This window comes from Streptomyces sp. TRM68367, assembly GCF_014495685.1.
Taxonomy (GTDB): Bacteria; Actinomycetota; Actinomycetes; order Streptomycetales; family Streptomycetaceae; genus Streptomyces.
The window spans coordinates 57672-173014 of record NZ_JACTVI010000003.1 but is presented as its reverse complement, the minus strand read 5'-3'; the positions used below and the strand labels follow the sequence as shown (position 1 = coordinate 173014).

93 protein-coding genes, 1 tRNA gene, 1 other RNA gene, 5 pseudogenes and 1 riboswitch (2 of these 101 cut by a window edge) are annotated in these 115343 nt (G+C 68.6%); of the genes and pseudogenes, 45 read left to right on the top strand and 55 right to left on the bottom strand.

Features of this window, described 5'->3' with window-relative positions; genetic code table 11:
- The 6 genes from H8R17_RS03620 to H8R17_RS03595 form a co-directional block, all read left to right on the top strand.
- On the top strand, positions 1–186 hold the end of the coding sequence (locus H8R17_RS03620; protein ID WP_187821645.1) for a DUF3052 domain-containing protein. It extends 252 nt beyond the left edge of the window; only the last 186 of its 438 coding nucleotides appear in the window; its start codon lies beyond the left edge, outside the window; the stop codon is at positions 184–186.
- 107 nt (positions 187–293) lie between these two features.
- Positions 294–752, top strand: a complete 459-nt coding sequence (locus H8R17_RS03615; protein ID WP_187821644.1) for a peroxiredoxin — start codon at positions 294–296, stop codon at positions 750–752.
- A gap of 132 nt (positions 753–884) precedes the next feature.
- Complete coding sequence (locus H8R17_RS03610; protein ID WP_187821643.1) at positions 885–1460, top strand: TerD family protein; 576 nt, start codon at positions 885–887, stop codon at positions 1458–1460.
- 271 nt (positions 1461–1731) lie between these two features.
- A complete protein-coding gene (locus tag H8R17_RS03605) occupies positions 1732–2307 on the top strand; it encodes a TerD family protein (protein ID WP_187821642.1) in 576 nt (191 codons plus the stop codon).
- A 49-nt stretch (positions 2308–2356) separates the two neighbouring features.
- Positions 2357–3505, top strand: coding sequence for a DUF475 domain-containing protein (locus tag H8R17_RS03600; protein ID WP_187821641.1), 1149 nt, complete (start codon positions 2357–2359; stop codon positions 3503–3505).
- Between the two features lie 151 nt (positions 3506–3656).
- Positions 3657–4394: a Tellurium resistance gene (locus H8R17_RS03595; protein WP_187821640.1), complete on the top strand. Its 738-nt coding sequence runs from the start codon at positions 3657–3659 to the stop codon at positions 4392–4394.
- A 163-nt stretch (positions 4395–4557) separates the two neighbouring features.
- On the opposite strand, the gene H8R17_RS03590 is transcribed toward H8R17_RS03595, so the two are convergent.
- Positions 4558–5430 (bottom strand): TerD family protein, encoded by an 873-nt coding sequence (locus H8R17_RS03590; RefSeq protein ID WP_187821639.1) that lies wholly within the window; start codon positions 5428–5430, stop codon positions 4558–4560.
- Positions 5431–5647: 217 nt separating this feature from the next.
- On the opposite strand from H8R17_RS03590, the gene H8R17_RS03585 reads away from it, so the two are divergent.
- From H8R17_RS03585 to H8R17_RS03575, 3 genes are all read left to right on the top strand, one after another.
- Positions 5648–6811: an HpcH/HpaI aldolase/citrate lyase family protein gene (locus H8R17_RS03585; RefSeq protein WP_187821638.1), complete on the top strand. Its 1164-nt coding sequence runs from the start codon at positions 5648–5650 to the stop codon at positions 6809–6811.
- 78 nt (positions 6812–6889) lie between these two features.
- Positions 6890–9607, top strand: coding sequence for a phosphoribosyltransferase (locus H8R17_RS03580; protein ID WP_187821637.1), 2718 nt, complete (start codon positions 6890–6892; stop codon positions 9605–9607).
- Positions 9607–10419: an HAD family hydrolase gene (locus H8R17_RS03575; protein ID WP_187821636.1), complete on the top strand. Its 813-nt coding sequence runs from the start codon at positions 9607–9609 to the stop codon at positions 10417–10419. The genes H8R17_RS03580 and H8R17_RS03575 overlap by 1 nt, the downstream gene beginning before the upstream one ends.
- Here the strand turns inward: H8R17_RS03575 and H8R17_RS03570 are convergent.
- Positions 10337–11314 (bottom strand): DedA family protein, encoded by a 978-nt coding sequence (locus tag H8R17_RS03570; RefSeq protein WP_399476205.1) that lies wholly within the window; start codon positions 11312–11314, stop codon positions 10337–10339. The two genes, H8R17_RS03575 and H8R17_RS03570, sit on opposite strands and share 83 nt — an antisense overlap.
- 141 nt (positions 11315–11455) lie before the next feature.
- Here H8R17_RS03570 and H8R17_RS03565 point away from each other — a divergent pair, with 141 nt between their 5' ends.
- Positions 11456–12352 carry a sensor histidine kinase gene (locus H8R17_RS03565; protein ID WP_262504983.1) on the top strand — a complete coding sequence of 299 codons (897 nt, stop codon included), beginning with the start codon at positions 11456–11458 and terminating at the stop codon, positions 12350–12352.
- A gap of 287 nt (positions 12353–12639) precedes the next feature.
- Here the strand turns inward: H8R17_RS03565 and H8R17_RS03560 are convergent, their stop codons facing one another.
- The 3 genes from H8R17_RS03560 to H8R17_RS03550 all read right to left on the bottom strand — a co-directional run bounded on the left by H8R17_RS03560 (position 12640) and on the right by H8R17_RS03550 (position 15390).
- On the bottom strand, positions 12640–12858 hold the full coding sequence (locus H8R17_RS03560) for a zinc ribbon domain-containing protein (RefSeq protein ID WP_187821634.1): 219 nt from the start codon (positions 12856–12858) through the stop codon (positions 12640–12642).
- Between the two features lie 277 nt (positions 12859–13135).
- On the bottom strand, positions 13136–14536 hold the full coding sequence (locus tag H8R17_RS03555; protein WP_187821633.1) for a hypothetical protein: 1401 nt from the start codon (positions 14534–14536) through the stop codon (positions 13136–13138).
- 74 nt (positions 14537–14610) lie between these two features.
- Positions 14611–15390: a DUF4097 family beta strand repeat-containing protein gene (locus tag H8R17_RS03550; RefSeq protein ID WP_187821632.1), complete on the bottom strand. Its 780-nt coding sequence runs from the start codon at positions 15388–15390 to the stop codon at positions 14611–14613.
- A 242-nt stretch (positions 15391–15632) separates the two neighbouring features.
- Between H8R17_RS03550 and H8R17_RS03545 the strand changes: the two genes are divergently transcribed.
- Positions 15633–15704, top strand: a tRNA-Val gene (locus H8R17_RS03545).
- An 82-nt stretch (positions 15705–15786) separates the two neighbouring features.
- Here H8R17_RS03545 and H8R17_RS03540 read toward each other — a convergent pair.
- Positions 15787–16140 carry a hypothetical protein gene (locus tag H8R17_RS03540; protein ID WP_187821631.1) on the bottom strand — a complete coding sequence of 118 codons (354 nt, stop codon included), beginning with the start codon at positions 16138–16140 and terminating at the stop codon, positions 15787–15789.
- A 343-nt stretch (positions 16141–16483) separates the two neighbouring features.
- On the opposite strand from H8R17_RS03540, the gene H8R17_RS03535 reads away from it, so the two are divergent.
- Entirely contained in the window at positions 16484–16714 is a 231-nt protein-coding gene (locus tag H8R17_RS03535; protein ID WP_187821630.1) for a DUF2277 domain-containing protein, read from the top strand.
- Between the two features lie 12 nt (positions 16715–16726).
- Here the strand turns inward: H8R17_RS03535 and H8R17_RS03530 are convergent, their stop codons facing one another.
- Positions 16727–17335, bottom strand: coding sequence for a VTT domain-containing protein (locus H8R17_RS03530; RefSeq protein ID WP_187821629.1), 609 nt, complete (start codon positions 17333–17335; stop codon positions 16727–16729).
- A 251-nt stretch (positions 17336–17586) separates the two neighbouring features.
- Between H8R17_RS03530 and H8R17_RS03525 the strand changes: the two genes are divergently transcribed.
- Positions 17587–17856, top strand: a complete 270-nt coding sequence (locus H8R17_RS03525; protein ID WP_187821628.1) for a hypothetical protein — start codon at positions 17587–17589, stop codon at positions 17854–17856.
- 209 nt (positions 17857–18065) lie between these two features.
- On the opposite strand, the gene H8R17_RS03520 is transcribed toward H8R17_RS03525, so the two are convergent.
- The 4 genes from H8R17_RS03520 to H8R17_RS03505 all read right to left on the bottom strand — a co-directional run bounded on the left by H8R17_RS03520 (position 18066) and on the right by H8R17_RS03505 (position 23263).
- Positions 18066–18512: a DoxX family protein gene (locus H8R17_RS03520; protein ID WP_187821627.1), complete on the bottom strand. Its 447-nt coding sequence runs from the start codon at positions 18510–18512 to the stop codon at positions 18066–18068.
- Between the two features lie 84 nt (positions 18513–18596).
- Positions 18597–20444: an FAD/NAD(P)-binding protein gene (locus H8R17_RS03515; protein WP_262505003.1), complete on the bottom strand. Its 1848-nt coding sequence runs from the start codon at positions 20442–20444 to the stop codon at positions 18597–18599.
- Between the two features lie 431 nt (positions 20445–20875).
- Positions 20876–22513: an alkaline phosphatase D family protein gene (locus H8R17_RS03510; protein WP_187821625.1), complete on the bottom strand. Its 1638-nt coding sequence runs from the start codon at positions 22511–22513 to the stop codon at positions 20876–20878.
- 105 nt (positions 22514–22618) lie between these two features.
- Positions 22619–23263 (bottom strand): HNH endonuclease family protein, encoded by a 645-nt coding sequence (locus H8R17_RS03505; RefSeq protein WP_187821624.1) that lies wholly within the window; start codon positions 23261–23263, stop codon positions 22619–22621.
- A 380-nt stretch (positions 23264–23643) separates the two neighbouring features.
- Here H8R17_RS03505 and H8R17_RS03500 point away from each other — a divergent pair, with 380 nt between their 5' ends.
- Positions 23644–24225, top strand: a complete 582-nt coding sequence (locus H8R17_RS03500; RefSeq protein WP_187821623.1) for a TMEM165/GDT1 family protein — start codon at positions 23644–23646, stop codon at positions 24223–24225.
- A gap of 233 nt (positions 24226–24458) precedes the next feature.
- Positions 24459–25118: an HAD family hydrolase gene (locus H8R17_RS03495; RefSeq protein ID WP_187821622.1), complete on the top strand. Its 660-nt coding sequence runs from the start codon at positions 24459–24461 to the stop codon at positions 25116–25118.
- Between the two features lie 86 nt (positions 25119–25204).
- Here H8R17_RS03495 and H8R17_RS03490 read toward each other — a convergent pair whose 3' ends face one another.
- Positions 25205–26332, bottom strand: a complete 1128-nt coding sequence (locus H8R17_RS03490) for a peptidoglycan-binding protein (RefSeq protein ID WP_187821621.1) — start codon at positions 26330–26332, stop codon at positions 25205–25207.
- 399 nt (positions 26333–26731) lie between these two features.
- On the opposite strand from H8R17_RS03490, the gene H8R17_RS03485 reads away from it, so the two are divergent.
- The gene (locus H8R17_RS03485) at positions 26732–27229 is read left to right on the top strand and encodes a hypothetical protein (RefSeq protein ID WP_187821620.1); all 498 of its coding nucleotides are present in this window, start codon (positions 26732–26734) and stop codon (positions 27227–27229) included.
- A gap of 6 nt (positions 27230–27235) precedes the next feature.
- Positions 27236–27538, top strand: coding sequence for a hypothetical protein (locus H8R17_RS03480; RefSeq protein ID WP_187821619.1), 303 nt, complete (start codon positions 27236–27238; stop codon positions 27536–27538).
- Here H8R17_RS03480 and H8R17_RS03475 read toward each other — a convergent pair.
- Positions 27527–27949: a DUF1992 domain-containing protein gene (locus H8R17_RS03475; RefSeq protein ID WP_187821618.1), complete on the bottom strand. Its 423-nt coding sequence runs from the start codon at positions 27947–27949 to the stop codon at positions 27527–27529. The genes H8R17_RS03480 and H8R17_RS03475 overlap by 12 nt on opposite strands.
- Before the next feature lie 120 nt (positions 27950–28069).
- Between H8R17_RS03475 and H8R17_RS03470 the strand changes: the two genes are divergently transcribed.
- Positions 28070–28462 carry a hypothetical protein gene (locus H8R17_RS03470; RefSeq protein ID WP_187821617.1) on the top strand — a complete coding sequence of 131 codons (393 nt, stop codon included), beginning with the start codon at positions 28070–28072 and terminating at the stop codon, positions 28460–28462.
- On the opposite strand, the gene cydD is transcribed toward H8R17_RS03470, so the two are convergent.
- The 3 genes from cydD to H8R17_RS03455 are packed head-to-tail and all read right to left on the bottom strand — an operon-like array spanning position 28434 to position 34636.
- Positions 28434–32324, bottom strand: a complete 3891-nt coding sequence (gene cydD / locus H8R17_RS03465; RefSeq protein WP_187821616.1) for a thiol reductant ABC exporter subunit CydD — start codon at positions 32322–32324, stop codon at positions 28434–28436. The genes H8R17_RS03470 and cydD overlap by 29 nt on opposite strands.
- A gap of 34 nt (positions 32325–32358) precedes the next feature.
- Positions 32359–33369, bottom strand: coding sequence for a cytochrome d ubiquinol oxidase subunit II (gene cydB / locus H8R17_RS03460; protein ID WP_187821615.1), 1011 nt, complete (start codon positions 33367–33369; stop codon positions 32359–32361).
- Positions 33370–33415: 46 nt separating this feature from the next.
- On the bottom strand, positions 33416–34636 hold the full coding sequence (locus tag H8R17_RS03455; RefSeq protein ID WP_187821614.1) for a cytochrome ubiquinol oxidase subunit I: 1221 nt from the start codon (positions 34634–34636) through the stop codon (positions 33416–33418).
- A 157-nt stretch (positions 34637–34793) separates the two neighbouring features.
- Between H8R17_RS03455 and H8R17_RS03450 the strand changes: the two genes are divergently transcribed.
- Positions 34794–35714, top strand: coding sequence for a LysR family transcriptional regulator (locus H8R17_RS03450; protein ID WP_187821613.1), 921 nt, complete (start codon positions 34794–34796; stop codon positions 35712–35714).
- 110 nt (positions 35715–35824) lie between these two features.
- Here H8R17_RS03450 and H8R17_RS03445 read toward each other — a convergent pair whose 3' ends face one another.
- A complete protein-coding gene (locus H8R17_RS03445; RefSeq protein WP_187821612.1) occupies positions 35825–36496 on the bottom strand; it encodes an O-methyltransferase in 672 nt (223 codons plus the stop codon).
- 380 nt (positions 36497–36876) lie between these two features.
- Between H8R17_RS03445 and H8R17_RS03440 the strand changes: the two genes are divergently transcribed.
- On the top strand, positions 36877–38925 hold the full coding sequence (locus tag H8R17_RS03440) for a bifunctional glycosyltransferase 87/phosphatase PAP2 family protein (RefSeq protein ID WP_187821611.1): 2049 nt from the start codon (positions 36877–36879) through the stop codon (positions 38923–38925).
- On the opposite strand, the pseudogene H8R17_RS46285 reads toward H8R17_RS03440, so the two are convergent.
- Together H8R17_RS46285 and H8R17_RS03435 are read right to left on the bottom strand one after the other, a co-directional pair.
- Positions 38882–39064 (bottom strand): annotated as a pseudogene (locus H8R17_RS46285) (hypothetical protein); the annotation flags it as partial. The gene H8R17_RS03440 and the pseudogene H8R17_RS46285 overlap by 44 nt on opposite strands.
- Positions 39065–39181: 117 nt before the next feature.
- Positions 39182–40351 (bottom strand): steroid 3-ketoacyl-CoA thiolase, encoded by a 1170-nt coding sequence (locus H8R17_RS03435; protein ID WP_187821610.1) that lies wholly within the window; start codon positions 40349–40351, stop codon positions 39182–39184.
- Between the two features lie 261 nt (positions 40352–40612).
- Between H8R17_RS03435 and H8R17_RS03430 the strand changes: the two genes are divergently transcribed.
- Positions 40613–41851: a cytochrome P450 gene (locus H8R17_RS03430; protein WP_187821609.1), complete on the top strand. Its 1239-nt coding sequence runs from the start codon at positions 40613–40615 to the stop codon at positions 41849–41851.
- Positions 41852–41876: 25 nt separating this feature from the next.
- On the opposite strand, the pseudogene H8R17_RS03425 reads toward H8R17_RS03430, so the two are convergent.
- From H8R17_RS03425 to H8R17_RS03415, 3 genes and pseudogenes are all read right to left on the bottom strand, one after another.
- Positions 41877–42158 (bottom strand): annotated as a pseudogene (locus H8R17_RS03425) (SCO2322 family protein); the annotation flags it as partial.
- Entirely contained in the window at positions 42155–42355 is a 201-nt protein-coding gene (locus tag H8R17_RS03420) for a hypothetical protein (RefSeq protein ID WP_187821728.1), read from the bottom strand. The pseudogene H8R17_RS03425 and the gene H8R17_RS03420, both read right to left, overlap by 4 nt.
- The gene (locus tag H8R17_RS03415; protein WP_187821608.1) at positions 42352–43380 is read right to left on the bottom strand and encodes an MBL fold metallo-hydrolase; all 1029 of its coding nucleotides are present in this window, start codon (positions 43378–43380) and stop codon (positions 42352–42354) included. The genes H8R17_RS03420 and H8R17_RS03415 overlap by 4 nt, the downstream gene beginning before the upstream one ends.
- A gap of 224 nt (positions 43381–43604) precedes the next feature.
- On the opposite strand from H8R17_RS03415, the gene H8R17_RS03410 reads away from it, so the two are divergent.
- Positions 43605–45056, top strand: coding sequence for an aldehyde dehydrogenase (locus H8R17_RS03410; protein WP_187821607.1), 1452 nt, complete (start codon positions 43605–43607; stop codon positions 45054–45056).
- 2 nt (positions 45057–45058) lie between these two features.
- The gene (locus H8R17_RS03405; RefSeq protein WP_187821606.1) at positions 45059–45292 is read left to right on the top strand and encodes a ferredoxin; all 234 of its coding nucleotides are present in this window, start codon (positions 45059–45061) and stop codon (positions 45290–45292) included.
- Positions 45293–45395: 103 nt separating this feature from the next.
- Positions 45396–45582: riboswitch (TPP riboswitch) on the top strand.
- 39 nt (positions 45583–45621) lie between these two features.
- Here H8R17_RS03405 and H8R17_RS03400 read toward each other — a convergent pair.
- The gene (locus tag H8R17_RS03400) at positions 45622–46332 is read right to left on the bottom strand and encodes a TetR family transcriptional regulator (protein ID WP_187821605.1); all 711 of its coding nucleotides are present in this window, start codon (positions 46330–46332) and stop codon (positions 45622–45624) included.
- 205 nt (positions 46333–46537) lie between these two features.
- Between H8R17_RS03400 and H8R17_RS03395 the strand changes: the two genes are divergently transcribed.
- The 3 genes from H8R17_RS03395 to H8R17_RS03385 are packed head-to-tail and all read left to right on the top strand — an operon-like array spanning position 46538 to position 49790.
- On the top strand, positions 46538–47950 hold the full coding sequence (locus H8R17_RS03395; RefSeq protein WP_187821604.1) for a glycosyltransferase family 4 protein: 1413 nt from the start codon (positions 46538–46540) through the stop codon (positions 47948–47950).
- The gene (locus tag H8R17_RS03390) at positions 47944–48723 is read left to right on the top strand and encodes a class I SAM-dependent methyltransferase (RefSeq protein WP_187821603.1); all 780 of its coding nucleotides are present in this window, start codon (positions 47944–47946) and stop codon (positions 48721–48723) included. The genes H8R17_RS03395 and H8R17_RS03390 overlap by 7 nt, the downstream gene beginning before the upstream one ends.
- The gene (locus H8R17_RS03385; protein WP_187821602.1) at positions 48720–49790 is read left to right on the top strand and encodes a prenyltransferase; all 1071 of its coding nucleotides are present in this window, start codon (positions 48720–48722) and stop codon (positions 49788–49790) included. The genes H8R17_RS03390 and H8R17_RS03385 overlap by 4 nt, the downstream gene beginning before the upstream one ends.
- 110 nt (positions 49791–49900) lie before the next feature.
- Here H8R17_RS03385 and H8R17_RS03380 read toward each other — a convergent pair whose 3' ends face one another.
- The 6 genes from H8R17_RS03380 to H8R17_RS03355 all read right to left on the bottom strand — a co-directional run bounded on the left by H8R17_RS03380 (position 49901) and on the right by H8R17_RS03355 (position 56019).
- Positions 49901–50194: a hypothetical protein gene (locus H8R17_RS03380; RefSeq protein ID WP_187821601.1), complete on the bottom strand. Its 294-nt coding sequence runs from the start codon at positions 50192–50194 to the stop codon at positions 49901–49903.
- Between the two features lie 38 nt (positions 50195–50232).
- Positions 50233–51246, bottom strand: a complete 1014-nt coding sequence (locus H8R17_RS03375; protein WP_187821600.1) for an LLM class F420-dependent oxidoreductase — start codon at positions 51244–51246, stop codon at positions 50233–50235.
- A gap of 94 nt (positions 51247–51340) precedes the next feature.
- Positions 51341–52156, bottom strand: a complete 816-nt coding sequence (locus H8R17_RS03370; RefSeq protein WP_187821599.1) for a DUF5336 domain-containing protein — start codon at positions 52154–52156, stop codon at positions 51341–51343.
- A 156-nt stretch (positions 52157–52312) separates the two neighbouring features.
- Complete coding sequence (locus tag H8R17_RS03365) at positions 52313–53248, bottom strand: N-acetylmuramoyl-L-alanine amidase (RefSeq protein WP_187821598.1); 936 nt, start codon at positions 53246–53248, stop codon at positions 52313–52315.
- Between the two features lie 89 nt (positions 53249–53337).
- Entirely contained in the window at positions 53338–53988 is a 651-nt protein-coding gene (locus tag H8R17_RS03360) for a class I SAM-dependent methyltransferase (RefSeq protein ID WP_187821597.1), read from the bottom strand.
- Between the two features lie 288 nt (positions 53989–54276).
- On the bottom strand, positions 54277–56019 hold the full coding sequence (locus tag H8R17_RS03355; RefSeq protein ID WP_187821596.1) for an MFS transporter: 1743 nt from the start codon (positions 56017–56019) through the stop codon (positions 54277–54279).
- Positions 56020–56190: 171 nt separating this feature from the next.
- Here H8R17_RS03355 and H8R17_RS03350 point away from each other — a divergent pair, with 171 nt between their 5' ends.
- Positions 56191–57618, top strand: a complete 1428-nt coding sequence (locus H8R17_RS03350) for an MFS transporter (RefSeq protein WP_187821595.1) — start codon at positions 56191–56193, stop codon at positions 57616–57618.
- Positions 57619–57674: 56 nt separating this feature from the next.
- Here the strand turns inward: H8R17_RS03350 and H8R17_RS03345 are convergent, their stop codons facing one another.
- From H8R17_RS03345 to H8R17_RS03335, 3 genes are read right to left on the bottom strand one after another with little or no spacing between them, the layout of a single operon-like run.
- Positions 57675–58352, bottom strand: a complete 678-nt coding sequence (locus tag H8R17_RS03345; RefSeq protein WP_187821594.1) for a hypothetical protein — start codon at positions 58350–58352, stop codon at positions 57675–57677.
- A 48-nt stretch (positions 58353–58400) separates the two neighbouring features.
- Positions 58401–59117 carry an ABC transporter permease gene (locus H8R17_RS03340; RefSeq protein ID WP_187821723.1) on the bottom strand — a complete coding sequence of 239 codons (717 nt, stop codon included), beginning with the start codon at positions 59115–59117 and terminating at the stop codon, positions 58401–58403.
- On the bottom strand, positions 59117–59998 hold the full coding sequence (locus tag H8R17_RS03335) for an ABC transporter ATP-binding protein (RefSeq protein WP_316959302.1): 882 nt from the start codon (positions 59996–59998) through the stop codon (positions 59117–59119). Before H8R17_RS03335 ends, H8R17_RS03340 begins: the two co-directional genes overlap by 1 nt.
- A 482-nt stretch (positions 59999–60480) precedes the next feature.
- Between H8R17_RS03335 and H8R17_RS03330 the strand changes: the two genes are divergently transcribed.
- Genes H8R17_RS03330 through H8R17_RS03320 form a run of 3 tightly spaced genes read left to right on the top strand, consistent with a single transcriptional unit; the run spans position 60481 to position 63394 of the window.
- Entirely contained in the window at positions 60481–61338 is an 858-nt protein-coding gene (locus H8R17_RS03330) for a MaoC/PaaZ C-terminal domain-containing protein (protein WP_187821592.1), read from the top strand.
- Between the two features lie 29 nt (positions 61339–61367).
- Positions 61368–62444: a Zn-dependent alcohol dehydrogenase gene (locus tag H8R17_RS03325; RefSeq protein ID WP_187821591.1), complete on the top strand. Its 1077-nt coding sequence runs from the start codon at positions 61368–61370 to the stop codon at positions 62442–62444.
- 11 nt (positions 62445–62455) lie between these two features.
- The gene (locus tag H8R17_RS03320; RefSeq protein WP_187821590.1) at positions 62456–63394 is read left to right on the top strand and encodes a 3-oxoacyl-ACP reductase; all 939 of its coding nucleotides are present in this window, start codon (positions 62456–62458) and stop codon (positions 63392–63394) included.
- Positions 63395–63519: 125 nt separating this feature from the next.
- Here the strand turns inward: H8R17_RS03320 and H8R17_RS03315 are convergent, their stop codons facing one another.
- Positions 63520–63681, bottom strand: a complete 162-nt coding sequence (locus H8R17_RS03315) for a hypothetical protein (RefSeq protein ID WP_187821589.1) — start codon at positions 63679–63681, stop codon at positions 63520–63522.
- 97 nt (positions 63682–63778) lie between these two features.
- Positions 63779–64975, bottom strand: coding sequence for a hypothetical protein (locus H8R17_RS03310; RefSeq protein ID WP_187821588.1), 1197 nt, complete (start codon positions 64973–64975; stop codon positions 63779–63781).
- Between the two features lie 199 nt (positions 64976–65174).
- On the opposite strand from H8R17_RS03310, the gene H8R17_RS03305 reads away from it, so the two are divergent.
- From H8R17_RS03305 to H8R17_RS03295, 3 genes are read left to right on the top strand one after another with little or no spacing between them, the layout of a single operon-like run.
- Positions 65175–66089, top strand: a complete 915-nt coding sequence (locus H8R17_RS03305) for a Nif3-like dinuclear metal center hexameric protein (RefSeq protein WP_187821587.1) — start codon at positions 65175–65177, stop codon at positions 66087–66089.
- Positions 66086–66829, top strand: coding sequence for a zinc ribbon domain-containing protein (locus tag H8R17_RS48535; RefSeq protein WP_187821722.1), 744 nt, complete (start codon positions 66086–66088; stop codon positions 66827–66829). Before H8R17_RS03305 ends, H8R17_RS48535 begins: the two co-directional genes overlap by 4 nt.
- A 30-nt stretch (positions 66830–66859) precedes the next feature.
- On the top strand, positions 66860–68044 hold the full coding sequence (locus H8R17_RS03295) for a bifunctional RNase H/acid phosphatase (RefSeq protein WP_187821586.1): 1185 nt from the start codon (positions 66860–66862) through the stop codon (positions 68042–68044).
- Positions 68045–68077: 33 nt separating this feature from the next.
- On the opposite strand, the gene eda is transcribed toward H8R17_RS03295, so the two are convergent.
- A complete protein-coding gene (gene eda / locus H8R17_RS03290; protein ID WP_187821585.1) occupies positions 68078–68710 on the bottom strand; it encodes a bifunctional 4-hydroxy-2-oxoglutarate aldolase/2-dehydro-3-deoxy-phosphogluconate aldolase in 633 nt (210 codons plus the stop codon).
- Positions 68711–68770: 60 nt separating this feature from the next.
- Positions 68771–69553 (bottom strand): peroxide stress protein YaaA, encoded by a 783-nt coding sequence (gene yaaA / locus H8R17_RS03285; RefSeq protein ID WP_187821584.1) that lies wholly within the window; start codon positions 69551–69553, stop codon positions 68771–68773.
- A gap of 143 nt (positions 69554–69696) precedes the next feature.
- Between yaaA and H8R17_RS03280 the strand changes: the two genes are divergently transcribed.
- Entirely contained in the window at positions 69697–71133 is a 1437-nt protein-coding gene (locus tag H8R17_RS03280) for an RNB domain-containing ribonuclease (RefSeq protein WP_187821583.1), read from the top strand.
- On the opposite strand, the pseudogene H8R17_RS46275 reads toward H8R17_RS03280, so the two are convergent.
- Positions 71084–71308: pseudogene (locus tag H8R17_RS46275) on the bottom strand (hypothetical protein); the annotation flags it as partial. The gene H8R17_RS03280 and the pseudogene H8R17_RS46275 overlap by 50 nt on opposite strands.
- 63 nt (positions 71309–71371) lie before the next feature.
- Here H8R17_RS46275 and H8R17_RS46270 point away from each other — a divergent pair.
- Both H8R17_RS46270 and rnpB read left to right on the top strand, forming a co-directional pair.
- Positions 71372–71638 (top strand): annotated as a pseudogene (locus H8R17_RS46270) (Uma2 family endonuclease); the annotation flags it as partial.
- A 72-nt stretch (positions 71639–71710) separates the two neighbouring features.
- Positions 71711–72119: RNase P RNA component class A (rnpB, locus tag H8R17_RS03275), an RNA gene on the top strand.
- A 229-nt stretch (positions 72120–72348) separates the two neighbouring features.
- On the opposite strand, the gene H8R17_RS03270 is transcribed toward rnpB, so the two are convergent.
- The gene (locus H8R17_RS03270; RefSeq protein ID WP_262504981.1) at positions 72349–73434 is read right to left on the bottom strand and encodes a site-specific integrase; all 1086 of its coding nucleotides are present in this window, start codon (positions 73432–73434) and stop codon (positions 72349–72351) included.
- A gap of 1116 nt (positions 73435–74550) precedes the next feature.
- Here H8R17_RS03270 and H8R17_RS03265 point away from each other — a divergent pair.
- Both H8R17_RS03265 and H8R17_RS49065 read left to right on the top strand, forming a co-directional pair.
- Positions 74551–75144 carry a non-canonical purine NTP pyrophosphatase gene (locus H8R17_RS03265; protein ID WP_187821582.1) on the top strand — a complete coding sequence of 198 codons (594 nt, stop codon included), beginning with the start codon at positions 74551–74553 and terminating at the stop codon, positions 75142–75144.
- A gap of 700 nt (positions 75145–75844) precedes the next feature.
- The gene (locus H8R17_RS49065; protein WP_187821581.1) at positions 75845–76351 is read left to right on the top strand and encodes an ATP-binding protein; all 507 of its coding nucleotides are present in this window, start codon (positions 75845–75847) and stop codon (positions 76349–76351) included.
- A 289-nt stretch (positions 76352–76640) separates the two neighbouring features.
- On the opposite strand, the gene H8R17_RS03255 is transcribed toward H8R17_RS49065, so the two are convergent.
- Together H8R17_RS03255 and H8R17_RS03250 are read right to left on the bottom strand one after the other, a co-directional pair.
- On the bottom strand, positions 76641–77489 hold the full coding sequence (locus tag H8R17_RS03255) for a hypothetical protein (protein ID WP_187821580.1): 849 nt from the start codon (positions 77487–77489) through the stop codon (positions 76641–76643).
- Entirely contained in the window at positions 77489–79039 is a 1551-nt protein-coding gene (locus tag H8R17_RS03250; RefSeq protein ID WP_187821579.1) for an AAA family ATPase, read from the bottom strand. The genes H8R17_RS03255 and H8R17_RS03250 overlap by 1 nt, the downstream gene beginning before the upstream one ends.
- A 524-nt stretch (positions 79040–79563) precedes the next feature.
- Between H8R17_RS03250 and H8R17_RS03245 the strand changes: the two genes are divergently transcribed.
- Positions 79564–82758 (top strand): DEAD/DEAH box helicase, encoded by a 3195-nt coding sequence (locus tag H8R17_RS03245; RefSeq protein WP_187821578.1) that lies wholly within the window; start codon positions 79564–79566, stop codon positions 82756–82758.
- Between the two features lie 46 nt (positions 82759–82804).
- On the opposite strand, the gene H8R17_RS03240 is transcribed toward H8R17_RS03245, so the two are convergent.
- From H8R17_RS03240 to H8R17_RS03225, 4 genes are read right to left on the bottom strand one after another with little or no spacing between them, the layout of a single operon-like run.
- A complete protein-coding gene (locus H8R17_RS03240; protein WP_187821577.1) occupies positions 82805–83998 on the bottom strand; it encodes a TIGR02679 domain-containing protein in 1194 nt (397 codons plus the stop codon).
- Positions 83988–88307, bottom strand: a complete 4320-nt coding sequence (locus H8R17_RS48530) for an SbcC/MukB-like Walker B domain-containing protein (protein WP_187821576.1) — start codon at positions 88305–88307, stop codon at positions 83988–83990. Before H8R17_RS48530 ends, H8R17_RS03240 begins: the two co-directional genes overlap by 11 nt.
- Positions 88304–89488 (bottom strand): DUF2398 family protein, encoded by a 1185-nt coding sequence (locus H8R17_RS03230; protein ID WP_187821575.1) that lies wholly within the window; start codon positions 89486–89488, stop codon positions 88304–88306. Before H8R17_RS03230 ends, H8R17_RS48530 begins: the two co-directional genes overlap by 4 nt.
- Positions 89485–91041, bottom strand: coding sequence for a DUF2397 domain-containing protein (locus H8R17_RS03225; protein ID WP_316959301.1), 1557 nt, complete (start codon positions 91039–91041; stop codon positions 89485–89487). Before H8R17_RS03225 ends, H8R17_RS03230 begins: the two co-directional genes overlap by 4 nt.
- Positions 91042–91320: 279 nt before the next feature.
- Between H8R17_RS03225 and H8R17_RS03220 the strand changes: the two genes are divergently transcribed.
- The gene (locus tag H8R17_RS03220; RefSeq protein ID WP_187821573.1) at positions 91321–91500 is read left to right on the top strand and encodes a hypothetical protein; all 180 of its coding nucleotides are present in this window, start codon (positions 91321–91323) and stop codon (positions 91498–91500) included.
- 742 nt (positions 91501–92242) lie between these two features.
- On the opposite strand, the gene H8R17_RS03215 is transcribed toward H8R17_RS03220, so the two are convergent.
- Genes H8R17_RS03215 through H8R17_RS03205 form a run of 3 tightly spaced genes read right to left on the bottom strand, consistent with a single transcriptional unit; the run spans position 92243 to position 101197 of the window.
- Entirely contained in the window at positions 92243–95182 is a 2940-nt protein-coding gene (locus H8R17_RS03215; RefSeq protein ID WP_187821572.1) for a DUF499 domain-containing protein, read from the bottom strand.
- Positions 95182–97968: a DUF1156 domain-containing protein gene (locus H8R17_RS03210; RefSeq protein ID WP_187821571.1), complete on the bottom strand. Its 2787-nt coding sequence runs from the start codon at positions 97966–97968 to the stop codon at positions 95182–95184. Before H8R17_RS03210 ends, H8R17_RS03215 begins: the two co-directional genes overlap by 1 nt.
- On the bottom strand, positions 97955–101197 hold the full coding sequence (locus H8R17_RS03205) for a helicase-related protein (RefSeq protein WP_187821570.1): 3243 nt from the start codon (positions 101195–101197) through the stop codon (positions 97955–97957). The genes H8R17_RS03210 and H8R17_RS03205 overlap by 14 nt, the downstream gene beginning before the upstream one ends.
- A 260-nt stretch (positions 101198–101457) precedes the next feature.
- Here H8R17_RS03205 and H8R17_RS03200 point away from each other — a divergent pair, with 260 nt between their 5' ends.
- Positions 101458–101700, top strand: a complete 243-nt coding sequence (locus H8R17_RS03200) for a hypothetical protein (RefSeq protein ID WP_187821569.1) — start codon at positions 101458–101460, stop codon at positions 101698–101700.
- Positions 101701–102054: 354 nt separating this feature from the next.
- Here the strand turns inward: H8R17_RS03200 and H8R17_RS03195 are convergent, their stop codons facing one another.
- The 3 genes from H8R17_RS03195 to H8R17_RS03185 all read right to left on the bottom strand — a co-directional run bounded on the left by H8R17_RS03195 (position 102055) and on the right by H8R17_RS03185 (position 104569).
- Positions 102055–102240: a transcriptional regulator gene (locus H8R17_RS03195; RefSeq protein WP_223124592.1), complete on the bottom strand. Its 186-nt coding sequence runs from the start codon at positions 102238–102240 to the stop codon at positions 102055–102057.
- A 536-nt stretch (positions 102241–102776) separates the two neighbouring features.
- Positions 102777–103331, bottom strand: a complete 555-nt coding sequence (locus H8R17_RS03190; protein WP_187821720.1) for a flavoprotein — start codon at positions 103329–103331, stop codon at positions 102777–102779.
- A gap of 5 nt (positions 103332–103336) precedes the next feature.
- The gene (locus H8R17_RS03185; protein ID WP_187821567.1) at positions 103337–104569 is read right to left on the bottom strand and encodes a helix-turn-helix domain-containing protein; all 1233 of its coding nucleotides are present in this window, start codon (positions 104567–104569) and stop codon (positions 103337–103339) included.
- 199 nt (positions 104570–104768) lie between these two features.
- Between H8R17_RS03185 and H8R17_RS46260 the strand changes: the two genes are divergently transcribed.
- Complete coding sequence (locus H8R17_RS46260; RefSeq protein WP_262504980.1) at positions 104769–105353, top strand: hypothetical protein; 585 nt, start codon at positions 104769–104771, stop codon at positions 105351–105353.
- On the opposite strand, the gene istB is transcribed toward H8R17_RS46260, so the two are convergent.
- Positions 105346–106137, bottom strand: coding sequence for an IS21-like element helper ATPase IstB (istB, locus tag H8R17_RS03175; RefSeq protein ID WP_187821566.1), 792 nt, complete (start codon positions 106135–106137; stop codon positions 105346–105348). The genes H8R17_RS46260 and istB overlap by 8 nt on opposite strands.
- Entirely contained in the window at positions 106137–107684 is a 1548-nt protein-coding gene (gene istA, locus H8R17_RS03170; protein ID WP_187821565.1) for an IS21 family transposase, read from the bottom strand. The genes istB and istA overlap by 1 nt, the downstream gene beginning before the upstream one ends.
- 299 nt (positions 107685–107983) lie before the next feature.
- Here istA and H8R17_RS03165 point away from each other — a divergent pair, with 299 nt between their 5' ends.
- A complete protein-coding gene (locus H8R17_RS03165; protein ID WP_187821564.1) occupies positions 107984–108448 on the top strand; it encodes an NUDIX pyrophosphatase in 465 nt (154 codons plus the stop codon).
- A 284-nt stretch (positions 108449–108732) separates the two neighbouring features.
- Here the strand turns inward: H8R17_RS03165 and H8R17_RS03160 are convergent.
- Positions 108733–108858, bottom strand: a pseudogene (locus tag H8R17_RS03160) (IS5/IS1182 family transposase); the annotation flags it as partial.
- Between the two features lie 328 nt (positions 108859–109186).
- Here H8R17_RS03160 and H8R17_RS03155 point away from each other — a divergent pair.
- Positions 109187–111121, top strand: coding sequence for an ATP-dependent endonuclease (locus tag H8R17_RS03155; RefSeq protein WP_187821563.1), 1935 nt, complete (start codon positions 109187–109189; stop codon positions 111119–111121).
- Positions 111122–111123: 2 nt separating this feature from the next.
- A complete protein-coding gene (locus tag H8R17_RS03150) occupies positions 111124–112884 on the top strand; it encodes an ATP-dependent helicase (protein ID WP_187821562.1) in 1761 nt (586 codons plus the stop codon).
- 234 nt (positions 112885–113118) lie between these two features.
- Here the strand turns inward: H8R17_RS03150 and H8R17_RS03145 are convergent, their stop codons facing one another.
- Both H8R17_RS03145 and H8R17_RS03140 read right to left on the bottom strand, forming a co-directional pair.
- Entirely contained in the window at positions 113119–114291 is a 1173-nt protein-coding gene (locus H8R17_RS03145; protein ID WP_187821561.1) for a serine hydrolase domain-containing protein, read from the bottom strand.
- Positions 114292–114364: 73 nt separating this feature from the next.
- Positions 114365–115343 carry the 3' portion of a transcriptional regulator gene (locus tag H8R17_RS03140; protein ID WP_187821560.1) on the bottom strand. It continues 389 nt past the right edge of the window, so only the last 979 of its 1368 coding nucleotides appear in the window; its start codon lies beyond the right edge, outside the window; the stop codon is at positions 114365–114367.

Sequence of the window (115343 nt, the reverse complement as noted above, 5' to 3'; positions counted from 1 at the left end):
ATCGAGGAGGGCGGCGCGATCCTGCTCCTCACGCCGAAGACCGGGCGATCGGGATACGTGGAACCGAGCGACATCTCGGAGGCCGCGACGACGGCGGGGCTGACGGCGTCCAAGAGCGTCAGCGTGGGCAAGGACTGGAGCGGCAGCCGGCTGGCGACGCCCAAGGCCGCCAAGTCCAAGCGTTAGCCGCAGGGCCGGGGCGGGCCGGTGTAGTCGGCCCGCCCTCTGGCCTGTGATGATCCCTGCGTAGGGTGTTCCCACCCGAACAGCCCACCGAAGGGACATTCACGACCATGGCGATCCAGGTCGGCGACAAGGCCCCCGACTTCGAGCTCAAGGACAACCACGGCGCGACTGTGAAGCTGTCCGACTTCCGCGGTCACAAGAACGTCGTGCTGCTCTTCTACCCCTTCGCCTTCACCGGCGTGTGCACCGGCGAGCTGTGCGAGCTGCGCGACAACCTGCCGAAGTTCTCCGACCGTGACACCCAGGTGCTCGCCGTCTCCAACGACTCCATCCACACCCTGCGCGTCTTCGCCGAGCAGGAGGGCCTGGAGTACCCGCTGCTGTCGGACTTCTGGCCGCACGGCAACGTCTCGCGCGCGTACGGCGTCTTCGACGAGGACAAGGGTTGCGCCGTGCGCGGGACCTTCATCCTCGACAAGGAGGGCGTCGTGCGATGGACCGTGATCAACGGCCTGCCGGACGCGCGTGACCTGAACGAGTACGTGAAGGCGCTCGACACCCTGTGACCGAGGCCGACACCCGGTGATTCTTCGGCTCCAGGGCCTGCGAGAGGCGGGAACCCGTCACTAGGATCGACTCGTTGATCCGACATCCGAGCACGGAGGGGCATCCCGCCCCTGGACACCAATGGAGGACTCGTGGGAGTCAGCCTCAGCAAGGGCGGCAACGTTTCGCTTTCCAAGGAGGCGCCGGGTCTGACCGCGGTCATCGTCGGTCTGGGGTGGGACGTCCGCACCACGACCGGTACCGACTTCGACCTGGACGCCAGCGCGCTGCTGCTGAACAACGCGGGCAAGGTCACCAGCGACCAGTACTTCGTCTTCTTCAACAACCTCAAGAGCCCGGACGGCTCGGTGGAGCACACCGGCGACAACCTCACCGGTGAGGGCGAGGGCGACGACGAGCAGATCAAGGTCAACCTGGCGGGCGTCCCGGCCGACGTCGAGAAGATCGTCTTCCCGGTCTCGATCTACGACGCCGAGAACCGCCAGCAGTCCTTCGGCCAGGTGCGCAACGCGTTCATCCGCGTCGTGAACCAGGCCGGCGGCGCCGAGATCGCCCGCTACGACCTCAGCGAGGACGCCTCCACCGAGACCGCCATGGTCTTCGGCGAGCTGTACCGGCACGGCGCGGAGTGGAAGTTCCGCGCCATCGGCCAGGGCTACGCCTCGGGCCTGCGCGGCATCGCGCAGGACTTCGGCGTGAACGTCTGAGCCATCTGAAAGTCTCCTGTCCGGCGCCGCACGGTTTACGTGCGGCGCCGGACGTGCAGGACAGCCAGAGAGAGGCATCACCGGGTCTGTCTTCCGGGAACAGCCAAACTCCGGGAGGCGGACCCGGCAAACGCCGGTGAGCGGGATCTGGTGCGTGCAGCTGCAAGGCGGGGCGTCGGCGACCGACGGCAACGCGGGCAGATGCGCGTGCCAGGCCCCGCGGCCCCGGGGTGATCCGAAAAGACAGACCCTAAGGGGAGGGACCAGCATCATGGGCGTCACGCTCGCCAAGGGAGGCAATGTCTCCCTGTCCAAGGCCGCACCGAACCTCACCCAGGTGATGATCGGTCTCGGCTGGGACGCACGCTCCACCACCGGAGCCCCCTTCGACCTCGACGCCAGCGCACTGATGTGCAACAGCGGTCGCGTGCTCGGGGACGAGTGGTTCATCTTCTACAACCAGCTCAAGAGCCCGGACGGCTCGGTGGAGCACACCGGCGACAACCTCACCGGTGAGGGCGACGGCGACGACGAGTCGGTCCTGATCGACCTCTCCAAGGTGCCTGCCCAGTGCGACAAGATCGTCTTTCCGGTCTCGATCCACATGGCCGACGAGCGCGGCCAGACCTTCGGCCAGGTCAGCAACGCCTTCATTCGCGTGGTCAACCAGGCCGACGGCCAGGAACTCGCCCGCTACGACCTCAGCGAGGACGCCTCCACGGAAACAGCGATGATCTTCGGAGAGGTGTACCGCTACCAGAGCGAGTGGAAGTTCCGTGCAGTGGGCCAGGGGTACGCGTCAGGGCTGCGGGGCATCGCTCTAGACTTCGGAGTCAACGTTTCGTAAAGCCGAGTACGGCGCGGGGGAGACCCGTATACAAGGGATTGGGTAGCCAGTGGTTCTGAAAACCTTTGGGTGGTCGTTCGCGGTCACCGCGCTCGGCCTGGTCGCAGCGGTCCTCTTCGGGGGGTGGACCGCGTTCGGTGTTGTGGCGATCCTCTCCATCCTTGAGATCTCGCTGTCCTTCGACAACGCGGTGGTCAACGCCGGAATCCTGAAGAAGATGAATGCCTTCTGGCAGAAGATCTTCCTCACCATCGGCATTCTGATCGCTGTCTTCGGGATGCGGCTGGTCTTCCCCGTCGTGATCGTCGCCATCAGCGCACAGCTGGGCCCGATCCAGGCGGTCGACCTCGCGCTCAGCGACAAGGACCGCTACCAGGAACTGGTGACCGACGCCCACCCGTCGATCGCCGCCTTCGGCGGCATGTTCCTGCTGATGATCTTCCTGGACTTCATCTTCGAGGACCGGGACATCAAGTGGCTCGGGTGGCTGGAGCGCCCGCTGGCCAAGCTCGGCAAGATCGACATGCTGTCGGTCTGCATCGCCCTGATCGTGCTACTCATCTCCTCGATGACCTTCGCGGCCAACGCCCACCAGCACGGCGGCACACACGTCGACAAGGCGGATACAGTCCTCCTCTCCGGCATCGCCGGCCTGATCACCTACATGATCGTGGGCGGTCTCTCCGGCTACTTCGAGGACAAGCTCGAAGAGGAGGAGGAACGCGAGCACGAGGAGGAAGAACAGGCCGAGCGAGCCGGCAAGCCCCGCTCCGCGGTCGCCCTGGCCGGCAAGGCCGCGTTCTTCATGTTCCTCTACCTCGAGGTCCTGGACGCGTCGTTCTCCTTCGACGGCGTGATCGGCGCCTTCGCCATCACCAACGACATCGTGCTGATGGCCCTCGGCCTCGGCATCGGCGCCATGTACGTCCGGTCGCTCACGGTCTACCTGGTCCGCCAGGGCACCCTCGACGACTACGTCTACCTGGAGCACGGCGCGCACTACGCGATCGGCGCGCTCGCCGTGATCCTGCTCGTCACCATCCAGTACCAGATCAGCGAGTTCATCACCGGCCTCGTCGGTGTCTTCCTGATCGGCTGGTCCTTCTGGTCCTCCGTGCGCCGCAACCGGGCGCTTGCGGCGGACGAGGGAAAAACGCAGGGCTCGGACGACAAGGCTGAGGTGTCGTCCGGGGTGTGACAACCCTTCGGGTGCGGGAACGCTCTGTGCGGGGCGGCGTCGAGGACGACTCCTCGGTGCCGCCCCGCGGGTCGTCCAAGGGCCGTGAAACCCTGGCGGCCTGCGAGTCCGCGCAGTCGTCAGCAGTTCTCCAGTGACACGTGGGGTGGGAATGGGTTTCTTCGACGGGCTGTGGCGCGGCCGTGAGTTGGACTTCGACTCGGGCAGCGCGGCCACCAACGCCATCGAACTGACCAAACGGCACAGCCAGGTCTCCCTCACCAAACAGGGTGCGGCCACCGGGCATCTGCGCATCAACCTGGCCTGGCGGATGCGGACGTCCGACTTCGGCGGATCGCAGCGGGATAGTCTGCTGCGGCACCCGCTCAGGGCGCTCAAGCCGCCGGAGGTCCTCGGCCACAGCCAGAGCATGGTGAACGTCGACCTGGACCTGGGGTGCCTCTACGAGCTCCAGGACGGCACCAAGGGCGTCGTCCAGCCGCTCGGCGGCTACCTCGGCGACGTCAACGGCGCGCCGTACGTCAAGCTCAGCGGCGACGACCGGTTCGGCTCGGCGTCGGGCGAGACGATGTACGTCAACCTCGACCACCGCGAGAACATCAAACGCATGCTGGTCTTCGTCTACATCTACGACCAGACCCCCGCGTTCGACCGCGCCCACGCGATCGTCACGCTGTACCCCAGTAACGGCCCCCGCATCGAGATAGGCCTCGACGAACGCCACCCCCAGGCACGTTCCTGCGCAGTGGTAATGATCGAAAACGTGAAGGACGAAATCCTGGTCCGCCGCGAGGTCAAGTTCGTCTACGGCTTCCAGGCAGAACTGGACCGCCTCTACGGCTGGGGCCTCCAGTGGGGCAGGGGCTACAAGACAAAGGCGGAACGCTGAACGGCTGAGCGACGCGCGGGGCGACCGACTGCGATACGCCCCCCATCCGCTGCCAGCCACAACGCCGGGCGCCGGCAAGCGCGGCCCGGCTGCGCGATCAATCACCCGCGCCTTGTTACGCAGGGCTCCCTCACTCACCCCCCGCAAGGTCACCGTCCCTTCGCTAGCGACCTATGAACTGCGGCCCCTGCGGCGGCAGCCGGAAGTCGGGGTCCGGGATCGCGGCGACCGGCGGCGGGTAGCCGTACCCGGACTGCGCGGCGTTGACCGCAGTGGCCGGCGTTGGGTTCGGCGCCTGCGGATAACCGTACGCAGGCTCACCGGCCGGCTGCGGAAAGCCGTACGCCGACTGCGCGGGAACCCCCGTCGGCTGCTCCGGCGGCAGCGGACGCGACACCTCGGGCGCAGGCTGCGCCTGGCCGGACGCCTGCACCTGCCCGGCAACCTGGGTCGATGCGTCCGGCTGGCCCGCCGCCGGATCCTCCGCCGCCTCCGACTCGTCCACCGAGATGCCGTAATCCACCGCGAGGCCCTTGAGCCCGTCCGAGTAGCCCTCGCCCAGCGCCCGGAACTTCCACCCCTCCCCGCGCCGGTACAGCTCACCGCAGATCAGCGCCGTCTCCTGCCCCGTCTCCGGCTTGATGTCGAAGGATGCCAGCGCCTCACCGTCCGCGGCCGCGGCGTCGTACAGCAGAATGCTCAGCGCCGGCACCCGCTCGAACGGCACATCGTCCGCCGACGCGACCAGCAGAATGCGGCTGACACCGGACTCGACACCGGCAAGATCTGTCTGGATCGTGTCGGTCGGGCCCTCGGCAGCCCGCTTCTTGCCGAGCCGCGACACCTTCCCGGAGGGGTGCCGGGGCTGGTTGTAGAAGACGAAGTCCTCGTCGGAGCGCACACGACCATCGGGGCCGAGGAGCAGCGCAGAGGCGTCGACCTCCGGAATCCCCTGCCCGGGCGTCCAGCGCAGCACGGCGCGTACCGTGGTGACATTCAGCGGGACGTTCGACCCCTTCAGCATCGCGTGCGTCATGCGGTCATCCTGCCCTCTCAGTCCTGGTCACGACAACGCGGGGCCGGGGTTCCGGACCGCGTTCACGGCCGTCGCGCGATGCTGTCCGCAATGGCTGTGTTTGCCTGCGTTACCTGAAATTCATGCCCGACGGGAACCCCAGACATGGATCCCTACGTACTATTACCGGTCACCTTCGAACAGCTCACAGGTCGCCCAGACACCACGGGGGAGTCTTATGCGTCACTTCGGGCACATTGCTCCTGAGGCGCGGAAGCGTCTGTTTCACCAAGAGCCGTGCGAGTTCACTCCGGACTCCCCGGCCCGGCTGCTCTCCGCGGCCCTGGGCGCCACGCTCTACAGCCCCGCCACCCGCCCCCGGCTCGCCGACGACGCCATCACGCAGGCAGGACGCGGCGTGGTCTCGATGGTGCTGTGTCTGGAGGATTCGATCGACGACGCGGAGGTCGGCGCGGCCGAGGAGAACCTCGTCCGGCAGTTCTCCGACCTCGACGGGCGCCCCGGGGACCTGCCGCTGCTGTTCATCCGGGTCCGCATCCCCGAACAGATCCCCGACCTGGTACGACGCCTTGGCCCCACCGCCCGGCTGCTGTCCGGATTCGTGCTGCCCAAGTTCACCGAGGAGCGCGGTATCCCCTTCCTGGAGTCCGTCGCCGCCACCGAGGCCGACAGCGGCCGCCGGCTGTTCGCCATGCCGGTGCTGGAGTCGCCGGAGCTGCTGTACCGGGAGTCGCGCGTGGAGACCCTGGAGGGCATCTTCCGCGCGGTCGACAAGTACCGCGACCGCGTGCTCGCGCTGCGCCTCGGCGTGACCGACTTCTGTTCCTCGTACGGCCTGCGCCGGGCCCCCGACATGACGGCGTACGACGTGCAGATCGTCGCCTCCGTCATCGCAGACGTGGTGAACATGCTGGGGCGGGCCGACGGCACCGGCTTCACCGTGACCGGGCCGGTGTGGGAGTACTTCCGGGTCCAGGAGCGCATGTTCAAACCGCAGCTGCGGCAGAGCCCCTTCCTGCAGGTGCAGGCCGTAGAACTGCGCAAGAGACTGATTGAGCACGCCATGGACGGGCTGCTGCGGGAGATCTCCCTGGACCATGCCAACGGCCTGCTGGGCAAGACCTGCATCCACCCCTCGCACGTGCTCCCGGTGCACGCCCTGTCGGTTGTCAGCCACGAGGAGTTCAGCGACGCCCAGGACATCCTCAAGCCCGAACGCTGCGGCGGGGGCGTGGTGAGGTCGGCGTACACGAACAAGATGAACGAGGTGAAGCCGCACCGCGCCTGGGCCGAGCGGACCCTGCTGCGCGCCGAGGCCTTCGGCGTGGCGAACGAGGACATCGGCTTCGTGGAGCTGCTCGCCGCCGGCCTGTCCGACTGACCCCGGCGAATCCCGGCCCGGAGCGCGCGCGGAGCGCGGAGAATGCTTCGCAAGGACTTTCTTCGACCCAAGGAATGCATGGACGTGAACAAGGAGGTGCACGACGACGTGCGGACGGGGGTACAGACTGGTGCATCCGACGACCGCGTGTGGTCCGGTGAGTGGGTCGCCGAGCGGCTCGGCGTCGAACTCGTCGGTGACGACATGCTGACCGGGCTGCTGGGGCTCGCGCTGCGCCGCAACCCCAAGCGGGCCCACCTGCTGGTCTCGAACGTGCTCGGCAAGCACGTCCCGCAGTCGCCCTCCGTCGTCTACGGCCATGGCTTCGCCCTCGGCCGCCGCGTGCGCGACCTGCTGGACGACCGCCAGGCCCGTCAAGCGGTCGTCCTCGGCTACGCGGAGACCGCCACCGGTCTCGGTCACTCCGTCTGCGACGGCCTCGGCCTCGCCCCCTACCTGCACTCCACCCGCCGCCCGGTCCCCGGCGTCGCCCAGGCCGGCGGTTTCGAGGAGTCCCACTCCCACGCCACCTCCCACCTGCTGCTCCCGGAGAACCCGGCGCTGCTGACCGGCGACGGCCCGCTGGTCCTGGTCGACGACGAGTTCTCCACCGGCAACACCGTCCTGAACACCATCCGCGACCTGCACGCACGCTATCCCCGCCGGCGATACGTCGTGGTCGCGCTGGTCGACATGCGCTCGGCGGCCGACGCTGACCGCCTGGCGGACTTCGCCCGCGAGATCGACGCCCGCGTCGACCTGGTCACGGCCGCCTCGGGCACGGTCAGACTGCCGGAAGGCGTCCTGGAGAAGGGCCAGGCACTGGTGGCCCGCCACGAGGCCGAGACCACGCTGGCTGCCGACACCGGTGCGTCGGCTGCGCTTCCCGAAGGCGGTGCGGCGGCTGCGGTTGCCGACAGGGGCGCGGCGGCGGGTACCGATGGCGGTGTGACGGATGCAGTTGCCGAAGACTCCGGCACCGTGCCGCCCGACGACTCCTGGGCCGTTTCCCCCGACAGCGCGACCCTGCCGGCCGTCCCCGCCGAGCAGCCGACCGGCCGTGTCACCCGTGTCGATCTGCGCTGGCCCCGCGGGCTGCCCGACGGCGGGCGGCACGGGTTCACCCCCGCGCACCGGGCCCGGCTGGAGGGTGCCCTGCCCGCCATGGCCGCCCGGCTCGCCGAAGCGCTGCCCGCACGTGCCCGGCGCGTGCTCGTGCTCGGCTTCGAGGAGCTGATGTACGCGCCCCTCAGACTCGCCCGCGAGCTGGAGCAGGTCGTCTCCGCCGAGGTGCGCTACTCCACCACCACCCGCTCGCCCGTCCTCGCGGTCGACGATCCCGGCTACGCGATACGCACCCGCCTGGTCTTCCCCGCCCACGACGACCCGGCCGACGGCGCCGGCGAGCGCTACGCCTACAACGTCGCGGGCCAGGGCTTCGACGCCGTCGTCGCCGTGGTCGACTCGGCCGCCGACACCCCCGCCCTGCACGCGCCCGACGGCCTGCTCGCCCAGCTCACCGCCCACACCCCGCACGTCCTGCTCGCGGTCGTACCGTCGTACGCGCCCGAGCCCCCGCGCGTCCCCGCCGAAAGGCCCGCCATGCTGCCCGAGCCCCTCCGCGGCCCCGCCTTCTCCTCGTACGCGCCCGAGGAGGTCGGCTGGCTGCTCCAGGACCTCTCGGACGTGACGCTGGAGGCGCCGACCGAGGAGCGGGAGGAGGCGATCCAGGGCGGCGGCGCGCACTACGCCGAGTCCCTGCCCGTGGAGTACCAGCCGACCGAGCAGTACCAGGAACTGTTCCACAGCGCGCTGGAAGCCTCGGCCGCGCGCCTGGCCCAGGCGGTCGGCGTGGTCACCGAGACGGTCCTCACCGAGTTCCCCCACTCTCGACTTCGCTCGAGCGGGGGGACCCCCAACCCGCGCCCGGTCCTGGTCTCGCTGGCCCGCGCCGGCACCCCTGTAGGCATCCTGATGCGCCGCTGGGCCCAGTACCGCCACGGCCTCGACCTGCCGCACTACGCCGTCTCCATCGTCCGCGGCCGCGGCATCGACGTCAACGCGCTGCGCTGGCTGACCGACCGGTACGACCCCGCCGAGATCGTCTTCGTCGACGGCTGGACCGGCAAGGGCGCCATCACCCGCGAACTCGCCCAGGCCGTGGAGGACTTCGAGAAGTCCCACGGCAGCACCGGCTTCGATCCGGAGATCGCGGTGCTGGCCGACCCCGGCTCGTGCGTCCGCACGTACGGCACCCGCGAGGACTTCCTCATCCCCTCCGCCTGCCTCAACTCCACGGTGTCCGGCCTCATCTCGCGCACGGTGCTGCGCGCCGACCTGGTCGGCCCGCACGACTACCACGGCGCGAAGTTCTACCGCGAACTCGCCGGCGCCGACGTCTCGGTGGCCTTCCTCGACGCGGTGTCCGCACGCTTTTCGGAGGTCGCGGACGCGGCGGACGCCCAGGCCAAGGAACTGCTCTGCGCCGACCGCACCCCGACCTGGGAGGGCTGGGCGGCCGTCGAGCGCATCAGCGAGGAGTACGGCATCCAGGACGTCAACCTCGTCAAGCCCGGCGTCGGTGAGACCACCCGGGTGATGCTGCGCCGCGTGCCGTGGAAGGTGCTGGCCCGGTCCGGCGCGGGCCGCGACCTCGACCACGTCCGCCTGCTGGCCGAGCAGCGGGGCGTCCCGGTCGAGGAGGTCGCCGACCTGCCGTACACCTGCGTCGGACTCATCCACCCCAAGTACACGCGGGGCGCGACCGGCGCCGACGGCAAGGCGGTGACGGTCTGATGCCCGTACTCGTCGCGAGCGACCTCGATCGCACACTGATCTACTCCTCTGCTGCCCTGGCACTGACCATGCCGGACGCCCGCGCGCCCCGGCTGTTGTGCGTGGAGGTCCACGAGAACAAGCCGCTGTCGTACATGACGGAGACGGCGGCCCAGCTCCTCGCCGACCTTGGTGACACGGCGGTGTTCGTGCCGGCCACGACCCGCACCCGCAAGCAGTACCAGCGCATCAACCTGCCGGGCCCCGCGCCGGCGTACGCGATCTGCGCCAACGGCGGGCACCTCCTGGTCGACGGCGTCTGCGACCCCGACTGGCACGCGCAGGTGACCGCACGCCTCGCCGACGAGTGCGCGCCGCTGGACGATGTGCGAGAGCACCTGATGGCTACCGCCGACCCGGTGTGGGTGCGCAAGCACCGGATCGCCGAGGACCTCTTCGCCTACCTCGTCGTCGAGCGGGAACTGCTGCCCGAGGACTGGGTGAAGGAACTCGCGGTGTGGGCGGAGAATTGCGGCTGGACGGTGTCCCTCCAGGGCCGCAAGCTCTACGCCGTGCCCAAGCCGCTCACCAAGAGCGCGGCGCTGCGCGAGGTCGCCCGCCGCACCGGCGCCGACCTCACCCTCGCCGCCGGTGACTCCCTCCTTGACGCCGACCTGCTGCTCGCGGCGGACCGGGGCTGGCGCCCCGGCCACGGCGAGCTCGCCGACGCCGGCTGGACGGCCCCCACGATCAGCGCGCTTCCCGAGCGGGGTGCGCTGGCCGGTGAGCGGATCCTGCGGGAGCTCCTGCGGACGGTCCACTCGCCCCACTGACGCCGGTCCCGTACGGCCCGTCGGCCTGGCTCCCTGAGCCCGGGCCGACGGGCGACCCGGCACCGGAGCGGAGTGCTTCGGCCGCGTCGGAGGGGCCGGCCTGGCCGACCGGGCGTATGCCCTCATGACTGTCCTCAGAACGCGAGTGCTCGCGACCCCGCCTGCGCCGTCCGTCGCCCGGCCGCAGCATCCGCAGGACGATGAACACCAGCGCCGTCAGCGCGGCCACGGCGAGGACCACCTTGGAGTAGGTGGAGACGATCCGTGTCACCTCGGGCCACTTGTCGCCCAACGCGTGGCCCGCCAGGACGAACACGGTGTTCCAGATGGCGCTGCCCAGCGTGGTCAGGCCCAGGAACACGGGCAGACGCATACGCTCGACGCCCGCCGGCACCGATATCAGGCTGCGGAAGAACGGGATCATCCGGCCGAAGAACACCGCCTTGGTGCCGTGCCGGAGGAACCACGCCTCCGTCTTCTCGATGTCCGCCACCTTCACCAGCGGCAGCCGGGCAGCGATCGCCACTGTCCGGTCCCGGCCGAGCAGCGCACCGACCCCGTAGAGCGCGAGCGCCCCGATCACCGAGCCGGCGGTAGTCCACAGCAGGACGGCGAGCAGGCTCATCTTGCCCGCGCTCGTGGCGAATCCGGCGAGGGGCAGGATCACCTCGCTCGGGATGGGAGGCAACAGGTTCTCCAGCGCGACGGCGAGGCCGGCGCCCGGAGCGCCCCAGGAATCCATGAGCCCGCTGACCCACTCCGGCGCGCCGGCGCCCCCGGCCGCGAGCGGTATCCCCGCCGTCACGGCCGTCGAGTGCGCGGCGACCGCGTCCGCGGCGATTGTGCCCGCTGTCGTCGTGTACTCGCTGAGCGCCTGCGCTGCGATGGCTGTCATGCCGACAACGCTAGAAAATCGCAGCTGAAGAAACCCTGAGGAAGTCCGCACGATCCACTGCGGTTCACCGCAAATCCGAATTGCGGTTTTCCGCAGTGTGCACGGTCGTTGCGCCCGGATAGCCTCGCGATCATGCGAGACATGGCGCGACGTGGAGTGCGGTGCGCGGTGGGCCTCATCACGGGAGCCGCCGCGGCCGTCATCGAGCTGCCCTTCGTCGTCCTCGCCGGGCTGGCCATGCTGCCCGTGGCGGCCTGGCCGGCCGGGCGCCGCGCCATACTCCGCTTTCTTCTCGCGTGTGCGCGAGGACTGACGAAGTTCGAGCGGCTCCGCCTGAAACTGTGGCTGCGCGTCAGCGTCTCACCCGCGTACACGGACATGGCGGCCCTGCGGTACCTGGCCTGCCGCTGGGCCCTCGGCCTCCTCGGCGGAGTCGTGATGCTGTCGGTGGCCATCGGCCTCGGGTACGGCACGTCTTGGATATACATCTGGCTGCTTGTGGACGACGTCCGCAATCCCGGCGCGATCACCTACGGCAGCCTCGGCGGGCTCTTCCTGCTGTTCCTCGCCGTGCAGGGCATGTTCGGAGTCGCCGAGCTGGAAGGGCGGTTGGCCCGGCGCCTTCTCGGCCCTCGCCACCAGGAGGAGCTGGAGCGGCGGATCGCGGAACTGTCCGCGAGCCGTGCCGCCGTGGTGGACGCGGTGCACGACGAGCGGCGCCGCATCGAACGGGACCTGCACGACGGCGTACAGCAGCGCCTGGTCGCCCTCGGCATGCTGCTCGGCCGCGCCCGGCGCAGCCAGGACGGGGACCGCCGGGACCGGCTGCTGAGACAGGCCCACGAGGAGAGCCGCCAGGCGCTGGAAGATCTGCGTGAGGTGGCCTGGCGGATCTATCCGACCACGCTGGACGAGGCAGGGCTGCACGCGGCGCTGGAGACGGTCGCGGAGCGGACGTCCGTGCCGGTGCGGGTGGAGTACGACCTCGTGGAGGAGCCGGAGCGGGCGATGGCGACCGTCGCGTATTTCGTCGTCTGAGGTGAAGGCTATTCACGCAGAGTGCTGGCGGTGCTCCGCTACCTGGGGAGTTGAGAGACCGCCGGGAGCTGAGCGGACCACCGGGAGTTGAGCGAAACGCCCGGGAGTGGTGCCCACGCCACGCCTGCGAGCTGGTCCTGCCACCGGAGCTGAGCCCAGCCCGCACCGGGAGTTGAGCGGATCGCCGGGACGGAGCCCACGTCGCACCAGGGGCGGGCCGATCTCCGGGACGCGCAGCCCACGCCGTACCGCAGCCCGCGCCGACCGCACGCCGAGGTGAGCCGGTGTCAGCCGCAGCAGCCGCCACCGCAGCAGCCGCCCCCGCCCGTCGCGCGGGGCGAGGCGGCAGGCGTCGGAGCGGAGCCGCCGACCGCGACCGTCGACAGGAGCTTCACCGTGTCGTCGTGGCCGGCGGGGCAGTTCGCGGGGGCGGAGGACTGCGCCATGGGACGGCTCAGTTCGAAGGTGTCGCCGCAGGTCCGGCAGCGGTACTCATAGCGAGGCATGAGCACAGGTTAACCGGTGGTCGGTGGCTGCCGTAGGGGTGAGCGGACTCGGTCGTATCCGGCCTGGGGCAGCGGCAGGGGGCGGCCGAGCCCTTCGGGTCGGTCGCGTCGCGAATGGCGGGTGTCTCGGCACCTGTCGGGGAACAGCGGATCCGCCCACGGACATCGGCTGCGTGCCTGCGCCCTTCGGCGACCCCAGCGCACCACCCTCGCCCTCGCCAGCGCTGACCCGGGCGGCATGCCGTCCCTTCCCTGGTCGGTCCGGGCCGTACCGTGGTCAGTGCGCGGCGCCGCGTTCCTCGCGGATCTGGGATACCACGCGGGACACCGTCTGCCGTACCGCTTCGGTTTCCGTCAGGAAGTGCCAGTAGTCGGGGTGCCGGCCCTCCAGGATGGCGATGGCGCGGTCCAGCCGGGCCACCGCGTCGTCGAGGGGGCGGGCGTGCCGGGGGTCGGGGGTATTGCGGCCGGCCATGGCCAGGCGCTGGGCGTCACGGATGGCGAAGCGGGTGCGGTCGATCTCCTGCTGGGGGTCTTTCAGCACGGCGTTCAGGCGCCGCAGGCGGTCACCGGCGGCGGACACGGCCTCGTCGGTCGCGTTCAGCAGGGCGCGCACCGTCGACAGCAGGGCGGTGGCGTCCGGCCAGCGCTGGTCGTCGCGGGCGGCCTGGGCCTCGGCCAGCTTCTGCTCGGCCTGCCGTACGGTCTGGGCGGCCTGGTCCGGGACCTGCTGGAGGTCCTGCCAGCAGGCGGCGGTGAAGCGGCGGCGCAGTTCGCTCAGCACCGGTTCGACCTGTTCGGCGCGGGTGGTGAGGGCCTGGGCGCGGGTGCGCAGGGAGACGAGCCGGGTGCCGATCTCGGCGGCTCGTTCGGGGAGCCGTTCGGCTTCGGCCCGGATGGCCTCGGCCTCGCGTGCGACGCGTTCGGCCCGATCCAGGGTCTGGGGCACGCCGTGCTGGCCGGCGCCCTGGTTGAGCCGGGTCAGCTCGGGGGAGAGAGCGGCGAGCCGGGAGGCGAGGTCCTCGGCCTTCAGGCCCGAGCCACGCGCGGTGTCGAGGGCGTTGCTGGCGGCGAGCAGGGACTGCCGGGCGCGTTCGACCGCGGGCGCGAGCCGGGCCAGCTGGGTCTCGGCCTTGCCGAGCAGCGGGCCGAGCCCGTCGGCGAACCGGTCCAGTTCCTGCTTGACCCGGCCCAGCTCGTCCTTGGCGGCGGTCAGCTCGGCGCGGGCACGGGAGGCGGCGGAGGCCTCCAGGTCGTCGCGGTCGAGGTCGTGGGCGTCGACGGCGTTGATGTACTGGTGGCTGACCTCGTCGATGCGGCGGCCGAGGGCCTCGAAGTCGCCGACCGCGCGCCGGCCGGAGGGGGAGTCGTCGACGGCCGTGATCGTCTCTATGGAGATGCGCAGGTCGCGCTGGGCGGTGTCGAGCTCGTAGAAGGCGGCGGCCGCGGCGTCCTTCGCGGCCTGGGCCTCGGCCCGCTGGCTCTCGGCCCGCCCGCCGAACCAGCGTCGCGTGCCGCCCCCGGCGAACGCGGCGGGCAGCGCGAGCGCGGCGACCAGCGGCAGGCCCAACAGGGTGAGCGTGTCCCGGACCGGCCCGGGCGCACGGCGGGGGTGGCGGCGCGGGCGGCATGCGCGCGGCACCAACGGCGTATACGGCTGCGCTGGTGTCGCCGTCACATCCCTCTCCCGTGCTGTCGTCCACCTTGCCCGGTGCCATTCTCCCACCGGTTGAAGACGAACACACGGGCCGGTCAGTTCGCTGTGCGGACCGTGACTTTGCCGTCGCCGGTGCGGGTGTTCACCACGTGGGCGCTGGTGTCGTCCCGGGGCACGGACGCATCGACGGCGCCGTCACCGGTCTTGGTCGTCACGCGGTAGGTCTCCCGGGGCAGTGCGATCGTCACCGAGCCGTCGCCGGTGCGGGACTCCACCAGGTCGGGTACGGCGCCGAGTTGGAGGCGGATCGAACCGTCGCCGGTCTGGGTGCCAACCTGCCGCGAGGAGACGTCCGCGCGCACGGACCCGTCGCCGGTGCGCACCTGAAGCGGCCCGGTGGTGTCGGTGACGCGCACGGAGCCCTCCCCGGTGCGGATGTTCAGCGCGTCCCGGAAGCCGCGCGCCCGCACACTGCCGTCGCCGTCCTCGACGTTCACGGCGATGCCGCGCGGCACCTCGATGCGGTGCCTGGCGGAGCAGTCGACGGCGATTCCGCTGCACGTCATCCGCAGTACCAGCCGGTCGTCCTTGAAGGACCAGGTGACCTTGGGTTCCTCACCGATGACGACGGAACCCTCGAACCACCGGGTGACCTCGATCCGGCCAGCCGGGTTCGTGTCCGCGGCGACGATCTCCAGGGCGGAGTCGTCGGAGTCGACGGTGAGGGTGTCGCCCCGCAGGGCGAAGGACCGGTGCTCGGGGTCCTTGTCGTCACCGGCGGAGGCCCCGCAGGCGCTCAGACCCGCGACGAGGACCACGACAGCGCCGGCGACGGCGGCCGCGCGGGCGGGAACGGTGCGGGTGGCACGGGACATGACGGTCACCCCCTGGTACGGACAGCAAGGCGGCCTGCGAAGGCTCTTCGACCGTACGGAGCCGGAGGCCGCCATGGGATCCGGACGACTACCGGCTTCGAGGTGGGGTTAACCCCCGGTCACCGAGCCCTCGCCGCAACCGCTACTGCCCTCGACGGGACCGCACCGCGACCGCCGGAGCCACCTCGGGGAACGGGTTTGCGGGACGGGGCCTCGGGCAATGTAGGCTGTCGACTCGTCCTGGGTGCGTAGCTCAGGGGTAGAGCGCCTGCCTTACAAGCAGGATGTCGGCGGTTCGAAACCGTCCGCGCCCACCGAGGATAGGTAGCAGCAAGAGGCCTTCCGGCGTGACCTGTGTGGTCCGTCCCCGGGAGGCCTCTTCTCTGCCCGGAAGTTCTACGACGTCCCCTCGGTCCCTTTCGATGACTCCTCCCGGGCGTGCTTCAGCCTGCTGCGGGCGCCCACTCCGTCGGGGCCGGGGAGTTCCGACCAGTAGCGGTGGGTGCTGACGAACACGGCGAGTTCGCGTTCCCGCTGGCGGAGCTTTTCGATCTCGGCCTGTTCGTCGGCGGTCCAGCCGGGCGAGGCGGGGCGCTCCACCTTGCGCCAGCCATTGTCGTCACTGAAGCCGTCCAACGGCTCGACCGACCAGGGGAGCCGCTTCAGCAGGGCCGACAGCTCGGCCCGGACCTGATGCAGTTCCTCCTGACCGGCGAGGAGGTCACTCGGAAAGTCATAGGTCGTAGCCACGACGCAATGATACGCCTGTTCGAATTTGGGGGGCGAGTTTCGTTCGGAGGTTCATGCGAACGGGTGTGGCTGAGTGCGGCGAAGCGTGGGTTGGCCTCGACGATGTCCAGTCGGCTGCCCCGGGGCAGTTGGGGGATCGGAGCGCGGACCAGGGCCGGCGAGCGGGCCGCCCACTCCGCCCGGACCCAGGGCTGCCACGGTGAGTTCGTTCGCCAACGTACGGTGTTCCTTCGTCGGTCGGCCCCGGGACGGTGGCCGCCTTGCGAAGATCATGGCGGGCGTCGCGGTCGTACGTATGTCCATTCAGGAGACCGGGGGCGGCGAACGGGGCGAGACTGGGAGCATGTGCCGGAGTATCAAGACGCTGCGTCCGCCCGTGCTCGTCGAGGAGGCCACCGAGGAGGAGATCCGCGCTGCCGCGTTGCAGTACGTGCGGAAGGTCTCGGGGTTCCGGGCACCCGCCGCCCACAACCGTGAGGTCTTCGACCGCGCCGTGGACGCGGTCGCTGAGGCCACGGCCGACCTGCTGGCTGACCTGGAGGTACGGGGCGCCACCGCCCGGCGGGCCGGTTAGGGCCTGGGGGCGTTACGCAGGCTGCCGTCGCATCAGAAACGCCGCCCCCGCGCCCGCCCCGAACAGTGCCCCCACGGACACCGCCGTTCCCAGCCACGTCGCGCCCAGCCAGTGGGCGCCGAAGTAGCCGAGGGCGACGCTGTACGTGGCCCAGGTCAGGCCGCCCAGGGCGGACCAGGGGAGGAACTCGCGGACGCGGCGGTGGGCGGCGCCCGCGCCGAGGGAGACGACCGAGCGGCCCGCGGGGGCGAAGCGGGCGATCACGACCAGGGCGCCGCCGCGGGACAGGGCTGCGCCGAGACGTTCCTGCGCGGTGGTCAGCCGGCGCGAGCGGGAGATGGCCCGGTCCAGCCGGGCGCCGCCGCGCCAGGCCAGGCGGAAGGCGACCAGGTCGCCCAGGACCGAGGCGGTGGCGGCGCACACCGTCAGCACCAGGATGTCCGGGACGTCGTGCGGCACATGACCGGTCGCCGCGCCCGAACCCGCGGCCGCCGCCGTCGCGGTCGTGATCACCAGCACGCCGCTCGGCAGGACCGGTACGAACACATCGAGCAGGACCGACCCGGCCACCACCGCGTAGATCCATGGGCTGCCGGTCAGCGACCCCAGACTCTCCAGCACCACAACTCCCCGTGACTCCCCATGGCTTCCCCGGTGGGTCAGACCGTGCCGCGATGACGCGGGGGGAGCGGCAGGAGTGACCGATGACAGCCATGCAGCGTACGCCTGGCATGTGACAGGAGATTCACGAGGGGCTCGTGTGATCGGCACGCCATGTTCACCCGGCTGCCGCCTCCCGGTGGGCGGTCCGTGCGGAGGTCCGTAGCAACGCAGAGGGGCCCCCGAGATCGCGCCATGATGGCGGGAACTGTGTGGGCGCCGTCGCAGCGGCCGTGCTCGCGAGCGGAACCGGCGTCCGCCGGCGCCGGATGCGCGGGAGCGACGACCTCGCCGGCCCGGACGACGGCGTCCACGGCTACTCGGCGCGGACGGACGCGGGCTTCGCCGCGCTCGCCGACTTCGGTTCGTCCGCGGCGGTGACAGGTGACATGCGACACGGAACTGGTCCCGGCCGCCGCTTGGCTCGAGACCGGCCGGCGCACCGGACCCGGTGCGGCCACGACCGTGCGGCTTTCGCGTGACGTGCCTGAAGTCAGGACGCGAGTACGGCGTCCACATGCACGCCAGGCCCTGCGGCGCCGACCCCGCCGCCCCGGCGGGCACTGCCGGCACAAGCCCTCCGCCGACCCGCAGCATGTCAACGCCCGGAACGAGGTCTGGCTGGACTTCGCGCAAACGAACGGCGTCTTGCCTGCTCAAGGGCAGGGAAGACGCCGTTTCGCGTGTGCGGTCAGGTCGTCACCGGCTCCGAGGTCCGGCTGCGCTCGGCCGACGAGCGCTTCGCGAACAGCCGGTCCACGCCGAACGCGCCGGAACCCGTGAAGATCAGCAGGAACATGGCCCAGCAGAACATGGCCGCGCCCTCACCCTGGTTCTGCATCGGCCACAGGGCCTGCGGCTGGTGGACCTTGAAGTACGCGTAGGCCATGGCGCCGGCGGCGATGAACGCCGCTATCCGAGTACCGAGGCCGAGCAGCACCAGGCTGCCGCCGCCCAGCTCGATCAGGCCCGCGTACCAGCTGGGCCAGGCCCCGGCCTCCACGGTGCCGCCCTTGCCGTCCGCGCCGCCGAGGACGCCGAACAGCTTGGCGGCGCCGTGGCAGAGGAAGAGCAGGCCGACAACGATCCGGAACAGGCCGATTGCGTACGGCTGAGCGCTCTTGAGGCGTGCGGTCATGTGGGGGTGACTCCTTCGGTGAACGGTCCGGGCCGCGGACCGGTTCGGGGACCGAACCGAGCGGGTCACCCACGTTAGGAAAAGCTAATCAATGCTTGCAAGTTCAACTTCTGGCCAGGGGAGAGCGCCTCCGTGGGGCTCCGTTTCGGGCATAACCGCCCGCAGTGCCGCCCGCGCCACCGCATCGGCATCCGAGAGCGTGACCGAATCCACCCCTGGACGCGCCCCCGCCGCGGTCACCCAGTGCACCCCTTCCGTCGGCACCCCGAAGGCGAATCGACGGGGGTGTGCGCACCCGTCACGGTCGATCAGACGATACGGCCGCTGGGTCACATCCAGCCCGCCCGTCACGTAACCGGCCACCGTGTGCGGACGGCATTGGCCGGTTTTCAACAGTCCGGCGAGAAGATCGTCCGCTGTGCGCCGGACATCGGGTTCCGGCAGCCGGGCCTCTATGAGAGTTGTCACACGTACCGCCGAGCCCGGCACCTCCGGGGAGCGCGCGAGCCACGCCCCGTCCACGCACCGCACCTCAAGACGCGGCCCGAGCACCTCCACCACGCCCGCCGCCACCAGGGCCGCGAGCTCCTCGATGCGGCGCCGGGGCGGGCCGATGGACAGGAAGGCGTTGAGCGGGGTGTACCAGCGGTCCAGGTGCTCCCGGCGCGAGGTGCCGGTCAGCCCGCCGTGGTCGACGATCAGCCGGAGTTCGTTGCGCAGATCGCGCAGCACGTCCAGAGCGGACTTGAGCGGGCCGTGCACATTGCCGAGGGCGGCCTGCTCGGCGTCCTCGCGCAGATACGACAGCAGCCAGACGCGCCACGCGTCCGGATCGGCGAAGGCGCGCCCCGCGTACGGGCGGGAGATGCGTTCCCAGCACCAGCGGCCGGCCTCCGGCACGCCGTACTCGTCCAGCAGCCGGGTCTCCAGGGGGTCGCGGTGCGGGACGGCGAGGAAGCGCTCGGTGAACTCCGGGCTCGGGATCAGCGCCGTGTAGTACACCGTCTCCACCTCCTTCGCCACCAACGGCCATATCTCCGCCAGGAAGTCCGGCGCCTCGTCGGAGTCCGCGCGTTTGCGGAAACCGGCGATCACCTCCGGGGTGAGCACGCGCGGGACGTGCCGGCCGTACGGTCCCTTGGAGTTGTCGCCGCGGGCCTGATGAGGGATGCCGCGTCGCGAGCCCGCGTACAGCCGCGGCTCCGCGCCGGAGGGGACGTACCGCAGCCCGGACCGCTCGCGCACGAAACGGCCGCCGCGGCCGGTGGTCAGCAGGGCCGTGTGGTCGAAGAAGTTGAGGCCAAGGCCACGCAGCAGGACCGGTTCGCCGGGGGATACGGCGGACAGGTCGACGTCGGCCGGGTTCGCGGGCGGGAGATGGCGCAGGCCGTGCCGCCCGGCGTGCGCGGCCAGGTGCTGCTGCTCCGCGTCCGCGAACGCCGGCAGGTGTCCCTGCGCGAGGACGACCGCCGACAGGCCGGACAGCGTGCGCCCGTCGTCCAGCGTCACCGACTGGCGGCCGTCCGGGTCCTCGTCGAGCCGTACGGCGCGTGCCCGGTGGGTCTCGACGTGCACGGCGGGCGGCGCCTCCCGGACGGTCTTCGCGAACACCCACTCCAGGTAGCGGCCGTACTGCGACCGGGTCGGGTACTCGTCCGGGTCCAGCGCGCCGCCCGCCCACTCGTACAGGCTCGGGCCGGGCCGGATCGGGCCCGAGCAGTCCACGCTGTCGTCGGTGAACAGGGTCACCTGGCAGGCCACGGTGTTCATCAGCAGTTCGGGCGACTGCGCGGTGCGCCAGACCCTGCCGGGTCCGGGCGGGGCCGGGTCGATCACGTGCACGGTCAGCCGGACATCGGGCGCGAGCAGCTCCGGCGCGGAGGCGCACAGGCGCTCCAGGACACTGGTGCCGCGAGGGCCCGCGCCGACCAGGGCGACGGCGAGCGGTACGGACTCCGCCGCCGGTTCAGGCTCCGCCGCCCGTGCGGATGTCTTGGCCGGTACGGATTCCTCGGTCGGTGCAGACAACGACGTGACTCCCGGGCATGTGGGGCGCGTGGCGGCGAGACCGCCCGCTGGAAGCGGAGGGTCCGCCTCATCATGCCGTCGTCGGAAGGGGGTTCCGAGCCCAGGGTGGCAGGATTACGGTCCAGTGTGGGATGCGTCACGAGCATCACGGGTCACGGGAGTAGCAAGCCCAACAAACGGATGAAACAGGTGAATTACGGGGCGATTCTGGACTTTGTGCGACGGTCGTCGACGGGGTCGGCCGCGGCGCCGGTCCGAGCCGCGCAACCCGCGGGCACCCGGCGCGTCACCGGCAGGCCCGTCACGGTGCCAGGCGAGTCACGGTGTCAGGCCCGTCACGGTGTCAGGTCCGACTCCGTCACCGTCCGCAGCCGGGCGCCGCCGCCGCGCTCCGCCCGTGCCTGATCCAGCCGCAAACGGGCCGAACGGCCGCGCAGCGTCAGGGTCATGAGCTGGTTGCCGAACCACGGACCCCCGGTCCGCTGCCAGTCGACCGACGGCCGTGGCACCCGCCCGTGCCCGGCGATCCTGCGCCCCAGGGCCCGCGCCGGGGAACTCCAGCCGAACCGGAAACCGAGGCGGATCGCCAGGTGGATCGCGTTGTGCACGGGGGAGCAGGTCAGCTGGAACACCCGCGCGTCCGGCCCGCCGCCCGGCCAGGACGGCTCGGCCACGTACGCGTGGTGCACGTCCCCGGACAGCACGCACACCGTCGCCGGCGCCCCGGGCCCCGTACCGGCCTCGGCGATCAGCTGCGCCAGCGCGTCGAAGGACGCCGGGAACGCCGCCCAGTGCTCCAGATCGGCCCGCCGCCGCAGATCCTCCCCGAAGCGCGCCCAGCGCGCACCCTTCTCGCCCCGGCACAGCGCGGCGTTCCACCCCTCGGCGTCGTGCACCAGATGCGGCAGCAGCCACGGCAGCGAGGTGCCGATCAGGAGGTGGTCGTACGAGTGCCGCGCCTCGAGCACCTGCTCGCGCAGCCATTCCGCCTCGGCCGGGTCGAGCATCGCCCTGCCGGTCTCGTCGAGCACCCGCGCCGCGCGCGTATCCACCATCAGCAGCCGTACGCGGCCGAAGTCGCGCCGGTAGCTCCAGCGCACCGACGCCGGGTCGGCGTCGGCCTTGGCGGCGAAGGCGCGCAGCACGTCGGTGGCGTCCGGGGTCTCGCGCACGGCCGCGTACAAGGGGTCGGAGGCCAGCTCGTCCGGCGAGAGGTTGCCCAGGTGCTGGTGCACCCAGTACGACACGAGCCCGCTCAGCAGCCGCTCCCGCCACCAGGGCGTGGCCCGCATGTCGGCGACCCAGGCGGCCGAGGTGTTCCAGTCGTCGATCACGTCGTGGTCGTCGAAGATCATGCAGCTGGGCACGGTGGACAGCAGCCAGCGCACCCCGGGGTCGAGCCAGGACTCGTAGTAGAGCCGGGTGTACTCCTCGTAGTCAGCGACCTCGTCGCCCGGCGGCTCGCGCAGGTCGCGGCGGGCGGCCAGCCAGCGGCGCGTGGCGTCGGAGGTCTCGTCGGCGTACACCTGGTCGCCGAGGAGCAGCAGCACGTCGGGCCGCTCGCCCCCGGGGTCGGCCGCCATGTGCGCGGCGAGGGTGTCCAGGGCGTCCGGGCCGACCGGGTCCTTCTCGTCGGAGGGCGGCGCGGCCCAGCGGCAGGAGCCGAAGGCCACGCGGACGCCGTCCGCCGCGGCCGGCGTGCAGACGACGGAGGGCGGGAAGCGGGAGTCGGGCAGCGGCCACACGCGCGTGCCGTCCAGGAACACGTCGTACGTCGTCGACGAGCCCGGAGTGAGGCCGGTCACCGGCACCAGCGCGTAGTGGTGGCCGGCGACCTGGAAGGTGCGGGCCGTGCCGCCCGCGCCGTCGGCGCAGCGCACCTCGGCGGTGCACGGACGGCTGGCCTCGACCCAGACGGTCGCGGACGAGCCTTCGGCGTACCTCAGCAGCGGCCCGAGGCGCAGTCCGGCCATGGTCGTCCCCTCTCCGTCGCCCCGCACAGTACGGAACGACGGAGGTCAGCGGGGAGGTTCCGGTACAGAAATCCGTCTACACGATCCGCCGTGTCGACAGCCGGTTCAGCAGTTGGACAGGTAGTTCCGCAGCGCGGACTTCTCGGCCGAGTCGACGGAGAGGCCGTAGTAGTACTTCACCTGGACCCAGGCGCGGACGTACGTGCACCGGTAGTCGGACCGTGAGGGCATCCACTCGGCCGGGTCCTGGTCGCCCTTCTGCTGGTTGACGTTGTCCGTGACGGCGATGAGCTGCGGCCGGGTCAGGTCGTTGGCGAAGGACTGGCGGCGGGAGGTGGTCCAGCTGTCGGCGCCGGAGTCCCAGGCCTCGGCGAGCGGGACGAGGTGGTCGATGTCGACGTCGGAGGCGGCGCGCCAGGTCGCCCCGTCGTACGGGGAGTACCAGCTGCCGCTGGTGGCGGCGCAGGAGGAGTTCTGCTCGACGTTGGTGCCGTCGCGCTTGAGGACGACCTCGCGGGTGTTGCAGGCGCCGGACTGGGTGATCCAGTGCGGGAACAGGTCGCGGTCGTAGCCGGTGCGGTCCTCGTTCGCCACGGTGAGCTCGGAGAGGTAGCCGCGGGCGGTGGCGGCGCTCACCGGGGTGGGGAGGGCAGCGGAGGCGGTCGGGCCGTTGAACAGTCCGACGGAGGCGATGACCCCGGTCAGCGCCGCGAGTATGCTGACGCGTCGACGCGCGTAGAACTTCGACATGCGAACTCCCTTGTGGGGTGGGGATGTTGGCGGGGCGAGCGTGAGAATGCTCGCCGTGTGGTGTTGCGGGGAGGTGTGCGTCCGGTTAGAAGCTAATGACGCGTCCATGACACGACAAGGTTCATTGTCGAACTTTCGGTCGCGTAGCATGGGGCGCGCAGAAGGGGAGTAGCTCTTCGCCGGACCGTCGACATACTGCTCAGCTCGTCTGAGCCGGCGCCCGGAGGCAGGTCGTCACGCACGGTCTGTCAGCGAGACCTTCGGCAAGCAGTGCACGCCCGTGCCGTACGGCACGGGTGCCGAGTGTGCTGCCGTGCCGAGGTGTCGTGCGGAAACGTCCAGCGCTCTCGGCGGGGCAGCCCCGACCGATTGAGGAACCCTTGATCAGCCTCACCGTGACGGCCGTCGTCTTCGGCGTCGTCTTCCTCGCCGAACTGCCGGACAAGACCGCGCTCGCCGGTCTCGTCCTGGGCACCCGCTACCGCGCCTCCTACGTCTTCGCGGGCGTCGCCGCCGCCTTCGCCCTGCACGTCGCGCTCGCCGTCGCGGCGGGCAGCGTGCTCACACTGTTGCCGCAGCAGATCGTGCACGCGCTGACCGGCGTGCTGTTCCTCGGCGGCGCGGCAGTTCTGCTGATGAAGAAGGATGAGGGCGGGGAGGAGATCCGCAAGCCCGAGAACCAGTCCTTCTGGAAGGTCGCCGGATCGGGCTTCATGCTCATCCTGGTCGCCGAGTTCGGCGACCTCACCCAGATCATGACGGCGAACCTCGCGGCCCGCTACGACGACCCGCTCTCCGTCGGCCTGGGTGCGGTGCTCGCGCTGTGGGCGGTGGCCGGGATCGGCATCGTCGGCGGAAAGGCGCTGATGAGGCGGGTGCCGCTGAAGTTGATCACGCGGATCGCGGCGCTGCTGATGCTGGGGCTCGGGACGTGGAGTCTGTGGGAGGCCGTGAGTGGGTGAGGTCGTGCGCGGAGGGAGCCGTGCGCGATGGGGAGGTGTGTGCAGGGGGCCCTTTGAGCTGAACGGTGCGTGAACTGTTGCCGAAGGCGGTGGCGGGTGCCGGAACTATTTTGTACCGTGAAGGAACAAAGTGGCTCCGCCCGTTTTCCCTGACCGGCGGGCGGGGCCGCCTTGTCCCCCCGGGATCTGGCGCAGGCCGTCGGGTCCCTTCTCCCCGCGCCCTGGAGCTGCCGATGACGGCCACCACCGTGCTCACCGCCCGCGCCCTCCTGCTGGACATGGACGGCACCCTGGTCAACTCCGACGCCGTGGTCGAACGCATCTGGCGGCGCTGGTCCGAACGGCATGGGCTCGACGCGGACGAGGTCATGAAGGTCGTCCACGGGCGCCAGGGCCACGCCTCGATGGCCCTGCTGCTGCCGGACCGGCCCAGGGAGCAGAACCTCGCCGACAACGCGCGCATGCTCGCCGAGGAGACCGCGGACATGGACGGGGTCGTCGCGGTTCCCGGCGCGCCGGAGTTCATGGCCTCGCTGCGGGGGCTGCCGCACGCGCTGGTGACCTCGGCCGACATCGCGCTGTCCAGGGCGCGGATGGGGGCGGCGGGGCTGGAGCTGCCGTCGGTGCGGGTGACCGCGGAGTCGGTGGGCGCGAGCAAGCCGGATCCCGAGGGGTTCCTGAAGGGTGCGGCCGAACTGGGGGTCGCGCCGGCCGACTGTGTGGTGTTCGAGGACTCCGGTGCCGGGATCGCGGCGGGGCGCTCCGCGGGGATGCGGGTGGTGGGGGTCGGGCCGCGGGCCGGGGTGTATGGGCCGGATGCGGTGGTGCGGGATCTGACCCAGGTGCGGGTGGAAGTGGGGGCCGACGGGGGATTCCGGGTGTACGTCGGCTGAAGATGCGGGTGTTGGTGTGCTGGGGGCTGCGACCCCGGACCCCCTTCGGGCTGCGGCCTCGTCCTCACAACGCCGGACGGGTTCTGTCAGGGCTCGCTCGTCTCCGACTCCAGCCTTGTGCGGGTCTCCTGGCCGTAGACGCCCAGGTCGTCGCCGTGGATTCCCCGTGCCTCCTGGTAGTTGCGCAGCGCGTCCTCGACCTGGCTGGTGAACTCGTCGTTGATGTCGCCGTTGTAGAGGTACAACTGGCGTAGGCGCAGCTGGAGTTCGGTGACCTCCGGTCCCTTGTCGCCCCGGCGCAGGACCCGGCTGGTCCTTTCCCGGCCGTGGTCGGACGCCTCCATGGAACCGGTCGCCTCGGGGGCCGTCGGGGTCGGTGTCGGTACGGCTGACCGGGTCGGAGCCGGGGAGGTGCTGGACGGCGACGTGGACGGGTTCAGCGAGGGAGACGGGCTCGCGCTGGTGGGCGGGGACGTCGGCGAGGCGGGCGCCTGCGGCGGGGCCGACGGGGTGTTCGTGGCCGGTGGTGTGGAGGGCGGGGTGGTCTCTGTGTCCGGGACGCTGGCCCGTATGTCGTCGGGCAGTGCGGTGTCCCGTGACGGCTTCTCGTAGGAGAACAGTCCGCTCGCGTACCCGGACGCCGCTACGACCGCGACTACCGCGCCGGAGGCGGCGAGGAGGGCCGCGCGTCGGCGTCGGCGGGGTGGGGTGGGCGGCTCGTCGAATTCGGGAGTGGGCGGGGCGGGTGCGCTCGGTGCGGTGGTGATGGGGGTGAGCCGGGTGGCTTCGGGGTCGGTGGCGTGCGGCCCGGTGGGGTTCGGCTCGGAGAGGTTCAGTTCCGGGGAATCGGACTCCGAGGGGTTCGGCTCCGAGGGGTTCGGTTCCGAGGCGTTCGGTTCCGAGGCGTCGAACAGGCGTAGATCGGCCGTGGCGGGCTCGGTGGGGGAGGGCTTCGGGGTGTCTTCGGGTGCCGGGGCGTGGGCGGGGGCCGCGGATGGCTCGAAGTGTGCGTCCCACGCGGCGTCGGACGCGTCGTCGAGTTCGACGTACGGCCGTATGCGCAGGGCGTCGAAGTCCTCCGCCGCTGCCGCCTGGGCCTCGCGGGTGTCGCGCCGGGCGTCCGACGCGCGGCGGGTGCACGCGCAGGAGGGTGTGTTGTCCGGCCTGCGGGGTGCCCCGCACTGCGGGCACGGGGGCCCCATCGGCTGTTCCATGACGTTCGTCGCCCCTCCCCTCGCACTCCAGAGAACCCGGAGAACTTCAGAGATTATCCAGATCTTCTCCACAGCCTCGCTCGGAAGCTCCCCGGAATGTCCGATTCCGGCCGGGTTCAACAGGTCATAACGGTCACACCGATCACCAGCGGGGCGCCCCAGTCCAGGAGCACGTGGCCAGGGCCGTTCAGCCGCCACAGCCGCGGGCGCGCGCAACTGCCGTAGCTTCGGGCAGTCGTGCCTCCCCCAGTGCAAGGACCGCTAAGGGCCTGGGAGGTACCCCCAGGGCGGCACGGGTGGGCGCAGCGGCACCCCGCCGGCGGGGGTGAGCGCACCCACCCCCGGCCCCCACCGACGCCGACGCCGTTTTGACGGCGGGCTTCGGGCTACCCGGTGTTCATGTCCACAGGGCTGATCATTACGTTGATCGTGATCGCGGCGGTCGTTGTCGTCGGCGTGGGACTCTGGGTGGCGCTGCGTCGGCGGCGGGTGCGTGAGCGGCCGTTGGCGGTTGCTGAGCGTGCGCGGTTCGAGGCGCGGTGGACGGCCGTTCAGGAGCGGTTCGTCGACTCGCCGCGGGAGGCCGTCGGCGAGGCGGACCGGCTGCTCGGTGAGGTCGCCGTCGCGCGAGGCTATCCGGACGGCGAGCGGTACGAGCAGCAGCTCGACGCGCTGTCGGTGCGCCATGCCCGCCATCTGGACGCGTACCGGCACGTGCACCGGATGGCCAGGGAGGGCGAACCGGGCACGGAGGAGATGCGCGCGGCCATGGTGGAGGCGCGGGCGCTGTTCGAGGAGCTGGTACGGCCGTCCCGGCACGACCGGGACCGGCGGACCCCGGCTGCCCGTCCGCACCTGCCGGGCGCCTTCAACAGGCGGCATCCGAAGGAGAGTTGATCGTCCATGTCCGACCGTGCGCCTGATCCGCGGCTGCTGCCGCCCGACGAGTGCGACAAGCTGGCGCTGCGCCTGGAGAACGTGGTGTCCGGGTTCGTCGACGGGCCCCGGGACGCCGTGGCGGAGGCCGACCGCGTGCTGGAGGACGTCGCCGGCCGCCTGACGGACGCCGTGGCACAGCGTCGTCGTACGCTGCGCATGTCCTGGCAGCCGGGGGAACCGGGGGAAGGGAACGCCGTCGACACCGAGCAGCTGCGGCTCGCGCTGCGTGACTACCGGGTTCTGGTGGAACGGCTGCTACGCGTGTGATCCGCCCGCGGGCTGGTGGCGTTCACGCCACTGGTGGGCGATCTCCTCGACGTCGTACGGCCTTTGGCCCAGCGGCGGACCCGGCGGCGGCTTGAGGAGCATGTCGCGGATCTTGGTGTTCACGTCCTCGATGATCCTGCGGGCGGCCCGTTCGGAGGGGGCCGCCAGCGCCGCCGCGAGCGCGTCCTCGGCCTCCTTGCGCAGAGCCAGGCCCGGTGGCAGGACGGAGACGCCCTCGCGGTGCAGCTTGCGCCTGACCCACCACAGTTCGTCGTACGCCGCTTCCATGTCGCGGGGGAGCGGCTTGCCGGCGCCGGAGAGGTGATCGAACTCACCGCGGTTCTCCGCGTCGCGGATCTGCTTTTCCACCCAGGACTCGAACGGGACACCGGGTGGCTTTCGCTCGGTCATGAGGCCCATTGTGCCGGACGCCGTGCAGCCGGGCGATCTATCATGCGGCGGCGGTGCGCCAATCCGGCCGCCGTACAAGGCCGTTCCCGGTCTGTACCAGGATGTTCAGGAGGAGCGCACGTGCTCGAACTCACCATGGCAACCGTGTCCGCGGCGGAGGCGGGTGCCACGGCCGGCATGCTCATGGCCGACGCGCCCAGCGAGCCGGGCGCCGTGCTGCGGGTGGGCCGGGACAAGTCCGTGTGCCGGCTCGCGACGCCGGACGACTGGCTGTTCGTGTCCCGGGTCCACCTGGAGTTCCTGTGCGGGCCCGACGGCACCTGGCAGGTGTCGTGGCTGCGCGGCTCGCAGCCCGACCCCTCCTCCGAAGTACGGCTGACCATCGGGGGGTACGCGCAGCCCATCGTCTACGGCGGCACCGTGCCGCTGCCCAGGGGCGGCAGCGGGGAGATCATCGTCCAGGACCGCACCGAACCGCGCAGCGTCAACGTCGGCTTCTACCACGAGGCGTGACGGCGCGGGACTGGCGGTAGGTGCGGCCTTCGTCCAGTACGACGATGTCGTCGGCGGCTGCAAGGCCCGCCGGCTGGTGGGTGACCAGCAGTGTCGTACGGCCGTGCGTGGCGTCCAGGATGTCGGTGAGCAGCGCGTCGGCGGTGTCCGGGTCGAGTCCCTCCGTCGGCTCGTCCAGGAGCAGGACGGGCGGGTCGGCGAGGAGCGCGCGGGCCAGCAGCAGGCGTTGCCGCTGGCCGCCCGACATGGCGGCTCCGTCCTCCGCGAGGACCGTCTCCCAGCCCTGTGGGAGGGACTCGATCCAGGGGAGCAGGCGGGCCTGCCGGGCCGCCTCGCGCAGGTCGTGCCCCGTGGCGTCCGGGCGGGCGAGGAGCAGGTTGGCGCGGACGGTGGTGTGGAAGACGTGCGCGTCCTGGGTCACGCCGGTGATCGTCCGGCGTACGTCGGCGCCCGCGCAGTCGCGTAGTTCCCGGCCGCCGATCCGGATGCTTCCGGCCTCGTAGTCGACGAACCGCATGAGCGCCGCGAGCAGGGTCGACTTGCCCGAGCCGCTCGCGCCGACGAGAGCGACGCGCCGGCCGGGCGGCAGGCTGAGGTCGGCGCCGTCCAGGGCCCAGGGGCCGTCGGGGGTGTGGCGTACGCGCAGTCCGGTCACTTCGAGTGTGGCTGTGGTGGGTGGGGTGGCGGGGGCTGTCGGCTCCGTGACCGGTGCCGGGGTGCGGAAGACGTCGGCCAGGCGGCGGGCGCTGACCCGTACCTCGGCGAGGCGTCGTGCCGCGGCGGGCAGTGGGGTGAGGGCCTCGAAGGAGACCAGGGTCAGGACCGCGAGGACCGTGAGGTCCACGGCGGGCAGGTCGCCGGTCGTGTGGGCGCGCAGGGCGAGCAGGGTGACGGCGAGTGTGGCCGCGCCCTGGCAGAGCAGTACGGCGGCCGAGGCCAGGCCCGTCGTGAGTGCCGTGCGGCGCTCCAGTGCGGCGAGGCGGCGGTGCGTGGCGTGTGCGCGGGCGTGGGCCTGTTCGGCGGCGCCGGATACTGCCAGGTCGGCGGCGCCGCGGACGAGGTCGACGGTGCGGGCGGCGAGCTCTGACCGTGCCTGCGTCTCGGCGGCGCCCGGTCGGGCGGCGGAGACGAACACCAGGAACGGCACCAGTAGCCCCGCCGCGGCGAGGAACAGCGCGAGGACGGGAGCGGCCGTGGGCAGCAGCGTGGCGGCCAGGCCGATCGCCGTGCCCGCGACCACGGTTGCCGTGGCGGCGGGGAGCAGTACGCGCAGCAGCAGGTTCTGTACGGCGTCCACGTCGTCGACGAGGCGGGTGAGCAGGTCGCCGCTGCGGAATGCCGGCAGGCCGGCTGGGGCCAGTGGGACGAGTGCCTCGTACACGCGGGTGCGGAAGCCGGCGACGGCCCGTAGTGCGGCGTCGTGTCCGAGGAGCCGCTCGGTGTAGCGCAGTGCGCCGCGGCCGAGGGCCAGGGCCCGTACGGCGACGATCGCGAGGGTTACGGCGGCGAGGGGCGGTTGCTGAGCGGCCCGTGCGATCAGCCAGGCGGCGGTGGCCGTCAGTGCGGTGGCGGACAGTTCGGCGGTGGCGGAGGCGAGGGTTGCGGGGAGTAGGCGGCGCCAGTGCGGGGTGAGGGTGCGCAGGAGGCGGAGGGTCGGGTGGGGCACGTGGTCCGGCGTTGCCCGGTGACCGTCGGCTCGTGTGGGCCGGGGGGCGATCGCGCAGCCCGGCGCTGGCGGGGTGCCGCCCGCGCCCACCCGTGCCGCCCTGGGGATACCTCCCAGGCCCTTTGGCACTGGGGGAGGCACGCATGCCCGCGGCCTGCGAGCACGGTTGCGCGCTGTCGTCGGGTGCGGGCGGGTGGGGTGCTGTGTGCGGGCGCGCGGCTTGCGGCTTTGCCGCGCGCCGTTGTCGGCTGCGGAGCCCTGGGCGCGTGGCGCCCGGTCGGGGGTTGGCAGAGCGAGGTCGTGGGCCGGGGCGGCCGCGTCGGCGATCCGGTCCTCCCGTGCCTCGACGATCCGGGTCTCCCGTGCCCTGGCGATCCGAGCCTCCGGTTCCCCGGCTGGCCGAGTCTCCCGTTCCCCGGCGATTCGGCCGTCCTGTAGCTCGATGATCCGGTCGGTGTGGGGGAGGAGGGCGGGGCGGTGGAGTACGGCGAGTGTGGTGCGGCCTCTCATCAAGTGGGCGGTGGCCTTTGTCACCGTCGCTTCGTTGGCGGGGTCGAGGTGAGCTGTGGGTTCGTCGAGGAGCAGGATGGGGGCGTCCTTGAGGAAGGCGCGGGCCAGGGCGATTCGTTGGCGTTGGCCTGCGGAGAGGCCGGCTCCGCGTTCGCCGAGGCGGGTTGCGTAGCCGTTGGGCAGCTGCTCGATGAAGCTGTCGGCTGCGGCTGCCCGCGCGGCCTGACGTACCTGCAGGTCGGTGGCGTCCGGGCGGCCGAGGCGGATGTTGTCGGCCACGGTCGCGGCGAACAGGTGGGGGCGCTGCGGCACCCAGGCGATTCGGCTGCGCCAGTCGTCCGGGCAGATGCTGGCGAGGTCGGTGCCGTCGGCCCGGATCCGGCCCGACTCGGGCGGGACGAAGCCGAGGAGCAGGGCGAGCAGCGTCGACTTGCCCGCACCGCTGGGTCCGACCAGGGCGACGCGTTCACCCGGCCGCACGTGCAGGCGCAGCCGGTCCAGCGCGGGCGACCCGCGCCCCGGGTGGCGCACGGTGACGTCCTCGAGGGTCAGCGCGGGTGCCGTAAGAGTCAGCGCCGGTGCCGTCGTACGGAGGCCGCCGGGTGTGGGTGCCGTCGCAGCGCCGTCGGTTGCGGGTGCCGCAGTACAGTCGGCGGATCCGCCCGCGGTCCGCCCGGAGCCGTCGGCCGGCGACCGACCGCCTCCGGTGCCAGGCGCGGAACGGCCGTCCCCGGTGGCCTCCTCCCCTTCGTCCAGGACGGCGAAGACCCGCTCGGCCACCGCGACCCCCTCCGCGCTGTCGTGGAACGCCGCGCCCGCCGTGCGCAGGGGCAGGTAGGCCTCGGGGGCGAGGAACAGGACCAGCAGGGCCGCGTGCAGGTCGGTCTCGCCGGCGAGGAGGCGCAGGCCCAGGGGGACGGCGACCAGTGCGACCGAGAGTGTGGCGACCGTCTCCAGAACCCAGGACGACAGGAACGCCACCCGCAGGGCCCGCACCGTGGCCCGGCGGTGGGCGTCGGCCATCTCGCGCACCACTCGGCTCTGGTGCCGTTCCCGGCCGAAGGCCCGTAGCGTCGGCAGCCCGGCCACCGCGTCCAGGAAGTGGCCGCCGAGCCGGGAGAGCAGGCTCCACTGCCGGGCGGTACGGGCGGCGGTGTGCGCCCCGACCAGTGCGCCGAAGAGGGGGATCAGCGGCAGGGTGAGGAGGATGACCAGGGCTGACGTCCAGTCGGTGGCCGCGAGCCAGGCGATCACCACGAGCGGCACCACCGCCGTGGTCGCGAACGTGGGCAGGTAGGTCACGACGTATGGGTCCAGGGCGTCCAGGCCCCGTGTGAGCAGCGCCGTCAGCTCGCCGTGCCGGGTCCGGGCGAGCCGCGGCGGGCCCTGGGCGCGGATCGCGTCGATCAGGCGTCCGCGCAGCAGGCTCTTGGCCCGCGCGGCGGTCCGCTGGGCGAGGGCGGTGCGCGTCCAGGACAGCAGGGCCCGCAGCGCTACGACGGCGGCCAGCGCGGGCAACGGTCCGGTCGCCGCCCGTCCGGCGAAGGCGTCGGCGAGCACCGTCGCGAAGAGGGTGGCCTGCGCCACGGTCACCGCAGCGGTCAGGGCGGCGAGCCCTGTGAAGACCGCCAAGTGCCTTCTGAGGAGGGGGAGTTCGCGCAGGAGGCGGCGTTCGGCGGGTTTCATGACAACTCCTTGGGGCGTACGGCCGCAGACTGGCTCAGAAGTACGTCGGATGCCGCTGTCCGGTGCGGCCCCGGAACACCCACCAGCTCCACGCCTGGTAGGCGAGGATCGCCGGGATCACCAGGACACCGAAGGCTGACAGGACGGTGAGGGTGGCGTCGTCCGCGGCGGCCTGGCCGACCGTCAGGCCGGCGCCGGACCGCGAGGCCAGGACGTAGGGGTAGTGGGCGAAACCCAGCAGTGGCACCGGCGTCAGGGCCGCGCAGCAGGTGGCAGTGAAGGCGGCGCCGGTCCGGCCCCGGGACAGTGACCGCCACGCTGCGGCGAGGGCGGCGGCCGGCACGGCCGTGAGGACGGCGGCGGACACCGGGTTGTGCGGTGCGGCGCCGGCGCCGAACAGGGTGAGGAGCAGGGGGAGTACGGCGATCGCGGCGGTGGCGCGGAGCAGGGTCCTGCCCGTGTGCGCGGCGCGGGCGGCGGCCTCGGGGGCGGCGGAGCGCAGGGCCAGGAACGCGGCGCCGTGGGCCGCGAGGAGCAGGGCCATGGCCACCCCGCAGGACAGGACGAACGGATGCAGCACGTCACCGGTGCCCACGTGGAAGCTGCCGTCGGGCCGCCGGGGCAGGCCGCGCAGCAGCAGGCCCACGATCAGGCCCCAGCACAGCGCGGGAAGCGCACCGCCCAGGACGACCAGGGCGTCCCAGCGCCGCCGTCCCGCGGCCGTGCGCGCCCGGCCGCGCAGTTGCACGGCCGCGTTGCCGGTGACCAGGCCGACGAGGATCGCCACGATCAGCGGGTACAGGCCCGACAGGAGGCTGCCCTCCAGGTGCGGGAACGCGCCGAAGAGCACCCCGGTGAAGGCGACCAGCCACACCTCGTTGCCCAGGAAGAACGGGCCCATGGCGGACAGGGCGGGGCCCCGGGCGGTGTCGTCGTGGCCCATGGCCGGCAGCAGCATCTGCACGCCCAGGTCGTAGCCGCCGAGGACGAAGTAGCCGCCCAGCAGCAGGCCCAGGAGCGCCAGCCACGCGGTCTGCAGATCCATCTCGTTACTCCTGTTCGGAACGCGGGCGGGTGGGAACGCGAGCCGGTCAGAAGGCGGGGACCGGCTGCTTGTCGCCCTGTCTGTCCTCGGGGGCGGCGCCCAGCTGCACGCCCTGCGGGCCGCGGCGGGCGAAGCGGATGATCAGGGCCCAGTTGGTCACGGCGAGAGCGACGAAGAGGGCGACGAACCCCGTGCAGGAGACGGCCAGGGTCGTGACGCTCACGTGCGAGACCGCGTCCTCGACCTTCAACTCTCCGTACACCAGCCACGGTTGGCGGCCGACCTCGCGGAACACCCAGCCGCCCACGGAGGCGATGAAGGGGAACGGGATCACCGCCGTCATCAGGTACGCGAGGGGGCGCCGGCGCACCAGCCAGTCCTTCCACAGCAGGACGACGGCGATCAGCGTGATGGTGGACACGGTGTTGCCGATGATCGTCATCGCGTCCATCGAGATCCGCAGCCAGACGTGCCAGGGCGCGTCACTGCTGTCCAGGGCGGCCAGCTTCGCGGGCTGGGTCCGCTCCAGCAGCGGGAACTGGAGGTCGCCGACGATGATGACGAAGAACGACGCGAGCATGCTCACCCAGACTCCGAGCCGCAGCGACCCGCGGAACAGGTCGGTCTCCTCGGTGCCCCGGGCGAAGTGGAAGGCGCTGATCCCGGCGACGAAGACACCGCCCGTCGTCAGCGCGGCCAGCGTGATGTGGGCGAGGGCGAGGAGCGCGCTGGGGTTGGTCAGCAGTGCGCCGAAGTCGGTCAGGTAGGCGGTGCCGTCGCGCAGTTCGTAGCCCACGGGATGCTGCAGGAAGCCGTTGGCGACGAGGATCCAGTAGGCGGAGGCGTAGGCGGTCAGGGCCACCAGCCAGATCAGCGTGACGTGGATGCCCTTGCGCAGCCGGCCCCAGCCGAAGATCCACATGCCGAGGAAGGTGGACTCCGCGAAGAAGGCGATGAGGGTCTCGAGTGCCAGCGGGGCGCCGAAGACGTTCCCGGCGAACTTGCTCAGTCCGCTCCAGTTGAGCCCGAACTGGAACTCCATCACCAGGCCGGTGGCGATGCCCACCGCGTAGTTGATGAGGTACAGCTGTCCCCAGAAGCGGGTCGTGCGCTCCAGGACCGCCCGCCTGGCGGGATCGCGGGTGAGCGCGGCACGGGTGTGCAGGAGCGCCACGAGCGGCACCAGGCCCAGGGTGAGGATCACGAACAGCCAGTGGATCCCGGTCGTGGCCGCGAACTGGAGCCGGGCCAGATCCGAAGCGCCCATGGTTCGGCCTTCCTTGCTGTCACGGGGATACGGAGGCCGGTGGACCTCCAGCAGCAACGTAAGGACCGGACGCTTATACCGTCCAAGACGAAATCCGCCATGACTTCATTGCCGGGAAGGCATGAGTTCGGCGGCGCACGTGAGTCAGGATGACCGCATGGATCTTCTCCAGCTGCGCTACTTCCGCACCGTCGCCCGCTTCGAGCACATCAGCCGGGCCGCCGAGGCGCTGCGGGTGGCGCAGCCGTCGGTCAGCCGCACCATCGCGCGCCTGGAGGCCGAGCTGGGCACGCCCCTGTTCGACCGGGAGGGGCGGCGGGTGCGGCTGAACCAGTACGGCACGATGTTCCTGCGGCACGTGGAACGCGCGCTGAGCGAACTGGACGACGCCCAGCGGGCGTTGCTCGACGCCCGGGACCGGGGCCTTGGCCGGGTCTCGGTGGCCGCCGAGACCCTGCTCACCCTCACCGGGCTGCTGGCCGGGTTCCGTACGGACCATCCCCGGGCGGAGGTACGGCTGTTCCAGTGCACGGCGCAGGAGATGGAGCGGCGGCTGCGCGGCCGGGAGGTGGACTTCTGCCTGGCGTCCCAGCCGCTGACCGGGCCCGCCCTCGCCTCCGCGGAGCTGTTCCGCGAGGAGGTGCTGCTGGCGGTGCCGCTGGGGCACCGGCTGGCGGGGCGGGACGGCGTCACCATCGCCGAGCTCGCCGCCGAACCGTTCGTCACGCCGCGCCCCGGGTACTGGCAACGGGCCCTGCTGGACCGGCTGTTCGCCGCCGAGGGGCTCACGCCGGTGCTGTCCTGCGAGGGCGACGAGCCGGGCGCCAGTGGTGACCTGATCGGCGCCGGGCTCGGTATCGGCCTCGTACCCGCGATGTCCCGTGAGCTGGGCATGCGCGCGCGGGTCGACTGGGTACGGGTCGACGCACCGCAGTGCCACCGCGTTCTCAGCCTGGTCTGGCGTGCGGACGCCTACCACTCCGAAGCGGCCCGCAGGTTCCGGGAGTTCAGCACCGCCCGCCCGTTCCTGACCCACTTCCAGACGGAGCGGGGGGACGAGCGGGACGCGGTCGGCTGAGCGGTGTTGTCGGTGGTGGACCGTGGGCGTGGCCGGCGTTCACGGATGCGGTGCTGATGTCGGTCGGTGTGAGCCGGGGGTGCCCGCGGCTTGTGAGCAGGTCCACCCCCCTACGCCAGCACCCGTGCCAGTGCGAAACCGTCGTACCCCTTGCTCCCCACCGTCTGGACGGCCGTGCCGCTGAGTCGGGGATGGCTGCCGATGAGTTCGATGGCGGCGCGGGTGCCCCGGATGTCCGGGTCGGTGCTGTCGGTGTCGGCGACGTGGCCGCCGCGTACGACGTTGTCGACGATGATCAGGCTGCCCGCGCTCGTGAGGCGCAGCGCCCACTCCACGTAGTGCGGGTTGTTGGCCTTGTCGGCGTCGATGAAGACCAGGTCGAACGGCGGCGGGTTGTCGTCGGCGAGCTTGGGCAGCGACTCCAGGGCCGGGCCGACCCGCACCTCGACGATCCGGTCGAGACCGGCGCGGGCGATGTTGCGCGTGGCGACCTCGGCGTGCTTCGCGCTGTACTCCAGGGAGATCAGCCTGCCGTCGGCGGGCAGGGCGCGGGCCAGCCAGATGGTGCTGTAACCGCCGAGCGTGCCGATCTCCAGGATGTGGCGGGCGCCCTGGAGCTGGGCGAGCAGCTGGAGCAGCTTGCCCTGCGGAGCGGTGACGTTGACATGCGGAAGCCCGGCGGCGTCGCTGTCGCGCAGCGCGGCCTCGAGGGCCTCGTCGTCGGGCGAGAGGTGGCCGGCGAAATAGGCGTCGACGTCGGCCCAGGGCTGCGGCTGGCTCATGGATCTGTGCCTTTCCCTATGGCTAGTTAGCAGTTCTAACTAGGTGCGCTAACGAAGGTAGTTGGTGATCGTTCCCTGTCCGCCGCTTCGCGGCGGCGTGTTTCAGCCGAACGGGTGAGAGCGCGGCGGGCGGCGCCCGGCGCGGCCACAGGCAGGCCCCTCTGTGATCCGTCTCGCGTCCCCGAGAGGCATCCCAGCCACCCCCCGGCTATCGTCATCGGGATAAAAGAAGAGCGGACGTCAGGTGAAGCGGGGGTAACCTGCGTCTCTCTCCCGGGGGCGGGTCGAGCCTCATAGGGTTCGCACAGGAAATTCCCGTGCACGGGAAATTCCCCGTGCACGGGACGCATGGGTCGAACGGGGCGGGAGGCCGACGAGGCGTGGCGAATGCGGAGCACGGTGGGCAGCCGGCGGAGGCCTTCGGAGTGACGGCCGTCGGTGCGGCCAGGGCACGCCTGCGCGCGGCCCGCCTCGGACTGTGGCTGGTGGCAGTGATCCTCGCCGTACGGCAGGTCGCCGTCGTCCTGAGCACCCCGCGCGGGGAGCGGCTGACGGACCTGGAGACCTGGGTCGGACCGAACGGCGTCCTGCACGTCAACGGCTCGCTCTACGAATCGACGCGCTTCACCGGCACCCCGTTCGGCGGCCTGGTCCTCAAGCCGCTCACCAGATCCGCCGAGCAGGCCCTCGGCTGGGGCTGGACCTTCGGCACACTCCTGCTGGTGGTCGCCCTCGGCCTGGTCGCCGCCCGCGCCCTGCCGCAGCCGGTCGGCCGCCGTACGGCCCTGCTCGCCGCGCCGGTCGCGATCAGCCTGCTGATGCTGTCGCTGCCGGTGCGCAACGCCCTCTCGCTCGGCCAGACCGGCATCATCCCGGTCCTGCTCGTCCTGCTGGGCTGTTTCGTCGCCCGCGGCCAGCGCACCAGCGGCGTCCTGATCGGCGTTGCCGCCGCCCTCCAGCCGACGCTGCTGCTGTTCGCGCCGCTGCTGTGGTTCACCGGCCGCCGCCGTGCCGTGGCCGCCACCGGCGTCACGTTCGCCGCGTGCACCGCGCTGGCCTGGGCCGCGATGCCGCACGACTCGTACACCTACTGGGTGCACCACCTGGCGGGCGTCGGCCTCGGCGGCCGGGCCGACGACCTCGGCAACCAGTCCCTGCACGGCGCCCTGCTCCGCCTCGGCCTCACCGGCCCGCTGGAGATCGTCCTGTTCCTGGCGCTCGGCGCGGCCGTCGCCGTCCTCGGCCTGCGCCGCGCCGTGCGCTACGCCCGCGACGGGCAGCTGCTGCTCGCCGTGGCCATCACCGGCTGCGCAGCGATCGTGGTGGCGCCCACCGCCTGGCAGCACCAGCTGCTGTGGGTGCTGCTCGCGGTCGTCGGCCGGGTCGGCACACGCGCCTCCGACCGGCTCGTCTGGCCGGTCGCCGTCGTCCTGGTGATGACCCTGCCGGCGAAGATGATCCTGCCGAACATGGCCGCGCTGTACCCGCTGCGCGGCAACGTCGTCCTGCTCGCCGCGATCGCCGCCGCCACCGCTGTACCGTTCCTGTCCCGCACCTCGCCGTACTACCGGTCGCCGATCCCCACCGAGTACGCCGCACCGGTCCCGGCCCGCTTCAGACACGTCCCGCTCCTGCCCTTCCTGCGCCGCGTCCTGACCCGCCCCAACCTCTTCCTCGAACTGCTCCTCATCCGGGTCACCTACGCCGCCTACTCCAAGGTCCGGCTCGCGGCGACCGGCGGCAGCAACGCGGACGGCCGGGCCCGCGCCGAGGAGCACGGGCAGCAGATACTCGACCTCGAACGCGTCCTGCACCTCGACATCGAGCACGCGATCAACCACGCCGTCGTGAAGGTCGACTGGCTGCGGAGCTTCTTCGACTTCTACTACACGTCGTTCCACTTCATCGTCCCGCTCGCCGTCCTCGGCATCCTCTGCTGGCGCCGCCCCGTCGACTACCGCTGGGCCCGCGCCTCCCTCGGCTTCGCCACCCTCCTCGCCCTCGTCGGCTTCTGGCTCTACCCGCTGGCCCCGCCCCGCCTGATGCCGCACCTCGGGATCATCGACACCGTGCACGGCGTGCAGGACTTCTCCAAGCCCGACTACGGCATGCTCACGGCGCTCACCAACCAGTACGCCGCGATGCCGTCCCTGCACTTCGGCTGGTCGCTGTGGTGCGGTCTGGTGATCGCGATCATCGCGCCCAGGGCGTGGATGAAGGCGCTCGGACTGCTGCACCCCCTCTTCACCCTCTCCGCGATCGTCACGACCGGCAACCACTGGGTGCTGGACGCGGCCGGCGGCGCGGTGGTGGTCGGCGCGGGCTTCGGCCTGACCTACCTGCTCCAGGGCCCGCGGGCCCGGACCGTCACGGCCGTCGCCGGGATCAGCAACGAGAAGGACCTGCTGAAGGACCGTACTCCGAGCTGATCCGGTACTCGCCCGGCGCGGTGACCGTCAGCCGCGTGAACTCGCCCTCCCGGCTCAGACACCCGCCGTCGTCCCGCGGCCACGGCGAGTACGCCACCCGCACGGTCACCGCGCCCGGCCGCGCCACCCGTACGACCATCCCGTGCTCAGCCGCGCGCCCCGAACGGTTGGGCACACCGGTCCCCCCGCAGGGCCTGGGCGATCCGATGCCCCGCACGATCGCTCTGAATCTCCTTCCCTCGGCAGGGAGCGCCAGTCAAAGCCGCTGGATGATCGTCCCGGTCGCAAGTCCGCCGCCCGCGCACATGGTGATCAGCGCGAACTCCTTGTCCGCGCGCTCCAGTTCGTGCAGGGCGGTCGTGATGAGCCGGGCGCCCGTCGCGCCGACCGGGTGCCCGAGGGCGATGGCGCCGCCGTTCACGTTGACCTTCGTCAGGTCCTGGTCGAAGGCCTGCGCCCAGCTCAGCACCACCGACGCGAACGCCTCGTTGATCTCGACGACGTCGATGTCCTTCAGGGACATCCCGGCCCTGCCCAGCACGGCCTTCGTCGCGTCTACGGGGCCGTCGAGGTGGAAGTGCGGGTCGGCGCCGACCAGGGCCTGGGCGACGATCCGGGCGCGCGGCCGCAGTTTCAGGGCGCGGGCCATCCGTTTGGACGCCCACATGAGGGCGGCGGCGCCGTCGGAGATCTGTGAGGAGTTGCCCGCCGTGTGGACGGCCGTAGGCATGATCGGCTTGAGCCGGGACAGTGCCTCCACGGAGGTGTCGCGCAGCCCCTCGTCCTTGTCGACGAGCCGCCACATGCCCAGGCCCGCGTGCTGCTCCTCCTCGGTCGTCGGGACCTGGACGGCGAACGTCTCGCGTTTGAAGCGCTCCTCGGCCCAGGCGTGCGCGGCCCGCTCCTGGGAGAGCAGGCCGAGGGAGTCGGTGTTCTCCCGTGTCAGCCCGCGATGCCGGGCGATCCGCTCCGCCGCTTCGAACTGGTTGGGCAGGTCGACGTTCCACTCCTCGGGGAAGGGCTTGCCGGGCCCGTGCTTGGACGCGGAACCCAGCGGGACGCGCGACATCGCCTCGACCCCGCAGGAGATGCCGACATCGATCACCCCGGCCGCGACCATGTTGGCGACCATGTGCGAGGCCTGCTGCGACGACCCGCACTGGCTGTTCACCGTCGTCGCCGCCGTCTCGTACGGCAGCCCCATGGTCAGCCAGGCGGTGCGCGCGGGGTTCGCGGACTGCTCCCCGGCCTGCGTCACCGTACCGCCCACGATCTGCTCGACGCAGTCGGCGGGGATGGCGGTGCGGCCCAGGAGTTCGCGGTAGGTCTCGCCCAGCAGGTAGGCGGGGTGGAGGTTGGCGAGCGCGCCACCGCGCTTGCCGATGGGGGTGCGTACGGCTTCGACGATCACGGGTTCGGCGGCCATGGGTGCGGATCCTCTCCGGGGACGTCGGGTTCTCTCCGGGGACGTCTGGTTCTCTCCGGCTTCCAGGACTAGTACATGTTCTAGTTACCAGTCAGTCTGCTGATGTGACGCGGGTCACCGCAAGGGTGCTGCACCCGCTGAAGTCGTGATCTGCACGAATCCCGCACGGAATTCGGGGTGTCGTGCCTCTTGCCACCTGTAGAACCCGTTACTACGTTCACGGTGAATTGCTGATGGTTCGTCAGATAGCTGGAGCTGCCCATGCCCTGCCCAGCGCTTCCCGACGGGTTCGACTTCACCGACCCCGATCTGCTGCACCACCGCGTGCCGCTGCCCGAGTACGCAGACCTGCGCCGGGCCGAACCAGTCCGCTGGATCGCGCAGCCGCACGGCCTGGCAGGCTTCGACGACGACGGCTATTGGGCCGTCACCCGGCACACGGACGTCAAGTACGTCTCCACGCACCCCGAGTTGTTCTCCTCGTGCCTCAACACGGCGATCATCCGGTTCAACGAGCACATCGAGCGGGACGCAATCGACGCCCAGCGGCTGATCCTGCTCAACATGGACCCGCCGGAGCACACCCGGGTCCGGCAGATCGTGCAGCGCGTGTTCACCCCGCGCGCCATCCGGGCCCTGGAGGACACCCTGCGCGCCCGCGCCCACGCGATCGTCCGCGGGGCGCTCGCGGAGCGCGGCGGCTCCTTCGACTTCGTCTCCCGGGTCGCCTGCGAACTGCCCCTGCAGGCGATAGCCGAGCTGATCGGCATCCCGCAGGACGACCGGGCCAAGATCTTCGACTGGTCCAACAAGATGATCGCCTACGACGATCCCGAGTACGCCATCACCGAGGAGGTCGGCCAGGAGTCGGCCACCGAGCTGATCGCCTACGCGATGAACATGGCCGCCGACCGCAAGCAGTGCCCGGCGAAGGACATCGTGACGACGCTGGTGTCCGCCGAGGACGAGGGCAACCTCGCCTCGGACGAGTTCGGCTTCTTCGTGCTGATGCTGGCGGTCGCGGGCAACGAGACCACCCGCAACGCCATCACGCACGGCATGCACGCCTTCCTCACCCACCCCGAGCAGTGGCAGCTCTACAAGCGGGAACGCCCCCGGACGGCCGCCGAGGAGATCGTCCGCTGGGCCACGCCGGTCAACTCCTTCCAGCGCACCGCCACCCAGGACACCGAACTCGGCGGGCAGCGCATCAGGAAGGGCGACCGGGTGGGACTCTTCTACGCCTCCGCCAACCACGACCCCGAGGTCTTCGACGACCCGGATGGCTTCGACATCACCCGTGACCCGAATCCGCACCTCGGCTTCGGCGGTGGCGGCCCGCACTACTGCCTGGGCAAGTCCCTGGCCGTGCTGGAGATCGACCTCATCTTCAACGCCGTCGCGGACGCGATGCCGGAGCTGCGGCTGACCGGGGACCCGCGCCGGCTGCGCTCGGCGTGGATCAACGGGGTGAAGGAGCTTCAGGTCAGCGCTGGTTGATGTACGGCTGCGTGGTGTGCCCGTGCCCGTCCTGCGCGGGCGTCCTGGCACAGATGGCGGCGAAGTCGGCGGTGCCGCGCGGCCGGGGCGCGTCGGCCGAGTCCTGGCTCACCGAGAAGCGGAAGACCTGCACGTCGCCGTCGGCGGGCCGGGTGGTCGACGGGCCCTGCGTGGCGTACGCCCACGCGTCCCCGTCGCGCTCCCAGAACGACCAGTACCGGTAACCGGCGGCCTGCGCCTGCCCCGCGCCCGCACCCGCCACGAGCACGAGCCCGGCCAGAAACAGCGTGACCGCACGCCGCATCACGGCTGCTGCCCCTTGTGGCGCCCGCTGAGCAGAAAGCCGATACCGATGCCGACGACGAGGAAGACACCGACGTACCACCAGGTCCCGAAGGGGGAGGAACCGTCGTCCTCCTTCTCGTCCTTGGCGCCGCTCGCCTCGGCGTCCCGGGGCGCGGGCGTTGGTCCACTCGTACATGCCGCGGAGTTAGCCGGGATCACACCGCCGCGTACGTCACCGGATCACTCCCCGGCACAGCCTCCGCCCGTCCCAGTTTGACCAGGCGGCGCAGGTGGGCCTCCGCCTCGGCGACGGCGATGTTGCGGGAGGAGTAGGGGATTTGGGGCCAGGGGCGGTTCCACTCCATGCGTTCGGCGAGCTGCCAGGCGGTGAGGGGCTCGGACAGGAGGGTCAGCAACGCGGCCAGGCGGGTCTCGTGGTGGGCCAGCAGCTCCTGGACGCGGGCGGGGGCGTCCGTGAACGCGTGTTGGTGGGCCGGGAGCACTTCCGCGGGAGACAGGGCCGCGACGCGTTCCAGGGACGCCAGGTAGTCGCCGAGCGGGTCGGCGGCCGTGGTGTCGTCGGGGTCCTCGTAGAGGCCGATGTGGGGGGTGATCTCGGGGAGCAGGTGGTCGCCGGAGAAGAGGCGGCCGTGGCCCGGGCGCCCGGCCGGGTGCTGTTCCTCCAGGTGGAGGCAGACGTGGCCCGGTGTGTGCCCCGGTGTCCAGATCGCCCGCAGGCGGCGGCCCGGCAGGTCGAGCAGGTCGCCGGGGACGATCTCGCGGTCGGGGAGGGCGGGGGAGAAGCCGGGGAGCGTGGCGCCGGGGCGTGGGCTGCGCAGGGGCGCGATGTGGCCCTCGGGGGCGCCTACGGCCGTGAGTTTGGCCGCCATGTACGAGAACCAGCGCTCGGGGCCGGTCGACCGCGTCCGCCGTACGATCGCCGTGTCCGCCGCGTGCATGGCGATCCACGCCCCGGACGCCTCACGCACCCGGCCCGACAGGCCGTGGTGATCGGGATGGTGATGGGTGATCACCACACCGTGGATCTCGTCGGGCGACGTGCCGCAGGCCGTCAGTCCCGCAGCCAGCGTGTGCCAGGACGACGGGTCGTCCCAGCCGGTGTCCACCAGCACCGGACCCCGGTCGGTGTCCACGACGTACACGAGCGTGTGGCCCAGCGGGTTGTCCGGGATGGGGACCTCGATGGACTGCACGCCGCCGCCGTGGTCGTACACCTGCGCCATGGGCTCCCCAATCGCCGCGTGCGGTCACTATAACGGGAAGGACGGCGGAAAGTAGAACGGGTTTCGATGGGTGCCTGAGTCATCCGTTCCCCGTCGACGCCAGGTCGCTGAGCCGTGGTGTGCGGGGCGTGGACTCCTGTGAGGGGAACTGGTATCAGGGTCGTATCCGCATATCTGATGGAGCGTCAGAGACGACGGGCGAGAGTCCGGGGAGGCAGTCGGCCATGACCGATCTCGTGGAACACGGACAGCTGTTCATCGGCGGGGAGTTGACCGACCCCCTCGGCAAGGACGTCATCGAGGTGATCTCCCCGCACACCGAAGAGGTCATCGGCCGCGTCCCGCACGCCTCGCCGGCGGACGTGGACCGGGCCGTCGCCGTCGCGCGCAAGGCGTTCGACGAGGGGCCCTGGCCGCGCACCAGCCTGGAGGAACGGATCGAGGTCGTCAGCCGCATCAAGGACGGCATCGCCGCCCGGCACGAGGAGATCGCGCGCCTCATCTCGTCCGAGAACGGATCGCCGTACTCCTGGAGCGTCCTCGCCCAGGCCCTCGGCGCGATGATGGTGTGGGACGCGGCGATCACGGTGGCGCGGGACTTCACCTACGAGGAGGAGCGCGCCGGCGTCCTCGGCCGGATCCTCGTGCGGCGCGAACCGGTCGGCGTGGTCGCGGCCGTCGTCCCCTGGAACGTCCCGCAGTTCGTCGCCGCCGCCAAGCTCGCCCCCGCGCTGCTGGCCGGCTGCACGGTCGTACTGAAGCCGTCGCCCGAGTCGCCCCTCGACGCCTACCTCCTCGGCGAGATCGCGCGCGAGGCCGGGCTGCCGGAGGGTGTGCTGTCGATCCTGCCCGCAGACCGGGAGGTCAGCGAGTACCTCGTCGGGCACCCCGGCATCGACAAGGTCGCCTTCACCGGCTCGGTCGCGGCCGGCAAGCGCGTCATGGAGGTCGCCGCGCGGGGCCTCACGCGCGTCACCCTGGAGCTGGGCGGCAAGTCGGCGGCCGTCGTCCTGCCGGACGCGGACATCGCGACGGCGGTCGCCGGGATCGCGCCGGCGGCCTGGATGAACAACGGGCAGGCGTGCGTGGCCCAGACGCGCATCCTGCTGCCGCGGTCCCGGTACGACGAGTTCGCCGAGGCCTTCGCGCAGGCGGCCGGCGCGCTGGTCGTCGGCGACCCGCTCGACCCGGCCACACAGGTGGGCCCGCTCGTCGCCCGCCGGCAGCAGCAGCGCAACCTCGACTACATCCGGCTCGGCCAGGAGGAGGGTGCCAAGATACTCACCGGCGGCGGGCGTCCGGCGGGGCTGGACAAGGGGTGGTACGTCGAGCCCACGCTCTTCGGCGACGTCGACAACGCCATGCGGATCGCCCGCGAGGAGATCTTCGGCCCGGTGATCTGCCTGCTCCCGTACGGCGACGAGACCGAGGCCGTGAAGATCGCCAACGACTCCGACTACGGGCTGTCCGGCAGCGTGTGGACCGCCGACGTCGAGCACGGCATCGAGATCGCCCGGCAGGTCCGCACCGGCACGTACTCGGTCAACACCTTCAGCCTCGACATGCTCGGCCCCTTCGGCGGCTACAAGAACTCGGGGCTGGGGCGGGAGTTCGGGCCCGAGGGGTACGGCGCGTACCTGGAGCACAAGATGATCCATCTGCCGGCGGAGGCCTAGGGATGGGTGATCGCTGGCAGGTGGACGTCGACCGCTCCCTCTGCATCGGCTCCGCCCAGTGCGTCCACCATGCCCCCGACGGCTTCCGCCTCGACTCCGGCCGCCAGTCCCACCCGGTCGAACCGGAGACGGACGCCAACGAGAAGGTCCTGGCCGCGGCCGAGAGCTGCCCCGTGGAGGCCATCGTGATCACCCTGCTGGGCAGCGGGGAGCCGGTGTTCCCGCCCGAGGAGTAGCCCGGGGAGGAGCTTGAGGGGCACCGAGGAGAAATTAGGGCAAAAAATCACGGAACAAGGTCTTCCGTGCATGGCAGGACGGACTACTATGAAATTAGACCTACGAGATGAGTGAGGGAGTTCGACCGGAGTGGCCGACTCTGGCCGGAAGTTTCGGCTTCCGCTGGTGCCGACTACGACGGACGGGCTGAGAGGCCGGAAGGTCACACACTGAGAGGTGTATGACTGGAAGGCGACCCCCATAACCTGATCCGGACAATGCCGGCGAAGGGAACCCGTCTCGTAGGTCGTTCGCGTGTCCGCGGACCCGTCGGGTGTCCGCGGACTTTTCATGCGTCCGCAGGGGCCGTCAGATCGATCAGCCGGCACACCATCTCGATGTCGATCTTGACCTGGGCGATGGACGCGCGGCCCGAGAGCCAGGTGATCAGCGCCGAGTGCCAGGTGTGCCCGATGACGCGCACCGCGGACAGCTGGTCGGGCGTGGGGTCGTCCAGGCCCATCGCGTCCAGGATGATCGCCGTGGTCTGCCGGGACACCTGGTCGACCTCGGGCGAGACGCTGCGGTCCGCGAAGGTCAGCGCGCGGACCATCGCATCGGCCAGATGGGGCTCGCGCTGCAGCGCGCGAAAGGCCCGCATCAGGGTCTCCGCGACCCGCTCCGCCGCCGTCTCGCCGGCCGGCGGCTTCTTCCGCAGCGTGCCGTGCATATGCTCCAGTTGGTCCTGCATGGTGGCGACCAGCAGATGGATCTTGGACGGGAAGTAGCGGTACAGCGTGCCCAGTGCCACCTGCGAGGTCTCCGCGACCTCCCGCATCTGCACCGCGTCGAAACCGCCCCGGCTGGCCAGCTGCGCGCTCGCGTGCAGGATCCGGCGGCGGCGCGCCTCCTGTCGCTCGGTGAGCGGCGCGGAGGGCGGCCCTCCGGCGCGCACGGAGCCGGTCGCGGCCGCGGGGCGCGCGCCGCCGGCCTCCGTCTTGGCCGGCCTGGCCGCCTTGGCCGCTTTGGCTGCCTTGTCCAGCTTCGCTTCCGCAGGCATGGTTCCGTCCGTGACAGTCGGTGAGGGTGAGTGATCAGACAGCATGGCATGGCGTCCGCCGTGGCGTGAATCACCTGATCCACTGCTCACAGCACCCCTACCTGCCGGTAGATTCAGAGCCTCTGAACGATCAAGTCTGAAACTTGTTCTAGATTAGCGTCCCGGCGTAATCTCGCGGGACAGTGCAGGGAGAAGGGGGCCCAGAGTGACCGCTGAGGCCAGGGAGGCCGGGGCCCTGGAGGACCCCGCCGCCGACGGCTTGCGACCGCTCCGCATCGCACTCCTCACCTATAAGGGAAACCCGTTCTGCGGGGGACAAGGCGTCTATGTACGGCACCTGTCGCGCGAGTTGGCCCGCCTCGGCCACCGCGTCGAGGTCATCGGCGCCCAGCCGTACCCCGTCCTCGACGAGGGGTGCGAGGGCCTCGCTCTGACCGAGTTGCCCAGCCTCGACCTCTACCGTCAGCCGGACCCCTTCCGCACCCCGAAGCGCGACGAGTACCGCGACTGGATCGACGCGCTGGAGGTCGCCACGATGTGGACCGGCGGCTTCCCCGAGCCGCTCACCTTCTCGCTGCGTGCCCGCCGTCATCTGCGCGCCCGGCGTGGCGACTTCGACGTCGTCCACGACAACCAGACGCTGGGCTACGGGCTGTTGGGGGAGATCGGCTCCCCCCTTGTGACGACCATCCACCACCCCATCACCGTCGACCGGCAGTTGGAGCTGGACGCGGCGGAGGGCCGCCGGCGGCGGTACTCGGTGCGCCGCTGGTACGCCTTCACCCGCATGCAGAAGCGGGTCGCGCGCCGCCTGCCGTCCGTGCTCACCGTCTCCGGCACGTCGCGCCAGGAGATCGTCGACCACCTCGGCGTACGGCCCGAGCGCATCCACGTCGTCCATATCGGCGCCGACACCGACCTGTTCGCGCCGGATCCCTCGGTGCCGCAGGTGCCGGGGCGGATCGTGACCACGTCCAGTGCGGACGTGCCGCTCAAGGGCCTGGTCTTCCTCGTCGAGGCGCTGGCCAAGGTGCGCACCGAGCAACCCGACGCGCACCTCGTCGTCGTCGGCAAGCGGCCCGCACAGGGCCCGGTCGCCCGGGCGATGGAGCGGTACGGCCTCGAAGGCGCCGTCGAGTTCGTCAAGGGCGTCTCGGACGCCGAACTGGTCGACCTGGTGCGCTCGGCCGAGGTCGCCTGCGTGCCGTCCCTGTACGAGGGCTTCTCCCTGCCGGCCGCCGAGGCCATGGCCACGGAGACGCCGCTGCTGGCCACGACCGGCGGCGCGATACCGGAGGTCGCCGGGCGGGACGGGGAGACGTGCCTGGCGGTGCCGCCCGGCGACGCGGGGGCGCTGGCCGCCGGGCTGAGCCGGCTGCTGGGGGACGGGGAACTGCGGGTACGGCTGGGCCGTGCGGGGCGTGAACGGGTGCTGGAGCGCTTCACGTGGGCTCGCGCCGCCGAGGGCACGGTGGCCCGGTACCGCGAGGCCATCACCCGCTCCACGGGCGGGAGTTCCGGCCGCACCGGGACTGTTCCCGGCCGCTCCGCGGCCTCGCAAAGTGAGGCATCCACAGCTGTTGCAGGCGTCTATCCCGAAAGCAGGGCCACGTGCTGACCGTCGACTTCTCCCGGTTCCCGCTCGCCCCGGGGGACCGTGTCCTGGACCTCGGCTGCGGGGCCGGGCGGCACGCGTTCGAGTGTTACCGGCGCGGCGCCCAGGTCGTGGCGCTGGACCAGAACGCCGAGGAGATCCGCGAGGTCGCCAAGTGGTTCGCGGCGATGGAAGAGGCCGGGGAGGCACCCGAGGGAGCCACCGCCACGGCGATGGAGGGCGACGCCCTGGCGCTGCCCTTCCCGGACGAGTCGTTCGACGTCGTGATCATCTCCGAGGTGATGGAGCACATACCGGACGACAAGGGCGTACTCGCCGAGATGGTCCGGGTGCTCAGGCCCGGCGGGCGCATAGCGATCACCGTGCCGCGCTACGGCCCCGAGAAGGTCTGCTGGGCCCTGTCCGACGCCTACCACGAGGTCGAGGGCGGCCACATCCGCATCTACCGGGCGGACGAACTGCTGACCAGGATCCGCGAGGCGGGCCTCAAGCCGTACGGCACGCATCACGCGCACGCGCTGCACTCGCCGTACTGGTGGCTGAAGTGCGCGTTCGGCGTCGACAACGACAAGGCGCTGCCGGTGCGGGCGTACCACAAGCTGCTGGTCTGGGACATCATGCAGAAGCCGCTCGCGACGAGGATCGCCGAACAGGCCCTCAACCCGCTGATCGGCAAGAGCTTCGTGGCGTACGCGACCAAGCCCCACCTGCCGCGTCTTCCCGGGACCGAAGCCGGGCCCGAAGCCGGGACCGAAGCGCAGGCGGTCGCCAAGTGACCACCCCCCGGACAGAACACCTCGTCCTGCCCGGGGTCCTCACCGCCGGGCAGGCCGCCGCGACCGTCGCCGGAATCCTCGCCGTGCAGCGGGAGGACGGGGCGATCCCGTGGTTCCGGGGCCACCACCTCGACCCGTGGGACCACGTCGAGGCGGCCATGGCGCTGGACACGGCCGGTGAGCACGAGGCCGCCGAGCGGGCCTACCTGTGGCTGGCCCGGCACCAGAACGAGGACGGCTCCTGGTACGCCGCGTACGCCGACGGAGACGCGCACGACGTCACCGACCGGGGCCGGGAGACCAACTTCGTCGCCTACATCGCCGTCGGCGTGTGGCACCACTACCTCGCCACCGGCGACGACACGTTCCTGGAGCGGATGTGGCCGGTGGTGTTCGCGGCGGTGGAGTTCGTGCTGCGGCTCCAGCAGCCTGGCGGGCAGATCGGCTGGCGGCGGGACGAGGACGGCACGTACGCCGCGGACGCGCTGCTGACCGGCTGCTCCTCGATCCACCACGCGTTGCGCTGCGCGCTGGCCATCGCCGAGCAGCGGGAGGAGCCGCAGCCGGACTGGGAGCTGGCGGCGGGTGCGCTGCGGCACGCGATACGCCGGCATCCGGAGCGGTTCCTGGACAAGGCCCATTACTCGATGGACTGGTACTACCCCGTGCTGGGCGGCGCGTTGGCGGACGGCGAGGCCAAGTCCCGTATCGAGGAGGGCTGGCATCGTTTCGTCGTGCCCGGTCTCGGAGTGCGGTGCGTGGTGCCCAACCCGTGGGTCACGGGCGGGGAGTCGGCCGAACTCGCGCTGGCGCTGTGGGCGGTGGGGGAGTCCGACCGGGCGCTGGAGATCCTGCAGTCGATCCAGCACCTTCGGGAGGCCAAGACCGGGTTGTACTGGACCGGTTACGTCTTCGAGGACGAGGCGATATGGCCGCGGGAACTCACCACGTGGACGGCGGGGTCCTTGCTGCTGGCCGTTGCCGCGCTGGGGGGCCATGAGGCCACTTGTGCGGTGTTCGGGGGTGACCGCCTGCCGATGGGGCTGGACCCTGATTGCTGCGCCTGAGAGCTCGGGTGGATTCTGCCCGGGCGGCGGGTGCGGGTCGTGCGTGGTTGATCGCGCCCACGCGGCGGTAGCCGCACATCGATGACAGCCCCGCGCCCCTTTGGGGCGCTTCAGTGGCGGTGGACTCGATTGGCGATGGCGTGGCCCACGACCAGATACACCACCGCTGCCAGGCCGTACCCGGCCACGACCCTCGCCCATGCGTCGTCGAACGTGAACAGGTCGTGGGACCAACCCGCCAGCCAGCGGGCCGCGTCGTGGATGAACTGCACGAGGTCGTTCGCGCGGTTCGCGTCCAGCAGGTACATCAGGATCCACAGGCCCAGGATGAGAGCCATGACGTCGGCGACGATCGCGATGACCCTGCCGGCCTGATGCGCACCATTGCGATATCGGGGGGACATGCCCTCCGAGTTGCCCCGTGCCGCGCGGCCAAACCCGGCTATGCGGCGAGTTCCGCCAGCACCCGCAACGTCGTCACATCCGGTGCCAGGGCCAGCAGATCCGTCACCGGCCCCGTGCGCCACACCGCCAGCCGTTCGGCGATGCGTTCCCGCGGACCGACCAGGGAGATCTCATCGGCGAAGGCGTCCGGGACGGCGAGTACGGCCTCTTCCCGGCGGCCGTCCAGGAACAGCCGCTGAATCCGACGCGCCTCCTCCTCGTAACCCATGCGCGCCATGAGGTCGGCGTGGAAGTTGCGGGCCGCGTGGCCCATGCCGCCGATGTAGAAGCCGAGCATGGCTTTGACGGGGAGGAGGCCTTCCGTCACGTCATCGCAGACCCGCACCTGGGCCATGGGAGCCACCACGAACCCCTCCGGGAGGTCGGCTACCGCCTCCCCGTACACCTCCTGCGGCCGCGTCGGCGACCAGTACAGCGGCAGCCAGCCGTCGGCGATCCGGACCGTCTGCGCGACGTTCTTCGGCCCCTCGGCACCGAGCAGGACCGGAAGGTCGGGGCGCAGGGGATGGGTGATGGGCTTGAGCGGTCTGCCGAGGCCGGTGCCGTCCGGGCCCTGGTAGGGATGGGAGTGGAAGCGCCCGGACAGCTCCACCGGCGCCTCCCGCCGCAGCACCTGCCGTACGACGTCCACGTACTCGCGAGTCGCGGTCAGCGGCGACTTCGGGAACGGGCGGCCGTACCACCCCTCGACGACCTGCGGGCCGGACAGCCCGAGCCCGAGCAGCATCCGCCCGCCGGAGAGGTGGTCGAGGGTGAGCGCGTGCATCGCGGTCGTCGTCGGGGAGCGGGCCGCCATCTGGGCAACGGCCGTACCCAGCCTGATCCGTGAGGTGTGTGCCGCGATCCAGGTGAGCGGCGTGAACACGTCCGAGCCCCACGACTCGGCCGTCCACACCGAGTCGTAGCCGAGCCGCTCGGCCTCCTGTGCGAGCGCCACATGGCCGGACGAGGGACCGCGGCCCCAGTAGCCGAGCGCGAGACCGAGCCGCATCCCTGCCTCCTGACGGTGCGTCAGTCAACGGGCTGCGACTGTACGACAGCGGCCCCTCGCCCGGAAGGGCAAGGGGCCGCCGAAGGAGACGAGATCAGCCGCGCTGGATACCCGAGGTGTCCCGGAGCACACCGCGCCGGCCGTCCTGCGTCTGCGCGACGACGGCCGGACCGCGCTGCTCGACCGCCAGGTACCAGGTGCCCGGTGCCAGTTCGGCGATCGGCGTCGGCGTGCCGTCCTCCGGGAACAGCGGGCGCGGCACCGGCACGGCGAACCAGAACGGCGAGAAGTCCGCGGCCGGAGCCGGCGGCTGCCCCTGCTGCGACGGCTGACCGGGCTGGCCGGGCTGCCCGCCGAAGGGCTGCTGCTGCCCCGGCTGCGGCTGACCGCCGAACGGGGTCGGCTGCGCGCCCGGGTAGCCGTAACCACCGGGGGGCTGGACGCCGTAGGGCTGCGGGGCGGCGGGCTTGGGGGCGGGGAGGAGGGAGCCCTTGAGGGCTGGGACCAGCGGGGTGGCGATGGCGCCGGCGGCCAGGAGCAGGGCGGCGATCAGACCGAGGATGAGGCCGGAGCCCACTTCGATGTCGACTCCTCTCGGGTCGAACGCCCCCGTCGGGTCGATGATCGTCCAGAACGCGGTCCATGCGGCGAAGACCGACAGTGCGACGCCGATCTGGCCGAGGTCGAGCCCGACGACCTTGCGGGGCTGCGGCAGGGCGCGGGTGACTACGATCAGGACCGCGCCGATGATGCCGCCGACGTACATGCTCATCAGCAGGCCGAGGTTGTCCCAGGCGTTGGGGATGTTGCTGTCGTCGCCGCCGTAGGTGCCGAGGAACGACGCGATGAACAGCAACACCGCTGCTCCGATCACCACGCCGTCGCCTCGTGTGAGGGAGCGGATATTCACTTCAGGTCCTTCTGGGTCGTCTCGTCGTCGGTAGAGGCGTCGCTGTCACCATGTCGCCGTCAGGCCCCGGTGTGAAGCGCGGGGGTGGCCCCTCATCGTAGGGACGACCTTATCGTCCGTCCGACGAGGGGTCTGCCGGGATGTGCCCGCTGATCGCTACCCGTGCAGGAAACTCACGATTCCCTCAGAGATTCCTTGCGCCGCCTTCTGCCGCCACGCGCCGCTGGTCAGTTGTGCCGCGTCCTTGCTATCGCGCATGTTGCCGCACTCGATGAACACCTTGGGAACCGTTGACAGATTGAGACCGCCCAGGTCCTCACGTGTGACGAGACCGGTGCCGCCGCCGACGTAGTTGGACGGCGCGCTGCCGGTGACGCGTGCGAAGCTGCCCGCGATGTGCTCGCCCAGGGAGCGGGAGGGGGCGACGATCGGGCGGGTGTCGGCGGAGCCGGAGTGCACGGCGGCCGGTGTGATCACGTGGAAGCCGCGGTTGCCCGCCCCGGAGCCGTCGGCGTGGACCGAGACCACGGCATCGGCGTGGGCCTTGTTGCCGATCTGCGCGCGCTCGTCGATGCAGGGCCCGTACGGCCGGTCGCCGTCCTGCGTCAGCTTCACCGTCGCGCCCTGCTGCTCCAGCAGGGCGCGCAGGCGGTGGGCGACGTCGAGGGTGAACGCGGCCTCGGTGTACCCGTCGTTGGTGGACGTGCCCGTGGTGTCGCATTCCTTTTTGTTCGTCCCGATATCCACCTTGCGGTTGATCTCCGCGGTGTGCTGGAAGTTGTTCGGGTTGTGACCGGGGTCGATGACGACGACCTTGCCCTTGAGGGAGCCCGAGGGGTCCGTGGGGGCGGCGCCCGGCTTCTTGCCGTCGTTCCTGGAGGAGGCAGGTGGAGGCGTGCTCGCTCCGGACGTCGCGGACGACCTTACGGCGGCGTTCCCCGACCTGCCTCCGCCTCCCGTGCTGGCGACCGCCTCGTACACCAGCCAGCCGAGCAGCGCGCCCGGCACCAGTGCGGCGAGCGCGACGGTCAGGGGGCCACGGCGGACGCGGCGGGGGCGGGGAGGTTCGAAATCCGGGCCTGCGTACGACACGACCGCCACCCTAGCGGCAGCCCCGCGGAGTCACAGCGCCGAGCGGGTCCGATGGGTGGCGGTGCCGGGAGTGCGGGCCCGGACCGGCGTCAGATTCCCGGGCCCGTGCGCCGCAGGACGCGCAGGGAGCCGGTCGCCGAGACCTCCGTGAAGGCGCCGGAGGCCAGGGCCCTCAGGTGGACGCGGTAGGGGGCCTGGCCGGTGAACTCGTCCTCCGGGTCCGGGAAGACGTCGTGGATGACCAGCAGGCCGCCCTCGGCGACGTGCGGGGCCCAGCCCTCGTAGTCGGCGGTGGCGTGTTCGTCGGTGTGGCCGCCGTCGACGAAGACGAGCGCGAGGGGGGTGCCCCAGAGCGCCGCGATCTGCGGGGAGCGGCCGACCAGGGCGACCACGTGCTCCTCCAGCTCCGCCCGGTGCAGCGTGCGGCGGAACAGCGGCAGGGTGTCCATCAGGCCGAGCTCGGGGTCCACCGTGTCCGGGTCGTGGTAGTCCCAGCCCGGCTGCTGCTCCTCGCTGCCGCGGTGATGGTCGACGGTGAGCGCGGTGACCCCGGTCTGGCGGGCGGCGTCGGCGAGCAGGATGGTGGAGCGCCCGCAGTACGTGCCGACCTCGAGCAGCGGCAGCCCGAGCCGCCCGGCCTCGACGGCCGCCGCGTACAGGGCCAGGCCCTCGTCCACGGGCATGAACCCCTTGGCGGCCTCGAACGCGGCCAGGATCTCGGGCTTGGGGGCCGCGGGCATGGGGTCCCTTCGGTCGTACGGACGTCTGCGCGCCCATGCTGCCCTACCCCCTGCCGGACGGGCGACAGCGGGTAGGGCGGCGGGGTGTGCCGGCGGTTCAGCCGGAGGAGATGTCGAGCTTGTTCACCTTGATGGCCGAGGTGTCGTGCTCCCAGACGACGAAGAACTTGCCGGGCGCGTACTCGTCGGCCATCGCGTACGCGTCCCAGCCGGCGCCGTCCCCGCCGGTGGCCGCGGGGCCGTCGGCGATGGGGGTGCGCCCGAGAAGGGTCCGCTGCCGGGAGGGAATCAGTGGGCGGAGACGGCCTCCACCGGCAGCGCGAGATCCAGGTCGACCGCCCGGTCGTCGCCCGCGTGGGTCGCGGACGAAGCGTGCGGGCCGTGGCCGGTGGCCCTGGCGGCCAGGACGTACGCGCCCTGGGCGGGGACGGCGAGCGTGTAGCTGCCGTCCTCGGCGGAGAGCGTCGCACCGGCCTGCCGGCCCCGGCGGTCGATCAGCGTCACCTTGGCGCGGGCGACCGGGGTTCCGCCGGCGTCCAGGACGCGGCCGCGGAAGCCCCGCAGGACCTCCTCGGCGCACTCCAGGCTGACGTCCTCCTCGCTGCTCGCGCGCAGCTGCGGCCTGGCCGCCGGGCGCTGGTTCGGCAGGAACAGGGCCAGCAGCAGGCCGACGGCGACCGCGGCGGTCGCGATCACGAAGGAGACGCGGAAGCCGTGCATGGTCGGGATCTCCACGCCGCCGACGGTGTTCGCCGTGGCGGCCAGCACCATGCCGATGACGGCGCTCGACACGGACGTACCGATGGAGCGCATCAGCGTGTTGAGGCCGTTGGCCGCGCCCGTCTCGGAGGCCGGGACCGCGCCGACGATCAGCGCGGGCAGCGAGGAGTACGCCAGGCCGATGCCCGCGCCGAGGAGCACGCAGATGACGAGGCCCTGCCAGGGGGCGCTCATCAGGCCGAGGCCGGCGCCGTAGCCGATCGCGATGATCAGCAGGCCGAGGATCAGGGTGACCTTGGGTCCGTAATTCGCCGAGAGCCGGGCGTAGACGGGCGCCGTGAACATCATCGTCAGGCCGAGCGGGGCCACCAGCAGGCCCGCGACGACCATCGACTGGCCGAGGCCGTACCCGGTGGACTTCGGCAGCTGGAGCAGCTGGGGCAGGACGAGGGAGACGACGTAGAAGGAGACGCCGACCATGATCGAGGCGAGGTTGGTGAAGAGCACCGCCGGGCGGGCCGTGGTGCGCAGGTCCACCAGCGGGGCCTGCACGCGCAGCTCCAGCACGCCCCACAGGACCAGGGCGACCGCCGCCGCGGCGAACATACCCAGCGTGGTGCCCGAGGTCCAGCCCCAGTCGCTGCCCTTGGTGATCGGCAGCAGGAACAGGACGAGACCGGCGGACAGGCCGAGGGCGCCCGGCAGGTCGAAGCTGCCCTCCGCGCGCACGCGGGACTCCGGTACGACGAGGAGGGTCAGGGCGATGGCGAGGGCGCCGAGGCCGGCGGCGCCGTAGAAGAGGGCGTGCCAGTTCGTGTGCTGGGCGACCAGGGCCGCGGCGGGCAGCGCGAGGCCGCCGCCGACGCCGATCGAGGAGCTCATCATGGCCATCGCTGAACCGAGCCGCTCGCGCGGGAGCATGTCGCGCATCAGGCCGATGCCGAGGGGTATCGCGCCCATCGCGAAGCCCTGGAGGGTACGGCCGACGATCATCGGGAGCAGCGCGCTGGTGACCGCGCTGACCAGCGCGCCGGCCACCATCACGGCCAGGCTGGTGATCAGCATCCGCCGCTTGCCGTAGAGGTCGCCGAGGCGGCCCATGATCGGCGTGGCCACGGCTCCCGACAGCAGGGTCGAGGTCAGCACCCAGGTGGCGTTGCTGGGCGAGGTGGCCAGCAGCTGGGGCAGGTCCTTGATGACCGGGACGAGCAGGGTCTGCATCACCGCGACGACGATGCCCGCGAAGGCGAGCACCGGGACGACGGCTCCGCCGGCTCTCGGGGTGTGCTGATCGGTCGGCGTTGGTGTCATGCGCAGCACCAACCCGGTATGCCGGGGCAACTATTCCGATGCTTTGGCTCGCTAACGGATTTTTGACCTTCTCTTGGAGAACACGGCCGGTCAGGGACCGGGTGTAGGTCCTGCGGCCGAGGCCGGACCGCGGCGAAATCCCGATGCCAGGAGCCCCGGCCGGTTGAGAGCATGACACCCATGCTCGAAGCCGCTGACGTCACCCGCGCCGCCCGCCCCCGCACACCGCCCACCTGGCTGGTGGTGTCCCTCACCTGTGCCGGGCAGTTCCTCGTCGTCCTCGACGTATCCGTCGTCAACGTGGCCCTGCCGTCCGTGCGGACCGGCCTCGGGCTGAGCGAGCAGGGTCTGCAGTGGGTGGTGAACGCGTACACCATCGCCTTCGCCGGGTTCATGCTGCTCGGCGGGCGGGCCGGCGACCTGTTCGGGCGCAGGCGGATGTTCCTGGTCGGGCTCGGGCTGTTCACGCTGGCCTCGCTGGGCGGCGGGCTGGCCCAGACCGACTGGCAGCTGCTGGTGGCGCGGGCCGTGCAGGGCCTTGGCGCGGCGGTGCTGGCGCCCTCGACGCTGACCATCCTCACCTCGGCGGTGCCGGAGGGCGCGGCGCGTGCCCGGGCCATCGCCACGTGGACCGCGGTGGGCGCGGGCGGCGGCGCGGCGGGCGGGCTCGTCGGCGGGGTGCTGGTGGACACGCTGTCCTGGCGCTGGGTGCTGCTCATCAACGTGCCCATCGGGGCCGTCGTGCTGCTGGGCGCCGGGCTGCTCCTGGTCGAGAGCCGGGCCGGGGAGGGGCGGCGGCTCGACCTGCCGGGCGCGCTGTTGGTGACGGCCGGTCTCGCCACGCTGGCGTACGGCATCTCGCAGACCGAGGTCGCGGGCTGGACGGCGGCGGCCACCCTCGTGCCGCTGCTCGCGGGGCTGGCGCTGATCGGGCTGTTCCTCGGCGTGGAGGCGCGGTCGGCGACCCCGTTGATGCCGCTCGGGCTGCTGCGGGTGCGGTCGGTGGCGTCGGCGAACGTGGCGATGTCCGTGTGCGGTTCCGCGATGTTCGCCATGTGGTTCTTCATGACCCTGTACGCGCAGAACGTGCTGGGCTACACGCCGTTGGAGGCCGGGCTGGCGCTGATGCCGAGCTCGCTGGCCGTCGTCATCGGCTCCAAGGCCGCCCCCCGGCTCATGCGGACCGCCGGACCGCGCGTCGTCGCCGTGCTCGGGACGCTGGTCGCGGCGGTCGGCTTCGGCTGGCAGTCGACGATGAGCGCGGACGGCACGTACGTCGTGGCGATCATGTTCCCCGGCATCCTGATGATGCTCGGCGCGGGCATGTCCGCGACCCCGCTTGCCGCGCTGGCCACGTCGGGCGCCGCACCCGACCAGGCAGGGCTCGTCTCCGGCCTGGTCAACACCTCCCGCACGATGGGCGGTTCCCTGGGCCTGGCGGTCCTGTCGACGCTCGCGGCGGCCCGGTCCGCGGGCAGCGGCGCACCGGCCGCCCTGACGGACGGGTACGCGCTGGCGTTCCGGGTGGGGACGGCCGTGCTGCTCGGCGCGGCGGTGCTGATGCTGGTGTGGCTGCCGCGAGAAACGTTGGCGCGGTAGGCAACGGTCCGGGCGGTCCATGGACTCGTCATGTGCGGCTTCCTCGCGGACACCGATCACGTCGGCGCACTGAACATCCTCGGGTGGCCGGCCCAGCCCCCTGCGTCGCCGCCTGGCCGGCGATCCAGGAAGCCCGCGCATTCACGCGTGGGCGGAGTCACACCGGCACTCGTCGGCACACGTGACGAAGTAGCCGCCGGAAGGAGCGCCGCGGTCACCATCGTCGACAGCAGCGTGGCGTACACGATGTTGATCGCGTTCGTCCCCTCGCGGACGCCGGAGACGACGCCCGCGACCGTGGCCAGCGCAAGTCCGGTCCGGCCGAGCAGCGGACCCCGCATGACCGCTCCCGTGGCCAGCCCCAGCAGGGGGAAGAACAGCAGCCAGTCGCCGCCGTACCCGAGGGCCAGACCGCAGGTGACCAGGGCCAGCCACACCCGGGTGGAGGTCGCTTCGCGCTGGTCCTTGCGGAAGGCGCGGAACACGACGTTGATGTACAGGGAGTTGAAGGTGATCAGGCCCAGCCCGCCGATCCACGGATTGGGGGTCTCGCCCTGGAAGAGGTTGGAGCAGGCGCCCGTCCCCAGCAGCAGCCAGGGCAGAAGGGTGAACCCGGTGGGCGGCGGACCGGCCTCGTCGAGGACCTCGCCCGCCTTGCGGGCGGCCTCCTGCCGGTCCGCGTACCGCGCCGAGTCGGCCAGCCACTGCGTCCGCGCCAACTTCCGTGCGTCCATTCGGCACGAGACCCTCCGCCACCAGGACATGTCCCCCGCCTCCCTGGGTCAGACGGTCCGCGCGGACCGCCGGTACGCCAGTCCAGCGTACGAGCCGAACACCAGCAGCCAAACCGTCAGCACCGCCACCGTACCGGCCGCGGGGGCGTGCCCGCCGGCGACCGAGGTGCCCAGTTCGGCGAAGCGGTACGTCGGGGTGTACGCCGACACCTCGCGCAGCCAGCCGGGGAACAGCGCGACCGGGAACCACAGGCCGCCGAGCACGGCGAGACCCAGGTTGCACATCATGTTCGCGACGCCCGTGGTCTGCGCGGTCAGCCGGTAGCCGTTGCCCAGACCGAGCAGCGTGAAGGGGACCGAGCCCAGCCAGAGCAGCAGCGCGATCGCCGCCCACTGCCATATGTGCAGCCGTACGCCGTTGACCAGGCCGCCCGCCGCGAGTACGGCGACGATCGCGGGCAGCACCGTCACCGCACCGGTCAGCGCCCGCCCGGTGACGACCTGGCGTGGGGTCATCGGGGTCACCCGCAGCTGCCGCAGCCAGCCGATGTCCCGGTCCTCGGCGACCCCGCCGCCGGTGTTCAGGGCCGAGCCGACCGCGCCGTACGCGGCCATGCCGACCATCCGGGCGGTGCGCCAGCTGCCGTCCGCCGTGCCGATGTTGGTGAACAGCAGGTACATCAGCACCGGCATCGCGACGCCGCCGATGACGAAGCCCCGGTCGCGCAGGGTCCGCAGCACTTCGAGCCTGAGGTAGTCGAGCATCACGCGGCCTCCTCGACCCGTGCGGTGAGGGACAGGAACGCGTCGTCCAGGGACACCGGCGTGACCTCCAGGCCGCGGATCGCGCCCAGCTGGGCCAGGGCGACGACCGTCGCGTCGGAGTCGCCGCTGCGCAGCCGTGCCCGGCCCGCCCGCACCTCCACCGACCGCACACCGGGCAGCAGGGCCAAATCCTGCGGGTCGCGTCCGGCCAGGTCGACGCAGACCAGGGTGCCGCCCGCCGCCCGCTTCAGCTGCTCCCCGCTGCCGTCGGCGATGATCCGGCCGCGGTCCACGACGAGGATGCGGTCGGCGTACACGTCCGCCTCCTGGAGGTGGTGCGTGGAGAACAGGACGGTGTGGCCGCGGCCCGCGTATCCGCGCATCGCCGCCCAGAAGGCGTGGCGCGCCTCCACGTCGAGGGCGGCGGTGGGCTCGTCCAGGACCAGGAGGGAGGGTTCGCCGACGAGCGCGACGGCGAACCGTACGCGCTGGGTCTGGCCACCGGAGAGCCGGTCCACGCGGCGGTCGGCCAGCTCGGCGATCCCGGCCAGCTCCAGGGCTCGGCCGACGGGCAGCGGGGCCGGGTAGCGGCCGGCCACGAAGGACACCAGCTCGCGCACGGTGACCCGGGGCACCGCCCGCGCCTCCTGGAGCATCGCGCCCACCCGGCCCGCGCGCACGGCCCGCTCCGGCGGCCCGCCGAACAGCTCCACCACCCCCGCGTCCGGCTCGTCCAGGCCGAGCAGCAGCGAGATCGCCGTCGACTTCCCGGCACCGTTGCGCCCGAGCAGCGCCACGGTCTCGCCGCGCTCGATCACCAGGTCGACGCCGTCCACGGCACGCACGGCACCGAAGGCCTTGACCGCGCCCCGGAAGGACACGGCCGGGTCCGTCTCGGTCACGGCTGTATCCGTCTTCGTCACGGCCGACTCCGTGTTCGTCATGGCCACGATGCTACGGAGTCCACCCCGGCGCCCGGCAGAGAAGCTTGTCCGGACTTCGGCAGGACAAATGTCACGGCCGACCAACCGGCAACGGCACGGCCCGCCAACCGGCCCGCCAATCGACAATGTCACGGGTCCACCGACCGACACGGTCACCGCCCACCGACCGACACGGTCACGGACCCTCGGCCGATAAGGCCGTGGACCCTCGAGCGACAACGCCAAGGACCCTCGACCGGACAATGGCACGCCCCAACCGACCTGACACGGCGTCAGGAGCCTTCACAACTGCGGAGCGCTGGGCTATACAGAGGGCGCCGGACTGGAACGCGTTCCAGTCGCGGCCCACGGCGACCTCGGTGCGGCCGACGGTGCGGACGGCCGTGCCGAGGTTCTTCCCGACGGCGATCAGGAGCCCCATGCCCATCGACGCAGCCAAGGCGCTCGCCGCCGAACCCCGGACCGGCGAGATCTCCTGGACCCCCAAGGACATCCAGCTCTACCACCTCGGCATCGGCGCGGGGCGCCCCGCAACCGACCCCGGCGAGCTGCGCTACACCCTTGAGTCCCGGCTGCACGTCCTGCCGAGCTTCGCCACCGTCGCGGGCGCGGGGTCCCCCGGCGTGATCAGTGGACTGTCCCTGCCCGGCGTCGATGTCGACCTCGCCCGCGTCCTGCACGGCGGCCAAGCCCTGACCCTGCACCGCCCCCTCCCGGCCGCCGGCACCGCGACCGCCACCGGCCGCATCGCCGCCGTGTACGACAAGGGCAAGGCGGCCGTCCTGGTCATGCGCGCCGAGGTCGCCGACGCCGACGGCCCGCTGTGGACCAACGACGCGCAGATCTACGTACGCGGGGAAGGGGGGTGGGGCGGCGACCGGGGCCCGTCCACCCGCCTCGACCCGCCCGCCGGCGAGCCCGGCAAGGTCGTCGAACGGCCGGTCCGCGAGGACCAGGCCCTGCTCTACCGCCTCTCCGGCGACCTCAACCCCCTGCACGCCGACCCCGACTTCGCCAAGCGCGCCGGGTTCGAGCGGCCCATCCTGCACGGACTGTGCACCTACGGCATGACGCTCAAGGCGGTCGTCGACACGCTGCTCGACGGGGACGTGACCCGGGTCCGCTCGTACACCACGCGGTTCGCCGGGGTCGTGCACCCGGGCGAGACGCTGCGCGTGCGGATGTGGCCGGGCAGCGGGGAGATCCGGATCGCCGTGAGCGCCGCCGAGCGGCACGACGCGTCCGTCCTCGCCGACACCATCGTTGAACACTCCTGAGCCAGCCCGCCGTTGAGGGGAGCCGCATCATGCGCGCAGCCGTACTGCACGAGATAGGGCAGGGCAAGGTCGAGGTCCTCGACGACGTCGAGGCGGTGGGCTTCGGCCCCGGCAAGGTGCGGATCCGGGTGCGCGCCACCGGGCTGTGCCACTCGGACCTGTCCGCGATGGGCGGGGTGCTGCCGCAGCCGGCGCCGTTCGTGCCCGGGCACGAGGGCGCGGGTGAGGTCGTCGAGGTCGGCGAGGGCGTGAGCAACCTGACGGCGGGCGACCGGGTCGTCGTGTGCTGGCTGCCCGCCTGCGACGCCTGCCCGGCCTGCAGGCGCGGCCAGCCCCAGCTGTGCCTGGCCGGGTTCATGAACGCGGGCACCCCCAACTTCAAGCTCCCGGGCGGTGACGTCTTCGGCATGGCCGGCACCGGCACCTTCACCGAGGAGGTCGTCGTCGACGCCGGATGCGCCGTGCCGATCCCCGAGGACGTGCCCTTCGACATCGCCGCCCTCATCGGCTGCGGGGTGACGACCGGACTGGGCGCGGCGCTCAACACGGCAGATGTGGCCGCCGGTTCGTCGGTCGCCGTCATCGGCTGCGGAGGCGTGGGCATCTCCGCCATCCAGGGCGCCCGGGTCAAGGGAGCCGCCGAGATCGTCGCCGTGGACCCGGTCGTCTCGCGCCGCGAGTCGGCGCTGAAGTTCGGCGCCACCAGGGCCGTCGCGCCGGAGGAACTGGCCGACGCCAAGCAGGAGATCACCGGCGGCGAGGGCTTCGACTACGTCTTCGAGGTCGTCGGCAAGTCGGCCACCGCTCGCACCGCGTACGAGACGACCCGGCGCGGCGGCACCCTCGTCATCGTCGGCGCGGGCGCCATGGACGACTTCCTCCAGCTCAACATGTTCGAGCTGTTCTTCGACGAGAAGCGGATCCTGCCGTCCATGTACGGCGGCGGAGACGTCCTGCGCTCCTACGAGCGGACCATCGCCCTGTGGCGCGCGGGCCGCGTCGACCTGGCCGGCCTGATCACCCACCGGGTGCCGCTGGCCGAGATCAACGAGGCGCTGGACCAGATGCGCACCGGGACGTCCCTGCGTACCTGTATCGAGATCTGAGGACCAGGAAAATGCCGCTACTTGAGGGACTGTCGGCCATTGTCACCGGCGCCGGACGGGGTCTCGGCCGCGCCGAGGCGCTGGAACTCGCCCGGCTCGGCGCCGCCGTCGTCGTCAACGACTACGGGCAGCCGGGCCGGGACGGCTCGGGCGAGGCGTCCGCCGGGCCCGCCGAGGAGGTCGCCGCCGAGATCCGGGCGTCCGGCGGGCGGGCGCTGGCCCACACCGGGGATGTGGCCGACTTCCAACAGGCCCGGGAACTCGTCGAGTCGGCCGTCGGCGAGTTCGGCAAGCTGGACATCCTGGTGAACAACGCGGGCATCCTGCGCGACCGCATGGTCTTCTCCATGGCCGAGGAGGAGTGGGACGCGGTGATCCGCGTCCACCTCAAGGGGCACTTCAACACCCTCCGCTTCGCGGCCGCGCACTGGCGTGAGCGGTCCAAGCGGGCGGGCGGTCCGGTGTACGGGCGGGTGGTGAACACCTCCTCCGAGGCCTTCCTCGTGGGGTCCGCCGGACAGCCCAACTATGCCGCCGCCAAGGGCGGAATCGTCGGCCTGACCACCTCCACGGCCCTCGCCCTGGCCAAGTACGGCGTGACCGCCAACGCCATCTGCCCGCGTGCCCGCACCCGGATGACCCAGGACGTCTTCGCGGCCGTCGATCAGCCGCCCGAGGGCCTCGACCCGCTCGCCCCCGAACACGTCGCCCCGCTCGTCGGCTACCTCGCCTCACCCGCCGCCGCCCGCATCACCGGCCAACTCCTCGTCGTTCACGGCGGCATGGTGGCGGTCGTCGAACGCCCTCGGATCGCCGCCCAGTTCGACAGCAAGCAGGACACCTTCACGTACGACGAGCTGGACGCCCACCTCACGCCGTACTACGCGGAGCGCCCAGAGGGTGAGACGTTCGCGGCGACGGAGGTACTGGGGCTGCGGCGCGGGCGGTGACGTACGAGAACCGACCGCGGGAACGGGAGTTGTCACGTGTGGTTTGCCATCCTGCTGACATGCGACGGCCCCGCCCGTCACACCGACGGGCGGGGCCGGATGCCGCTCGCTGACCTGACGTACCGTCAGGCAGCCGTCTCGGCCTGCTCCTCGGCAGGCTTGCGGTGACGGCCGCGCGGGGCCGTCTCGCTGTCCTGCGTGGAGACCGGACCACGGTGTCGGCCGTGCCCGGCAGTGGCCTCCTGGACGTCGGCCGGACGCGGCTGGTTCGTGCTGGCGTCGCTCATCGGAAGGAATTCACCCCGTCAACATGATCTTTCTTACAGCCGGGCGAGTTTAACCGGCGTCCCACGGGTGATTTCCACCCGCACACGCCAACCGCCACTACTTCGTTACAAGTCGTCCCAGCGGCGCCTGTTGCAACGGCACGGGACGCTGCGCTACCGGTTGCCCGGACTCCGGTTCGTGCTGCTCGCCGGACGCTGCCGCCTCCTCGGGCTCTTCCCGGACCGGCGGCTCCACCTCCGTGTCCACCCCCTTCGCCACCTCCGTCTCCGCTTCCGGCACCGCCAGCCGCGCCACCCCGCACGGCACATCCCGCGTGGCGTACGGCAGATGCAGCACCCCGTCCCTCGTCCACCGCCCCGCACCCGCCAACCATCCCGTCGGCGCCGGGAGATGCCGCACCTGCCGCTGCTCCGGCCGCCACACCCCGACCCAGCTGCCGAGCGGGCCGTCGATGCGCAGGGCCACCGCGCAGCTCTCCGGCGTCAGCATCTGCCCCGGCTGGATCGCGAACGGCGTGACCGTGCAGTCCTCGGCCCGCAGGCTCTCCGGGAACCGCACCGGCAGCGTGCTGCCCAGCACCCCCCAGCCCAGCCGCTCCCGCCCCGGCGACGGCGCGTCCGAGCCGATCAGCAGTAGCCCGCTGTCCGGGTCGGCGAGCAGCAGCCGGTCGTCGCTGCCGTCAGCGATCTGCAGCAGCGGCGAGACCTCGCCGCCGCGCTCCAGGTCCACCACGACCGCCTTGGTCCGGCCGCCGACCTCCCGGTCCAGCGCCAGCATCCGGCCCGTGCCGTCCAGCCACACCCCGCCCGAGCAGCGGCCGGGCACCTCGGCGAGCTGCTCGGGGCCGAAGGCCCCGCCCGCCACCAGCCACACGGCCGTCGAACTCCGGCCCACGGCGACGGCGTACGCCCTGTCGCCGCCCGGCGCCGGGGGCAGCAGCCGCAGCAGGGAGCCCTCGTCCGGGCACTCCACCGCGCCGAGCGGCAGCTCGCCGGTGCCGGGGCCGGTCGGGTAGAGCAGACAGAACGCGTGCCGCCCGGCCACCAGCCGGTGGATCAGGACCCGCCCGTCGCTCATCGGCTGCACCTCGGTGCCGGGTTCCTCGGGCTGGTTGCCGGGCAGCGGCACCGCGTACGGCTCGGGGCCGTCCAGCGTCCAGCGCTCCGGGAACCAGGAGTCGCCGCTGCGGGCGAGGCGCGCGGCATAGCCGCCGTCCGCGGTGATCACACACCCTGCCGACGGGGAGGACCCGTCCTCGTCCGCTGCCGGGGGTTCGGTCGCACAGGCAGTCATCGTTCGGTCACCTCCGGCGACGAAGCTAGTTTTCGCACGCACAGACGTGAGACCGGCGAGTCCATGTTTCACACATAAGGGTGGCCGCGGAACGATTCGTCTGAGAAAACGGGGGCGTATGTGCTGGCCGTGACCACGGCCTCCGATCCGGCGTCGGCACCGGTTCAGCGGCACAGAACCTCCAGGTAGCCTGTGCTGCGTGCCACGTCTGTCTGAAGTCATCGCCGCGCTGGAGAACCTGTGGCCCGCCGAGCGGGCCGAGTCCTGGGACGCGGTCGGCACCGTGGTGGGGGACCCCGGGCAGGAGGTCTCCCGGGTGCTGTTCGCGGTCGACCCCGTGCAGGAGATCGTCGACGAGGCGTTGAAGCTGGGCGCCGACCTGCTCGTCACCCACCACCCGCTCTATCTGCGCGGTACGACGACGGTCGCGGCGACGCACTTCAAGGGCCGTGTCGTCCACACGCTCATCAAGAACGACATCGCGCTGCACGTCGCCCACACCAACGCCGACACCGCCGACCCGGGCGTGTCCGACGCGCTGGCCGGCGCCCTGGACCTCCGGGTCGTACGGCCCCTCGTCCCGGACGCGTCGGATCCGGAGGTCCGCCGGGGCCTGGGCCGCGTCTGCGAACTGGACCACCCGCTGACCGTCCGCGAGTTCGCCGCCCGCGCCGCCGAGCGGCTGCCCGCCACCGCGCAGGGCATCCGCGTCGCCGGCGACCCCGAGGCCACCGTCCGCACCGTCGCCGTCAGCGGCGGCTCCGGCGACAGCCTCTTCGACCACGTCCGGGCGGCCGGCGTCGACGCCTTCCTCACCGCGGACCTGCGCCACCACCCGGCCGCAGAGTTCACGGCGGCTGTCGCCCCCCGTCCGATCGCGCTGCTCGACGCGGCGCACTGGGCCACCGAGTGGCCCTGGTGCGAGCTGGCCGCGGCCCAGCTCGACGAGATCTCCGACCGGAACGGATGGGACCTCAGGGTCCACGTCTCGAAGACGGTCACCGACCCCTGGACCGCCCACGCGGCCCCCTCCGATCCGTCTCCCGCCACCGCCCCTCCAAGGAGCGCTTCGCGCGCCCCCACCACTTCTGACCCATCTGGAGCCCCCAACTGAACGCCGCGCCAGCCGACCAGATCCGACTCCTCGACGTCCAGGCCCTCGACGTCCGCCTCCAGCAGCTCGCGCACCGGCGGAGGTCCCTGCCCGAGCACGCCGAGATCGAGTCGCTGACCAAGGACCACACGCAGCTGCGCGACCTGCTGGTGGCCGCGCAGACCGAGGAGAGCGACTGCGCCCGCGAGCAGACCAAGGCCGAGCAGGACGTGGACCAGGTGCGCCAGCGCGCCGCCCGCGACCAGAAGCGCCTGGACTCCGGCGCGGTCAGCTCGCCGAAGGACCTGGAGAACCTCCAGCACGAGATCGCCTCCCTCGCCAAGCGCCAGGGCGACCTGGAGGACGTCGTCCTGGAGATCATGGAGCGCCGCGAGTCCGCGCAGGAGCGGGTCGCCGAGCTGACCGAGCGGGTCGCCTCCGTGCAGGCGAAGATCGACGACGCGTCCGGGCGCCGGGACGCCGCGTGCGAGGAGATCGACGGGGAGGTGGCCTCGGTGACGAAGGAACGCGAGGTCATCGCGGGGTCGGTGCCGGCCGATCTGCTCAAGCTGTACGACAAGCTGCGCGAGCAGCAGGGCGGCATCGGGGCGGCGAAGCTGTACGCCCGCAGCTGCCAGGGCTGCCGTCAGGAGCTGGCCATCACCGAGCTGAACGAGATCCGCGCCGCCGCGCCCAACACGGTGGTGCGCTGCGAGAACTGCCGCCGCATCCTGGTGCGCACGGCCGAGTCCGGTCTCTAGAAGTCGGTTCATCCATAGGGAGCTTGTGGCGTGCGGGAATTCATCGTCGAGACCGACGGCGGGTCGCGGGGCAACCCCGGGCCGGCGGGCTTCGGCTCCGTGGTCATCGACGCGGCCACGGGGGAGACCCTGGCGGAGACGTCCGAGTACATCGGCGTCGCCACGAACAACGTCGCCGAGTACCGGGGCCTGCTCGCCGGCCTGCACGCCGCCCACGCCCTGGACCCGTCGGCCACGGTGCACGTCCGGATGGACTCCAAGCTCGTCGTCGAGCAGATGACGGGCCGCTGGAAGATCAAACACCCCGACATGAAGCCGCTCGCGGCCCAGGCGGCACTGGTGTTCCCACCGGGGCGGGTGACGTATGAGTGGATCCCGCGGGAACGGAACAAGCACGCGGACCGCCTGGCCAACGAGGCGATGGACACGGGGACGTCGGCTTCTTCGCTCCGGGGCGGGGAGGCGGAGCCCACTGCCCCGGCTTCCTCCACCGCCGACTCGGAGCCTCCCGGCGGCGGAGCCGCGAAGGATGACGCCGATGTGCGTGCCGCCCGTACCGTCGCCGTCCCCGGCTGGGCTCCCCCAGATCTCGGCGCGCCGGCGACCATGGTGCTGCTCCGGCACGGTGAGACGCCGCTGACCCCGCAGAAGCGCTTCTCCGGCAGCGGCGGTACCGATCCCGCCCTCTCCGACGTGGGCCGGGAGCAGGCCGAGCGGGTCGCCGCCGCGCTGGCCCGGCGCGGCGCGATCCAGGCGATCGTGGCCTCGCCGCTCGCCCGCACCCGCGAGACCGCCGGCATCGTCGCCGCCCGCCTCGGTCTCGACGTGAGCATCGACGACGGCCTGCGCGAGACCGACTTCGGCGCCTGGGAAGGCCTCACCTTCGCCGAGGTGCGCGAACGCCACCCGGACGACCTGAACGCCTGGCTGGCCTCCCCGGACGCCGCACCGACCGGCGGCGGCGAGAGCTTCGCGGCGACCGCGACCCGGATCGCCGCCACTCGCGACAAGCTGGTCGCGGCGTACCCCGGCCGCACGATCCTGCTCGTCACGCACGTGACCCCGGTCAAGACCCTCGTACGGCTCGCCCTGGGCGCCCCGCCGGAGTCCCTGTTCCGCATGGAACTGTCGGCGGCCTCCCTGTCCGTGGTGGCCTACTACGCCGACGGCAACGCCAGCGTCCGGCTCCTCAACGACACGTCCCACCTGCGCTAGGGCCTGACGGCACGGGCAGGCGGGAATGCGACGTCAGGGCCTCAGCCCCGCCGCCTCGCGGGCCAGCGCCTCGACGCGCGGCCAGTCGCGGGCGGCGACCGCGTCCTGCGGGAGCATCCAGCTGCCGCCCACACAGCCGACGTTGGGCAGCGCCAGATAGTCCGGCGCGGAGGCCGGGCCGATCCCGCCCGTCGGGCAGAAGCGGGCCTGCGGCAACGGCCCGGCGAGCGACTTCAGATACGCCGTACCGCCCGCCGCCTGCGCCGGGAAGAACTTCATCTCCCGCACCCCGCGCTCCAGCAGCGCCACCACCTCCGAGGTGGTCGACACCCCCGGCAGGAACGGCACCCCCGACGCCCGCATCGCCGCCAGCAGCGTCTCCGTCCAGCCCGGACTGACCAGGAAGCGCGCCCCCGCGGTCACGGCCTGCGTGACGTGCTCGGGCGTGATCACCGTGCCGGCCCCGACCACCGCCTCCGGCACCGCGTCGGCGACCGCGCGGATCGCCGCCGGCGCGGCGGGCGTCCGCAGTGTCACCTCGATCGCGGGCAGCCCGCCGGCCACCAGCGCCCGTGCCAGCGGTACGGCGTCTTCGGCGTCCTCCACCACGACGACGGGGACGACGGGAGCGAGGTCCAGGACGGAGGCAGGCGAGGGCGTCGGCATGCACTCATCCTGTCGAGCGCACTCAATGTGCGCAAAGGGTGTTGCAGGCAATGCAACGGCTCAGTGGATCTCCGCCACCAGCACATCCAGCGCCCACGGCCGCCCCGCCTTCGCGGGCGCCTCCGCCGCCACCTCGTACCCGAGGTCCCGCAGCGCCTCGACCAGCTCGGCCGGCCCCGTCGGTGCGATCCCGGCCGCCAGCAGGCTCCGTACGATCCGCCCCTTCGTCGCTTTGTTGAAGTGGCTGACCACCTTCCGGGTCGGCGCGTGCAGCACCCGCACGGTAGCCGTCCGCCCGGCGACCTCTCCCTTCGGCTTCCAGGCGGCGGCGTACGCGGCCGACCGCAGGTCCAGCACGAGCCCGCCACCGGCCGCCTCCGCAAGCGCCGGCTCCATCCGCGTACGCCAGTGTGTGCCGAGCGCCCCGAGGCCGGGCAGCTTCACGCCCATCGAGCAGCGGTAGGAGGGGATCTTGTCGGTGACCCGGACCGCGCCCCACAGCCCCGAGAAGACCAGCAGCGAGCGGGCGGCGCGGCGCCCCGCGGCCGCGTCGAGGGAGGCCAGGCCGAGGGCGTCGTAGAGCACGCCGGTGTAGATCTCCCCGGCGGGGCGTGCGCCCGCCGTCCGCAGCTGCGCGTTCTTGGCGACCTCGCCCCGCAGGCCCTCGCTCAGCCCCAGTACCTCGCGCGCCTTGCCCTCGTCGCCGGCGCACAGCTCGACGAGTTCACCGAGGACTGCTTCGCGGGCGGCGGTGAGCCCGGGCAGCGACAGGGACTCCAGCTTGAGCGGGGCGCCGCGGCCGGGGGAGGCCTTGCCCTCGGAGGGCGGCAGCAGGACGAGCACGGGGGATCTCCTTCAGTTTAACTCCGGGACAGCGTACGGCGTGCTGCCGTGGCCCCCGAGGGCTGTTCCCCTGGACTCCCGTTCGGCCGGAACGTCCTCGTCCGCAAACGCCGGACGGCCCGGTTTGTGCTTACTCTCGCTGTATGCCCCGCCGCCACATCCGCGTGACCGGCGCCCCCGAAGCCCCCCTCCGGGCCGCGCTCACCGCGCTGCGTGCCGAGATGGGCGTGGCCGACGGCTTCCCTGCCGACGCGCTCGCCGAGGCCGAACGGGCCGCGCGGTCCCCGCTCCTGCCGAAGCTCGACGCCACCGACATCCCGCTGTTCACCATCGACCCGCCCGCCTCCACGGACCTCGACCAGGCGATGCACCTGTCGAGACTGGGCACCGGTTACCGCGTCCGGTACGCCATCGCCGACGTCGCCGCCTTCGTCGTACCCGGCGGTGCCCTGGACGCCGAGGCCCACCGGCGGGTGACCACCCTGTACTTCCCGGACGAACGCGTCCCGCTGCACCCGCCGGTGCTCGGCGAGGGCGCGGCGAGCTTGCTGCCGGGCCAGGACCGCCCGGCCGCCCTGTGGACGATCGACCTCGACCCGGACGGCCGTACGCTCGCCGTGGACGTGCGCCGCGCCCTCGTCCGCAGCCGGGCCCGGCTCGACTACCGCTCCGCACAGCGGCAGATCGACGAGCGCACCGCCGAGGAACCCCTCGCCCTGTTGGAGACCGTCGGGTGGTTGCGGGAGCGGCAGGAGAGCGAGCGGGGCGGGATCTCGCTGACCGTGCCCGAGCAGGAGATCGTCGAGCACGACCACACGTGCGAGCTCGCCTACCGCGCCGCGCTGCCCGCCGAGGGCTGGAACGCCCAGATCTCCCTGCTCACCGGCATCGCCGCCGCCGACCTGATGCTCGCGCACGGCACCGGCGTCCTGCGCACCCTCCCCCTCGCCCCGGACGGCGCCGTCGCCCGGCTACGCCGTACCGCGCACGCCCTGCGCATCGACTGGCCGCACCACGTGTCGTACGCGGACCTGATCCGCGCCCTCGACCCGCACCGCCCGCGGCACGCGGCCTTCCTCCAGGAGTGCACGACCCTGCTGCGCGGCGCCGGCTACACGGTGTTCCGCCACGGGGTCCTCCCGGAGATCACCACCCACTCCGCCGTAGCCGCCCCCTACACCCACTGCACGGCCCCGCTGCGCCGCCTCACCGACCGCTACGCCACCGAGATCTGCCTGGCCGCCGTGGCGGGCCGGGACGCGCCCGACTGGGTGCTGTTCGCCCTGGACGCGCTGCCCCGGGAGATGGCCCGGGGCACCCGGCGCGCGAACGCGGTGGAGCGGGCGTGCGTCGACATCGTCGAAGCGGCGCTGCTCAGGGACCGGGTCGGCGAGCTGTTCGACGGCTGTGTGGTGGACGTGGAGGAGCGGCGGCCGACCACCGGGACCGTGCAGGTGGAGTCCCCGGCGGTCATCGGCCGCATCGAGGGCGACGACCAGCTGCCGCTGGGGGAGCGGCTTCGGGTACGGCTCACGCGGGCAGATCCGGCAGCGGCGACCGTGCGGTTCGCGCCTGCGTGAGTGCCTGTCCGAGCGCCTGTACGAGGGTGTCGGCGTCGTCGGCGTGGAAGCGGACGACGCGGACGTCCCGGCGGCGGCCGAGGAAGGTCACGTGGGTGACGGGCTCGGCGAGTTCCAGCGTGACGGAGGTCTGGGAGCCGACGGCGGCGTCGAGTTCGCCGTCGGCCCGCTTGTGATCTCACGGACAGGTGATCAGCCGATGTCCCAGTCTGGCGGGCGACAGAAGGAGGGGCGTGACATGACTGCCATGGCCCACGAGCCGCTCACGCAGGAAGAGGTCCTGCTGGAGGGCCTCCTCGCCCTGGACACACCGGAGGGTTTCGGGGCCGAGCTGATCGAGGAGGAGATCGTTGTGACGCCGCCGCCGGACGGGGATCACGAGGACTACATCGGGCTGATCGTGAACCAGGTGATCAGGCGGTCCCGGACTGACATGCAGTTCTCCGGGAACAAGGGGCTGAAACTGGAGAGCCGGGGTGGCTGCCCGAAGGATTACGTGATCCCGCGGGCTCGGTCCTGGCGACAGCCGCCAGTCCGCGGCCCGGCTCACGCCCGGTACCATGGTCGACACGGCAGACGAGCCGGGCGGACGGCCGCGTGGAGTCCCCTTAACGGGGGCGCTCCCCGAGGAACGTCCGGGCTCCACAGGGCAGGGTGGTGGCTAACGGCCACCCGGGGTGACCCGCGGGACAGTGCCACAGAAAGCAAACCGCCCAGCACTCAGGTGCTGGGTAAGGGTGAAACGGTGGTGTAAGAGACCACCAGTGCCCAGGGCGACCTGGGCAGCTAGGTAAACCCCACCCGGAGCAAGGTCAAGAGGAGCGCTGTAAAAGGTGCTCTGCGCGGACGCTGGAGGGCTGCCCGCCCGAGTCCGCGGGTAGACCGCACGAGGCCGGTGGCAACGTCGGCCCTAGATGGATGGCCGTCACCGAGGGGGCCGCGAGGGCCTTTCGGGACAGAACCCGGCGTACAGCCCGGCTCGTCCTGTCGCACCCCTCCGGCCCTGGTCAGAGCGGGTGTCCGCTCCTCCACGCGCCTCCGGGGTCGAATCGGGGTCGAATCAGGTGGGTTGGCCGTTCCACGGGTCCAACTCACCCTTCGCGCCGCGATGGTTAGCCTCGTTGCGTCAATGAGTCTTGCACATCAGGGGCCGCTGAGGTCAAGTCCCCAAGCCCCAGGTTCACCCGGCCGTGTGGGTCAGGTCTGTCAGCACTGCTACGCCGCCTGCTCGGTGTCGGCCGGCTCCGTCGGGCCGGGCTGATCCGGGCCGAAGAGACGGCTGAACGTCCTTACCTTCACGCCCTGCACGGCCACCGGCGGGTGGGCGTAGGTGTCCCACGTCTCGGAGAACTCGGCGTGCCGGGAGAGCGCCTGCACGGTCTTCGGGTCGTGCCTGTCGTCCTTGTCCGCGCCCAGCCGGGACGTGTAGAAGTGCTTGAGGTCGTGAAACCGGGTGCCTTTCGGAAGCCCGGCCAGTTCTACCGCCTTCCGCCACACGTCGTTGAAGTGACTTCGTGTCAGCGGCCGGCCTTGTACGGTCGTGACGATCAGTCCCTCGTCCGGCGGCGGTGCATAGCCCCGCTGACGGCGCTTTTGCTCTGCCGCCTTGGACACCGGCGCCGGCCCCTTGAAGTGCGTCAGGTGGTAGGCGAGGCGCTGCATGAGGAAGTGGTCGACCGGCAGCGTGGCATAGCTCGCTTTGGTCTTCAGCTTCGTCTTCTTGCCCTTTTGTCGCTGCTCCTCGACGTAGATGAGGTCCTGGTCCCAGGCCACGCGGCTTTCCGTCAGGCCGAAGGCCTCACCTTCGCGCAGGCCTGCGCACGCTGCGATCCACACCAGGATTTCGTACCGCGGCTGGACTTCCCGCATAGCGCGCGCCAGGTCCGCCACCTGCTCGGGGGAGAGGACCACCTCGACACGGTCCTCGACCTCGGGCAGATCGATCCGGGACACGATGTTGGCCGGGAGCGGGACATCCGCATCAACCATGTAGTTGACCAGGATGCGCCACGTCTTGAAGATCTGGACGACGTAGTAGGCCGACTCGATTCCCGGCTTGTCGATGAGATGATCCACAAGGGCCGTCGTATCCCGTCGCTTGAGCGTCTTGGCTATCCGGTTGCCCATGAACGGGACGATGTGGGTACGCAGGTGACTCTCGTAGGTGCCCGTTGTGTTCTCGTTCTTATTCCTCTTCTTTCGCCCTGCGATCAGCTGGTCCGCGAACACCGCGACCTTCTCGTTCCCGATGTCGGGATCGACCCAGGTGCCGTTACGCATGTCCACCCGGACCTCGTCCAAGTGGTCGCGGGCCTCCTGCCAGCTGTCGAATGCCGGACGCCGGGGCTTCCCGTTGGGGTCCGTGTAGCGAGCTTGCCACTGCTGGCCACGGCCGTGGTCAGCAGTCGGGTAGAGCGGTTTCCTCTTCGTGCCGCACTTGCAAGCTGTGTCGCCTTGCTTCGGGTATCTCTTGTGCCACCGATCGAACGGTGCGTCGGACTCGGCCATGTGCCCCTTCCGTGGGTGAAATCCAATCTTTCTCGGCCCGTAGTACCTAGGGATCCAGCGGTTTGGGTGAGTGGGCGAGCTCGCCCCGCTTGATGCGCTCGAAAAGCTCGTCAACCTGCTTCTCGCTGTAGCGCACCCGACTGCCATTCCTGTTTCCTCCCCGGTTGTCTCCTGGACCGGGTCGGTAGTACGGGCCAAGAGGGTAGGCGCGCAGAAGACCTCGATTGGTCCACCGGCGCCGCGTTGAAGGTGAAATACCAAGTCGGTGTTCCACCTCACGGGGCATCATATAGCGATCGACGGAATCCGATGGAGTGGTTTCGGATGCCCTATTTGATTTGCTCATCGAGGCGCCCGAGTCTGCAATTTCGGGTGAACTCGAAGCCGAAACCCTCCTGCTTCTGAACCTGGCATCCGGCAAGATCCAGCCTCCTGTAGCCCGCGTCTCTCCACCCGTGGTGGGTTGGGCTGGGCGCCGAGCTTGCGTGTGAGCGCGCCACAGCCATCCATCTACAGGTGTTTATGAACGGGTGTGACAGTAGCTCAAGCCGGCCAAGTGTGACAGGTGAGATTCGCCTGATCTGCTCACTTATATTGATAAATGTCGTAAACGCTTGTAGAGAATCGTGGCGACGATGGCCTGCCTGGTGGTGCCAAGGCGGCATGGATGGGGCTAGCGGGCTACTGATGCGACGACAGATTCGTCAGCCGGGCCCTGGCGGCGGACTCTCCCACAGGGTCGACGGCCAAGTAGATGAAGAGGGACTCTTGATAACGCTGTGATGCAAGCGCGGGATCCCTGCTCTGCGGCAGCACTGCCCAGGAGTGTGGCTGGGATCGAAACCGCAACTTCTGCGCTGTCAAGCCCCACGGCGCGACAGGTCGGATTCAGAAAGGAAATCTCTACGCATGTCGCACATCAAGGTTGTTATGTGTACCGGAAATAACGGAAAGTTCCGCACCGCTCAAGAGCATCTTGCACCACGGGGCATCGAAGTTGAGCAGATACAGCTGGAGTTGGACGAGATCCAGACCACGTCAGTTGCGGAGATCGCCGAGCGCAAGGCCCTACAAGCTTTCTCGATTCTGGGACGGCCGTTGTTTGTCGAAGACTCGGGTTTCTACATCGAGGAGTTCGATGGGTGGCCGGGGCCAATGGTGAAACAGGCCCTTGAAGCGTTAGGCCCCGATGGGTTCACCCACCTCGCCGATCTCACGACGAATCGCACCTGCCGTTTCGCAAGCGCCGCTGTCTACGTGGACGCGCAGGGTGAATTGCACACCTTTGCTGATGACTCCCGGAAGTCCGGGTCCATTGCGCCGGTCCCTGACCGCGGTAATGGGCCGAGGTCTTGGTCGGACCTGTGGTCGATCTTCGTTCCTGAGGGCTCTACGTCCACGCTTGCTGCCTTGCCAGCTGCACAGCAGGAGCAGGTTTTCGCCGAGTGGCGGGAGGAGTCGGTGCTAGCTGCGCTGGGGGCCTGGCTGGCCGGACAGCAATAACTGCTGTCCGGCCAGGGCAGTTGCTTCGGAGATGCGACCGTACTCCACCCCTCAAGCTGATCCCCGCCCAGGCCGTCCGCACCGCCGTCACACCCCGCGGGGCGGGCGTGTCCGGCAGTTCGGCTTCCAGTCCCCACTCCGTGTTGAACATGACAGCCATGCCTTCCGGCACCACGTTGGTCCTGAGCCAGAGGGCGAATCGGGCCGCGGAGCCGGCGGTGCAGTCCTGGACGGACACGCCTTCAGGTGACAGCAGGGCCATGCCTTCCAGTTGTTCGTCGTCCAGGGTGATCCCGAAGAGCATCGACGAGCCGCTGACCGGCCCGTCGGAGCCGTCGTCAACGCGGATGAACTCGTCAGGGTTCCGCGCTCGCAGCTTGTCTTCCAAGCCCCCGTACGTCAGCCCCCAGCTCTTCCCCTTCGGCGGGGAAAAGATGTACATGGTGCGGAGTTGCACGATCTTTTCGGGTTCCATCGTGGCGTAGTGCATCCTGTACGGCTGACATTGCGCCGGTGATATCGCCTCAGCGATAGGGCGCCAGGCTACCTGTGGTCCATGGTGGTCGTCCGCCGCCTGCTGGGCTGCTGACGGATTGGTTGGGTCAGCTCTGGACGAGCCCGGTGAAGTCGGCAAGCGATCCATTCACTTGTGGGAGATCGCGTTGACGCCATAGCTCCAGTCCTGCGAGAGGTCATAGCCATGCCCCGCCCGTTCGGAGACTCGCCATACGCGTTCACTGTTCCGCCCTCGGTCTCGGCAGTGCCAGCCGCACGAGACCGCGTTGTCCAGCGTGCACAGCGACTCGGGCTGGTCCTGGATGAGGAGCTGACCAGCGACTTGCGGTTGCTCACGGGAGAAGTAGTCGCGAACTCAATTACGCACACGCAGGCTGCATGCGTGGTGTCCGTGCGCTATTTCGGCGATCGGCTTCGCGTGGAAGTCACCGACGTTGACCCCACCTTGGTACGCTCGTCCCAGGCCGAGGCGATGGACGAAAGTGGGCGGGGACTATTTCTTGTTGCCGCCTTGGCGACCGAGTGGGGCTCACAGCCTTGCGCAGCGGGGAAGAAGACGTGGTTCGAACTGGCGGTCTCCGCTCCCGTGGTAGGCACCACAGCTATAACCGCCTCCCAGGCTGATGGTTCCGCAGTGGAGGCGATGTCCATAACCCGTGCAGACTTACGAATGGAGCATCAAGCATCCTGACCCGCACACCAGGTCGACATTGCCCACAGACGAGACGGTAGCCGTGCCGGACGCTGTGGAAGTACATTCCACGTGGGGTCCCGGCGGCCATACCATCGCGCTGCGAACTCCCCTACTCTAAAGGCACGGCGATCAGTCCACTGTGCCATGGCTAGGAGTGGGTCGGCCAACCGTAGCGAAGTCACACCAGCCGTGTGCGGAGATGGGATGGCCTCGATGGCCAATCCACATCACAACTGACCGTCAGGTGATGCAGGCTGCGGCTGTGCGCTGGCATGAGCAGGCGGGGTCAGAATTGGTCGAAGCCACCTTCGAGATACCCGGCGTCCCCTGCCAGAGTCTGGAACAAGGCCCTCTTCCAGTGGTTTTGACCCCCTGCATCCTTGTCTATGAGGATGCTGTGTTCCGCCAGCAGCAGATACTTGCGCCGCCCTGCGGCGTTTATTCCTCTGAGAATTCCGCGGATGTTACTCATCTCTCGAACCGCGTTGGGGCCGTAGAGCTCGGCGAGACGGAACATCTGAAAGTGGCGAATCACACGGGCGGCGAGAACACAGTCCGCGCTCTGCGGGGGGCGTATATGGTACGAGACTTCCGGTGGGCGGTTCTCGATCCACTTCAGGCGGGCAAAGAGCCACTGCTGATCTGCCACATCGTCGTAGTACGGGTGAAGCGTCTGCTCGCTGGCTGTCGCCGGCACATGTTCGCCCTTGAGCCAGTTGCAAATGCCGCATGCTGGCACGAGGTTGATCGGCACGACTGCCAGGAGCGGGTACTTCATCTTCGGCAGCTGGTGATCGAGGGTGCTGACATCACGGTGCCCGCACAGTGGGCAGATCTTGTGGGGGACCTTCTTTAGTTCGTTGTAGAACGCGCCGCCAGGCGACCTGTCCGGCACGAGCCTGTCTGTGTAGGTATTGGTGAGCTGAGTGCGGTCAGCCTCATCGACAGGCTTCTTTGCGAGCTCTTTGAGCGTGTGCAGCGCGGCTGCGCTTGCCGCGGCCTCGAACTCGTCGGAGGCATCGACAACGGCCTGCTCCAACGCTTCCAGCCGTCGCTTGTGCCTGCGGATCGCCGTGCTAATGCAGGCGCGGTAGAGGGTCCGAGCAGAAAGGCTCGGCACGGGCAGCGAGCGCATCAGTAGCGTTCCTCCGTAGCCGGGCCGAGGCCTCCTTGTGTGTCGCGTACGGAGATGAGGGCCATGACGATGCCTTTGGCTTCACCACCGAGTTGTCCGTCGAAGCGGCCGAGGATCTCTTCGTACGAGAGGTTGTCGCGGACGAGTCTCTTCAGATAGCGGTGGTAGCCGGAGTCTGTGACCTCCAGGCCGAAGACCTCGTGAGTGAGGATGCCTACGTTCTCTCCGAACGTTTCGATGACGGGACGCTCGGCGACGAGTTGGTTCCCGTACCGGTTCAGTTTCCACACGCATGAGGCCGGGACCTCTTGGAGGACGACGGGCGAGTGAGTGGCGACGATAGCGAGTCCGTTGCGCTCAGCGAGCAGGTCGGACAAGGCTCGGATGAACGCGGCCAGGAGGGGCGGGTGCAGGTGGGATTCGGGTTCATCGATGACCACAAGCGTCCGCTCAGTGACGTGCTCTACTAGGCGGGTCAGCGTCAACAGGACGACCTTGTGCCCCGAGCTGAGACCCACGAAGAGACGGCGGGCCTTGCGGCGACGGCTGTCTGCGTTCTGTGTCGTGAGGAAGTCTTCGAGCCATTCATCCGTGATGAAGCCGCTTCCGGCGTATTGCAGGGTGCGGAGCGCCTTCGCCCACCGCTGGGCGCGTGTACCGGTTAGGCACGCCTCCACGCTCTCGGTGAAGTCGCCCAGGAGCCTATTGGGGGTCTTGATTTTCGGCGTCCGGTTGGAGGTGGGACTCTTCAGCCCAACGTACGCGTAGCGGGCTATACCTATGTCGCCGTCGTTGAGGAGAGGGAAGTCATCGAAGGCGCTGAATGTGACGCTGACCAGGTTGGTGAAGGTATCGCGGCCGCCCCGCCCATACTCGATGATCCGGCCTACTTGTTCTTCGCTGGCTTCACTGTCGCCGATGCAGCGGGTGAGTCTGTTGAGGAGGAAGGACTTTCCGACGCTGTTACGGCCGATCAGCACGTGAATGTTCGTCGGTGGCAGCGATTCTGGGATCACAGCGAACGTCAAAACAACAGGTTCTCCTCCGCCGTCTGCGGGGGCTGGCGACTTGTAGCCCACTTGGAAGGCCGTCACCCGCTCGCCTCCCTGGGCGATGCGGCGGAACTGCTCTTCGACTGCCGCGATCTTCACAAATCGCAGGAGCGACTGCTGCGTCACGGGCTCGTCTTTGGCATGCGCAAAGATTCGTGCGTCGAAGGCCATGTCCCGGAGAGCGGAGAGAACCTGCTCTCGAAATTCGATCCTCAGGCTGCCCAGGTTGGTGTAGTAGCTGTCGTCCTGGCCGAGAGAGAAGAACGTGTCGTCAAGGTTGTCGAAACTCTGCGGGACAGGGGTGGAGGAGCGAGCTGTCATGCCGAACTTGCCGATCTTGACCTCGCCGATGTCCCGCCGAACACCACCCTCGTCGTAGACCACGAGGTGGAACATGGTGACGAAACCTTGATCGTTCCATCGGTCCGTGATGAGCAGTGCGTGGGAGCGAAGGTCTGTTGGTTCCTCGCTACCTTCTTCCACCACGGTGAAGCGCATTCGCTCTCCTTCCCCCCTTACCACTCACCGCGCCCAGGCCAGGCCACGAGAGCTGGCAGGCTGCAAGGGTCAGAGTAATCACAGCGGCGAGGCCTTCCCACGTCTGGCATGCCAGGTTGCGTGCTGCGCCTTCGTGGTCTGCCGGATCAACAGGTAGGAATGCCGCAAATGGATGCCTGCGTGGGTGGTCCGCAGTTGGAGGTCCTCGGGTCGATGCTGACGCGGGAAGCCCTACAACTTGCCCGAAGGGCAGGGAACGTCGCACCCCTTGAGCTGGGGTGTTGCGACGATCGATAGAACTCAAGCCCCGGTCTGTGGGGCCCCACCAGCAGTCGCGGCACAGCGGCTCAGCCTGCGGCTGGCACGGGAGGTTTCGACACCTGCGGCGATCGAATCCGAGTAGATCCCTGAAGAAACAGTGCCGATCAGGGTACGTATGGTGACAGCAAGCAGCTGTGCGGGTTGGGGGCATTGTGGGAACTGAGCAGCAGCGGCGAGCTCGGATCGTGGGCTACTGGCGCGCAGTGGAGCTGTTCAGCCCGCAGAAGATTCCCGCGGTGTCGCCGCGCGAGCGCGTGTACGCCGTGTCGGAGGACGGGCTGCTGCCGTGGGAGGACGGCCACCCCCTGCGGTCTGTGCCGCTGGATCCGGGGTTCGTGTGGCAGCACGTGGTGTATGGCGGCTCCTACGCACTGCGGGCGGTGCGTGACGTGCTCCTGGAGGTCTTCGGCGAGAACGAGGAAGACCACGATGGGCGACTGGACGGCGAGAGCGCCCTGTTCGCGTTGACCGTCAACGACGAAGGGCGTCTGCTTCTCGATTCCCCGGTGTTGTCTACCTGTGCTTGGTCCACAGGTCGGGCGTTGCATAGAGGGCCCGCCCAGCCAGGATGGCTGGACGGGTTCGACGAGGAAGAGACGGTATGGCTCGCTCGAGCCGCGGATCTTGGCGAGGAGTTGGTTGAGGAACTGCGGGACTTCGACGCGACTGACCCGGCTACCGATGAGGACAGCGAGGAGGACAAGGACAAGGTTGGCTTGTACCGGTTGTCCGCGAAGGATCTGCTGGGCTTCGTGCGCGATGTCGCCCAGGCCTGGAACGTGACGGACGCTCTGCAGCCGGAGGAGATTCGGGTCCGGAGCGTGGCGGTGCGGCAGAAGCAAGCCGATGACGCCGATCAGCAGGACTTCCTCAACAGTTTCTATGTTGCCGACCTCGATCTGGTCTCACGCGCCTTGCAGACGCGGGAGCCTGGGACGGGACTGGCCGCGTATCTGACGCCGAGAACGCAGGTGAACGTTGCGTGGCGAGTCGACCTGCGAGAGCAGCCGCGAGCGGCCTTGGACGCGGTGGCGCCCGGGCACACTCCCATGGGACGTTGGCCGGCGAATCCGAAGCATCCTTTGGCTCTCAGCCAGCAGTTCGCGGTGAACACGATCTGGAGTGAACTGGCGGAATCGAGTGGGCTGTTCGCAGTCAACGGTCCGCCCGGCACAGGTAAGACGACGATGCTCCGGGACTGCTTCGCCGCTGTGATCGTGCAGCGCGTTCAACGTCTTGCTGCGCTGCGCATGCCGTCGATGGCGTTCGTTGACAAGGAGCCGTACCGGTGGCAGAGCGGTGATTACACGCGCACGGTCACCGCGTTGAAACCGGAGTTAACGGGTTTCGAGATGCTGGTCGCCTCGGCCAACAACGGGGCCGTGGAAAACATCTCTACCGAAATCCCGGCACGGGCGGCCCTCGACGATTTATGGTGTGCGGACGCCGACTACTTCGCGGAACAAGCAACCCGGCTCCTGAAGGGCGCGCCGGCTTGGGGTGCGGTCGCGGCCAGACTGGGCAATAAGAAGAACCGGATGGAGTTCATCAACCGGTTCTGGCACGGTAAATACAAGATCGATGACGAGCAGGCGCCGCCTCCGCCGAACGGTCGTCCGCCGCGCAATCGGGATGCCTGGATCGACAGTGAGAAGGGCATCGCGCACCTGCTGCGTGAATGGAGTCGGCAGCCGCACAGCGGTGTGTGGCGGGAAGCCAAGGAACGATTCCACCAAGCCCACGCCCGGGTAGAGCAGTTGCAGACTCAGCGTGTGACGGCCGCGGCAGCCCTTGGAGAGGTGTCGTCAGCAGCCGCCGCGTTGCGGGCTGCCGAGCAAGCAGCCGCGGACAGCGACACCCGCCTTCGTCAAGCTCAAGCGCAGGCAGTCGGCGAGACAGCCGCACTGCAGCGCGCTGAGGCGGCCCTCCACGAAGCACAACAGGTGCTCGATGCTCACGCTCGCCGACGTCCGGGATTCGTCGTGAGCATCAGCACGTTGGGCCGTGCGGCACGGGACTGGCATCAGCGCGACCAAGAACTCGCTGGCCATGTGGACACGGCTCGCGGCGTTCGTGATGCCGCGGCAGCGTCTCTGTTCGGTGCCCAGCGTGCAGCGACTCAGGCAGAGCACACGCTAGACGTCTGTCGTCAGCAGCAAGCTGCGGCAGCAGCCCACCTTCAGGCACTCGCGGAGACCGTCGCCCAGGCCCACGCTGATTGGGGCGACCATGTCCCGCAGGAGGCATGGCTTCACGACGACGCCACCCGCGAACTCACCGCTCCTTGGGACGACGAAGAGATCGCCCAGGCCCGCTCAGAGCTGTTCCTCGCAGCGATGGGGCTCCACGAGGCGTTCCTGCGGTGTACAGCCCGCACCATGTACGCCAATCTCATGGCGGCGATGGACGCCGTGGCCGGCGCGATCCCCAAGACCGTCTCCGCGGAGCATGTGAAGGTCGCCTGGCAGAGCCTGTTCCTGCTCGTTCCCGTCGTCTCGACCACGTTCGCCTCCCTGGACCGGGTCTTTGGCCGCCTGGGGCCGGAGGCGCTGGGCTGGTTGTTCATCGACGAAGCCGGGCAGGCCACCGGGCAGATGGCCGTCGGCGGCATGTGGCGAGCCGCACGGACCGTCGTGGTGGGTGACCCGATGCAGCTCGAACCCGTCGTGGTCTTGCCTTGGACCGCGCAGCGAGCCCTGGGCGACGAGATGGGCGTCGACGAGGAATGGTCCCCGAGCCGCACCTCGGTCCAACAGCTTGCCGACCGCACCAACCGCTACGGCACACTGCTGCCCGCCGAACTACCCGATGGGGCCCGGGAGGTGTGGGTGGGCAGCCCGCTGCGCGTCCACCGACGCTGCCACAACCCCATGTTCGGCATCAGCAACGCCATCGCCTACGACAATCTCATGGTCTACGGGACCCCTGACCGCGGCGACTACCGCTACGGGCCCCGCAGCTGTTGGGTAAACGTGGAAGCCACCGGAGCAGACGGGCACTGGATTCCTGAAGAAGGCCGCGCACTGCGCCGCGTCTTGGAGAAGCTGCGTGACGACGGCGGGGTCGACCTCGCCCAAGACGTCTACGTCATCAGCCCGTTCCGGGCTGTTGTGCGAGGCGCTCAACGTGCCTGCCGTGGCCTGCTGCCAGATTCACGGGTCGGAACAATTCATACGACGCAGGACAAAGAGGCCGACGTGGTGGTTCTGGTGCTCGGCAGCGATCCGCGGCGCCCCGGCGCTCGTTCTTGGGCTGCCTCCCGCCCCAACCTCCTCAATGTCGCCGTCAGCCGCGCCAAGCGCCGCCTGTTCGTCATCGGCAATCTGGATGCCTGGCGTGACCAGAGGTACTTCTCCACCCTCGCTGACTCGTTGCCGGCCCACACGTGGCAGCCATGAGATGAAGCTGAACAGCAGCCAACCGGGACACCTCAGCGCACCCGAATCACATCACACGCAGATCACAAAGGAGCTTTGGCAGTACCTGCTCCTCGTACTCCCGGGCAGTGTCGCTGGCCGTGGTCTGTCGCAGCTCGAACCTCCACAACCGGCTACCCGGCGCGTACTCCCGTAGCAAGGCAACAATCTTTTGGCCTGCGTTGTCGTCATCAGCACGAACATGGAGCTGCGCTCCCGCGCGTTCCAGGCCGGTGATCAGCTCCAAGGCGGCTGATGAAGGCCAGCCGTAGGTACAGACAAGAGGCGCACAGCTGGCACCGTAGTGCTCGGCCGCGGCCTCGACGACCGCAGGGTTCTCACAGACGTAGACCATGCCCACGGTGGGGGCCGGGGACCAGGGCCCGCGGAGTGAACGATGCGTGAGCCATACCGGCTCTCCGACGGCTGCTGCCGCGGCAGCGATAGGTACGGCTGACGCCGTACCCGTGAGCATCAGGTTGAGGCAGAGCACCAGGCTTGAGACTTCGTCGCAGGCAATGCCTCGTGCTGCCCAGGTTGTACGCCAGGTCTCACCCGTGGTGATGGTGCCTGGTGTGACGCGACCGGCCAAGTCAACGTCAGGATCCGCTTCGAACGCTGTGTACCCGGCGATCAGCACGGCCACGGCGCGGCCGAGTTCGGTGTCCTTGTCCAACCCGTGTGGATCGTCCAGGACGGCGGCCGCGAAGACGGGGAGGGATACCGAACCCTGGTCGGCTGTTGGCAGCTTCTTCCAGATGTCGCTTACCTGGTCAGCTTGGTGTTTCAGTTTCCCTGATCCTGCTCTGGGACGAGCCCTCAGCTTAAGGAACCACTGAGCCACTGTGCTCGGAATGCCGGCAGCAGTGAGGCTACATAGCGCATCACGGAGCTCGCTCTCTCGCTCGGCTTGCTTCCGGGCGTTCAGGGCCCGCAGATCGTCTAGTTTTCCTTGGGTCTCGGCGAGGGACCTGAGCGTCACGGATCGGCCAGCGAGCGCCTTCTCCAAGGGGTCCACACTGATGCCTTTGCCGGAGGTCACCCAGGGGAGTCCAAGGAGTTTCCCGACTTCACGGCGTTCGGACTCGGTGAGTTCCACTTTGATCTCACCACGCACAACGCCCCTCTTCGCGATCCGTCGGCGTACTTCCTCGATGACCTTGCTGGGTCCGGGCAGCTTGGCCCAGGCCAACAGCGAGGAGTCGAAGTCACTATTCGTCACTGAGTTCTCCAGCAGTAGAGAAGAGGTCTGGGACGGGCTCTTGGCCCTCACGTGCGGCGGTGGTCGCCGCACGTGCCGCCAGGTGGGCTGGGTCTGGGAGTTCGATGGGGTCCATGCGTCCTGCCGCCCAGAGCAGGAGCGTGAGATCGGCTCCAGGCAAGGGGTGCGGTGCCCGAACAACCTCGTACATGGCAGCACTGGGCACTGAGGCGGTGTTCACCAGGGGCCCCGGGCCGGCCAGGAGGTAGTCCATGTCGAATTCGTGGAGCAGGCCGAGGACACTGGAGCGGTTGGGGCCGTCAACACCGTCGAACGCTTCGTCCAGCCACAGGGGCCGCGGTCCTGTTGGGGTGCCCTGGTACATCGTGGCGAGAGCCGCGACCAGTGGCAGCATGAGAGTGACGACGCGTGCGCCACCGGAGAGTTCTCCGTGCGCGTCGCGTTCGAGTGGTGTCCACCGGCCTGTCCCGATGCGGCTGTCGATGACGACGGTGAACCACCGGCGGTAGTCCAGGACTTCTGTAAGGCGGCCGCGCCAGTCCGTTTCGCCCTCGTCCCTCGCGCGGCGCTGGGCTTCCTCAACCCGGCTGCGCAGGAAGAACTGGATCTGGTCTTGAGCTTCCGTGGGCAGGAGGTCGAAGGTCTCTCCGCTGAGAGCGTCGAGGACCTCGGCGCCGTGGGGGTCTTCCTCCAGGGGGGCGCGGCGGAGCCGGAGGGTAATCCGGCTGGTTCCAGTCGGATGCTGCGCGAGCGTCTCGTTGATGGTCTTCTCTAGCGAGTGGACAGTCTCAAGCCGGTCGCGCAGGTGCTCGATGAATGTGGAGCCGAGGAGCTTGTCCAGGGTCTCGTGCCAGGCCTGGTCGTAGCCCCGTTGAAGTTCCTCGTGCTGCTGTGCCAGCCGGATGAGGGCGTCTCGTGGGCTGTATCCGATGCCCGAACTGTCGACGACCACTTCTACCATTGGCAGCTCATTGGGTTCGTCGGAATCGATGATGCGCACGGTGCGTCCGGCGTTCACTTCCAGAATCGAGCGCAACTGCGTGGTCTCTTCAGCGAGCTTGCGCCAGGCCCGCTGAATACGAATGTTCTGCGTGTGGGCGTCTCGCTCTGGCCAGTCCACGAGGGTGATGGTTGCTCTCGCCGCCCGTGCCGCCTCCAAGGCGCTCGAGGTTGTTGGAGTTTGGGCTTTCTCGATCTCAAAAGCTTCTGGCAGCCCGCCGTCGACCAGCCTGTTCCAGTCCGCGGTGGCGTATTCACGAACTTGCCTGGCTTTCTCTCGCTCCTCTTCAATCAACCCGAGCTGTGCTTCCGCCCCCATACGTTCTTCAGCGTATTGAGCACGAGCCTTCTGCCTAAGCTCGGCACTTTGGCTCTGCTCCTCGAGGAGCATGTCGATCTCCTGCACGCGGGCCAGGAGGTCCCGGCCGTCCTTCGAGAGAGCATCCAAGGCGGTACGTGCCTGGACCTTGAGGAAGTCTGCCCTCTGGCGCAGTTCCTGTGCCTTGTTCTCCTCTTCCGAGGCCCGTGCGGCCTCCCGCTCTGCGATGCCTTCCGCCTGCCGTACGTTCTGCCGTTCCCCCTGGAGAACCCGTCGCTCAGTGTGCAAGCTCTGTAGACGTCCGCTGAGTGCATCAAGCTGCCGCTGAAGCAGCTGGAGCTGCTCGTCTGCTTGGGGAAGGCGATGCGCTTCCCGCCAGGTAGAGGCAGCACGGCGTGCTTCAGCAACCTTCTCGTGAAGGTCATCGAGATGCTGCTGTTCGGCTGCGAGGCGGCTGGCAGTGTCATCCTTGTGCTTCTCCGCAGTGGAGACGGCACGGACCAGCGTCACGAGCGTTGAGTCGTCGGGGGCATCCGCCGCGACTGCCCTCAGCCGCGACAGTCCATCGTCAGCGATTTGAGCCGTGGCCTTCGCCTCGTTGATCTGCACGGCAAGCGCATGGAGCTCGTTGATGAGCGTGGCGATGCGCTGCTCGCGACGTGCCTGCCGTGCCGCGATGCCGATGTAGCAGGCGCCCTCGGCCGGGGCCTCGCATTGTCCGGCCATCGCTGCAGCAGACCAACGCCCGTCCGCCGCGATGAACGAGCCATTCGACGGGAGTGGCCCAGTGGTGATCCACGCGATGGAGGACAGCATGGTCGTGACCGAATCCGCCAGGGCACCGGAATCAGCGGCAGGTGTGAGCACGGCGGCCAGCGATGTACCGGCGACCATCTGGCTGCCGGGGGACACAACCGCCTCGATCCCGTCGCGGTCTGCATCCCACCTGCCGTCGGGGGTCACCCAGGCATCGAGGAGACCTGCCGCCGCGAGTGCAGCCTCAATGATGCCGAGTTCCGCAGCGTCCGTTCCGTCAGCCGGATCGACAAGGCGCCAGAGCGGTGCGCCAAGGTGTGAGGGAAACGAGGGCCTGTCTCGCCGCACCCAACCGTACGGGTCTGGGGGTGCTTCGTCAGGCTGACTCTGTAGGCGGTCGATCTCCTTCTGCTTTTCATCTACCTGCATTTGGAGGGCTTCGGCTGTTGCTTCGGCCCTATTCTTCGTAGCCATCAGTCGCTCACGCCGAGGCTCAAGGAAGTCCTGGTCGATGAGCTGTCGAAGGATGGGGCTGGCGTTCTTCCCACGGAGCCGGCCGACGACCTCGGTCCATGCTTGAACGTGCTGTTCTGACGGTGGGTCTGAGTTATCGACGGACCACAGTCCGATGTGGTCTACAAGCCGCTGGAGTTCGGCGTCTGCATCCTCAATCGCCGAACCCAGGGCTTTGCCCGCCCGGTCGTCGGCCTCCTTGAGGGTTCGGACAGCGGAGTCCTTCACTGCCGCGGTGTGCTGGGAAGTCTGTAGCTCTCCGAGCAATCCACGCAGGTGCTCGAGATGGTTGCGACGTGCTTCGTACGAGGCCTGGGCACGAGCGTCATCACCGTCAGTGATCCACTGCTGGACGGCTTCGGAGAATCCCGCCTCGCAGGCCAGCTGGCCAGTGCCTTGGGCCGCCTCCTGGATCTTCTCCTCGTGGGTTGCCACCGCTTCGCTGAGCTGTTTGACCTCCTCCTGCACCTGGTCAGCTGAGCTTCTGGTGATCTTCGCGTGTGTGTCCTGCCGTGCGGCATCGTCTGCGTGGCGCTCGGCTTCCTCAGCGACGGTGCGTGCACGCTCTTGTGCTGCTTCTGCATTGGCGTAGGCGTCACGTCGCCGGATCTCGCCCTGCTCGGCCAGTAGATCGTCCCGCTGTCGCCTCTGACAGGATGACTCCTCGTCGATCTCGTTGATCTTCTCGACGGCCGTGTCGCGTCGTTCGCCCTCGCTGCGCGCCTTGCGGGTGATCTCGTCGAGGCTGCTGTTGGCGGCAACGACGTTGTCTGCGGCATAGCGGACGGTTGCTCCGGCCCACGGCGTCCAGGCACGCCGATTGAAGGCGCTCAGAGCGTCCCGGGCCTGCTGTGCGCTGTCACGATCGTTGGTGATCTTCTCTAGCTGATCCCAGCCTTCGGCAAGCTGGCGAATCTCGTGGTCCTTCAGGGGCGGAAAGGCCATCCGAAGCTGCTCGGACAGGAACTTCATATCGAGGCGTTCACCGAGCTTGGGGGTTCGGATCACGCGCAGCATGCGGACGTAACTGTCGAGGGCCGTGCCATCGCTGTCGAAGACCAGGCGCGCGAGGTGCCTCTTGTAGTCCTCCGCCGAATCGCAACGGTGCCATCCGTCAGTTGATTCAAGGTCGCTCGCGGGGACGATGGCAGCGCCCTTCACGAGCAAGATGCCGTCGCGGACGCGGGCAGGTCCTTCGTACACGGCCCAGGTCAGCGACGGTCGGCCGGATTTGGCACGCTTGGCTTCCGTGTAGAGGAGGGCTGTGACGTATTCGGGCCCTGCGGTGGTCATACGGCCGTACTCGACCCAGATCCATCCGCGGTTCACCGACTTGGATGCGTCGCGTCGGTCCTTGTCGGAATCGGTCGGTTCCACGTAGTACCGGAAGCGTTTCTTGCCGTCCCCGAGAGTGTCGATGAGGTGAGGCCCTGTGTTTCCGGCAAGCATGATCAACGTGGTGAGGGTCATGAGCGTCGACTTGCCGGTCTCGTTGCGCCCCATGAGCTGGGCACGCCCTCCGCTGGCCCAGAACTCCGCTACCTCGAACTCCCACATGTTGACCACGCCAGCGCGTAGCTGCTGCCACCGATCGGTGCGTGTGGGTTCAGGAAGCCCTCCTGATACTGCCGCTTCGCGCCAGTTCAGCAGGTGCTCGGGGGACAGAGCTTCATTGGCAGTTCCGCGGGATTCGAAACCGGCAGTCTGGGTGCCGTTGTTCACTCTGAGTCCTCCATGAGGGACGTCGCAGTGTTCCAGTCCGACCCAGGCTCTGGATCCCGGTACCGGCCGGCTGCGGCCGTGAGCGTCCAGTTACCCGTGTCGTCAACATGGAGAAGGCCTGCATCTCGCAGCGTTTCTTCGGCGGCTGGTCTGATGCGTTCAGGGCGTTGTTTGAAGTGGTCGGTCAGATCGGCGTGATGTTGGCGGTGCAGTCTGGAGGCCAGGGCGTCGACCTGGTGGGATCTCAGGGAGACGCATCCGTCGGCGGATCGTTGCCCGATAGTCCCAGCCGCGTCGCACATCCTGAGCGCCACCCATGAAGCGGCGGCTGCCTTGGGCCAGTCGAGCGTCGCGTCTGCTGTCCATGGATGGTCTGGGTGCAGGATGAGAACCAGGCCCTCGCCACGGACTTCGACAGTTCCCCCGGTCATGGTCCGTGCTGCCTCCGCCAGGCGGCCGGCCATGCTGGCGGCATATGAAGCGTCGTCTTCGTTGAGGTCGGCGTACAGCAGCGCCGGTGTCTCGATGAGGACGCGCAGCATGCGCGACCACCGGGTTGCCGCCAAGAGGTCCTGCTCGCCTCCTGTCGGTGCCGACAGGGCCAGGGCCACGGTGTGGGGGTCAAGGAACTGCAGGAGCGCGGCACGGTCTATGTCGTAGCCAGCTCCGATACCGGTGCGAGCCGCTTCCCAGGCACGCAGCATTTCTTCGTCGCGTGTGCGCCGGACGAGGACACCCTGGGACTCTAGGCGGCGGACGGCGAGCAGCAGCATGGAGCGTTCCGGACCTTGCTCGGGGTCATAGGCGGTTACGGGGCTCGTTTTGAGGCTGGTGATCACGCGAACCTGGTCAGAGATGGCCTGCAAGGTGGTGGCGCTGTCCCTCTCTTCGCACGCGGCAGCGGCCAGGAGTGTGAGTACGAGCTCTCGTCGCCTGGGTGGCTGTGAGGTGTAGGGGGCTGCGATCGTTCCGGCATGTGGTGTGCGGTGAAGCCGGATGATCTGTCCGGCGATGATGAGCCGGTATCCGAGTCTGCGGAACCATTCGGTAAGTTGCCGCTGGTGGCGTATGACAAGCCGGTGGAGTTTGCCGTCGTTGGTCGTGGTTACCAGCGGCTTCGTCAGGAGTCCGACGAAGGCGCTTTGTTCCTCGAACCTCTTGTTGACGGTAAGTGCCTTCATTCTCGCTCAAACTCCAAGGTCACGTCATCGAGCACGACGACTCCTTCGGGAAGCTGGATGATCGCGGACGACGCGGCTTCGGGGGCCGGAACCATGCGGATCTGCCACCGCGCGTCTTCGGTGGATGCGCTGCGCGACCCATCGGAGTGTCTTGTACCTGCCCTTGCGGTGGAGAGCAGTTCCCAGAGCAAGGCCCCCTCCGCATCCGTGAGTTCGTCCCACATACTGAGTGGCTGTCCGGATCGGCGAAGGATTCCTTCTTCCGCTTCGGCGAGCTCACGGCGGGCCTGGGCTGCCTTGCTCCGCGCTACGGCGCGAGCCTGGGAAAGGTCGGGGATGCGCCCCGGGGTACCTTTCAAGGCTTGGTGGCCTCGCGCACGCAATCGACGGTCCACTGCTGCGGGAGGGGCCTCCCAGAATGATGATCCAGCAGGAGCGGCATCTGGAGCGTTGAGGATCAAGTGGACGGGCTGATAGAGGCCCGTTGCCCTCTGCCAGAGACTCCAGGCTGCGTGATCGTCCTCGGCTCGCTCTAATTCGCCTGCCAAAGACAGGACTTCGGCTCGTCGGCTTACCGCCCCACCCAGGGAAAGCAGCGTCCTGTGGCTGCGCAGTACGTCCGGCACAGCGTCTCTGACCTGACGTCGAAGACGGCGAGACTCGTTATCCCGACCACAGAACCACGCCTTGAGCGTCAATGATGCATCCGTCAACTCGCGGACTGCATCGGCAAGAACATCATCAGGGGCCTCTGCACCAAGGCGATGCAGAGCGATCGCTCGCCACGAATCGGCGTCGACCTCTGTCACCCGCAGGGCGAGAGCACCGATGGCTGGCGTATGTAGGTCGACACTCGCTCCCCATACGTCGACGTAGTTCCGCAGCAGGGTGGTGAGGGATTCGATCTTGTCCGCGCTGGGGGCTCCGCTCAATCCGTGCGCCATCGCCGACTGCCAGCGATGAGCAGCACGCTGCATGTCGCTCAGAGTCAGCTGGACCTGCGCCCAGGCTGTATCCGCTGTCTCGTGATCGCGCCCGAGTACCGCACTGCAGAACTCCTCCACGTGCTTGGCGATCAGCGCGGGCCCAAGGAGCACTGATGTCGATGTGTCATGCTGCGCCTGCTCTTGGGCCACAACGAATCGATGCAACTCTGCTGCTTGCTGGGTTAGTTGGTATCGCTCGCGGTTGCGGAGGAAGTCCGTTTCAAGCTCGGCACGATCCTGCCAGCTCTCGACTGTCCCCCACTTGAACAGCTGCGTCATCTTCTGGTCGAGTTCCAGAGCATCCTCACGGAGCAGCCCGTCCACCACCCCCTCGCCATAACGCTCAGCGGCGTGCTCACGCAGCAGCCGCGGCAGATCCACCCGAGCGACTCCGGTGAGAGATCGCGCCTGCGCTTCCAGGAGTACGTCGACAATCAGCCGATACGGAGCAGAATTTCGGACAGTCAAATAGGAGGCGAATCGAACCCGTCCGGGCAGCCCCGCAAGAGCCCACGCATCAACCTCTACTGCTGATCCAGCGTGACTCCCGCGCTGCCGAGGCAACACATTCGCGCGAATGTTCGGAGTTTCGTTGATTGCCGCTCGCTCATCCACCGGTGATTCCTCCCCAGCAGCGCCTCATCGCGCTACCCAAGGACCGTAGCTTCAGGCACTGACAATCGATCGGCAGTTGACGCTAGCTGCCGATCAAGGAGCATTCCCAGAGAACGCTGATGCGAGACACGACACGGGTGATTTGACACTGGCTCGCAGCTGCCCAGTCGGCTGGCTGAGGTCCCTGCTTGGCTCGCCTAGGCTCAGGGATGTGCGTGGGGCAGGAGTCTCATGTCCACCACTGCTCGCATTCCGGCCTCGCTCGCGGACCTGGCCGTCCCGGTCGATGAGCTGGCGCCGTACCACCCCAACCCATGTACTGGCGATCTTGACTCCATCGCCGAGCCGCTGTGCACGAACGGCCAGTACCGTCCGATCGTCGTCAACGTGGCACGCTCACCGGGCGTCTAACGAGATCCTCGCCGGCAACCGTACAAGGCGGCCAAGCAGCTCGGGTGGGCTGAGGTTGCCGTTACCTGGCTAGACGTCCATGACCACGCGGCCGCGAAGATCGTCGTCGGCAACCGCACGAGCGACCTCGCTGGGTACGACACCGTCCCCCTCGCCGACATCCTCACGGATCTCCCGGACCTGAAGGGCACCGGCTACGACCAGGACAGGTCGACCACCGTCTGGACGAGACCGCGCTGCCCGAGCCCATCGAGCTGCCCGGCGACGCCAGCACTGGCGCAGCGGCGACCGTCGACTAACTGCAGTGGTCCTCCACCCGGGTACGCCTCATCCAGGCCAAGGTCGAACTACTCGGCGCCTGCACAAGCGGTTCGTCGATGAGAACGACTCCGACACGGGGGTTCGGATGTGCAGGTTCTCAACGAGGAGCATCGCGCCGAGGCCGGGGCAGTTGCCGCGGAGTGAAAATCCTGGATGTCCTTCGTGCGGCTCTTGGCCCCGTTACACCACCACGGGGCCGATGCGGTTGGTTCAGGAGCTGAGGAGCCGACGCCCTGAGATGTTCTCCGGCACTGTGCTCGCAGCTCCCGACCCCCGCCCCGGCCAGGGAACACGGAGCGTAAACCTGGTGCGCAGGCTTTGCTGGCTCGACGACGTGGCCTGCTGCCGAGCTGATCAGCGATCGCGCGACCCGGCATGAATGCTGGGGCCATCTCTCTCCCTGAGGGTGGCCCCAGCGGGCTTAGAAGTCGTCCTCTTCGATTACGACACGTGCGCCGATCTCTTGCCCCTTCGAGACGATGCGACCCTCATCGCCTTCTGCGGTCGTCAGCGTTACCCTCAAATCAATGAGCTGGTGATCCCGCTCACTGAAGAATGCCGGGTCCAAGGTCTTGGCCAGTTCCCTCAGCAGTTGCCAGATCTCTTCACGCTTCTCATGGGAGGTGATGCTCCTATTGGACAATTCAAGCAGATAACGCTTGTACACCTTCGGACCGTGAGGCGTACTCACATCAGTGGGGTCGGTTTGCTGACTCCCCGAGCCGCCCTCATCTGCCCCCTGGCCGGAGGAACTACCCGAGTGAGTTTCGCTCCCCTCTTCCGCGAAAGAATCATCCTCCATGCTCGGAGACTGTGGAGCGGTCTTCGTGCGAGGCTGGAGGGTCACGGCGATCGAGTTGATCTGAATTTGACCCTGCGACTGGACTGAAAGGGCAGCCCCATTGCTGTCGACGAGTTCCCAGTCATGTTCGATGAGTTCAAAGATTACGCGGCGAATCTCATCAATGGAGGTGACGAGCGGGAAGGCCGGGTTCTTGTAGAAGGCCTGTACCACTTCCCGCGGCGTGAGAGCTCGATCAAAGGTTTGCAGCAGGGCCGCAAGGTACTCATGCGCCAGTCCTCCGCGGCGGGTCGCCCGGCCGTTCTCGACGAGCTGGTCCCAGACCGCCTGACCGTGAAGGGCAGACTTGCCGTCGTCTTCAAATCGCTTGAACTCGACGACGAGTTCTTCCCCCACACGCAGGAGATACGCGTAGTGCCGATAAGCCCTGAGGACAGCGTCCTTGAGCTTCGTCTCGGCCGCACTGAGTTTGCTGCGCGCCTGGACGAGATCATCCTCCGCGTCGTCACTGACCTGCTGGAGAACGTGACGCCAGGCAAGAACCTCCCAAGCGCGCTTCCGCGCGTGATCGCGCTGCTGCGTGTTAACGCAGGCAACGATGCAGCTAGCCGCGTTATCGACCGTGAGCGCCTGGTCCCCGAGACCAAAAAGAGCTGAGATCTCGGTCCGGCTGCTGTTGTCCTTGCCGTTCAGCAGTGTCCAGCGGCGCGGGTCAAGGACAACGAGCCGCGTGGCGTTCGAATCAACATCAGCGAAGATCTCGCTCAGTTCAACGGCTTCACCACGCGGTCTGTCGATGGTGATGACCTGCTCGAACGGCCCTTTGGAGTTCTGGGCGATCTGTTGCGCGACGTTCCAAACCAGGGTCTCTTGCTCCACACGCTGCACAAGGGCTTTGGCAGCCGTGAAGTACATGCGGAGGTTCTGCTTGATCGACAGCGAGTAGCGTGCCGGGGCATTTGTCGGCGTGTCCGTTGAGAGCGCGCCGAGCCCCTCTTCCGCGGTCAGCGCGTTGAAGACCTCCTCGGCAGCGTTGAACTCAGAGGTTCCGAAGAACGACGGTTCAAAGATGCTGGCCAGCAGTTCGGCCTTGGTAGCCCCTCGACGCCCTTGGGCCCGGCCCACAAGCGAGTAGCACATCATTGCCGTCGCCATTCGCACCGCTGGTGCGGGCTGCCGTGACTCCACCCCGTGGTTGCGTAGCTCGTTGTCAATCGCGACCGCTCGACCGTGACTCTTGTCGGAGCTGGTGATGTCCGTGCCGGCCACAGCTCGCCAGCCTTGAACCGCACGATCATTGCCCATGAGCAGCCCAGAAGAGAGCAGCTGCTCAAGTGCGACCGTGAGCGGAATATCGCCTACACCGACCAGTGTCGGCGCCCAGCGTCCCGCTTTGTGCTCATCCACCCAGTGCATCGCGGTACGAGCGAAGATGGCGACTGTGGAACGGACTTCCTGGAAGCCCTGGACGAGGGACCACTCCTCCTGTACGAGCCGCATGAGTTCTGGATGGAACGGATAGCTCTTTTCAACCCTCGCCGGGAAGCCTGCTACCCCTCGATTGGCTCCGAGCTTGTCGAATACCTTCGTCGTGTACGGACCTGTTGCTGCCTTTATGTAGGACTTCCCGAGGTCCTGGGCAGGGAGATCGTTCGTTACCGCCTGGAAGAGTCGTCTCCTGATGATCGACGAAAAGTCCTGGGGCTCGTTGACGGGGATCGTGAGGCCGTTTCGGACCACGCGGTCGGCAACGAACTGCCGGAAGTCCTGCGCGGCCATGTTGTATCCGCGCTCGTCTCGCTCCGAGCGGATCATGACCAAGACAAACGACACCCGGGGGATGTCGTCGCAGGCATCCATGAGCGCACTGAGAAAGGCCTGCTCATCAGGCATTGTTTCAACGTAGGCCGGGGCCGAGAGCGGGAGCACATAGTCCATCAGCTCGTCCAGGAGCACGAGTACGGGACGCTTGGCATCCGAGAGTGCTGTGCGAATGGTGTCCTTGTTTGGACCCATTCCGACATAGTGCTTGTACCGGTCCATGTCGCCATCGACGAGCGCCCAGATGAAGCGTTCGAAGAGGTTGATCGCTGGGCCGAATACCTCGGTCGGGCGCCCTGGGGAGAAGTTGTCTGCTGTCAATGTCACCACCTTGGGTGACTTGAGATCGAGGCTGACTCGGCCCTGCTCCGCCTCCTCTCGGACTGTCTGCCCAAGTTCGGTGGCGAAGAATTCCGCAGGAGTGTTGGCCATGTGATAGAGGCCAACCAACGCATGGGACTTACCGCCACCCATGCCTTGGTCAAGGTGGAAGAGGGCGGTGCCCATGTCGTCGGTCCCAAGCCGCCGTGCCACGCGGGCGAAGAAACCGACCAGATTCGGCGTAGGCTCAGTGATTTCACCGTAGTAATTGACCTTGCGATACGGCACGTCCTTCGTCTGGTAAACAGCCTTGTGCAGCGACATCTGGAGTTCACCGACGGAGCCGTCAGATGCGCGAACCTCCGGCCGCAGGGCCAGCACATCTGCCCAGTGGGGTACGGTCTGTTGCGCGCTCATCAGGAGCTCTCCTCAAGCAAGTTGGCGAAGGTCAATTGCGTCGAGCTGGGCATAGCTGTATCGGCTGCACGCTGGGCCAGGCTGCTAATGGCGTGCACGTTTCTCTGAATCGCGGTGAGGGCCTTGGCTGCCTTATCGCTGGGGGGCAGCTGAGTCACCATCTCTCCGACCACGGCCCAGAGGTGTGGGTCATTGGGGGCAAACTCTGCGGTGGCGATCACAGAGGCGACGGCTTCTGTTCCACCTTCATCCCATGCGCCGGCCATAGCGCGCGCGACCTCAATCGTTGATGAGTCGGTCGAAACGCTTTCCGGAGGGTCAAGGCGGAGCTTGAACCCGCGGTTGCTTTCCTTCAGGAGACGCGCTCGGACATCGTCGAAGCTGAGGCTGTCAGCCTGAGCGAGGAACCTTGACTCCCCCTTTGAGATGGTCGTCAGGCCGTTGAGGCGCAGCCAGAAGACCGCGAACCTAGTGCGCTTGTCGAAGGTCTCGAGTGGTAGCTCGTCTAGCTTGAGCGCCATAGCATCACGTACGGCGACTCGGGACAGAGTCAGGTAGCGGTCGAGCTCTGCCTCTGAGCCATCCGGTTTAAGGATCTTGCTGTACTTGCCGTACACCTCCATGCCCTGACCGATCGAAGCCATGAGTTGGTCCGTAAAAGCAAGCCCGTCGCGCTCCCAATCACGTACGGCGGACTTCACTGCCTCTGTGACTTCACGGTCCACCTGCGCCGCTGTCGCGACGCTGCGCTTCGTGGGTGCCACGCGGCATCCGATGGTGACGGTGACTTTGATGCTCGCGACACCGGTGTGCGAGTTCTCGGTCCGAGACGGCCACGAACTTGTGATCACGAAGCCTGCATCGTGCAATGCTGCTAGCAGCCGCTTCCATGCCTCGGGGTCGGAATGTCCGAAGACAACCACGAGGTGGCCGTCGCTACGGAGCACACGCTTCGCTTCTTTGAAGGCCTTGGAGAGTGAATTCTCGTAGAATTCTCTGTCGTGCTTGACGCCACCGTTGTATACGCGGCGCACGATGATCTCGTCGTCCTTGTTTTGCAGGTTGGACCCGACAACCGTTCCGATGTCCTCCCCGAAGAGGTCGGGCTGAATTTCCGCTAGGATGCGGCGGATCCATACATAGTAGTAGTCCGACGCGTCGGCATACTCAATCATGTCGTAGTAAGGCGGGTCGCAAATTACGGCATCAACCGTACCGTCACGATACGGGATTGCCATTGCATTGGCGCGTCGTAGTCTTGCCGGCCTGCCCGTCAGGCCTCGCAAGTGGGTGGCCAGAGGCTTCAGGCCAGTCTCTGCGATACTGCCCCAGGTGCCAGGCCCATCACCAATTCCAGCCTCGAAATAGTCGAACTGGAACGATAGGCTAGCTTCATTCGTGAACACGTCGCCGATCTGCACACGGTTTTGACCGCTTCCACTAGAGTTTCCGTGGGAGTGGAGTCGTGCACCTCTCGTAGCGCGGCGAGTCATGCGTGCGAGCGTCGACGCGGCGTAGCTAACGAGTGCCTGGCTATACTCTGTGCTTACGCCAGCCTCGACCATTTCCGCATAGCACTCTCGGATCGTCTGTGCGATGGTCCCGAAGTGAAAAGTTTGGCGCGCACCCATGAGTTGGCCATAGTTCAGGTAGCCGTATCCACTGGCCTGAACCGTGTGCACATTGTTCGGGGGAATGTCTTCATCGGGCACCGGGCTCAGTGAGCCGATCTTATTTAGATCATTCCAGTTCACTTCAAGTGCTGCGTGACGTTCATCTTCCCGTAGGACTCGGAAGATCTTCTTCGTCTCGTTCTTTTTATCCGGATTCTCGCCAAAATCGGCTACTGCGAGTGGCTCGTCTCGGTACTGCCCGGCAAATCCCTTTGCTTTGACAGTTTCAAGGCTATGGATGTGTCCACAGAACAGGCACCGCGCGCTCTTACCCTTCTTGCCTGCGGAAGTGTACGTGGGCTGCCCAGTGGGCGTGCCGTCTACCACTTCGGCACGCCACTTGTCGCCCTCAACAGCGAGCTGGAGTGACTGGCCTGCATCGAACGTCTTCTCGTACGGATGCCGGAGCACGAGTGAGCCGATGAGCGGGAATCTCCTGCGGCAGTGGTCGCACGGCATGGATACTGCCCACAGATATCCCCACGGCAATCTGCCGGAAGCATCCGGCGGGTAGTGCTTCGTGAGGGCACGGCGGACTCGTATGCCGATTTCCTGATGAAGGACCCGTGCATCGTCTGCCAGGCGGTGCGTTCCCTTTACCTGGCCTTCCTCATCTGCTGAACCATCGAACGGGAGCGATGGTTCACTGTTCCAGTCGCGGAGTGGCCAATCTGCCAGGAGACGACCCGCGAGAGTAGCGACTGGGCTGAGGTCTGTGCCCACCGATGTCACCCCAAGGCGCGCGGCCTCCAATGGGATGATGCCGCGGCCCGAGAACAGGTCGAGGACGACGGGGTCACGGCCACCGTAGTTTTCCCGGACTACCCGTGAGAGACGATCGAGCGCGCCTGCGCTGCCGCTCCGTACGGCGGCCTCCACGTGTGGGCGCATCGTGTCATCCGCTGGGAGCAGCGTTGTGAGAACCGCAGCCCGAGCCTGTGCGATCGGCCGCGAGGCGAACCAAGGGAAGATCGCTTTCTCGTTCCGCCCGGAACCCGCCGGTGTGCTACAAGCTTCGTCAACTGCTGTGCACGGAAACCAGCTGTCGATGAGTCGTGTTCGGACATCCTCGGCGACTGTCTTCTGGACCTTCCCCGCGTCAGCGGTGCTCACGGCTCATCTCCATCATCCTCATAAGGTCTGTGACCCTGATCTGCACACGTTCGATCCGCCGGACGTTGTTGCCCAGCTTTCCGGCGGGGTCCTGGGCCCGGATCGTCACCACGGGGTTGGTGGCGCAGCTCGTCACCACGTATAGCCAGTAGTCCTGTCCGCGCTGTTGGGCCTGTGCCCACTCGTGCTGCTCCAGCCAAACGGGCCGTAGGTCGTCGACGAGCCCCTTGACTTCAACCAGCCGTTGCTCGCCGTGCTCGCGGTGTCGAGCCAAGAGGTCATAGCCAACTCCTGCTGTTTGCCGGTCGTCGACGACGTAGCCGAGACGCTCCAGCTCGGCAAGGACCGTGGCTACAGCGACCTTCTCACTGTTCGGGTCATAGCCGAGTTCCGCTTGTTTCGCTCCGCCGGCTACGTTCAGCCAGCCGATCATGCGCTGCGCGGTGGGGTTGACCTTCTCGATCTGGGCAAGCTGTGTCAGGCGATCTTGCTTGTGCTGCGCGAACTGGGCCATGCGCTCGCGCCGCACATCAGCACTCAGTTCCTCGAGCTCCTCCAAGTACCTGTACTCGACCTGGTCAAGTTGTTCCCGCGCTTTGGCGACCCACGAGCGGCGTTGATCTCGGAAGCGGGTGGTCTCTGCTTCCAGAAGCAGCTGGGCTTCACGAGCGCCCTCTGCCCGCATGGCTGGACTCAACCCACTGTGCGGAAGCGAGACGCCATCGGCTGGTGCCTGGAGGTTCATGAGCGATTCCCAGCCCGCTACGAAGGCGCCCGCGCCGGAGTAGCGCACGAGCATCGGAGCCTTCTCCCGGACCCGGCGGACTCCGTCATGGACTTCGACCTCGGCGTCGTACAGCAGGAGGGTGTAGCCCGTCAGCGAAGCGGTGTCTACGACGTGTGCACCGCGCACGAGGTCGGTCTCTCCTGTGCGCAGGGCAAGCTCGACGAGTTCACCGAAAGATTCCTCGGTAGGGCCGAGCACGACGACGTCGTCAAGGTCTGTGGCGCCGTCGTTGATCGCTTGACGTACGGAGGCTCCGTCTGCCGCAACGAGTCGCTCGGACCCACCGCCCAGGGCCTCGGGTAGCGGCTTAGGCGCTGACAGGCGCCGCAGCCCTTGGGCTGGCCCTGGCAAGAGGAGCCAGCCTTGAGCCCTGGCCAACTGATCCAGAAACGCATCGACGATGACGGGGTTGATTGCTTCGAGGCGGTCGGCGCGGAATCGGTCCATGGCGGCGTCGACGTTGGCGGGGCTGACAAGCCTGTCCTCGTCGCGCACGAGTTCTCTGGCGCTGGCGACCAGGGTCCGGGCCTCGGGGATCCGCAGGTCCTGCTCCGGGTGCTGTTGAGCCGCGGCGAGCGCCTGCGCGAAGTCGAACCCGGATCGTGCAGTCGCAGCGTCCAGAAGGTCGAAGATGCGGCCTCCGAGTGCCTCGCTGGCAGCCTCGATGTTGGCGAGCATCACTTCCTGGACACGGCCTTCCCGCGTCTCCGGCGCCACTAGGTGGTAGATGTGTACGGGATTGGTTTGGCCGATCCGGTGCAGGCGGCCCATGCGCTGTTCCAGCCTGACCAGGGACCAGGGAATGTCCCAGTTGATCATGACGTGGGCGGACTGAAGGTCGATTCCCTCGCCGCCGGCGTCAGTGGAGACGAGGATCTGAAACGCCCCGCTGAGGAACTGCTGCTGGAGCTTGTCTCGCTCGTGGTGCCCGACGGTGCCGTCGAGGATGTTCACGGAGAAGCCGATAGCGGCGAACTGGGATACTAGCCAGCGGGCTGTGTCGGAAAACTCTGTGAAAACAAGAAGCTGGCCGCTGGCCGGCGTAATCGAGTGCTTCTCAAGGACTTCCTGCGCGCGTGCCCACTTGGAAGAGGTACCCGCATTCTCCGCCTGGGAGATCGCTGCGAGTACCGTATCGATACGGGCAAGCTCTTTCGCCTTGTCCTGGGTTTGTGCTGAGACAATCAGGTCCTCGGCTCGCCCCCAGGCTTCTTCGTCGTCAACTGAGAGCGTCAGCCCACCGTCGGTATCAGTGGTGAATTCTTCGGGGATTGCGCCTGTAGTGCGACCGCTGGCGGGTCCTTTAAGAGCGATGTGACGGCGTTGCACGGTGGCCCGTGCTGCAGTCAGCGACGATGCTGCCCTCTTGCCGTAGATCGAGCGAGCGAGTACCGCAGAGTCGGAATAGAAGTCGTCCACATAATCCATCACCGCCGAGTACGCTGCGTACTCACGGGCCTCAAGATCTACAGAGATCGTGTCTGCGTATCGAGGGGGGAAGAGGTCGTTGCCTTCCAGATCTTTGAGCTCCTCTTTCATGCGGCGCAGAAACGAGAGGGAGCTGGGGCGTAGGGCCCCTTCGTAGTCGTTGGTACGCGGCTCCCACGGGTACATCGTGGGATCGAGGAGGTTCATCAGGCCGCGGAAGAAGTGTTCCTTGCCGCGGTGAGGAGTTGCGGTCAGGAGCAGCAAATGGTGGGTCCGCTCGGCCAGCTCTTGTGCTGCGCCCAGGTATCGGGATGTAGGTGTGAGCCGGTGGGCTTCGTCGAATACGGCCAGGGACCAGGATGCGCGTGATCCGGACACCTTGCGAGAGACGTCCGGGTTGTAGGTGTACAAGTCAACGCTGACGACCCAGACGGTTACACGTGGGTCCAGGTCCTTGGGGTCGCGTGCAATCTCCGGTGTGAGGCGGCCTGCTTCGATGGCGAAGTACCGGCGCAGGTCACGCTGCCACTTCGTCACCAGGTGGGCCGGGACCACGATCACCGTGCGGCCGGGAATCAGTCCTCGGCGAGTTCCTTCCGCGATGTACATGCCGGTCATGATCGTCTTGCCGGTGCCGGGTTCGTCGGCCAGCAAGAACCGCAACCGCGGCTGCGCCAGCATGTGCGTGAAGACGGCCTCGTCCTGGTGTGCGTATGGCTTCAGAGGTCTTGTGGCAAGGACAGCGGAGCGGATACGCGGGACCGCGTACTGCATCCAACGCCCCCAGAGGCCTGCGAGAGCACGGTCGGCGTTTCCGCCTGCGTCGTTGGCGGGGACCGTAGCTTCGCGTAGTTCTTCGTGAGTCAGGGCAGCGTCTGTGAGTGCCCCGTTTCCGTGGCGGATCACAAGATCGCAGCCGATAGGCGTGGGAGTAGCCATGACCACGGTGACCAGGTGACCGTCGACGGTGATCTGGCTGCCGGCTTTGGGCAGCGTGCTGGGGTCGTCGGTCACCCTGTACCCCCTGTGGATCGCTTCCCGTGCTCTTGCAGGGTGAAGCCTACTTCTGCTCGTAGGCGGAGATCACACGTTCCGGCCTCTGCGGTTAGCCGCGGGTCACGTTGCGGCTTAGCCGGATTGCCATAGTGGGCACGTTCCTCCTTGGTGTCCGTAGACTCGATCATGGGGACCACGCCCCGACCTTTCCTCCACGTGGACCGCTCCATCACTCGGTGAGTGCGCGGCCGCACCCGGTATCACCTGGAGGAAGCGGTTTGAGCATCCAGCCGTCAACCACCTCCGTGATGGTCATCGCCGATCGAGACTGGCTCGCGTCTCGTCACGGCACGGACTCCACGGAGACCATCACCCTCGATCTGACCAAGCTCGCCAAGGGCAGCCACTACGTCGAGCCGTCTGCGGGCCAGCCGCACGACTTCGTCCGCGCTGGCGTCCCGGTGGGCCGGATCAGACTCCATCGGCGCCCCAGACCCGGAGTTGGTCCTGACCTCCCGTAAGGCGTGGTCCCACCTCTCCTCCAACGGCGCACATCGGGCCGCGTACTACGGCACGCCCCCCAGTGGACAGACGCCGACGGCGACGCTGAGCCCCAGGCCGCTGCCCGCGAGATCCGTGAAAAAGACCGGGCTGGAGCTCACCGCCACCCCAGCTCACCGAGATCGCCACGGACCTGACCATCGTCATCTCCCCGAAGCTGAACATCAGCAAGACTCTGTACGCCGCCAGCACACTTACCACGGTGACCACGAACCGGCATGAAGGCAGGCCCACCAGTGGCTCCTTCCTGACCGGGTCGCCGGCGCCCTCTTCTGGGACAGCAGCCGCGACACCTCATGATCTGAGGTAAAGGATCAGGAGATCGTACGAAGAGATGGCCCCTGAGCGGCAGCTATGGGACGCAGCATCGGCCCTGTGATGTCGACGGGTGCGTTCAAGCCGTCCAGGAGCACGATGATCCGGTCGATATTGGTGAGGCGCCGCTGCCCAGATTCCAGCATCGACAGAAAGGCCTGGCTCAGCCCCGTGAGGAGGGCCATGTCGTCTTGACGGAGGTGGCCGTACTCTCGCACGAGTTGGCATAGCCTGCCGAAGTCCTTGCGTAACAAGGCGTCTCTGACGTCCCGGCAAGCCCATACATGGGGTGGAACAAAGGGGCGCGCAGGCTGTACGGCTGCCCCACTGCGAGCACAGCCGGAACAGATGTCTTCGCCGTTGTACCGACTCAGGCGGCATCGGCAGAGGCTGCAGAGCCGGGTGCGGCTGGTTGGCGTGGGGGTGCTTCTTGCGGCGCTCCCGGCGATGTGCTCCGTGCCCGACGGCGTTGGGGCGGCATCAGATGAGCGTCGAGATGAGTAGTCATTGCCGCCCAGTGCATCCGTGCGCGCGTTTGGGCAGTTCTTGGATGCGTCGCCCCAGGTCGTTGCGCCGGGGAGTGCCGCGCTCAATCCCTGATCGGGCATCCGGTCCCTCCGTTAGCCGGTGATGCCCTCAGACTGGCGCCAGTCGAGACGAAGGGCCCAGACAGACTGTCCGGGTCCAATTGCTCTTATTTCGCAGGCTTATTGATGGTTTGTCAGGAGATTGCTCTGCTGGCCTCGTCTAGTACGGCTTCCCACGGGTACCGGCGCCCCGGCATCCCAGCCCGCGGCTCGGCGAGCGGCCATACCTCGTCTCCGTAGATCAACCGCACCCCTGAATCGTGAAGGGCTTTGATGTGCCCTTCCCATGCGGGGTGGCGAGCGTGCGCGGAGTTGACCCGGGGCCAGACGAGTACTGGGAGGTCCAGTGTTCCGATGGCCTCGTTGACCTGTGTCAATGCCTGGTTGTCGGAGATCCCCAGGGCGAGCTTGGCGACGGTGTTGGCACTTGCCGGGGCCACGACGTAGCAGTCCACGGGCGGATGCGGCCGGGAGTCACCCGGCAGACGTGATTCGGACCGTACGGGAAGGCCGGTCAGCCCCTCGATCTCGGCCGTCTCCCCGCTCGTGCGGAGCCACTGACCTGCGGTCGGCGTGAGCGTGACCGCAACCGTCCAGCCCCGTTCAAGCGCCGGGACCACGAGTCCTGTACGCAGTTCCTCGATCCCGCCGGCGCTCGATCCGACGACGCCCAGCACCTTGCCCTGCATCGAACTCACTGCACCGCCCTGCATCGTTGGGCCATGGCCAGCAGCTCGGATGAGTGGCTGCCGCCCGTGACCGGGGACTGCTTCCTCAGGTCGCGAAGGGTCTCGCGTACACGTGGATTGTTCCGCACGAGCTGGGGCGAGGTGCGTTCGGCCTCCCGCAGTTCCCTGAAGGACGCGTCGACGCGGCCCTTGAGGCAGAGGCCGCGGGCGTAGTCGATGCGATGAGACACGGCGCGTTCCGCCGGCATGTGGGACACGTCGATGCCGCCATGCTCGACGACGTACGGGATGTTCTCCAGGTCAAGCTCGATCGACAGGCGGTGCAGCTCGACGTTCGTCGGACCGAAGCACGTCTGCCAGTGGTTCTCGTCGGAACCGAGCCGGTCGGCGAGCCGCTTCGCCTTCTCCAACAGAGAGTTGGCGGTGTGCCGGTCCTGGTGACGTGCGGCGGCCACAGCAGCTCGCAAATGAATCATGCCAAGCAGGCTCAAGGCGGCCGGGTCGTCGTCGCGAACCTGACTTGCGAGCCAGGCCGCCGCAGTATCGCCCAGTTCGAGGGCGTCCTCGTAGCGCCCGTTGGCCAGCAGTGCGTGCGTACCGGAGCGGGCGGCGGAGACGACCGACAGCGGGTCCTCGGATTCGTCGGCGGCGCGCATGGCGCGTTCGGCCGCGAGCCACGACAGGTCGGACTCGCCGACCTTGGCGAGGGTGGTCGCCGCCAGGTGATGCGTACGAGCCGAGACGGCGAGGCCGCGTCTCCGCTGATCGCCATGCGGAAGGTCTTCCAGCTCCTGGGCAGTCCTCAACAGGCCGGGCAGGGCGGCGATGACGTCGCCAAGAACGCCGGCCTGGTAGTCGCCCCAGCCGCGCTCGACGAAGACCTGCGCCTGGTCCGTCCGCGGCAACTGCCGCTCCGCCGTGGGACCGAACAGCAGCTTGGAGAGCCGCCGAGGGCTCATCAACGCATCGCGGACGGCCGGCACGTCGTCCATGTGCTTTTCCTCGTCCTCCAGGAGGACGGGCTGACCCATCAAGTCGCCGAGCGGGACACGCAGTACACGAGCGAGCTCAGCGAGCTTGTCGATCCTGGGCGGCTTCCGCACGCCTCGCTCGATCTTCGACAGCCAGTCAGTGCTGTGACCGACGAGACCGGCGAGCACAGGCTGCGTATAGCCCCGGCGCTCGCGGTAGAACGCGATCCGCTCTCCGATGCTGAGGTGATCACCAAGACCACGCATGCGCGCTGCCTCCCCCACTTTGGTCAATCATCCACGGTAGCGGCCGAGCAGGCCGCGAGATCAGGGAGCGATTCGGGCTGCAGTGCCGTGCTCAACATCCGTTCTCGGACCTAAAACGGGCCGGACACTTTGTCCGGCTGCACCCACGAGTCCACGAGGCGCCACAGTTCTGCCCGTCCGCGATCACGGCGAACGGTTGATGACCTGGGGTACTACTTGCGTAGCGCCGCACCACCTGCACCACCGGATCACGCGGCTCGCCGCCCAGGACACGAGCGCCGCAATGGCGAAGACGTACGACGTCGAGGTGTGGCTGCCTAGCGTCGGATCGTACGTCGAGGTCAGCTCGGCACCGAACGCCCGCGACTGCCGGGCCCGGCGCGGCAACATCCGCCACCGGCCCCGGCAGGGAAGGTCGGCGCATCTCCAGACGCTGAACGCCTCAGGGCTCGCCACCAGCCGCCTGGTGCCCGCGCTCCTGGAACAGCACCAGCGGGCCGATGGCACTGTGGCGGTCCCAGAAGCCCTGCGGAGGTGGATCCCCTGTGGCGTCCTCACCGCCCCGCTGACACAGGCCCGGCGTGTCCAGCGGGACCTCGCCAGCTCTCGGACAGGCCTCGCCCCGCGGGCCAGCGCGACCTGTTCCAGGCTGATTCTGCTCGGTGTCAATGGCCTTGAAGTTCTCCCCGTAGGCGGCCAGGAGTTCTCCCCGCTGGCGGCCATGTGGGCTTCCCCGACGGCGGCCAGTTGTCTCCCCGCCGTGGGTGGTGTGGTGGTCAGCTGAAGGGCTTGACGCCCTGGCCGGAGGTGGCCTGGGCGAGCCGGAAGCTGTCACCCTGGGTGACGACGATGTGGGCATGGTGCATGAGCCGGTCGACGGTGGCCGTGGCGAGGGTCTTCGGCATGATCTCGTCGAACCCGGAGGGGTGCAGGTTGCTGCTGACCGCGAGCGCGCGCCGTTCGTAGGCGGCGTCGACCAGCCGGTAGAAGCCCTCGGCGGCATCGGGGCTGACCGGGAGGAGACCGATGTCATCGACGATGATCAGATCGGAGCGGATGATCCGGGCCAGAGCGCGGGCGATGGAGTCGTCGGCGCGGTGGCGGCGGACCAGCGCCCCGAGGTCCTCGATGGTGAACCAGGCGACCGTCATCCCGGCCTCGACCGCTGCCTGGCCCAGGGCCTCGGTGAAGTGGCTCTTCCCGGTGCCCGAGGGTCCGCAGACACAAAGACTCTCGCGGCGGCGGACCCATTCCAGGGTCTTGAGCGCGTCCTGGGTGGCCCGGGGGATCGAGGACGCCTGCTCGTCCCAGTCACCGAACGTCTTCCCGGCGGGGAAGCCGGCGCGCTTGCGGCGGGTGTGCAGGTTGGCGCGGTCACGTCCGGCGGCCTCCTCGGCCAGCAGGACGCGCACCACCTCGGCCGGATCCCACCGTTGGGCCTTCGCTGTGGGGATCACGTCGGCGAGGGTCCGGCGGATGTGAGGGAGTTTCAGGCGGCGGGTCAGCTCGATCGCCTCGGCCAGCGGGTCGCCGGTGGAGCCGTGGACCTGGCGGAGCGGGGTGGCCATCAGATGCGGTCCTCTTCTTCGGTGCTGTTCGTGGTGTCGGTGCCGGATATGGGCGTCGGGGTGGTGCCGAAGGCGGCCCAGGCGGAGGTGCCGGGCTGCAGGCTGTGGGTCTCACTCGCGCGGGTCGGCTCGGCACTGTCGCGGCCGGCCTGGTAGTCGAGGATGGACAGCAGGTCCTTCTCGGCGAAGCGGCCGGTGACCGCGGCGGTGCCCAGCGCGCGGTCAACTGCTTCTGGGGAGTACAGCTTTGACAAGGTGACGGCCTCGGCCATCTTGGCCTTGACGCGGCGGGTGCCGGCGGTCGCGGCCTCGATGAGCCAGGTCGCGGCGCCGGGTCCGATCATCAAGAACGCGGCCTCGGCGGCGCTGGTGGCCTTCGGGGTGCGCTCTGCGTCCTTGTCCTCGCGCTGGGGGTAGTGCTCGGTGGCGATGACCGGGGATCCGGGGGTGCCGCGCGGGTGGCGGGCGGCCTCGGCGGCGGTGCCGTCCGCACCGACTGCGGTGACGACCAGTTCGTCGCCGTGGAAGCGGGCCCAGACCCGGGTGTCGATCAGCTCGTGCGGGACCGAGTAGCGCACCGCCTCCACCGAGATGGTGGCGTCCCAGTTGACCCGGCGGGTGGTGCCGAACGCAACGGTGAACGGCTGCCGGGGCAGCGGGTGGAGCCTTTGGCGTTCCTCGGTGAGCATCTCGGCCGGCGTGCGGCGGGTCGCTCGGTGCACCCGCGCGTTGACCTCGGTGCAGAACTCGCGGCAGGCGGCCTCCAGTTGGGCGAAGGTGCGGTATTCCTCCAGCAGGTTGACGTCCCTGGGGACCAGGTCGGCTTTGGCGATGCGCACGGTCGCCTCCGAGCCGCCCTTGGTCTCCGGGTCGGCGGGCAGGCAGGTGCGGATGGTCGTGCCGTAGTGCCGGGCGACCTCGACGATCTCGGGGTTGCGCACCGCGATCCCGGCGATGTGGTCGGCGGTGACCGTCTTCTCGTTGTCGGTCAGCACGAACGCCGGGATCCCGCCGATCCTGCGGAACGTGGCGTCCAGGCACGCGGTCACGGTGGGCAGGGTCTTGTCCCAGATCGGGATCACGACCCGGAACCTCGACCAGGCCAGCCACGCGCACCACAGTGTCGTCTTGCGGCCGCCGATCACCGGGCCATCGCCGAAGTCGTACTGCAGCCACAGCCCCGGCTCGGTGATCCAGGGCCGGTAGATCCTGCGTCGCCCCGCCAGATACTGGGCCTTCGCCTCGGCCACGGTGCGGCGGGTCGTTCGCTCCCCGCCGGTGAAGCCCATCGCGGTGATGCGCTTGTGGACCACGTCCGCGCGGATCTTGCCGCCGGAGCGGACCACCAGCTCCTCGATCTTGGGCAGGTAGGCGTCGATCGCGCGGTCCCGGTGCCGGCGGGCCTCGGGGGCCTGCCCGGCCGCGCGCATCTTCACATAGCGGGCCACCGTGTGGTGGTCGCACCCGGCCAGCTCGGCCGCCGCGCGGTAACTGCCCGTGAGGTCGTATGCCTCCAGGATGTCCATAATCTCCCTGCTGTTCTTCACCGCCCGACTCTCGCCGACCGGGATCTGGATCTTGTGAGCGGGGAGATATCTGGCCGTCCGCGGGGAAACCGCTGGCCATCAGCGGGGCCGTAAATGGCCGCCTATGGGGAGTTTTCCATGGCCGCCGTCAGCTCGGTCAGGCAGCCGGGTCGGGGCTGCTGCTTGGGGGAGCCAACGGATCTCGCCGATGTCGTTCGGGCCGTGGAGGAGATCTATGAGAACCGACCCATCTGCGCCAAGATCTGCGTGTGCTCGACCAGATCCACGCTTGGTCCAATCGCCGGTCAAGGAGTTCCTGCATGCCCCGAGCGCCCTTCCAAGTCCTAGTCGTACCGTTCCGCCGAGTCGGCGATCAGGTCGAGTTCGCCGTTCTGCGACGCGAGGACGTGAGCGTCTGGCAAGCCGTGGCCGGAGGTGGTGAAGTCGGCGAGAGCCCGGAGGAAGCCGCAGCGCGCGAGACCCATGAAGAACTCGGTATCGACGGGCCCGTACCTCTGTATCCGCTGCAGACCGCAGCCAGCATCCCGGCACGGTTCTTCGCCGAGCGAGACAGCTGGCCCTTCGGAACCTACGTCATACCAGAGCACTCGTTCGCCACCGACCTGACCGATGTGGAGATCAAAATCTCCCACGAGCACACCGACATCCAATGGCTGGACTACCAAGTGGCCCATAAGGTGCTCCGGTTCGACAGCAATCGCACCGCTCTCGGCGAGTTGCACGAGCGCCTGCTGGCAGCCGATCTGCCACTTCCGGTCGACTGATCACCCGTGGCTGAAGCCTCCGTAGTTGTCCTCCGAGACCTCGGCCTCCGACGGGGACAGAAGGCGAGCAGCCACCGAGATGACGTAGGCCGAGAGAGTCGATGACGGAGACGAGTAGCCCGGGATCACGCGAGCCGAGAGAGCTGCCGGTAGCTGGGAAGGCGGCCCGGCGCCCCTAGGTAAAGACCCTCCCGAGTGCGGGGAGAAACGGCCTCATCGCCCAATGCCCCGCCGACTGGCCCCGTTACCGGGTTCGAACGAGGCCGCCGCTGTCGAGTGGCGGCGGCCATCATCGCGCGCTGAGACGGGCGCAGCTTGCAGCGGCGGTCGCCCTCACGGGTGACGATCAGCATGGTGACCCACTCCACGAGCGCATGCGGCAGGTCGAGTGCGGGAGGATGGATGACCAACGAGGCCCCCGAGCAATGTGGTTGAGACGTCAGACATCTCGATCAACAGCCCGGGGCCTCGCTCGTTGCGCTTCACTGGCCATCACCTGATGGATGGCCAACTCGAAGAAGCTCAATAGAAGCCAGAACAACGGATCGCACCCCCGTTCGACAGAGCGGGGGTGCTGTCGCCTTACCCGTCAGTTCACCTGCGCAGCAAGGGAGTTGTGTGGCAGGGTGCACGGGGGTTCTTTGTGTGACACATGGTGCGAAGGTCGACTTTCACTTAAAATGGACGGCATAGATAAACGGGGAAATATTTGTGACTGCTCAAGCCTCTAATGCAGGGATGTACCTCCAGCGTCTACAGGTCAAGAACTTTCGATCTTGCTACGACATTGGGATTGATTTCCAGCCCGACATCACACTCCTAGTCGGAGAGAACAACTCCGGTAAGTCGAATGTGATCGAAGCTTTGAGGCTTGCAACAGCGCCCCTGAACCGCCGAGCTACCAGATGGTTTGAAAAGTCCGACCTATCACACGGCCGGAAAAACAAGGAAGCAGAGTTCCAAGCTGTCTACGATGGACTGACAGAGTCACAGCGGGCGCACTACATCACAGCCCTAAACATTGACTCAAATCAGGTAATTTACACCACTACGTACAAGGAAGATCCCGCTCGCAATCAAATGCGCCCGAGCGTGACAGCTGGTCCCGTCGGCGGCCCTGAGGCCGAATCAAACAAGCGTGATCAGATTGCACACGTTTATCTCGCTCCATTGCGAGATGCGCAGAGAGAGCTGGACTCCTCTGACAGTCAGCGTCTCCTTCGGATCATTCAGCACCTCACCACCGGTGAGCAACAGGATGACTTCGTTAAGAGCGCCAACAAGTCATTTAAGGATCTCAAGGACCATGGCGTTCTCGCTACCGCCAAGGATGAGATACAGGACCACCTGGGAAAGCTCACCGACTCCGTACGCAGTCAGACTGTAGAGGTAACCTTCGCTGACTACGAGTTGGGGCGCCTGACCCGCAGTTTGCGGGTAAAGATGGCAGAGAAAGGCATCGAGCCTGCCGATCTCATTGAATCTGGCCTTGGGTATGCGAACCTGCTGTTTATCGCGACGGTTGTTCTGGAACTACGCAAGGCTCGGGAATTCGAGCTAACTCTGTTTCTTGTCGAAGAGCCTGAGGCGCATCTGCACCCACAGTTGCAGGCCGTCCTGCTCGAATACCTGCGCGAGCAGTCCAAGGCGTCAACCAAAGACGACTTGCAGGGACCTGCGGGAAGAATCCAGGTAATCGCTACCACACACTCACCCAACTTGGCGAGCAGTGTCGGGATTGAAAATGTCGTAGCTCTTCGGACGAAGGTTGAGACCGAGCAGGAGGAAGACGACGAGGGCAAGGAACAGAACGTTGACCGGCGGAAGACTCAAGCGCTGCCCCTTGCACAACTAACTTTGTCTTCCAACGAGCGGCGCAAGATCAATCAATACCTAGATGCAACGCGGGCCGGCCTACTTTTTGCTCGCCGTGTCATCTTGGTTGAGGGCATTGCCGAAGCTGTCCTCCTTCCTGTGATTGCACGCTACTGCGTGTTTGGCGACGACCAAGACCCTGACCATGTCGGACAACGCCGGGCCTTTCACGGCGTCACCATAGTTAACGTGGGCAGTGTCGATTTTGCGCCTTACATCACACTACTTCTGTCGTCAGTCAATGGCTGCCGTCTTCTGGACAGGCTTACGGTCGTAACTGACCGGGACCCAGATCCGGAGCTCCCTAAGAAAAAGAAGAAGGAAGAGGGGGCGGGAGAACAACCAGAGAATGAAGGCGAACAGTCTGCCGGAGAAGATGAAACTGAGAGCGACGACCGCTCCCAGAACAGGACCAGAGTAAGTAATCGGAAGGAACAGCTCCTCAAGCACGCCGAGTCCATCGGCGCAGCTGGGCACTTGGTCGTCGCCGAGGCACCTCACACCCTGGAAGCGGACCTGCTGGGCCCGGAAAACAACGAGCCGGTCCTGAAGGATGCGTACCTTGAGCAGCACCGTCAGTCTGAGCACCACTGGCAAGACATTTTGCAGCACAGTAAGGGTAGATCTTTCGGCTTCTATCAGAAACTCTGCAAGTACGACAAGTTCATCAGTAAGGGCGAATTTGCGCATGACGTCGCCTTGGCTATCGAAGATGGAAAAGCTTTCGAAGCTCCCGAGTACCTAGCCAAAGCCATCCGTGGCGCGCTAGAGAGCGGAACGGATGGGACCAAGGCTTGACTATGATCGACCTGTCCGAGGGCCAGAAGGCCCTCGTAAATGCCACAGAAAGTCTCTTTGCTGTTGCTTGTCCCGGTGCGGGAAAGACACGAGCAATGGTGACTCGATTCCTGAAGCGCACCGCCGAAGAGCCGCGCAAGGGAATTGGGCTAATCTCCTTCACCAACGCAGCAGTCGATGAAGTCCGTCGCCGGTGCGGAAGCGACAATGAAGCCTTGAAGGCGCCGAACTTTGTCGGCACCTTCGACTCATTCCTCCATCGCTTCATAGTTACACCCCTCTTCGCCAAGCACTACAAAAAGTCACCGCGATACGTCCAGTCTTGGAAAGACGCACCAACCGGCAATTTTCGCTTGCTTGACCAAAATCAGCGTGATCTCATCCCCGGATCTGAACCCATCCAAATGGGTTGGTTTGATTTTGACCTTAATGGGCGCGCAACTCTTGTAAGTGTTCCTCAGCGCTTCGGGAAGAATCAGACTGAAACACTGATGTCCTTGAAGGTGAAAGCCGAGGATGAAGCTTCCGACCGTTTCGGGCACCTCATTAGAGCGGGAACTGTTACTTGCGAGGCAGGAAGGATTCTCGCGGGTGTATGGGTTAGGGACCCCAGAGCACGACAGGTTATTGCTCCGCTTCTAACGGCTCGCTTCGCCGAAGTTATCGTAGATGAAGCCCAGGACTGTGGTGCAGAAGAGCTACTCGTGTTGGGGTTCCTGCAAGCATGCGGCGTTCGTGTCGTTATGGTAGGCGATATTGATCAATCCATCTACGAGTTTCGCAGTGCGACGCCTCAGGCAGTGAGAGATTTTACGCAAGCCCTACCCATTCAGCTAGAGCTGCGAGACAACTTCCGGAGCTCTCCGGCCATCTCCGCTTTCAATAACGGGCTACGCTCGGGCTCTCTCGTTGAGTCATCAAGCGGTAAGCACGCCGCACTCTCAACTCCTGTGTATCTCCTGGACTTCTCCAAGCCCGACGAGATAGCACCTGCTGTGCTACCCATCGCAGAGAAGCACAAGCTCGTCGCTACTGATCTGATGGTCCTTTCGCATGCCGAGGCCCACAGCATGAAAGCCGCAGGAGTCGTTGACGTTGAGAGCGGCACCAGCAAGGTACTCGAAATCGCTGACGCCGGGTTCAAGCTCAGGTCAACGGATTTTGATGCCCGCACTCGCCTCAAGGCTCTCGAAAAAGTTGAGCGGTCTATCTTGAAGCTACTTACCGCCGACATAAAGACCGAGCACAAGAGTTTCGACCTTATCCGCGAGGAGCTTGGTGTTGAGGCACGATGGCTCCGCGAATTCGCAGTACGCATATCTATCTCTTTGGATGCTACGGAAAAACCTCGGGACACCTTTGCCGAAGAAGTACGCACCTTTCTAAAGAACGTCGAATGGGGCCATCTCGACACACCCACGGCGCGATCCGTTGGGTCTATGTACAAAGCTCCTTCGGAGAAGTCATGGGGCAGCATCACCCATCTAACCGTGAGCCCATTGGTTCCCTACTCCACCGTCCATGGCGTTAAGGGTCTGGAGTTTCGCGGCGTAGTGCTAATTGTTCCCGAGGCACCAAAGAGCAAGGCCACGGAACAGGTGTTGGATGCTTGGGAGCGTGACCTCGACACCGAGGCCCGACGAGTTCTATATGTCGCTGGCTCGCGTGCGGAGGAACTCTTGGTGCTTGCAGTGCACACTAGTCACATAGACAGGGTCGCTGCTCTACTCGATACCAGGGGCATCCCTTACGAGCGAGCATAGGCTGCTTGCTGCGAGAAAAAGCAGAGCGCATTTCAGGTAGCGATCATCTGCCATCTGCGCATGACGGAACGTCAGCGTGAACCAGGTTCGAAACCCGCGCCGCTTGACCCCTACAGTTCAAGTGCGACCCGCCTGGTCGGCATCATGGACACCAACGCCCTGATGAGCAGCATCGAGAACGAAGCACGGCCTGAAGCTCGCAGGCTGACTACTTCGTATTCAAGGTCTCGTCGCTTACCCCAGTGACCTTCGCACTGCTTCAACCAGCGACGTCGCACGCACATCGTTGGGGCCACCGATGATGTGGTTCATTGCGTAGCCGAAGGCGATGCCGTGCTCCGGGTCGGCGAAGCCGAGCGAGCCGCCTCGACCGGTGTGGCCGAGAGAGTTCGGGCCGGTCATGGGGTTGGTCTGGGTGGGCAGCATGTATCCGGAGCTGAACCGGCTCGGCGCCACCATCACCTGGTCCGCACCGCTGGCCTGCTCCTTGAGCGCCGATGCGAGGGTCTCCGGAGTGAGCAGGCGTACGCCGTCCACCTCGCCGATCAGCGCGGCGTACATGCGCGCCAAGCCGCGCGCGGTGCCGATGCCGTTGGAGGCCGGGAGTTCCGCGACCTGCACCTCGGGTGAGTTGAAGTCGATCTCGGGCGGGTCGGTGACCTGGAACGCCCTGTTGCTGAATGAGTTCGGGTCGCGCCAGGCCGCGACCAGTTCGCGGAGCTCCTCGGGGATCGACTCCGGAGGTGCGGTGGTGAAATCAACCTCGGGCTGCTGGTACACCATCCGGCTGACCCGGTCGCGTTCACCGGTCGGCAACCCGATGAAGAAGTCCAGCCCCAGGGGGCCAGCGACCTCGTCGGCGAAGAAGCGGCCCGGGGTGCGGCCGGACACCCGGCGAATCACCTCGCCGACCAACCAGCCAAAGGTCCGGCCGTGATACCCGTGCGCGGTGCCTGGAGTCCACTGTGGACGCTGAGCGCTCAGCGCGGCCACCATCGGCTCCCAAGCCAATGCCTCGGCCAGCGGCACCGGTTGGTCCAGAGCAACCAAGCCGGCCTGGTGGGACAACAGCCAGCGCACCGGGATCTCGGCCTTGCCGTTCGCGGCGAACTCCGGCCAATACTTGGCCACCGGCGCGTCCAGGTCCAGCGCGCCTCGCTGGGCCAGCAGATGCGCTGCGGTCGCGGTCGCTCCCTTGGTTGCCGAGTAGACGAGTTGCAGCGTGTCCCTAGCCCACGGTCGACCGGCGTCGGGATCAGCTACCCCACCCCACAGGTCCACCACCGGCCGGCCATCCCGGTACACGCAGACTGCCGCGCCGATGTCCCCGTGCTGGGCGAAGTTCGCCGCAAACGCCTCGCGCACCGGCTCGAACCCGGCCGCAACCTCACCCTCGATCGTCGTCATGCCGCCCATCCTGGCATTTCGGCCGTCTGTTCCGAGGGGGCCGGCTCACTCTCCGTCCTCAAGGCGGTACCGATCAGGCTGTGACGGGCAGCGCCTGAATACGCTCGCGGAACTCACGGACGGCTGGAACGGACTTGTGCGGTTGAAGCTGCACGGAGAACTCCTTCAGCCGGTCCAGAGCCCGAACGGAGCTGACCTTGTCTTCGAGGAGATCGGCGCCGTAATTGGCGGCGTCGAGCGCCCCATCCAGGTCGCTACCGGCGAGCCGGGCCTCGGCCAGTCGGCTGGACCGTACGGCCTTGTCCCGGGGGGCGGCCTTCTTGACGGAGGTCTCCAGCGAGCGCGTGGCGCGTTCCACCTGGCCCGAGCGCAGCAGGACCTTGCCCTCGGTGGACTTCAGTTGTGCCTCGCCGAACCAGTCGAGCCAGTCCGGGTGTTCCTCCACCGTGTGGCGTTCCCAGAGGGAAGCGGCACGGTTCAGCGCCGCTCCAGCCCTCCGGTGGTCGCCATCGCGGGACAGCGCCTCGGCCTTGTGCAGGTAGAGGAAGGACCGGGAGTAGGGCGACAGCGTTCGAGGAGCGTTGTCGATGGCAGTCGTGATGAGATCGACCCGCTCGGCGGTCCGTCCGGCCTCGGAGACGTGGACTCCCATCTCTGCCAGGACGAAGGCGCCGAAGGCGTCGTCGCCAGCGGTGCGGGCGCTGCGCATGGCTCCGACGTAGTACCGCTGCCCGGCGGACCGAAACCCCGCGTCGTAGGCCATCCAGCCGGTCAGATGCGACACCCGGGCCGCCAGCGCGTACAGGCGGATGCGGATCTTGTCCGAGTACCGGCCAGCGTCCAGGAGACCAGCAATCAGGGCGAGATCGCCGCGGGCCTGCTCCAGAAGTCGGGCGCCCCCGAGTTGGTCATCGAGCGTACGGAGAGTGCTGATGCGCTGCTCGATCGTCGAGACCATGGTGTCGGTGATTCGATCTCCGTTGAGTGCTGAGGCGAATGCAGAGGGCGCCTCGGCCCAGCTCGCCACCAGCCCCGTCAGGGCGGCGCCGGTG

What these genes read in the sequence shown, in the direction of transcription:
- H8R17_RS03615 (WP_187821644.1), top strand. Translation starts at nt 294, where the DNA reads ATGGCGATCCAGGTCGGCGACAAGGCCCCCGACTTCGAGCTCAAGGAC.
- H8R17_RS03605 (WP_187821642.1), top strand. Translation starts at nt 1,732, where the DNA reads ATGGGCGTCACGCTCGCCAAGGGAGGCAATGTCTCCCTGTCCAAGGCC.
- H8R17_RS03595 (WP_187821640.1), top strand. Translation starts at nt 3,657, where the DNA reads ATGGGTTTCTTCGACGGGCTGTGGCGCGGCCGTGAGTTGGACTTCGAC.
- H8R17_RS03590 (WP_187821639.1), bottom strand. Translation starts at nt 5,430, where the DNA reads ATGACGCACGCGATGCTGAAGGGGTCGAACGTCCCGCTGAATGTCACC.
- H8R17_RS03585 (WP_187821638.1), top strand. Translation starts at nt 5,648, where the DNA reads ATGCGTCACTTCGGGCACATTGCTCCTGAGGCGCGGAAGCGTCTGTTT.
- H8R17_RS03580 (WP_187821637.1), top strand. Translation starts at nt 6,890, where the DNA reads ATGGACGTGAACAAGGAGGTGCACGACGACGTGCGGACGGGGGTACAG.
- H8R17_RS03575 (WP_187821636.1), top strand. Translation starts at nt 9,607, where the DNA reads ATGCCCGTACTCGTCGCGAGCGACCTCGATCGCACACTGATCTACTCC.
- H8R17_RS03570 (WP_399476205.1), bottom strand. Translation starts at nt 11,314, where the DNA reads ATGACAGCCATCGCAGCGCAGGCGCTCAGCGAGTACACGACGACAGCG.
- H8R17_RS03565 (WP_262504983.1), top strand. Translation starts at nt 11,456, where the DNA reads ATGGCGCGACGTGGAGTGCGGTGCGCGGTGGGCCTCATCACGGGAGCC.
- H8R17_RS03560 (WP_187821634.1), bottom strand. Translation starts at nt 12,858, where the DNA reads ATGCCTCGCTATGAGTACCGCTGCCGGACCTGCGGCGACACCTTCGAA.
- H8R17_RS03550 (WP_187821632.1), bottom strand. Translation starts at nt 15,390, where the DNA reads ATGTCCCGTGCCACCCGCACCGTTCCCGCCCGCGCGGCCGCCGTCGCC.
- H8R17_RS03535 (WP_187821630.1), top strand. Translation starts at nt 16,484, where the DNA reads ATGTGCCGGAGTATCAAGACGCTGCGTCCGCCCGTGCTCGTCGAGGAG.
- H8R17_RS03520 (WP_187821627.1), bottom strand. Translation starts at nt 18,512, where the DNA reads ATGACCGCACGCCTCAAGAGCGCTCAGCCGTACGCAATCGGCCTGTTC.
- H8R17_RS03510 (WP_187821625.1), bottom strand. Translation starts at nt 22,513, where the DNA reads ATGGCCGGACTGCGCCTCGGGCCGCTGCTGAGGTACGCCGAAGGCTCG.
- H8R17_RS03505 (WP_187821624.1), bottom strand. Translation starts at nt 23,263, where the DNA reads ATGTCGAAGTTCTACGCGCGTCGACGCGTCAGCATACTCGCGGCGCTG.
- H8R17_RS03495 (WP_187821622.1), top strand. Translation starts at nt 24,459, where the DNA reads ATGACGGCCACCACCGTGCTCACCGCCCGCGCCCTCCTGCTGGACATG.
- H8R17_RS03490 (WP_187821621.1), bottom strand. Translation starts at nt 26,332, where the DNA reads ATGGAACAGCCGATGGGGCCCCCGTGCCCGCAGTGCGGGGCACCCCGC.
- H8R17_RS03485 (WP_187821620.1), top strand. Translation starts at nt 26,732, where the DNA reads ATGTCCACAGGGCTGATCATTACGTTGATCGTGATCGCGGCGGTCGTT.
- H8R17_RS03480 (WP_187821619.1), top strand. Translation starts at nt 27,236, where the DNA reads ATGTCCGACCGTGCGCCTGATCCGCGGCTGCTGCCGCCCGACGAGTGC.
- H8R17_RS03475 (WP_187821618.1), bottom strand. Translation starts at nt 27,949, where the DNA reads ATGACCGAGCGAAAGCCACCCGGTGTCCCGTTCGAGTCCTGGGTGGAA.
- cydD (WP_187821616.1), bottom strand. Translation starts at nt 32,324, where the DNA reads ATGAAACCCGCCGAACGCCGCCTCCTGCGCGAACTCCCCCTCCTCAGA.
- cydB (WP_187821615.1), bottom strand. Translation starts at nt 33,369, where the DNA reads ATGGATCTGCAGACCGCGTGGCTGGCGCTCCTGGGCCTGCTGCTGGGC.
- H8R17_RS03455 (WP_187821614.1), bottom strand. Translation starts at nt 34,636, where the DNA reads ATGGGCGCTTCGGATCTGGCCCGGCTCCAGTTCGCGGCCACGACCGGG.
- H8R17_RS03450 (WP_187821613.1), top strand. Translation starts at nt 34,794, where the DNA reads ATGGATCTTCTCCAGCTGCGCTACTTCCGCACCGTCGCCCGCTTCGAG.
- H8R17_RS03445 (WP_187821612.1), bottom strand. Translation starts at nt 36,496, where the DNA reads ATGAGCCAGCCGCAGCCCTGGGCCGACGTCGACGCCTATTTCGCCGGC.
- H8R17_RS03435 (WP_187821610.1), bottom strand. Translation starts at nt 40,351, where the DNA reads ATGGCCGCCGAACCCGTGATCGTCGAAGCCGTACGCACCCCCATCGGC.
- H8R17_RS03430 (WP_187821609.1), top strand. Translation starts at nt 40,613, where the DNA reads ATGCCCTGCCCAGCGCTTCCCGACGGGTTCGACTTCACCGACCCCGAT.
- H8R17_RS03415 (WP_187821608.1), bottom strand. Translation starts at nt 43,380, where the DNA reads ATGGCGCAGGTGTACGACCACGGCGGCGGCGTGCAGTCCATCGAGGTC.
- H8R17_RS03410 (WP_187821607.1), top strand. Translation starts at nt 43,605, where the DNA reads ATGACCGATCTCGTGGAACACGGACAGCTGTTCATCGGCGGGGAGTTG.
- H8R17_RS03405 (WP_187821606.1), top strand. Translation starts at nt 45,059, where the DNA reads ATGGGTGATCGCTGGCAGGTGGACGTCGACCGCTCCCTCTGCATCGGC.
- H8R17_RS03400 (WP_187821605.1), bottom strand. Translation starts at nt 46,332, where the DNA reads ATGCCTGCGGAAGCGAAGCTGGACAAGGCAGCCAAAGCGGCCAAGGCG.
- H8R17_RS03380 (WP_187821601.1), bottom strand. Translation starts at nt 50,194, where the DNA reads ATGTCCCCCCGATATCGCAATGGTGCGCATCAGGCCGGCAGGGTCATC.
- H8R17_RS03375 (WP_187821600.1), bottom strand. Translation starts at nt 51,246, where the DNA reads ATGCGGCTCGGTCTCGCGCTCGGCTACTGGGGCCGCGGTCCCTCGTCC.
- H8R17_RS03360 (WP_187821597.1), bottom strand. Translation starts at nt 53,988, where the DNA reads ATGCCCGCGGCCCCCAAGCCCGAGATCCTGGCCGCGTTCGAGGCCGCC.
- H8R17_RS03355 (WP_187821596.1), bottom strand. Translation starts at nt 56,019, where the DNA reads ATGACACCAACGCCGACCGATCAGCACACCCCGAGAGCCGGCGGAGCC.
- H8R17_RS03350 (WP_187821595.1), top strand. Translation starts at nt 56,191, where the DNA reads ATGACACCCATGCTCGAAGCCGCTGACGTCACCCGCGCCGCCCGCCCC.
- H8R17_RS03345 (WP_187821594.1), bottom strand. Translation starts at nt 58,352, where the DNA reads ATGGACGCACGGAAGTTGGCGCGGACGCAGTGGCTGGCCGACTCGGCG.
- H8R17_RS03340 (WP_187821723.1), bottom strand. Translation starts at nt 59,117, where the DNA reads ATGCTCGACTACCTCAGGCTCGAAGTGCTGCGGACCCTGCGCGACCGG.
- H8R17_RS03330 (WP_187821592.1), top strand. Translation starts at nt 60,481, where the DNA reads ATGCCCATCGACGCAGCCAAGGCGCTCGCCGCCGAACCCCGGACCGGC.
- H8R17_RS03325 (WP_187821591.1), top strand. Translation starts at nt 61,368, where the DNA reads ATGCGCGCAGCCGTACTGCACGAGATAGGGCAGGGCAAGGTCGAGGTC.
- H8R17_RS03320 (WP_187821590.1), top strand. Translation starts at nt 62,456, where the DNA reads ATGCCGCTACTTGAGGGACTGTCGGCCATTGTCACCGGCGCCGGACGG.
- H8R17_RS03315 (WP_187821589.1), bottom strand. Translation starts at nt 63,681, where the DNA reads ATGAGCGACGCCAGCACGAACCAGCCGCGTCCGGCCGACGTCCAGGAG.
- H8R17_RS03310 (WP_187821588.1), bottom strand. Translation starts at nt 64,975, where the DNA reads ATGACTGCCTGTGCGACCGAACCCCCGGCAGCGGACGAGGACGGGTCC.
- eda (WP_187821585.1), bottom strand. Translation starts at nt 68,710, where the DNA reads ATGCCGACGCCCTCGCCTGCCTCCGTCCTGGACCTCGCTCCCGTCGTC.
- H8R17_RS03280 (WP_187821583.1), top strand. Translation starts at nt 69,697, where the DNA reads ATGCCCCGCCGCCACATCCGCGTGACCGGCGCCCCCGAAGCCCCCCTC.
- H8R17_RS03265 (WP_187821582.1), top strand. Translation starts at nt 74,551, where the DNA reads ATGTCGCACATCAAGGTTGTTATGTGTACCGGAAATAACGGAAAGTTC.
- H8R17_RS49065 (WP_187821581.1), top strand. Translation starts at nt 75,845, where the DNA reads ATGCCCCGCCCGTTCGGAGACTCGCCATACGCGTTCACTGTTCCGCCC.
- H8R17_RS03255 (WP_187821580.1), bottom strand. Translation starts at nt 77,489, where the DNA reads ATGCGCTCGCTGCCCGTGCCGAGCCTTTCTGCTCGGACCCTCTACCGC.
- H8R17_RS03250 (WP_187821579.1), bottom strand. Translation starts at nt 79,039, where the DNA reads ATGCGCTTCACCGTGGTGGAAGAAGGTAGCGAGGAACCAACAGACCTT.
- H8R17_RS03230 (WP_187821575.1), bottom strand. Translation starts at nt 89,488, where the DNA reads ATGAAGGCACTTACCGTCAACAAGAGGTTCGAGGAACAAAGCGCCTTC.
- H8R17_RS03220 (WP_187821573.1), top strand. Translation starts at nt 91,321, where the DNA reads ATGTCCACCACTGCTCGCATTCCGGCCTCGCTCGCGGACCTGGCCGTC.
- H8R17_RS03215 (WP_187821572.1), bottom strand. Translation starts at nt 95,182, where the DNA reads ATGAGCGCGCAACAGACCGTACCCCACTGGGCAGATGTGCTGGCCCTG.
- H8R17_RS03195 (WP_223124592.1), bottom strand. Translation starts at nt 102,240, where the DNA reads ATGGCCCTCCTCACGGGGCTGAGCCAGGCCTTTCTGTCGATGCTGGAA.
- H8R17_RS03190 (WP_187821720.1), bottom strand. Translation starts at nt 103,331, where the DNA reads ATGCAGGGCAAGGTGCTGGGCGTCGTCGGATCGAGCGCCGGCGGGATC.
- H8R17_RS03185 (WP_187821567.1), bottom strand. Translation starts at nt 104,569, where the DNA reads ATGCGTGGTCTTGGTGATCACCTCAGCATCGGAGAGCGGATCGCGTTC.
- H8R17_RS46260 (WP_262504980.1), top strand. Translation starts at nt 104,769, where the DNA reads ATGACCTGGGGTACTACTTGCGTAGCGCCGCACCACCTGCACCACCGG.
- istB (WP_187821566.1), bottom strand. Translation starts at nt 106,137, where the DNA reads ATGGCCACCCCGCTCCGCCAGGTCCACGGCTCCACCGGCGACCCGCTG.
- H8R17_RS03165 (WP_187821564.1), top strand. Translation starts at nt 107,984, where the DNA reads ATGCCCCGAGCGCCCTTCCAAGTCCTAGTCGTACCGTTCCGCCGAGTC.
- H8R17_RS03155 (WP_187821563.1), top strand. Translation starts at nt 109,187, where the DNA reads ATGTACCTCCAGCGTCTACAGGTCAAGAACTTTCGATCTTGCTACGAC.
- H8R17_RS03150 (WP_187821562.1), top strand. Translation starts at nt 111,124, where the DNA reads ATGATCGACCTGTCCGAGGGCCAGAAGGCCCTCGTAAATGCCACAGAA.
- H8R17_RS03145 (WP_187821561.1), bottom strand. Translation starts at nt 114,291, where the DNA reads ATGACGACGATCGAGGGTGAGGTTGCGGCCGGGTTCGAGCCGGTGCGC.